The organism is Promicromonospora sp. NPDC050262 (assembly GCF_040655935.1).
In the GTDB taxonomy this organism is placed as follows: domain Bacteria; phylum Actinomycetota; class Actinomycetes; order Actinomycetales; family Cellulomonadaceae; genus Promicromonospora.
This window is the reverse complement of record NZ_JBFAKX010000004.1, coordinates 55146-170488: the sequence shown is the minus strand read 5'-3', so window position 1 is coordinate 170488 and position 115343 is coordinate 55146. Positions and strand designations below refer to the sequence as shown.

97 protein-coding genes, 1 other RNA gene and 1 pseudogene (2 of these 99 cut by a window edge) are annotated in these 115343 nt (G+C 72.2%); 60 read left to right on the top strand and 39 right to left on the bottom strand.

Annotated features, from left to right (window positions below):
* The 3 genes in view from trpS to AB0I29_RS08140 are tightly spaced (at most 10 nt apart) and all read left to right on the top strand, a layout consistent with a single transcriptional unit that may run on beyond the window.
* Positions 1–539, top strand: the 3' portion of a protein-coding gene (gene trpS / locus AB0I29_RS08150) for a tryptophan--tRNA ligase (RefSeq protein ID WP_285102734.1). The gene continues 535 nt to the left of window position 1, outside the view; 539 of the gene's 1074 nt are visible here — the last part of the coding sequence; its start codon lies beyond the left edge, outside the window; its stop codon occupies positions 537–539.
* A complete protein-coding gene (locus tag AB0I29_RS08145) occupies positions 536–1075 on the top strand; it encodes a 2'-5' RNA ligase family protein (RefSeq protein ID WP_285102735.1) in 540 nt (179 codons plus the stop codon). Before trpS ends, AB0I29_RS08145 begins: the two co-directional genes overlap by 4 nt.
* 10 nt (positions 1076–1085) lie before the next feature.
* The gene (locus tag AB0I29_RS08140; RefSeq protein WP_357480172.1) at positions 1086–1985 is read left to right on the top strand and encodes a YhjD/YihY/BrkB family envelope integrity protein; all 900 of its coding nucleotides are present in this window, start codon (positions 1086–1088) and stop codon (positions 1983–1985) included.
* A 36-nt stretch (positions 1986–2021) separates the two neighbouring features.
* Here the strand turns inward: AB0I29_RS08140 and AB0I29_RS08135 are convergent, their stop codons facing one another.
* From AB0I29_RS08135 to sdhC, 4 genes are all read right to left on the bottom strand, one after another.
* On the bottom strand, positions 2022–2783 hold the full coding sequence (locus tag AB0I29_RS08135) for a succinate dehydrogenase iron-sulfur subunit (protein ID WP_357480169.1): 762 nt from the start codon (positions 2781–2783) through the stop codon (positions 2022–2024).
* Positions 2783–4615 carry a succinate dehydrogenase flavoprotein subunit gene (gene sdhA / locus AB0I29_RS08130; RefSeq protein WP_285102740.1) on the bottom strand — a complete coding sequence of 611 codons (1833 nt, stop codon included), beginning with the start codon at positions 4613–4615 and terminating at the stop codon, positions 2783–2785. Before sdhA ends, AB0I29_RS08135 begins: the two co-directional genes overlap by 1 nt.
* A 68-nt stretch (positions 4616–4683) precedes the next feature.
* On the bottom strand, positions 4684–5148 hold the full coding sequence (locus AB0I29_RS08125; protein ID WP_285102741.1) for a succinate dehydrogenase hydrophobic membrane anchor subunit: 465 nt from the start codon (positions 5146–5148) through the stop codon (positions 4684–4686).
* A complete protein-coding gene (gene sdhC, locus AB0I29_RS08120; RefSeq protein ID WP_285102742.1) occupies positions 5148–5531 on the bottom strand; it encodes a succinate dehydrogenase, cytochrome b556 subunit in 384 nt (127 codons plus the stop codon). Before sdhC ends, AB0I29_RS08125 begins: the two co-directional genes overlap by 1 nt.
* A 270-nt stretch (positions 5532–5801) precedes the next feature.
* On the opposite strand from sdhC, the gene AB0I29_RS08115 reads away from it, so the two are divergent.
* The 12 genes from AB0I29_RS08115 (at position 5802) to deoC (ending at position 18903) form a co-directional block, all read left to right on the top strand.
* Complete coding sequence (locus AB0I29_RS08115) at positions 5802–6935, top strand: mannose-1-phosphate guanylyltransferase (RefSeq protein WP_285102744.1); 1134 nt, start codon at positions 5802–5804, stop codon at positions 6933–6935.
* Positions 6936–7095: 160 nt separating this feature from the next.
* Complete coding sequence (locus AB0I29_RS08110; protein WP_285103155.1) at positions 7096–8325, top strand: amidohydrolase; 1230 nt, start codon at positions 7096–7098, stop codon at positions 8323–8325.
* Between the two features lie 154 nt (positions 8326–8479).
* The gene (locus tag AB0I29_RS08105) at positions 8480–9562 is read left to right on the top strand and encodes a BMP family ABC transporter substrate-binding protein (protein ID WP_285102746.1); all 1083 of its coding nucleotides are present in this window, start codon (positions 8480–8482) and stop codon (positions 9560–9562) included.
* Between the two features lie 133 nt (positions 9563–9695).
* The gene (locus tag AB0I29_RS08100) at positions 9696–11225 is read left to right on the top strand and encodes an ABC transporter ATP-binding protein (RefSeq protein ID WP_285102748.1); all 1530 of its coding nucleotides are present in this window, start codon (positions 9696–9698) and stop codon (positions 11223–11225) included.
* Positions 11222–12574 (top strand): ABC transporter permease, encoded by a 1353-nt coding sequence (locus AB0I29_RS08095; RefSeq protein WP_285102750.1) that lies wholly within the window; start codon positions 11222–11224, stop codon positions 12572–12574. Before AB0I29_RS08100 ends, AB0I29_RS08095 begins: the two co-directional genes overlap by 4 nt.
* A complete protein-coding gene (locus AB0I29_RS08090; protein ID WP_285102751.1) occupies positions 12571–13869 on the top strand; it encodes an ABC transporter permease in 1299 nt (432 codons plus the stop codon). Before AB0I29_RS08095 ends, AB0I29_RS08090 begins: the two co-directional genes overlap by 4 nt.
* Positions 13870–13871: 2 nt before the next feature.
* The gene (locus AB0I29_RS08085; protein ID WP_285102752.1) at positions 13872–14318 is read left to right on the top strand and encodes a cytidine deaminase; all 447 of its coding nucleotides are present in this window, start codon (positions 13872–13874) and stop codon (positions 14316–14318) included.
* Entirely contained in the window at positions 14315–15697 is a 1383-nt protein-coding gene (locus AB0I29_RS08080) for a thymidine phosphorylase (protein WP_285102753.1), read from the top strand. The genes AB0I29_RS08085 and AB0I29_RS08080 overlap by 4 nt, the downstream gene beginning before the upstream one ends.
* A 134-nt stretch (positions 15698–15831) precedes the next feature.
* Positions 15832–16710: a hypothetical protein gene (locus AB0I29_RS08075; protein ID WP_285102754.1), complete on the top strand. Its 879-nt coding sequence runs from the start codon at positions 15832–15834 to the stop codon at positions 16708–16710.
* Between the two features lie 42 nt (positions 16711–16752).
* A complete protein-coding gene (locus AB0I29_RS08070; protein ID WP_357480159.1) occupies positions 16753–16962 on the top strand; it encodes a hypothetical protein in 210 nt (69 codons plus the stop codon).
* Positions 16963–16996: 34 nt separating this feature from the next.
* Entirely contained in the window at positions 16997–18154 is a 1158-nt protein-coding gene (locus AB0I29_RS08065) for an adenosine deaminase (protein WP_357480156.1), read from the top strand.
* The gene (gene deoC, locus AB0I29_RS08060) at positions 18151–18903 is read left to right on the top strand and encodes a deoxyribose-phosphate aldolase (RefSeq protein WP_285102760.1); all 753 of its coding nucleotides are present in this window, start codon (positions 18151–18153) and stop codon (positions 18901–18903) included. The genes AB0I29_RS08065 and deoC overlap by 4 nt, the downstream gene beginning before the upstream one ends.
* A 75-nt stretch (positions 18904–18978) precedes the next feature.
* On the opposite strand, the gene AB0I29_RS08055 is transcribed toward deoC, so the two are convergent.
* Positions 18979–21705: a glycosyltransferase gene (locus tag AB0I29_RS08055; protein ID WP_357480152.1), complete on the bottom strand. Its 2727-nt coding sequence runs from the start codon at positions 21703–21705 to the stop codon at positions 18979–18981.
* Positions 21706–21833: 128 nt separating this feature from the next.
* On the opposite strand from AB0I29_RS08055, the gene AB0I29_RS08050 reads away from it, so the two are divergent.
* On the top strand, positions 21834–22508 hold the full coding sequence (locus AB0I29_RS08050) for a hypothetical protein (protein ID WP_357480149.1): 675 nt from the start codon (positions 21834–21836) through the stop codon (positions 22506–22508).
* Here the strand turns inward: AB0I29_RS08050 and AB0I29_RS08045 are convergent.
* Positions 22495–23295, bottom strand: a complete 801-nt coding sequence (locus AB0I29_RS08045) for a siderophore-interacting protein (RefSeq protein WP_357480146.1) — start codon at positions 23293–23295, stop codon at positions 22495–22497. The genes AB0I29_RS08050 and AB0I29_RS08045 overlap by 14 nt on opposite strands.
* Before the next feature lie 155 nt (positions 23296–23450).
* Between AB0I29_RS08045 and AB0I29_RS08040 the strand changes: the two genes are divergently transcribed.
* Both AB0I29_RS08040 and rfbB read left to right on the top strand, forming a co-directional pair.
* Positions 23451–24617: a nucleotide sugar dehydrogenase gene (locus AB0I29_RS08040; protein WP_285102768.1), complete on the top strand. Its 1167-nt coding sequence runs from the start codon at positions 23451–23453 to the stop codon at positions 24615–24617.
* Positions 24618–24620: 3 nt separating this feature from the next.
* On the top strand, positions 24621–25616 hold the full coding sequence (gene rfbB / locus AB0I29_RS08035) for a dTDP-glucose 4,6-dehydratase (RefSeq protein WP_285102769.1): 996 nt from the start codon (positions 24621–24623) through the stop codon (positions 25614–25616).
* 206 nt (positions 25617–25822) lie between these two features.
* Here the strand turns inward: rfbB and rfbC are convergent, their stop codons facing one another.
* Positions 25823–26434: a dTDP-4-dehydrorhamnose 3,5-epimerase gene (rfbC, locus tag AB0I29_RS08030; protein WP_285102771.1), complete on the bottom strand. Its 612-nt coding sequence runs from the start codon at positions 26432–26434 to the stop codon at positions 25823–25825.
* A gap of 54 nt (positions 26435–26488) precedes the next feature.
* Here rfbC and rfbD point away from each other — a divergent pair, with 54 nt between their 5' ends.
* Entirely contained in the window at positions 26489–27361 is an 873-nt protein-coding gene (gene rfbD, locus AB0I29_RS08025) for a dTDP-4-dehydrorhamnose reductase (protein ID WP_285102773.1), read from the top strand.
* Between the two features lie 45 nt (positions 27362–27406).
* Here rfbD and rfbA read toward each other — a convergent pair whose 3' ends face one another.
* Complete coding sequence (gene rfbA, locus AB0I29_RS08020) at positions 27407–28270, bottom strand: glucose-1-phosphate thymidylyltransferase RfbA (RefSeq protein WP_285102774.1); 864 nt, start codon at positions 28268–28270, stop codon at positions 27407–27409.
* 244 nt (positions 28271–28514) lie between these two features.
* On the opposite strand from rfbA, the gene AB0I29_RS08015 reads away from it, so the two are divergent.
* The 5 genes from AB0I29_RS08015 (at position 28515) to AB0I29_RS07995 (ending at position 37287) form a co-directional block, all read left to right on the top strand.
* Positions 28515–29588: an LCP family protein gene (locus AB0I29_RS08015; protein ID WP_357480139.1), complete on the top strand. Its 1074-nt coding sequence runs from the start codon at positions 28515–28517 to the stop codon at positions 29586–29588.
* 323 nt (positions 29589–29911) lie between these two features.
* Positions 29912–31735 carry a glycosyltransferase gene (locus AB0I29_RS08010; protein WP_357480697.1) on the top strand — a complete coding sequence of 608 codons (1824 nt, stop codon included), beginning with the start codon at positions 29912–29914 and terminating at the stop codon, positions 31733–31735.
* 21 nt (positions 31736–31756) lie between these two features.
* On the top strand, positions 31757–33007 hold the full coding sequence (wecC, locus tag AB0I29_RS08005) for a UDP-N-acetyl-D-mannosamine dehydrogenase (protein WP_285102776.1): 1251 nt from the start codon (positions 31757–31759) through the stop codon (positions 33005–33007).
* A gap of 461 nt (positions 33008–33468) precedes the next feature.
* A complete protein-coding gene (locus AB0I29_RS08000) occupies positions 33469–35289 on the top strand; it encodes a glycosyltransferase (protein ID WP_357480136.1) in 1821 nt (606 codons plus the stop codon).
* Between the two features lie 6 nt (positions 35290–35295).
* Complete coding sequence (locus tag AB0I29_RS07995; RefSeq protein WP_357480133.1) at positions 35296–37287, top strand: glycosyltransferase; 1992 nt, start codon at positions 35296–35298, stop codon at positions 37285–37287.
* A gap of 30 nt (positions 37288–37317) precedes the next feature.
* Here the strand turns inward: AB0I29_RS07995 and AB0I29_RS07990 are convergent, their stop codons facing one another.
* The 8 genes from AB0I29_RS07990 to AB0I29_RS07955 are packed head-to-tail and all read right to left on the bottom strand — an operon-like array spanning position 37318 to position 47542.
* Entirely contained in the window at positions 37318–38538 is a 1221-nt protein-coding gene (locus AB0I29_RS07990; protein WP_285102780.1) for a hypothetical protein, read from the bottom strand.
* 35 nt (positions 38539–38573) lie between these two features.
* A complete protein-coding gene (locus AB0I29_RS07985) occupies positions 38574–39893 on the bottom strand; it encodes a glycosyltransferase family 4 protein (protein WP_357480128.1) in 1320 nt (439 codons plus the stop codon).
* Between the two features lie 2 nt (positions 39894–39895).
* Complete coding sequence (locus tag AB0I29_RS07980) at positions 39896–41281, bottom strand: DUF6270 domain-containing protein (RefSeq protein ID WP_285102784.1); 1386 nt, start codon at positions 41279–41281, stop codon at positions 39896–39898.
* The gene (wecB, locus tag AB0I29_RS07975) at positions 41278–42453 is read right to left on the bottom strand and encodes a UDP-N-acetylglucosamine 2-epimerase (non-hydrolyzing) (protein WP_285103159.1); all 1176 of its coding nucleotides are present in this window, start codon (positions 42451–42453) and stop codon (positions 41278–41280) included. Before wecB ends, AB0I29_RS07980 begins: the two co-directional genes overlap by 4 nt.
* Positions 42454–42470: 17 nt before the next feature.
* Complete coding sequence (locus tag AB0I29_RS07970) at positions 42471–43598, bottom strand: ABC transporter ATP-binding protein (RefSeq protein ID WP_285102786.1); 1128 nt, start codon at positions 43596–43598, stop codon at positions 42471–42473.
* A complete protein-coding gene (locus AB0I29_RS07965; RefSeq protein WP_285102788.1) occupies positions 43588–44487 on the bottom strand; it encodes an ABC transporter permease in 900 nt (299 codons plus the stop codon). The genes AB0I29_RS07970 and AB0I29_RS07965 overlap by 11 nt, the downstream gene beginning before the upstream one ends.
* Positions 44484–46232, bottom strand: coding sequence for a glycosyltransferase (locus AB0I29_RS07960; protein ID WP_357480122.1), 1749 nt, complete (start codon positions 46230–46232; stop codon positions 44484–44486). The genes AB0I29_RS07965 and AB0I29_RS07960 overlap by 4 nt, the downstream gene beginning before the upstream one ends.
* On the bottom strand, positions 46232–47542 hold the full coding sequence (locus tag AB0I29_RS07955; protein ID WP_357480119.1) for a glycosyltransferase family 4 protein: 1311 nt from the start codon (positions 47540–47542) through the stop codon (positions 46232–46234). The genes AB0I29_RS07960 and AB0I29_RS07955 overlap by 1 nt, the downstream gene beginning before the upstream one ends.
* A gap of 122 nt (positions 47543–47664) precedes the next feature.
* On the opposite strand from AB0I29_RS07955, the gene AB0I29_RS07950 reads away from it, so the two are divergent.
* Complete coding sequence (locus tag AB0I29_RS07950) at positions 47665–48735, top strand: LCP family protein (protein ID WP_357480116.1); 1071 nt, start codon at positions 47665–47667, stop codon at positions 48733–48735.
* Between the two features lie 14 nt (positions 48736–48749).
* Here the strand turns inward: AB0I29_RS07950 and AB0I29_RS07945 are convergent, their stop codons facing one another.
* Both AB0I29_RS07945 and AB0I29_RS07940 read right to left on the bottom strand, forming a co-directional pair.
* A complete protein-coding gene (locus tag AB0I29_RS07945; RefSeq protein WP_357480693.1) occupies positions 48750–50459 on the bottom strand; it encodes a phospho-sugar mutase in 1710 nt (569 codons plus the stop codon).
* Between the two features lie 77 nt (positions 50460–50536).
* Positions 50537–51376 (bottom strand): purine-nucleoside phosphorylase, encoded by an 840-nt coding sequence (locus tag AB0I29_RS07940; protein WP_285102795.1) that lies wholly within the window; start codon positions 51374–51376, stop codon positions 50537–50539.
* A gap of 89 nt (positions 51377–51465) precedes the next feature.
* On the opposite strand from AB0I29_RS07940, the gene AB0I29_RS07935 reads away from it, so the two are divergent.
* Entirely contained in the window at positions 51466–53013 is a 1548-nt protein-coding gene (locus AB0I29_RS07935; RefSeq protein WP_285102797.1) for an NAD(P)H-quinone dehydrogenase, read from the top strand.
* Between the two features lie 22 nt (positions 53014–53035).
* Here the strand turns inward: AB0I29_RS07935 and AB0I29_RS07930 are convergent, their stop codons facing one another.
* From AB0I29_RS07930 to AB0I29_RS07915, 4 genes are all read right to left on the bottom strand, one after another.
* On the bottom strand, positions 53036–53500 hold the full coding sequence (locus AB0I29_RS07930; protein WP_357480113.1) for a hypothetical protein: 465 nt from the start codon (positions 53498–53500) through the stop codon (positions 53036–53038).
* A gap of 9 nt (positions 53501–53509) precedes the next feature.
* Entirely contained in the window at positions 53510–54010 is a 501-nt protein-coding gene (locus AB0I29_RS07925; RefSeq protein WP_357480110.1) for an NUDIX domain-containing protein, read from the bottom strand.
* Between the two features lie 48 nt (positions 54011–54058).
* Complete coding sequence (locus tag AB0I29_RS07920; RefSeq protein WP_357480108.1) at positions 54059–54529, bottom strand: hypothetical protein; 471 nt, start codon at positions 54527–54529, stop codon at positions 54059–54061.
* 125 nt (positions 54530–54654) lie between these two features.
* The gene (locus AB0I29_RS07915) at positions 54655–56445 is read right to left on the bottom strand and encodes a biotin carboxylase N-terminal domain-containing protein (protein ID WP_357480690.1); all 1791 of its coding nucleotides are present in this window, start codon (positions 56443–56445) and stop codon (positions 54655–54657) included.
* 474 nt (positions 56446–56919) lie between these two features.
* On the opposite strand from AB0I29_RS07915, the gene AB0I29_RS07910 reads away from it, so the two are divergent.
* Positions 56920–57918, top strand: coding sequence for a hypothetical protein (locus tag AB0I29_RS07910; RefSeq protein ID WP_357480105.1), 999 nt, complete (start codon positions 56920–56922; stop codon positions 57916–57918).
* Positions 57919–57986: 68 nt separating this feature from the next.
* Here the strand turns inward: AB0I29_RS07910 and AB0I29_RS07905 are convergent, their stop codons facing one another.
* Positions 57987–58697 (bottom strand): nucleoside triphosphate pyrophosphatase, encoded by a 711-nt coding sequence (locus AB0I29_RS07905; RefSeq protein WP_357480102.1) that lies wholly within the window; start codon positions 58695–58697, stop codon positions 57987–57989.
* A gap of 134 nt (positions 58698–58831) precedes the next feature.
* Complete coding sequence (locus AB0I29_RS07900) at positions 58832–60529, bottom strand: DUF885 domain-containing protein (RefSeq protein WP_357480099.1); 1698 nt, start codon at positions 60527–60529, stop codon at positions 58832–58834.
* A gap of 342 nt (positions 60530–60871) precedes the next feature.
* Between AB0I29_RS07900 and AB0I29_RS07895 the strand changes: the two genes are divergently transcribed.
* Complete coding sequence (locus tag AB0I29_RS07895) at positions 60872–63418, top strand: glycosyltransferase (protein ID WP_357480096.1); 2547 nt, start codon at positions 60872–60874, stop codon at positions 63416–63418.
* Between the two features lie 1919 nt (positions 63419–65337).
* On the opposite strand, the gene AB0I29_RS07890 is transcribed toward AB0I29_RS07895, so the two are convergent.
* From AB0I29_RS07890 to AB0I29_RS07875, 4 genes are read right to left on the bottom strand one after another with little or no spacing between them, the layout of a single operon-like run.
* The gene (locus AB0I29_RS07890) at positions 65338–66897 is read right to left on the bottom strand and encodes a glycosyltransferase (protein WP_357480093.1); all 1560 of its coding nucleotides are present in this window, start codon (positions 66895–66897) and stop codon (positions 65338–65340) included.
* Positions 66894–67133 carry an acyl-CoA carboxylase epsilon subunit gene (locus tag AB0I29_RS07885; RefSeq protein WP_285102811.1) on the bottom strand — a complete coding sequence of 80 codons (240 nt, stop codon included), beginning with the start codon at positions 67131–67133 and terminating at the stop codon, positions 66894–66896. The genes AB0I29_RS07890 and AB0I29_RS07885 overlap by 4 nt, the downstream gene beginning before the upstream one ends.
* Entirely contained in the window at positions 67130–67654 is a 525-nt protein-coding gene (locus tag AB0I29_RS07880; protein ID WP_285102813.1) for a hypothetical protein, read from the bottom strand. The genes AB0I29_RS07885 and AB0I29_RS07880 overlap by 4 nt, the downstream gene beginning before the upstream one ends.
* Positions 67655–67692: 38 nt before the next feature.
* On the bottom strand, positions 67693–69291 hold the full coding sequence (locus tag AB0I29_RS07875; RefSeq protein ID WP_285102814.1) for an acyl-CoA carboxylase subunit beta: 1599 nt from the start codon (positions 69289–69291) through the stop codon (positions 67693–67695).
* 120 nt (positions 69292–69411) lie between these two features.
* Here AB0I29_RS07875 and AB0I29_RS07870 point away from each other — a divergent pair, with 120 nt between their 5' ends.
* The 3 genes from AB0I29_RS07870 to AB0I29_RS07860 all read left to right on the top strand — a co-directional run bounded on the left by AB0I29_RS07870 (position 69412) and on the right by AB0I29_RS07860 (position 71877).
* Positions 69412–70257 carry a biotin--[acetyl-CoA-carboxylase] ligase gene (locus tag AB0I29_RS07870; protein WP_357480087.1) on the top strand — a complete coding sequence of 282 codons (846 nt, stop codon included), beginning with the start codon at positions 69412–69414 and terminating at the stop codon, positions 70255–70257.
* 163 nt (positions 70258–70420) lie between these two features.
* Positions 70421–70717: a hypothetical protein gene (locus AB0I29_RS07865; protein WP_285102817.1), complete on the top strand. Its 297-nt coding sequence runs from the start codon at positions 70421–70423 to the stop codon at positions 70715–70717.
* 77 nt (positions 70718–70794) lie between these two features.
* On the top strand, positions 70795–71877 hold the full coding sequence (locus tag AB0I29_RS07860; RefSeq protein WP_285102818.1) for an adenylate/guanylate cyclase domain-containing protein: 1083 nt from the start codon (positions 70795–70797) through the stop codon (positions 71875–71877).
* 43 nt (positions 71878–71920) lie between these two features.
* On the opposite strand, the gene AB0I29_RS07855 is transcribed toward AB0I29_RS07860, so the two are convergent.
* Together AB0I29_RS07855 and AB0I29_RS07850 are read right to left on the bottom strand one after the other, a co-directional pair.
* Positions 71921–72718, bottom strand: coding sequence for a crotonase/enoyl-CoA hydratase family protein (locus tag AB0I29_RS07855; protein ID WP_285102819.1), 798 nt, complete (start codon positions 72716–72718; stop codon positions 71921–71923).
* A gap of 17 nt (positions 72719–72735) precedes the next feature.
* The gene (locus AB0I29_RS07850) at positions 72736–74424 is read right to left on the bottom strand and encodes a lysyl oxidase family protein (protein ID WP_357480082.1); all 1689 of its coding nucleotides are present in this window, start codon (positions 74422–74424) and stop codon (positions 72736–72738) included.
* A 181-nt stretch (positions 74425–74605) separates the two neighbouring features.
* Between AB0I29_RS07850 and AB0I29_RS07845 the strand changes: the two are divergent.
* Positions 74606–75151: pseudogene (locus tag AB0I29_RS07845) on the top strand (HAD family hydrolase); the annotation flags it as partial.
* Here AB0I29_RS07845 and AB0I29_RS07840 read toward each other — a convergent pair.
* Both AB0I29_RS07840 and AB0I29_RS07835 read right to left on the bottom strand, forming a co-directional pair.
* Complete coding sequence (locus AB0I29_RS07840; RefSeq protein WP_357480079.1) at positions 75135–76145, bottom strand: PDDEXK nuclease domain-containing protein; 1011 nt, start codon at positions 76143–76145, stop codon at positions 75135–75137. The pseudogene AB0I29_RS07845 and the gene AB0I29_RS07840 overlap by 17 nt on opposite strands.
* Before the next feature lie 104 nt (positions 76146–76249).
* Complete coding sequence (locus AB0I29_RS07835) at positions 76250–77005, bottom strand: SOS response-associated peptidase (protein WP_357480076.1); 756 nt, start codon at positions 77003–77005, stop codon at positions 76250–76252.
* A gap of 140 nt (positions 77006–77145) precedes the next feature.
* Here AB0I29_RS07835 and AB0I29_RS07830 point away from each other — a divergent pair, with 140 nt between their 5' ends.
* The 4 genes from AB0I29_RS07830 to AB0I29_RS07815 all read left to right on the top strand — a co-directional run bounded on the left by AB0I29_RS07830 (position 77146) and on the right by AB0I29_RS07815 (position 83481).
* Positions 77146–78402 (top strand): multidrug effflux MFS transporter, encoded by a 1257-nt coding sequence (locus AB0I29_RS07830; protein ID WP_285102825.1) that lies wholly within the window; start codon positions 77146–77148, stop codon positions 78400–78402.
* Between the two features lie 75 nt (positions 78403–78477).
* On the top strand, positions 78478–80724 hold the full coding sequence (locus AB0I29_RS07825) for an esterase-like activity of phytase family protein (RefSeq protein WP_357480073.1): 2247 nt from the start codon (positions 78478–78480) through the stop codon (positions 80722–80724).
* A 53-nt stretch (positions 80725–80777) separates the two neighbouring features.
* Positions 80778–81998 carry an LCP family protein gene (locus AB0I29_RS07820; protein WP_357480070.1) on the top strand — a complete coding sequence of 407 codons (1221 nt, stop codon included), beginning with the start codon at positions 80778–80780 and terminating at the stop codon, positions 81996–81998.
* Between the two features lie 190 nt (positions 81999–82188).
* Entirely contained in the window at positions 82189–83481 is a 1293-nt protein-coding gene (locus AB0I29_RS07815; protein ID WP_357480067.1) for an LCP family protein, read from the top strand.
* 27 nt (positions 83482–83508) lie between these two features.
* On the opposite strand, the gene AB0I29_RS07810 is transcribed toward AB0I29_RS07815, so the two are convergent.
* Together AB0I29_RS07810 and AB0I29_RS07805 are read right to left on the bottom strand one after the other, a co-directional pair.
* On the bottom strand, positions 83509–84114 hold the full coding sequence (locus AB0I29_RS07810; RefSeq protein WP_285102850.1) for a LysE/ArgO family amino acid transporter: 606 nt from the start codon (positions 84112–84114) through the stop codon (positions 83509–83511).
* Between the two features lie 97 nt (positions 84115–84211).
* Positions 84212–85138, bottom strand: a complete 927-nt coding sequence (locus tag AB0I29_RS07805) for a LysR family transcriptional regulator ArgP (protein ID WP_285102852.1) — start codon at positions 85136–85138, stop codon at positions 84212–84214.
* Positions 85139–85228: 90 nt separating this feature from the next.
* Between AB0I29_RS07805 and AB0I29_RS07800 the strand changes: the two genes are divergently transcribed.
* On the top strand, positions 85229–85846 hold the full coding sequence (locus AB0I29_RS07800; RefSeq protein WP_357480063.1) for a LysE/ArgO family amino acid transporter: 618 nt from the start codon (positions 85229–85231) through the stop codon (positions 85844–85846).
* Here the strand turns inward: AB0I29_RS07800 and AB0I29_RS07795 are convergent.
* Positions 85843–87129, bottom strand: coding sequence for a pyridoxal phosphate-dependent aminotransferase (locus tag AB0I29_RS07795; protein WP_357480060.1), 1287 nt, complete (start codon positions 87127–87129; stop codon positions 85843–85845). The two genes, AB0I29_RS07800 and AB0I29_RS07795, sit on opposite strands and share 4 nt — an antisense overlap.
* A gap of 180 nt (positions 87130–87309) precedes the next feature.
* Here AB0I29_RS07795 and AB0I29_RS07790 point away from each other — a divergent pair, with 180 nt between their 5' ends.
* From AB0I29_RS07790 to AB0I29_RS07765, 6 genes are all read left to right on the top strand, one after another.
* Positions 87310–88707 (top strand): ATPase, T2SS/T4P/T4SS family, encoded by a 1398-nt coding sequence (locus AB0I29_RS07790; RefSeq protein ID WP_357480058.1) that lies wholly within the window; start codon positions 87310–87312, stop codon positions 88705–88707.
* On the top strand, positions 88707–89564 hold the full coding sequence (locus AB0I29_RS07785; RefSeq protein WP_357480055.1) for a type II secretion system F family protein: 858 nt from the start codon (positions 88707–88709) through the stop codon (positions 89562–89564). The genes AB0I29_RS07790 and AB0I29_RS07785 overlap by 1 nt, the downstream gene beginning before the upstream one ends.
* Positions 89561–90478: a type II secretion system F family protein gene (locus tag AB0I29_RS07780; RefSeq protein WP_357480051.1), complete on the top strand. Its 918-nt coding sequence runs from the start codon at positions 89561–89563 to the stop codon at positions 90476–90478. Before AB0I29_RS07785 ends, AB0I29_RS07780 begins: the two co-directional genes overlap by 4 nt.
* A 67-nt stretch (positions 90479–90545) precedes the next feature.
* A complete protein-coding gene (locus AB0I29_RS07775) occupies positions 90546–90713 on the top strand; it encodes a hypothetical protein (RefSeq protein WP_357480048.1) in 168 nt (55 codons plus the stop codon).
* Entirely contained in the window at positions 90710–91090 is a 381-nt protein-coding gene (locus tag AB0I29_RS07770; RefSeq protein WP_357480045.1) for a TadE/TadG family type IV pilus assembly protein, read from the top strand. Before AB0I29_RS07775 ends, AB0I29_RS07770 begins: the two co-directional genes overlap by 4 nt.
* Positions 91091–91191: 101 nt before the next feature.
* Positions 91192–91695 (top strand): pilus assembly protein, encoded by a 504-nt coding sequence (locus tag AB0I29_RS07765; RefSeq protein ID WP_285102865.1) that lies wholly within the window; start codon positions 91192–91194, stop codon positions 91693–91695.
* A gap of 114 nt (positions 91696–91809) precedes the next feature.
* On the opposite strand, the gene AB0I29_RS07760 is transcribed toward AB0I29_RS07765, so the two are convergent.
* Positions 91810–93129 (bottom strand): endo-1,4-beta-xylanase, encoded by a 1320-nt coding sequence (locus tag AB0I29_RS07760; RefSeq protein ID WP_357480041.1) that lies wholly within the window; start codon positions 93127–93129, stop codon positions 91810–91812.
* A 230-nt stretch (positions 93130–93359) separates the two neighbouring features.
* On the opposite strand from AB0I29_RS07760, the gene AB0I29_RS07755 reads away from it, so the two are divergent.
* From AB0I29_RS07755 to prfB, 3 genes are all read left to right on the top strand, one after another.
* Positions 93360–93836 (top strand): hypothetical protein, encoded by a 477-nt coding sequence (locus tag AB0I29_RS07755; RefSeq protein WP_357480038.1) that lies wholly within the window; start codon positions 93360–93362, stop codon positions 93834–93836.
* A gap of 37 nt (positions 93837–93873) precedes the next feature.
* Entirely contained in the window at positions 93874–94284 is a 411-nt protein-coding gene (locus tag AB0I29_RS07750; RefSeq protein ID WP_357480035.1) for an ankyrin repeat domain-containing protein, read from the top strand.
* Positions 94285–94352: 68 nt separating this feature from the next.
* Positions 94353–95462: a peptide chain release factor 2 gene (gene prfB / locus AB0I29_RS07745; RefSeq protein ID WP_285102872.1), complete on the top strand. Its 1110-nt coding sequence runs from the start codon at positions 94353–94355 to the stop codon at positions 95460–95462.
* 40 nt (positions 95463–95502) lie between these two features.
* On the opposite strand, the gene AB0I29_RS07740 is transcribed toward prfB, so the two are convergent.
* Positions 95503–96546: an NAD(P)-dependent alcohol dehydrogenase gene (locus AB0I29_RS07740; RefSeq protein ID WP_357480031.1), complete on the bottom strand. Its 1044-nt coding sequence runs from the start codon at positions 96544–96546 to the stop codon at positions 95503–95505.
* 197 nt (positions 96547–96743) lie between these two features.
* Between AB0I29_RS07740 and ftsE the strand changes: the two genes are divergently transcribed.
* The 5 genes from ftsE to ssrA all read left to right on the top strand — a co-directional run bounded on the left by ftsE (position 96744) and on the right by ssrA (position 100834).
* Positions 96744–97520, top strand: a complete 777-nt coding sequence (gene ftsE, locus AB0I29_RS07735; RefSeq protein WP_357480028.1) for a cell division ATP-binding protein FtsE — start codon at positions 96744–96746, stop codon at positions 97518–97520.
* 1 nt (position 97521) lies between these two features.
* Complete coding sequence (gene ftsX / locus AB0I29_RS07730) at positions 97522–98433, top strand: permease-like cell division protein FtsX (protein WP_357480025.1); 912 nt, start codon at positions 97522–97524, stop codon at positions 98431–98433.
* Complete coding sequence (locus tag AB0I29_RS07725; RefSeq protein WP_357480022.1) at positions 98433–99803, top strand: peptidoglycan DD-metalloendopeptidase family protein; 1371 nt, start codon at positions 98433–98435, stop codon at positions 99801–99803. Before ftsX ends, AB0I29_RS07725 begins: the two co-directional genes overlap by 1 nt.
* A 90-nt stretch (positions 99804–99893) precedes the next feature.
* Positions 99894–100376, top strand: coding sequence for an SsrA-binding protein SmpB (smpB, locus tag AB0I29_RS07720; RefSeq protein WP_285102881.1), 483 nt, complete (start codon positions 99894–99896; stop codon positions 100374–100376).
* Between the two features lie 89 nt (positions 100377–100465).
* Positions 100466–100834: a transfer-messenger RNA gene (ssrA, locus tag AB0I29_RS07715) on the top strand.
* A 90-nt stretch (positions 100835–100924) separates the two neighbouring features.
* Here the strand turns inward: ssrA and AB0I29_RS07710 are convergent.
* On the bottom strand, positions 100925–101602 hold the full coding sequence (locus tag AB0I29_RS07710; RefSeq protein WP_357480019.1) for a hypothetical protein: 678 nt from the start codon (positions 101600–101602) through the stop codon (positions 100925–100927).
* 717 nt (positions 101603–102319) lie between these two features.
* Between AB0I29_RS07710 and AB0I29_RS07705 the strand changes: the two genes are divergently transcribed.
* The 6 genes from AB0I29_RS07705 (at position 102320) to AB0I29_RS07680 (ending at position 111112) form a co-directional block, all read left to right on the top strand.
* A complete protein-coding gene (locus AB0I29_RS07705) occupies positions 102320–104044 on the top strand; it encodes a DUF222 domain-containing protein (protein WP_357480016.1) in 1725 nt (574 codons plus the stop codon).
* Between the two features lie 86 nt (positions 104045–104130).
* Positions 104131–106011 carry a propionyl-CoA synthetase gene (locus AB0I29_RS07700; RefSeq protein ID WP_357480013.1) on the top strand — a complete coding sequence of 627 codons (1881 nt, stop codon included), beginning with the start codon at positions 104131–104133 and terminating at the stop codon, positions 106009–106011.
* Between the two features lie 29 nt (positions 106012–106040).
* Positions 106041–107843 (top strand): beta-N-acetylhexosaminidase, encoded by a 1803-nt coding sequence (locus AB0I29_RS07695; RefSeq protein WP_357480010.1) that lies wholly within the window; start codon positions 106041–106043, stop codon positions 107841–107843.
* Entirely contained in the window at positions 107840–109414 is a 1575-nt protein-coding gene (locus AB0I29_RS07690; protein ID WP_357480007.1) for an amidohydrolase family protein, read from the top strand. Before AB0I29_RS07695 ends, AB0I29_RS07690 begins: the two co-directional genes overlap by 4 nt.
* A gap of 59 nt (positions 109415–109473) precedes the next feature.
* Positions 109474–110679 carry an alanine racemase gene (locus AB0I29_RS07685; protein ID WP_357480004.1) on the top strand — a complete coding sequence of 402 codons (1206 nt, stop codon included), beginning with the start codon at positions 109474–109476 and terminating at the stop codon, positions 110677–110679.
* Between the two features lie 28 nt (positions 110680–110707).
* Complete coding sequence (locus AB0I29_RS07680; protein ID WP_357480001.1) at positions 110708–111112, top strand: RidA family protein; 405 nt, start codon at positions 110708–110710, stop codon at positions 111110–111112.
* A 6-nt stretch (positions 111113–111118) separates the two neighbouring features.
* On the opposite strand, the gene AB0I29_RS07675 is transcribed toward AB0I29_RS07680, so the two are convergent.
* Entirely contained in the window at positions 111119–112093 is a 975-nt protein-coding gene (locus AB0I29_RS07675; RefSeq protein ID WP_285102895.1) for a DUF4349 domain-containing protein, read from the bottom strand.
* Between the two features lie 308 nt (positions 112094–112401).
* Here AB0I29_RS07675 and AB0I29_RS07670 point away from each other — a divergent pair, with 308 nt between their 5' ends.
* From AB0I29_RS07670 to AB0I29_RS07660, 3 genes are all read left to right on the top strand, one after another.
* Positions 112402–113556, top strand: a complete 1155-nt coding sequence (locus tag AB0I29_RS07670; RefSeq protein ID WP_357479997.1) for an ROK family transcriptional regulator — start codon at positions 112402–112404, stop codon at positions 113554–113556.
* A gap of 90 nt (positions 113557–113646) precedes the next feature.
* Positions 113647–114939 (top strand): extracellular solute-binding protein, encoded by a 1293-nt coding sequence (locus AB0I29_RS07665; protein ID WP_285102898.1) that lies wholly within the window; start codon positions 113647–113649, stop codon positions 114937–114939.
* A 137-nt stretch (positions 114940–115076) separates the two neighbouring features.
* Positions 115077–115343 carry the 5' portion of a sugar ABC transporter permease gene (locus tag AB0I29_RS07660; RefSeq protein WP_285102900.1) on the top strand. It continues 684 nt past the right edge of the window, so 267 of the gene's 951 nt are visible here — the first part of the coding sequence; its start codon is at positions 115077–115079; its stop codon lies off the right edge, out of view.

Here is a 115343-nt window from a genome sequence, read left to right as displayed (position 1 = left end):
TCGCGGAGCGCCTGAACAGCCGCTTCGGTGAGGGCACCGCCGTCGTGCCGGACGCGCACATCGTCAAGGCCGTGGCGAAGATCCAGGACCTGCAGGACCCGAGCGCCAAGATGAGCAAGTCCAGCACCGGCGGCAAGGGCGTCGTCTGGCTGCTGGAGGACCCCAAGAAGGCGGTCAAGGCCATCAAGTCGGCCGTGACCGACGCCGACGAGTCCTACGGCGTGCGCTTCGACCCGGCCGAGAAGCCGGGCATCTCGAACCTGCTGACGATCTTCTCGGCCGTGACCGGCCGCGACATCGACTCGATCGCCAAGGAGTACGACGGCCGCGGCTACGGCTACCTCAAGGTGGACCTGGCCGACGCCGTCGTCGCCTTCCTCGAGCCGTTCCAGGCCCGGGCCAACACGTACCTCGCGGACCCCGCGCAGCTCGACAAGGTGCTGGCCGACGGCGCCGACCGGGCCCGCGCGATCGCCCGCCCGGTGCTGGACCGGATGTACGAACGGTTCGGGCTGCTGCCCGCGCGAGGCGAACGGTGAACCTCCCCGAGCGCGGACCGGGCCAGGTCCGCATCGGGATCGCGATCGAGATCCCGGAGCCCTACGCCGCGCAGCTCAGCGCGGCGCGGGTGGCTGCCGACGACCCGCTCGCGAACTTCATCCCTCCCCACATCACGCTGCTGGGACCCACGCTGCTCGACGCCGGGCGGCTCGCCGAGGCGCGGGAGCACCTGGCCGCCGTGGCCGCGGCCGCGCCGCCGTTCACCGTGCGGCTGCGCGGCACGGCCACCTTCCGGCCCATCTCGCCGGTGGTGTTCGTGGCCCTGGCGCAGGGCATCTCCGAGTGCGAGCGGCTGGAGGCGAGCGTGCGCACGGGGATCCTGGACGGCGAGCTGCGGTTCAACTACCACCCGCACGTGACCATCGCGCACGAGGTGCCCGATGCCGACCTCGACAAGGCGTTCGAGGCGATGGCGGACTACTCCGCGGACTTCGACGTCGACCGGTTCTACCAGTACGAGCACGGTGACGACGGGATCTGGCGACCACAGGCGGCGTTCCCCCTCGGCGTCTAGTCTCGTCGCGATGAGGCGGCTGATCGAGCTCGGGCGGGCGGCCTGGGCGGCCTGGGAGGCGACGCGCGCCGGGCGTGCCCTCAACCGGTACAACACGGCCAACGGCAGCGTGCTGTCCGGCGGTATGGCCTTCGCGGCGCTGTTCTCGCTGTTCGCGGCCCTCGCGATCGGCTACACGGTGTTCGTCCGGGTGCTCGGCGGTGACAACGACCTGCGGGTCGCGGTGCTGGCGCAGGTCGACGACTGGGTCCCGGGCCTGGTGGACACGGGCAGCGGGGGCGTGCTGACGCCGTCGGACCTGGTGCTGTCGACGGGACTGAGCTGGACGTCCGTCGTCGCTGCTGTCGTGCTGCTCTGGTCCGCGACGGGCTTCATGGGCGCGTTGCGCTCGTCGGTGCGCGCGATGTTCGGCCTGACGGAGAGCACCGGCAACCCGGTCACCGAGCGGCTGCGCCAGCTCCTGGGGTTCGTGCTGCTGGGGGCCGGCGTGCTGCTGGCCGCGGCGGCGAGCGTCGCGGCGTCGGCCGCAGTGCCCTGGGTGCTGGAGAGCCTGGGTCTGGACGGCGGGGTGGTGTCGTTCGCCGTGCGGGCCGGCGGGATGGCCGTGACGCTGGCGCTCGACGTCGCAGTGGTGGCCGCCGTGGTGCGCTACGTGGGCGGCGTGCGCGTGCCGCGGCGCGACCTGCTGCTCGGCGCCCTGGCCGTCGGCGTCGTCTCCGGGGCCCTGCGCTACCTCGGCACCGAGGTGATCACGAGCGCGGCCTCCCGCAACGCCCTGCTGGCGTCCTTCGCGGTGGTGGCCACCGTGCTGATCCTGGTCAACATCCTGGCCCGGGTCCTCCTCCTGGCCTCGGCCTGGATGTCGGAGGCCGATCCCTCAGCCGCGGACACGCAGAACGGGGCGGCATAGGACCTCGTCCCGTGCCGCCCCGTTCTCCCCGAAGGATCAGAACGCGCGGGTGATCATCGCGCGCTTGACCTCCTGGATCGCCTTCGTCACCTCGATGCCGCGGGGGCACGCCTCGGTGCAGTTGAAGGTCGTGCGGCAGCGCCACACGCCCTCCTTGTCGTTGAGGATCTCCAGGCGCTGCGTGCCACCCTCGTCACGGCTGTCGAAGATGAAGCGGTGCGCGTTCACGATCGCGGCCGGGCCGAAGTACTGGCCGTCCGTCCAGAACACCGGGCAGGACGACGTGCACGCGGCGCACAGGATGCACTTGGTGGTGTCGTCGAACTTCGCGCGGTCCTCGGGGGACTGGTAGCGCTCCTTGGAGGGCTCGTTCCCGGACGTGATGAGGAACGGCATGATCTCGCGGTAGGAGGCGAAGAACGGCTCCATGTCGACCACGAGGTCCTTCACGACCGGCAGGCCCTTGATGGGCTCGACCGTGATGGGCTTGTCCGGGTTGACGTCCTTGAGCAGCGTCTTGCAGGCGAGGCGGTTGCGGCCGTTGATCCGCATCGCGTCCGACCCGCAGACTCCGTGAGCACAGGAGCGGCGGAACGTGAGCGAGCCGTCCTCGTCCCACTTGATCTTGTGCAGGGCGTCGAGGATGCGGTCGGTGCCGTGCGCCTCGACGGTGAAGTCCTGCCAGGTGGCCTCTTCGGACACCTCGGGGTTGAACCGCCGGATGCGCAGCGTGACCGTGAACGAGGGGATCTCGCCCGCGGCGGGAGTCGGGGTGGCGGCTTCGAGTGTGGCAGTCATCAGTACTTACGCTCCATCGGCTCGTACCGGGTCTGGACGACGGGCTTGGAGCCCAGGACGACCTTGTAGCCGTCGAACTCCTCGACGTGGTCGAAGTAGCCCTCGACGTGACCCTCGGCCTGGTCGGACGCCGCGGTGGGGCGCCGGTAGGCCATCGTGTGCAGCATGTAGTTGGCGTCGTCGCGGTGGGGGAAGTCCTCGCGGTAGTGACCGCCGCGCGACTCCTTGCGGTTGATCGCCGCGACCACGGTGACCTCGGCGATGTCGAGCAGGAAGCCCAGCTCGATCGCCTCCAGCAGGTCGGTGTTGAAGAGCTTGCCCTTGTCCTGGACGGACGCGTTGCGGTAGCGCTTCTGCAGCTCGCGGATGTCGGCCAGGGCCTGGTTCAGCGAGTCGCCCGTGCGGAACACCTGGGCGTTGAGGTCCATGGTGTCCTGCAGCGCCTTGCGGATGTCCGCCACGCGCTCGCCGTCGGGCCGGTTGCGCATCTCGTCGAGCTGCTCGACCACGCGCACCGTCGGGTCCGCGGGGAGGTCGTGGAACTCCGCCGTCTTCGCGTACGCGGCGGCCGCCCGGCCGGAGCGCTTGCCGAACACGTTGATGTCGAGCAGCGAGTTGGTGCCGAGGCGGTTGGAGCCGTGCACGGACACGCAGGCGACCTCACCGGCGGCGTAGAGGCCCTTGACCACGTTGACGCCGTCGCGGAGCACCTCGCCCTGGATGTTGGTCGGCACGCCGCCCATGGCGTAGTGCGCCGTGGGGTACACCGGGACGGGCTCGGTGTAGGGCTCGATGCCCAGGTAGGTGCGCGCGAACTCGGTGATGTCCGGGAGCTTGGCGTCGATGTGCGCCGGCTCCAGGTGCGTCAGGTCGAGCAGCACGTAGTCCTTGTTCGGCCCGGCGCCCCGGCCCTCGCGGACCTCGTTGGCCATGGACCGGGCCACGATGTCGCGCGGCGCGAGGTCCTTGATGGTGGGGGCGTAGCGCTCCATGAAGCGCTCGCCCTCGGAGTTGCGCAGGATGCCGCCCTCGCCGCGGGCCGCCTCCGACAGCAGGATGCCCAGGCCCGCGAGACCTGTCGGGTGGAACTGGAAGAACTCCATGTCCTCCAGCGGCAGGCCGCGGCGGTACGCCAGCGCCATGCCGTCACCGGTCAGGGTGTGCGCGTTCGAGGTGGTCTTGAAGATCTTCCCGGCGCCGCCCGTGGCGAAGATGATCGCCTTGGCCTGGAACACGTGGATCTCGCCGGTGGCCAGGTCGTAGGCGACCACGCCGGTGGCGTTGACCTCCTCGCCGTCCGCGATCTCCTCGGTGGTGAGGTCGTGGTCGGTGATGAGGTCCAGCACGTAGAACTCGTTGAAGAACTCGACGTCCTGCTTGACGCAGTTCTGGTAGAGCGTCTGGAGGATCATGTGGCCGGTGCGGTCGGCGGCGTAGCACGCGCGGCGCACGGCGGACTGGCCGTGGTCACGGGTGTGCCCGCCGAACCGGCGCTGGTCGATCTTGCCCTCGGGGGTGCGGTTGAACGGGAGGCCCATCCGCTCCAGGTCGAGGACGGACTCGATGGCTTCCTTCGCGAGGATCTCGGCCGCGTCCTGGTCGACGAGGTAGTCGCCGCCCTTGACGGTGTCGAACGTGTGCCATTCCCAGTTGTCGTCCTCGACGTTGGCGAGGGCCGCGGCCATGCCGCCCTGGGCGGCACCCGTGTGGGAGCGGGTGGGGTACAGCTTGGAGATCACCGCGGTGCGGGCCTCCTTCGACGACTCGAGGGCGGCGCGCATTCCTGCGCCGCCGGCGCCGACGATCACGACGTCGTACTGATGGGTCTGCATCGGGCTCGATGCCTCCTGCTATGAGGTTCGGAGTGTGGGGCTGGGGGTGTGCCGGGAGTGCGGGAGCGCTAGGCCGTGCAGAAGGAGGCGAGCAGCTCTGCGGGGGCGTCCGGCGGGCACGGGTCGAACGTGAAGATCACGAGGGTGCCGAGCACGACCACCACGGTGAACGCCAGGAGCAGCAGGCCCTTGAGGATGCCGCGCGTCAGGTCCCGCGTCGCGTAGTCGTTGATGATGGTGCGCACGCCGTTGGTGCCGTGGATCATCGCGAGCCACAGCATGAGGAGGTCCCAGACCTGCCACAGCGGGCTCGCCCACTTGCCGGCCACGAAGCCGAAGTCGATGGCGTGCACGCCGTCGCCGACCATCAGGTTCACGAACAGGTGGCCGAAGATCAGGACGATCAGCACCACGCCGGACGCGCGCATGAAGACCCAGGAGTACAGCTCGTAGTTGCCGCGCGTCGTCTTGCGGCGCGCGTACGGGGAGCGGGGGGAGTCGATCTTGGCCACCGCAGCGGTTCCGTGTGCCATCAGTGACCCCCGGTGAAGACGTTGATGAGGTGGCGCGGCAGGAAGCCCGCCATCGTCACGACGAAGAGGCCGACGACGACCCACAGCATGACCTTCTGGTACTTGGGGCCCTTGGCCCAGAAGTCCACCAGGATGATGCGGATGCCGTTGAAGGCGTGGAAGACGATCGCGGCCACGAGCCCGGCCTCGCCGAGCCCCATGATCGGGGTCTGGTACGTGCCGATCGCGGCGTTGTACGCCTCGGGGGACACGCGCACCAGGGCTGTGTCGAGCACGTGCACGAGCAAGAAGAAGAAGATCAGCACGCCGGTCACGCGGTGCGCGACCCACGACCACATGCCTTCACGGCCGCGGTACAACGTGCCTGCTGGTGCGGTGGGCACTTCGGGAGCCTCCTATGGCTGTCCGGCTGGGGGGTGGCTGGTCCCCACTGTAATGACAAAGGTTCGCCTCGATCGCCGCCCGGCAGCCCTCGCGGGCATCAAGACACGGCATTTGTGACTGATCCCACAGGGGAGATGTCGTGGCTTCGGGCACCCGTCAGGTTGCTCGTGCGTTGCTGCCCGGACCCGCCCCTGGGATCAGCCAGGGTTCGCCCGGAATTCGGCGAGTTTTGGCTGCGGGAACCTGGTCCTGCTGACATCCTGCGGGGCATGACTTCGGCCGCCGCCCTATCGTCCCCGATCGACGACTTCTTCGCAGTGGTACCTGCCGGTGGGTCCGGCACCCGGCTCTGGCCGCTGTCGCGCGGCGGGGAGCCCAAGTTCCTGCACGACCTCGTCGGATCGGGCCAGTCCCTGCTCCAGGCCACCGAGCGCCGGCTGCGCCCGCTGGCGGGGCCCGACGGCGTCGTCCTGGTCACCGGTGAGCAGCACGTCGCGGCCTGCCGCGCGCAGCTCCCGGGCCTGTCGGACGACGCGGTGCTCGCCGAGCCGTCGCCGCGCGAGTCCATGGCGGCGATCGGACTGGCCGCGGCCGTCCTGGAGAACCGGCACGGCGACGTGGTGATCGGGTCGTTCGCCGCCGACCACGTGATCCACGGGACGCGCGCGTTCGAGCTGGCGGTCCGCGAGGCCGTGGCCGCCGCGCGCGCGGGCTACGTCACCACCGTCGGGATCGCGGCGTCGCGGCCGTCGACAGCCTTCGGGTACGTGCGCTCGGGCGAGCCTCTCGGCGTCGAGGGCGCGCCGCACACGCTGCACGTGCGCGGGTTCACCGAGAAGCCGGACGCCGCCACCGCGCGCACCTACCTCGCCTCGGGCGAGTACCGCTGGAACGCGGGCATGTTCGTCTCGCGCACCTCCGTGCTGCTGGGGCACCTCGCCGAGCAGCGGCCCGCGCTGCACGACGGCCTGCGGACCGTCGCCGACGCGTGGGACACGCCGCGCCGCGCCGCGGTGCTCGCTCAGGTGTGGCCGGGCCTGGAGAAGATCGCCATCGACCACGCGGTGGCCGAGCCGGTCGCGGAGGCCGGCGGCGTCGCCGTCGTGCCGGGGACGTTCGGGTGGGACGACGTCGGGGACTACAACTCGCTGGCGGTGCTCCTGCCGTCCGACGACGACCGCGGCGCCAAGGTGCTCGGCGACCCGCGCGACGTGCTGCGCATCGAGAGCGCCGGCTCCGTGGTGGTCCCGGCGTCCGGCCGCCTGGTGACGGTGCTCGGGCTGGACGACGTCGTCGTCGTGGACACGCCCGACGCGCTCCTGGTGACCACGCGCGCACGTGCGCAGCAGGTCAAGGACGTGGTCGCCGCGGTCCGCGAACGGGGCAGGGAAGATCTGCTCTGAATCAAGGATCTTTCCCTGATGTCTCACAGTTGTCCGCATGGTGGGACGCATCGCCCGCTGCCGTGTCTCGCGGGGCGGACGGCGCTACCGTGAGTGCGTGAACCCGACCCAGCAGCCCGTCAGTCTCGCCGACTTCGATCAGATCGTTTCGGACGATCAGATGCCGGTCGGGGACGTGCCCGGGGGGAACACGACGGACGTCGTCGCAGGTCTGGCGGCCCGGGTGGGCGAGCTGGCCGACGGGTTCGACGCGGAGCTGGTCGCGTTCCGCCGCGACGTGCACCGGCACCCCGAGCTGTCGCGCCAGGAGATCCGCACCTCCGCGCTGCTGGTCGAGCGTCTGCGGGCCGCGGGGCTGGACCCGCGCCCGCTGCCGACGGGTTCCGGCCTGGTCTGCGACATCGGCCCCGACCACGGGCCGGACGGCGAGGGCCGGGTGGGCCTGCGCGCCGACCTCGACGCGCTGCCGCTGCACGAGACGAGCGGCGTGGAGTTCGCCTCGACCCGGCCGGGCGTGGCGCACGCCTGCGGGCACGACGTGCACACCACCGTGGTGCTCGGCGCGGGCCTCGTGCTCGCCCGCCTCCAGGAGGAGGGTCGGCTGCGACGCGGCGTCCGGCTCTTCTTCCAGCCCGCCGAGGAGGTCTTCCCGGGCGGCGCGGAGGACATCATCAACAAGACCTCGGAGCTGGACGGCGTGGACCGGATGGCCGCGCTGCACTGCGACCCGAAGTTCGACGTCGGCTACGTGGGCACCCGCATCGGCCCCATCACGTCCGCGAGCGACTCCGTCATGGTGACCATCTCGTCGGCAGGCGGCCACACCTCGCGCCCGCACCTCACCGGCGACGTCGTGTTCGCGCTCGGCCAGGTCATCACGCAGACGCCCGCCGTGCTCGGCCGGCGGCTGGACCCGCGCTCGGGCGTCAACCTCACGTGGGGCGCCGTCCAGGCGGGCTCGACGCCCAACGCGATCCCGTCCACCGGCATCCTGAAGGGCACGCTGCGCTGCCTCGACGTGCGGGCCTGGGAGAAGGCCGGCGAGCTGGTGCGCGAGGCCGTGGAGCAGGTCGTGGCCCCGTACCAGGTGGACATCTCGGTGACCGTGACCCACGGCGTGCCGCCCGTCGAGAACGAGGCGGAGGCCACCGGCGACCTCGAGGCGGCGATCCGGGACGCCGTCGGCCCCGACGCCGTGCAGCTCACCGAGCAGTCCATGGGCGGCGAGGACTTCGCCTGGTACCTGCGCAAGGTTCCGGGCACCATGGCGCGGCTCGGCGTGCGGACGCCCGGCGGCCGCACCTATGACCTGCACCAGGGAGATCTGGTCGTGGACGAGCGGGCGATCGGCGTGGGCGTAAGGACACTCGCCCAGTTCGCTGCCTCCTGAGCGAGAACTGTTGCTGTCGATGACGCTTCGGTAACGACTTACTCCGGTTACCGTCTCGAAACGCGAAATGCCAGATGCGCTGGCTACCCTCGGTGCGGTATAGGGCTCCAGATCCGTCTGGAACATCGCCCTCAGGATCATCGAAGGAGCACCAGTGAAGAAGGCTGTCTGGCTCACCGCCCTTGCGGGAGCAACGGCGCTCGCGCTCTCGGCGTGCGGCGCCGCCCCGGAGGAGTCCACCGGTGGCGAGAGCGCCGCCGCCAGTGACTTCAAGCCCTGCATCGTCTCGGACGCCGGCGGGTTCGACGACAAGAGCTTCAACCAGCTCAGCTTCGAGGGTGCGACGGCTGCGGCCGAAGAGCTCGGCACGGAGCTCGTCGACGTCCAGTCGACGTCCGAGAGCGACTACAAGGGCAACGTCGAGTCCCTCGTGGCCGAGGGCTGCAACGCCATCGTGACGGTCGGCTTCGCGCTGTCCGCCACCACCGTCGAGTCGGCCACGGCCAACCCGGACATCGACTACATCCTGGTCGACGACGCCGCGGACGCGGACTTCGACGGCAACGCCGACGCCGAGAACATCAAGCCGCTGCTGTACGACACGGCGCAGGCCGCGTTCCTCGCCGGCTACCTCGCCGCGGGCTACTCGGAGGCCGGCAAGGTCGGCACCTTCGGCGGCATGGACTTCCCGACCGTCACCATCTTCATGGACGGCTTCAAGCAGGGCGTCGACTACTACAACGAGACCAAGGGCGAGAACGTCGAGCTGGTCGGCTGGGACGGCAAGAAGGGCTCGTTCACGGGCGGCTTCGCGGCCGACCCGGCGGCCAAGCAGACCGCGCAGAACGTCCTGGACCAGGGCGTCGACGTGATCCTCCCCGTCGGTGGCCCGATCTACCAGTCCGCCATGGACGCCATCGCCGACTCCGGCGAGGACGTCGCCCTGATCGGTGTGGACGCCGACTTCTTCGAGTCCGACCCGACCACCCAGGACCTGGTCCTCACCTCGATCCTCAAGGGGATGGACGTCTCCACCCAGGAGGCCGTGGTCGCGTCGGGCAACGACGAGTTCGACCCGACCCCGTACGTCGGCACCCTCGAGAACGGCGGCGTGGACATCGCACCGCTGCACAACTTCGAGGACAAGGTGGACCCGGCCCTGTGGGAAGAGGTCCAGGCCCTCAGGGAGTCGATCATCGCCGGTGACGTCGCGGTGGAGTCCTACCTCGCCGAGTGACCCGCGGGCCACGGCCGTGGACGGCTGATCGGTCGACGGTCGAGACTTGACGCAAGATGGTCCCGGGGGGCACGGCGCACGCCGTGTGCCCCGGGACCTGTCATGAGCAGGACCCCTGTCGGGAAGGATTCCTATGCGGCTCGAGCTGCGCGGCATCACCAAGCGCTTCGGCGCGCTCGTCGCGAACGACCACATCGACCTGGTGGTGCAGCCAGGCGAGATCCACTCGCTCCTGGGCGAGAACGGGGCGGGCAAGTCCACCCTGATGAACGTGCTGTACGGCCTGTACGAGGCCGACGAGGGCGAGATCCTCCTGGACGACGTCGTCCAGGACTTCGCCGGCCCGGGCGACGCCATGGCCGCGGGCATCGGCATGGTGCACCAGCACTTCATGCTCGTGCCCGTCTTCACCGTGGCGGAGAACGTGATGCTCGGTCACGAGCAGACGCGCGGCGGCGGTCGCCTCGACCTGGAGGCGGCCCGCGCCCAGGTACGGGAGATCTCCGCGCGGTTCGGTTTCCACGTGGACCCCGACGCCGTGGTCGAGGACCTGCCCGTGGGCGTGCAGCAGCGCGTCGAGATCATCAAGGCGCTCTCCCGGAACGCCGACGTGCTGGTCTTCGACGAGCCGACCGCGGTGCTCACGCCGCAGGAGACCGACGAGCTGATGGCGATCATGCGCCAGCTGCGCGACGAGGGCTCCGCGATCGTGTTCATCACCCACAAGCTGCGCGAGGTCCGCGCCGTGGCCGACCGCATCACGGTGATCCGGCACGGCAAGGTCGTGGGCGAGGCCAGCCCGACGGCGTCGGACGCGGAGCTCGCCTCCCTGATGGTGGGCCGCGCCGTCGAGCTGACCGTGCAGAAGGACGCGCCCACCCTGCGCGAGAACGCGTTGCAGGTCAGCAACCTCGTGGTCACCAGCGAGACCGGCGTCGTCGTGGTCGACGACGTCACCTTCGAGGTGCGTGGCGGCGAGGTGCTCGTCGTGGCGGGCGTGCAGGGCAACGGGCAGACGGAGCTCACCGAGGCCCTCATCGGCCTGGAGGGCGACGTGTCCGGCAGCATCAGGCTCGACGGCAAGGAGCTGGTGGGCCGGTCGGTGCGCCGCATCCTCGACGAGGGCGTGGGCTTCGTGCCCGAGGACCGGACGCTCGACGGCCTGATCGGCGAGTTCACCATCGCCGAGAACCTCATGCTCGACCGCTCCGACGGTCCGCCGTTCGTGAAGGGCGGAGCGCTGCAGCTCGCCTTCCGCGACCAGTTCGCCGACGAGAAGGTCGCCGAGTTCGACGTCCGCACGCAGGGCATCACGACGCCGGTGGGCCGGCTGTCGGGCGGCAACCAGCAGAAGGTGGTGCTCGCCCGCGAGCTGTCCCGCGACCTGCGGCTGTTCGTCGCGGCGCAGCCGACGCGCGGCGTGGACGTGGGCTCCATCGAGTTCATCCACAAGCGGATCGTCGCCACGCGCGACGCCGGGGTGCCGGTGGTCGTGGTCTCGACCGAGCTGGACGAGGCGGTGGCCCTGGCCGACCGCATCATGGTGATGTACCGCGGCAAGGTGGTGGGCATCGTGCCCGCCGACACCCCGCGCGACGTGCTGGGCCTGATGATGGCGGGGATCTCGCCGGAAGACGTGAAGGACGGAGGCGAGGCGGCATGAGCGCGCCCGAACCGAGCCCGGGGTCGAACCCCGAGCAGGAGCCGGGCCTCGACCCCGGCACCGCCGAGGAGCTGGAGCAGGAGCGCGCCCGCGAGCTCGGCGCACCGGCCGGCGAGGAGGTGCAGGACACGGCCAGCCGCATGGCCAGGGCTCTGCAGCAGACGATGACCAGCTCCTGGACGGTCGCCGTCGGCGCGGTGCTGCTCGCGGTCCTGGCGGGCTCGATCATGATCGCCTTCACCGACGAGGAGGTGAAGGCGGCCGCGGTGTACTTCTTCGCACGGCCCGTCGACACCTTCGTCGCGGTCGGGCAGGCGGTCGGCGGCGCGTACGCCGCCCTGTTCCGCGGTTCCGTGGTGAACCTGCAGGCGCCGGACTTCGTCACCGCGATCCGGCCGTTCACGGAGACGCTCAGCTACGCGACCCCGCTCATCGCGGCGGGGCTCGGCGTGGCGCTCGCGTTCCGGGCCGGCCTGTTCAACATCGGTGGTCAAGGGCAGATGCTCGTGGCGGCCGCGGCGGCCGGCTGGGTGGGCTTCGGCGTCAGCGGGGTGCCGTTCCCGCTGCACCTGCTGCTGGCCCTCGTGGCCGGCATCGCGGCCGGCGCGGTGTGGGCCGGGATCGCGGGCCTGCTCAAGGCCCGCACCGGGGCGCACGAGGTGATCGTCACGATCATGCTCAACTACGTCGCGTACTACCTCATCTCCTACTTCCTGGCGACGCCGGGCCTGCTGCAGGCGCCGGGCTCGTCCAACCCGAAGACGCCGCCGACGGCGGAGTCCGCCCAGCTGCCGAACCTGCTCGGCGCCCGGTTCAACCTGACCTGGGGCTTCGTCCTGGCGGTGCTGGCCGTGGTCGGTGTGTGGTGGCTCCTGAACCGCTCGTCGACCGGTTTCGCGTTCCGCGCCGTGGGGGAGAACCCCCGCGCCGCGCGGGTGGCGGGCATCGACACCGGGCGCGCCACCATCAACTCCATGCTCGTGGCCGGCGGCCTCGTCGGGCTGGCCGGCGCCTCGCAGGTGCTGGGCGCCGTCACCACGGGCTTCAGCTCCGACATCGACGCCGGCATCGGGTTCGACGCCATCACCGTCGCCCTCCTCGGCGGGTCCAACCCGTGGGGCGTGCTCGCGGCGGGCATCCTGTTCGGCGCGTTCAAGGCGGGCGGCACCACCATGCAGGCCGCCGAGGGCGTCCCGAGCGACATCGTGCTCGTGGTCCAGTCGCTCATCGTGCTGTTCATCGCCGCGCCGCCGCTGGTGCGGGCCATCTTCCGGCTGCCCGACCCGAACCGGCGTCGGACACCGAAGAAGGCCAAGGCGGCCCGGAACCGGAAGGAGGCGGCCGCGTGAGCGCCGACCACAAGACCACCCAGCTCGACGCGCCGCTGTCGGAGACGACGCGCACCGTCACGGTCGTGTCGTGGAAGACGGCGGGCGTGCTGCTCACCGTGACCGTGCTGTACGCGCTGCTGCTGCTCGCCGTGCCGCACTCGGGTGACACCCGGTTCCTGCTGTCCCAGCGCGGCGACTTCTTCCAGATCCCGGTGATCGTGGTGCCCGCGACGGTGTTCGCGTGGGGGTGCGGCGCGGTGATGCTGGCGGTGACCGCCGTCGCCTTCGCGCTCACGGCGCGCGGGCGCCGGACGTCGCTCTGGCTCGTCGTGCTCTACTCCCTGGCCGGCCTGCTCGGCTTCCTGGCCTGGGCCGGCGCGGGCAGCCCCCGCGACCTGTCGATCGTGGGCCTGCTCGGCGGCGCCGTGCTGTGGTCCGTGCCGTTCGTCTACGGCGCGCTGGGCGGCGTGATCGGCGAGCGCGCGGGCGTGGTCAACATCGCGATCGAGGCGCAGCTGCTCGGCGCGGCGTTCACGGCGGCGATCGTCTCCTCGATCACGAACAGCGCGGTGGCCGGGCTGGTCGCGGCCCTGTTCGCGGGCGCGCTCGTGGCGCTGGTCCTCGGCGTGTTCGCCATCACGTACCACGTGAACCAGGTGATCGTCGGTGTCGTCCTGAACGTGCTGGTGGTCGGGCTGACCAGCTTCCTGTACTCGCAGGTGCTGGTGCCCAGCGCGGAGACGCTGAACTCGACCACGCGGTTCCAGTCCATCCCGATCCCGGTGCTGTCCGACATCCCCGTGATCGGCCCGGTGCTGTTCGACCAGCCGCTGCTCATCTACCTGATGTTCATCGCCGTGCCGACCGTCTGGTACACGCTGAACCGCACCCGCTGGGGCCTGCGGCTGCGTTCCGTGGGCGAGCACCCGAAGGCCGCCGACACCGTGGGCATCGACGTGGTGCGCACCCGGTACAACGCCGTGCTCGTCGCCGGTGCCGTGGCGGGCCTGGGTGGCGCGTTCTACACCACCGTCCAGCTCAGCCAGTTCGGCGAGAACATGACCGGGGGCGCGGGCTACATCGCCCTGGCCGCCGTCATCTTCGGCAAGTGGGACCCGGTGCGCGCCGCCTTCGCGGGCCTGCTGTTCGGCTTCGCGTCGAACCTGCAGAACGTGCTGTCCGTGGTCGGCTCGCCTGTGCCGAGCCAGTTCATGCTCATGATCCCGTACATCGTCACCCTGCTCGCCGTCGCGGGTCTCGTCGGGCGCTCGCGCCCGCCGGCCGCGTCGGGCGAGCCGTACGTCAAGGGGTGAGGATGGTGGACGTGAGCTCTGTGGAACAGGTGCGCCCGGACGGCGCCGTGGACTGGGACGGCCTGCGGGCCGCGGCCCGCGACGCGGTCGGCAAGGCCTATGCGCCCTACTCGGAATTCAAGGTCGGCGCGGCGGCCTACGCCGCCGACGGCCGCCTCCTGACGGGCGCGAACATCGAGAACGCGGCGTACGGGGTCACCCTGTGCGCCGAGTGCTCGCTGGTCAGCGCCCTGATCATGTCGGGCGGCGGGCGGCTGGCCGCGTTCACCTGCGTGAACGCGCTCGGCGAGACGATCATGCCGTGCGGCCGGTGCCGGCAGCTCCTGTGGGAGCACGGCGGCGCCGAGCTGCTGGTGGACACCCCGCTGGGCATCGTGCCGATGACGGAAGTACTGCCCCAGGCCTTCGGGCCGGGCGACCTGGACCACGTGCGGGAGGCAACCCGATGACCGAGCCGTTCGACGCCGTCGACCTGATCCGGGTCAAGCGCGACAACACGGAGTCGCTGACCGACGCCCAGATCGACTGGCTGGTGGACGCCTACACGCGCGGCGCCGTGGCCGACGAGCAGATGTCCGCGATGACCATGGCGATCCTGCTCAACGGGATGACCCGGCAGGAGATCTCCCGGTGGACCGCCGCGATGATCCGGTCCGGCGAGCGCATGTCGTTCTCCGCGCTCTCCCGGCCCACGGCGGACAAGCACTCCACCGGCGGCGTGGGCGACAAGATCACGCTGCCCCTGGCACCCCTGGTCGCGGTGTTCGACGTCGCAGTGCCGCAGCTCTCGGGCCGGGGCCTCGGCCACACGGGCGGCACCCTGGACAAGCTGGAGGCCATCCCGGGCTGGCGGGCCTCGCTGACCAACGACGAGATGATGGCCCAGCTCGACTCCGTGGGCGCCGTCATCTGCGCCGCGGGCGCCGGCCTCGCCCCGGCGGACAAGAAGCTGTACGCGCTGCGGGACGTCACCGCGACCGTCGAGGCGATCCCGCTCATCGCGAGCTCGATCATGTCCAAGAAGATCGCCGAGGGCACCGGCGCGCTGGTGCTCGACGTCAAGGTCGGCTCCGGCGCCTTCATGAAGACCCTGGACAGCGCGCGCGAGCTCGCGCGCACCATGGTGGACCTCGGGACCGACGCCGGGGTGCGCACCGTCGCCCTGGTCACGGACATGTCCGTGCCGCTCGGCCTGACCGCCGGCAACGCCCTGGAGGTGCGCGAGTCGCTGGAGGTGCTGTCGGGCGGCGGCCCGTCCGACGTCGTCGACCTGACCGTGGCCCTCGCCGTGGAGATGCTCGCCGCGGCGGACCGGCCCCGGTCGGAGGACGACGTGCGGGCCGCGCTGGCCGACGGCCGTGCCATGGACAAGTGGCGGGCCATGATCGCCGCGCAGGGTGGTGACGTGGACGCGCCGCTGCCGGTCGCGAAGGAGACCGAGACGGTGGTGGCGCCCGAGTCCGGCGTGCTCACCTCGCTGGACGCGTACGCGGTGGGCGTGGCGGTCCGGCGCCTGGGCGCGGGCCGGGCCCGCAAGGAGGACGAGGTCCAGGCGGCGGCCGGTATCGAGATCCACGTGAAGCCGGGTGAGGAGGTGACGGCCGGGCAGCCCCTGCTGACCCTCCACACCGACACGCCCGAGCGGTTCGCCCGGGCCCGCGAGGCCCTGGACGGCGGATGGTCCGTGGACCCGGCCGGCAACGGCGTGCTGGGCGGGGCCCTCGGGGGTGCCGCCGGCGCGCTGGCGAGCCTGGACATGGGGGCCGGCGCCCTGGTCGGCGCGGCCCTGGCGTCCGGGGGATCGGTGGTGCTCGACCGCATCGTCTGAGGTGGGAGGCGGTTTTCACCCACCGGAAGAGGTCGCCCTGCTTCCCCAGCGTGGCGAACCGGCGAGTCGCCCGAGCGCGGCTTAGCCTGACGAGCGTGCAGTCGACATTGCGCCTTTCGTCCCTGCTCGGTGCGATGCGTGCATTCGCCGGGCCCGTACCCGCGCCGCCGCCGCGGGGTCGCTTCGAGCGCCCGGCGATCCCGGACGACGTCGAGCGCCGCCTCGAGTCGGTGACCTCCCGCGCCCGGCGGTCCGTCCTGGACCCGCTGGGGCGCGAGCGCGGCACCGGGACCGTCGGCTTCCCCCGGCGGCTGAACCTCCCGTCGCTCGACGGCGACACCGCCGCCGCCGTGCAGGTCGACGAGACCACGTGCGGGTCGGCCGTGCTCGCGATGCTCGGTCTGGCCGGCGACCCGCGGGCGGCCCTGCGGATCGCCGGCGACGACCCCGCGGCTCGGTTCGTGCGGCTGCAGCACGCCGTCCAGGCGGCCACGAACCGGCACGGGCTGGTCGTGGCGGGCTGGCCGCGCACCTACGGCACGCCCCCGTGGGGCGCCGCGCGGTTCGCCAGCTACGGCGGCGTGCGCTACACCCACCGGGTCGCGGGCTCCCGCGGGCTGCTGGAGGCGGCGGTCGCCGCCGCCCGCGCGGGCATCCCGGTGCCCCTGTACACGGGCGGCGACGTGACGAGCGGGTGGGACGCCGCCGTCCCGCGCCACGTGGTGCTGCTCACCCTGGCCGACGGCGAGGGGACCGAGGGCAACGCGGTGATCTACGAGCCGTCCGGGGCAGGCCTGCACACCGTCCCGGTCGCCGTGCTGCTCGACCCGCCGCCCGCCCCGTCGCGGGAGGCCGAGACGCAGCAGACCACGGGGGAACGCACCGCGGCGCGCGTGCGCAAGGCGCTCACCGCGGCGCTCGGCGGCTGGCCGCACGTGACCTGGGTGGTGCTGCCGGAGCGCGCGGGCCGGTGGCAGGGCGGCGGCACCGGGGCGACGATGGAAGCCCACTGACGGGCGGTCCCTGACGGGCGGCCCGCCGACGAGGAGGCCCCGATGAGCACGCTGCCTGGTCCCGACTCGTGGCGTGACGCCGGCCTGGACCCGCCCCGGGACGCCGACGTCGACACCACGCACGAGCCCGACGAGTACGTCCCGGACGCGCCCCGCCCGGACAGCGACGGCGACGCCGACGAGGCCGACGTCGTCCAGCAGGCCCTCGACGCCCTCGCCGACGAGGACGACGAGAGCTCCGGCGCCGGCTGACGCCGGTGTCGGTGCCGGACGGTAGGTTGTCAGCATGACCACGCAAGACCACGGGGCGCGCCCCGGCGAGGCGCTGATCCGCGCCCTGCCCAAGGTAGTGCTCCACGACCACCTCGACGGGGGCCTGCGGCCACAGACCGTCCTCGAGCTCGCGGACGCCGCCGGGCACGAGCTGCCCGCGGCCGACGCCGACTCCCTCGCCGCCTGGTTCCGCGACGCGGCCGACTCGGGCACGCTGGTGCGCTACCTCGAGACCTTCGAGCACACCATCGCCGTCATGCAGACGGCCGACAACCTGGCCCGGGTCGCCCGCGAGGCGGTGCTCGACCTCGCCGCCGACGGTGTCGTGTACGCCGAGCAGCGCTGGGCGCCCGAGCAGCACCTGAGAGGCGGGCTGTCGCTCGGCGAGGCCGTCGAGGCGGTGCAGGCCGGCATCGACGACGGCATCGCGGCCGCCGCGGCCGGTGGCCACATCATCCGCGTCGGCCAGCTCGTCGGCGCGATGCGGCAGGCCGACCGCTGGCAGGAGGTCGCCGACCTCGCCGTCACCTACCGGGACCGCGGCGTGGTCGGGTTCGACATCGCGGGACCCGAGGACGGGTTCCTGCCGTCGCGGCACCTCGGGATCTGGCGCTTCCTCGCCGAGCACGACGTCCCCGTGACCATCCACGCCGGAGAGGCCGCCGGCCTGGACTCCATCGGGCAGGCCGTGCACCTCGGGCAGGCGGACCGCCTGGGCCACGGGGCCCGGATCATCGAAGACATCGCCTTCGTGTCCGACGGCGACCACGACTCGTCCGACGGCGCGCTCTCGGCCGACGGCCGCGGCGGCTCGGCCGACCTCGGCCGGCTCGCGCACTGGGTGCGCGACCACCAGATCCCGCTCGAGCTGTGCCCCGTGTCGAACCTGCAGACGGGCGTGGCCGAGTCGATCGCGACGCACCCGATCACGCGCCTCAAGGAGCTGGACTTCGCCGTCACGCTCAACACGGACAACCGCCTCATGTCGCGCACGTCGATGACGCACGAGATGAAGCTGCTCGTCGACGAGGCCGGCTGGACGATCGACGACCTCGTCGACGTGACCGTCACCGCCGCCTGGGGTGCCTTCATGCACCACGACGAGCGCCGCGACCTGGTCGACCAGGTCATCATGCCCGGATTCCAGAAAGTCGAAGGTGCCCTCGTATGACCGCACAGACCCACGCGCCGCAGCCCGCCGGGGTACCGCGCGACAAGGCGGCCCTCGCCGCGTTCGTCGACCACACCCTGCTCAAGCCGGAGACCATGGCGGCCGACGTCGCGGCGCTCGTCGAGGAGGGCGCCGGGCTCGGCGTCTACTCGGTGTGCGTCTCGCCGTCGTTCGTGTCGCTCGCGGTCGAGGTCGCCGCCGGGCGCCTCGCCGTCGCGACGGTGTGCGGGTTCCCGTCCGGCAAGCACATGACCGACGTGAAGGCGTTCGAGGCGGCCCGCGCCGTGGCCGACGACGCCGACGAGGTCGACATGGTGATCGACGTCGGCACCGCGCGCGCCGGCCGGTTCGACGTGGTGGAGGCCGACATCGCCGCGGTCCGCGGGGCCGTGCAGCCCGGCCGCATCCTCAAGGTCATCATCGAGTCGGCCGCCCTCACCGACGAGCAGATCGTGGGCGCGTGCAAGGCGGCCGAGGCCGCCGGCGCCGACTTCGTCAAGACCTCCACGGGCTTCCACCCGGCCGGCGGAGCCTCGGTCCACGCCGTCTCGCTCATGGCGCGGACCGTGGGCGCTGCGGGCGGCGGACGGCTCGGGGTCAAGGCCTCGGGCGGCATCCGGGACCTCGACACCGCGCTCGCGATGATCGAGGCGGGCGCCACCCGCCTGGGCCTGTCGGGCACGGCCTCGGTCCTGGCGGGCTTCGACAAGGACGCCCCGGTCACCGCTCCCACCCCGACCGACTACTGATCGTTGAGTGCTGGATATTCGCCCTTTTTCGTGTGCCAGAAGGGCGAATATCCAGCACTCAACGTTGCCGGCGGGCTAGCGGCGGGCGGCCAGCCAGGTCTCCGCGGCCGCCCAGTGCTCCTTGAGCAGGATGTACCGGTCCTCGTGCCAGGGCTTGACCGGCCCGGCCCAGTGGATCAGCCCGGGCTCGGTGACGAGCTCCTGCGTGGGCCACGCGTTCCACCGGGCGTCCAGGACGCGGTAGCGCGACCCGGCGTAGGCGTTCAGCACGTCCTGGTCGTTGAGCCCGTACCGCTCCGCGTACGGCACGAACTCCGTGGTGAAGCCGTCGGCGCGCATGACCGCCAGGTCGAGCACCAGGATGCCCGCGTTGAAGCCCTGGTAGCCGTGCCGGTGCCGCTGCATCATGGCCCGCACCAGGTCGCGCGCGGCGCCCGGGTCGTGCTGGAGCAGCCGTGTGGACCGGATGACGTTCCCGACGCCGTGCCGGTAGTTGTACGAGATCGACGGGCGGGCCGCCAGCGGCGCGCCGCCGAGGTCGGTGTCGTACAGCTCGGCCACGTCCACCACGCACAGCGCGTCCAGGTCGTGGTAGAGCACGCGATCGAGGTGCGGCAGCAGGTCGGGCAGCAGCAGCCGGTCCATCGTGGCGACCGTGATGTGCTTGAGCATGCCGAGCACAGGCCCGTAGTCGATCCCGTCGCACGAGTACCACTCGAACGTGACCTCGGGGAACAGCGCGGCGAGCCGGGCGTGGTCGGCCGGCGTGTGGTCGCGCGTCAGCGCCACGACGCGCACCGGGCGGTCGGTGTGCCGCACCACCCCGGCCACCACCACCTCCATCTGGGAGCGCAGGTTACCGTCGAGCGCCACCGCGATGTTCAGCGCCGCGCCCGTCCCGCCGCGGGGCGAGACGGCCTCCACGAGGGTCCGCGTGGCGCGCACCCCGGCGACGATGCCGGCCACGTCGCAGGTGCCGGGCGGCACCGCCACGGGTGTGGCGTGCACCGCCCGCGCCAGCTCGACCTCGGGGGCCACGGTGGCGGCCCAGGTCGCGTAGACCTCGTCGCGCGTGGCCCCGGCGAGGATCCTGGACATCGCGGGCGCGACGACGTCCCGGATACGCCGCTGCATGGCGCGCCGGCCGGCCTCGTCGGCGTCGAGCAGGCCGGCGAAGCGGATGTCGGCGTCGTTCCGGGGCCGGAAGTCGACGTCGGCCCCGATGGACCACGCGGGCAGGAAGGCGTGCAGGCGCGAGGTGACCACGCGTGAGTACCGGCTGCGGTAGGCGTCGAGCAGGTCGACGGCGTCGTGCACGTTGCGGGCGAAGGAGTTGCGGCGCACCTCGGGGTAGAGGTGCGTGACGGACTCGGCCGCGGCGTCGTGCTCCGGGACGGCCGTGTCCACGTACACCGCCGGGGCCCCGGCGGGCGCCGGCGTGAAGCCGGCCGGGAACACGGTGTCGACGGTGGTGGTGAGGCAGCCGCTGAAGAACGCCGGGACGCCGGCGTTGAGCAGCAGGTGCACGGTGGTCCAGTCCCGGCAGCCGATCGGCCCGTGGGCCATGAGGTAGTCGACGGCGGTGGGCGTGAGCACGGCGTGCTTGTTGATGTGGAACGACACGAACAGCGGCTGCAGGTTCTCGTGGAACGGGAAGTCGAACCGCAGGTCGAACTGGCTGTGCATGTACCAGCCGTAGGCCAGCATCCACGTGTTCTCCGGCACGGCGTCCAGCCGCGACATGTCCCGCTGGACCAGCGTCAGGTCGACGTCGGCGCCGGGACCGGGCACGACGTGCTCGGGCCGCACGCGGCCGGCGAGGAGCCGCACGGGCTCGGTGACGGCAGCGTCCCCGTGCAGGCGCAGGCCCTCGTGCCGCAGCAGGTGACCGAGGCTCGCGACGGTCTGGACCGTGTCGCCGATGTTGGTGGACGCCACGTTCTCGTCAGGCGCCTTGTAGTCGAGCACGGCGAACGACACGTGCCCGGCCGGGACCCGGGCCGGTGCGGCCGGCCGGTGCGCCTTCTCGATCCAGGGCGCCAGGTGGTCGATCGAGGCCTGGACCTGGTCGGTCAGGCCGGTCGCACGGCGGGCGGCGTCGAGGGCCTCGGCGGCCAGCGCGGCCTCGTCGGCGATGAACAGCAGCCGCGCGAGGTCGAGCAGCACCGGGGCGTCGGACACGATCCCGTGCCGCACCCACGTCGCCGCGGTGCGGGCCACGTCGGGGCTGGCCATGGCGATGCCCGCCCGGACGTATTCCGCCGGGGCGAGGCGGGCGGCGTCGTCCGGCCCGAGCTGCCGCAGCAGGTCCCAGGCGAGCTCGCGCAGGCCCACGCGCTGCGCGATCAGCGCGGCTCCGGCGACCCCGGCACGGCGCGTCTCGGGGTGCGCCATGAGCGAGTGGCAGAGCGACCGCCACTGGCCGGTGTCCAAGGTGCCGGCGGTGCGGATGGAGGTGGTGACGGCCTCGTCGACGGGTAGGCCGCGGCGCAGGGCGGCGGTGACCACGGCGTCGCCGGAGAGGGGTTCGGGACGTTCCTGGAACGGGCGGTCGGCGGCGCGGTCCGGGGCGGACCACACCTCCCGCGGCTGGCGGCTGGGCTCCTTGGCCTGGGTCCAGGACTCCTGGTCGGGAGTCGGCACGGGCCGGGCCTCGGGTAACGGGCCCGGCTTGTCGGGATGCGGGTTGTACAGGGTCTCGGCGGTGGCGGTGAGCAGCGCCTCGGCGATCATCTCGTCGGCGGCCGGGACCTGGTGCGCAGTCTCACCGGACGCGGCGAGACGGCGGCTTGCAGGGGACATGAAGACTCCTCGTGGGGTCGACGGTTGAGCAGGAGAACCGTCGTACCGGCCTGTGCACGGAGCCGACGGTGGCCAGAGCGTAGTGCCCTCCGGTTACGCCCCGACGACGACTGGGTAGGCTCCCGGACATGTCTGCGCAACAACCTGCTGACCAGGCCTTTTCGACGTCGCAGCCGCCGTCCGGGCTGCTCCCGGAGCCACCCTCGGAGCCGTCGTCGCGGCCGACGGAGCCGGGCACCCTCGTGGGCTGCCGCATGCGCAAGTGGGACGGCACGCCGCACTGGCGGTTCGACGCCGTGCACCTCGGCCGGGACGAGCACGGCGTGTGGCTCGGCTACCGCACCGGGACGCGGTTCAGCAGGCCCGGCCGGGAGTACCGGACGCGCTGCCCCGGCGTCGTGCTGTTCGGCGACGTCGGGTGGGTCGCGGACATCTACCGCGGCCACCCGCGGGGCGTGCGCCTCTACATCGACCTCACGACGGTCCCGCAGTGGCGCGCCGTGCCCGACGGCGGGGACGGCCGCGGCCCGGCGTTCGAGGTCTCGGGCATCGACATGGACCTCGACGTGCTCGCCCTGCGGCCGGGCAGCGAGCGAGCCAGGGAGCAGGGCGAGTTCTTCATCGACGACGAGGACGAGTTCGCGGAGCACTCCGTCCGGTACGGCTACCCGCCGTCGGTCGTGGCCCGGGTACGGGCGGACGCCGACGCGCTGCTCGAGACGGTGCGGGCCGGGGAAGCGCCGTACGACGGCCCGACGGCGGACCGCTGGTTCGCGGTCCTCGACGGGCTCAGCGGGCGCTGAGCACCAGGTCGTCCTGCTCGACGGCGGCTCGCCACTCCGGCTTCTCCGCGCGCCAGCGCTCGTCGTCGCGGCCGAGCCGCCAGTAGCCCGACGCCGAGAGCAGCTCGCGCGGCACGCCCAGCGTCCCGCGCGCCCAGCGGCGCAGGTCGCGCACGCAGCCGGCCTCGCCGTGCAGGAACGTGTGCGGGGTACCGTCCGGCAGCCCGGCGGCCTGCACGACGTCGGCCAGGCTCGCTCCCGTGGACCGGTGGACCCAGGTGAGGTGCAGGTTCGCGGCGGTGGTGATCTCCTGCTCCTCGGACGCGTCGGCGACCTCGACGAAGACGTGCGCCACGGCGTCCTCGGGCAGGGCCTCGCACGTGGCCGCGATGGCCGGGAGGGCGGACTCGTCACCGGCCAGGAGGTGCCACGGCGCGTCGGGGGACGGCGCGTAGTCGCCGCCCGGGCCCACGAAGGAGACCTCGTCGCCCGGCTGGACCCGCTGGGCCCACGGGCCGCCGTGGCCCACGTCGCCGTGCGTGACGATGTCGATGTCCCAGCCGGACGCGGTCACGTCGCGGATCGTGTAGGTGCGCAGGACGGGGCGGCCCTCGGGCTCGGGGGGCTCGGCCATGACCAGCTTGACGTAGCGGTCGGTGAACGGCGTGGTGTCGGCGTCGGCCAGGGCCGTGCCGCCGAGCGTCACCCGGATCATGTGCGGAGTGAGCTGCCGGACCGCTGTCACGGTAGCCGTGGTGCGGACGCCTCTGCGGGGCTTCTCGGTCGGTGCGCTGGTGGTCTGTGACATGGTGAGGCAAGCCTAACCTCGGGCGCGCTCGGGCGCCGGTGTGGCGTGCGTCACTGGATGAAGCACTTGTCGGGCGCTCCGGCGCTTGTCCTACGGACCGGGCGGCGCGCCTACCATGGGCCCGTTGTCGAACTCTTCCTGTCAGGAGCCTGGTCGTGAAGATCGCTGTTGTCGGTACGGGGTATGTCGGGCTGTCGAACGCGGTGCTGCTCGCGCAGAAGCACGAGGTGTGGGCGCTGGACGTCGACCCGGTCAAGGTGGCCCAGGTCAACGACCGGATCTCGCCGATCGTGGACCCCGAGCTGGAGGAGTACCTGGCCGGTCGCGAGCTGGCACTGACCGCGACCCTGGACAAGGAACAGGCGTACGCGGAGGCCGGTGTCGTGGTGATCGCGACGCCGACCAACTACGACGAGGTCACCAACTTCTTCGACACGTCCTCGGTCGAGACCGTGATCGACGACGTCCTGGAGCGCGTGCCCGACGCGACGATCGTGATCAAGTCGACGATCCCGGTCGGGTTCACCGAGCGCATGCGAGCCGAGCACCCGGGGGCCGCGATCGTCTTCTCCCCGGAGTTCCTGCGCGAGGGCCGGGCCCTGTACGACAACCTGCACCCCTCGCGCATCGTGGTCGGGGACCGCGGCGACCGCGGCAGGCAGTTCGCCGACCTCCTGCTGGAGGGCGCGCTGGACGAGACCACCCCGGTCCTCCTGACCCACCCGACCGAGGCCGAGGCGATCAAGCTGTTCGCCAACACCTACCTGGCGCTGCGGGTGGCGTACTTCAACGAGCTGGACACCTACGCGGCCACCCACGGCCTGGACACCGCGCAGATCATCGAGGGCGTGGGCCTGGACCCGCGGATCGGGACGCACTACAACAACCCGTCCTTCGGCTACGGCGGGTACTGCCTGCCCAAGGACACCAAGCAGCTGCTGGCCAACTACGCCACCGTGCCGCAGAACCTGATCAACGCGGTCGTCGACGCCAACACCACCCGCAAGGACTTCGTGGCCGCGGACATCCTGCGCCGGGAGCCGAAGACCGTGGGCGTGTACCGGCTGGTGATGAAGGCCGGGTCGGACAACTTCCGCGACTCCAGCGTCCAGGGCATCATGAAGCGGATCAAGGCCAAGGGCATCGAGGTCATCGTCTACGAACCCACCCTCGAGCAGGACGACTTCTTCTCCTCGGAGGTCGTGCGCGACCTGGACCAGTTCAAGACGCGCGCGGACGTCATCATCGCCAACCGGCGCACCGAGGTGCTCGACGACGTCGCGGACAAGGTCTACACCCGCGACATCTACGGACGGGACTGACCGATGCGCGTCCTGGTCACCGGCGGCGCGGGCTTCATCGGCGCGAACTTCGTGCACCAGACGGTGCGCGAGCGCCCCGACGCGCGGGTCACGGTGCTCGACGCCCTGACCTACGCGGGCGACCGTACCTCGCTCGACCCGGTCGCGGACCGGGTGGAGCTGGTGGTCGGGTCGATCGCCGACGCGCCGCTCGTGGACCGGCTCGTGGCGGAGTCGGACCTGGTCGTGCACTTCGCGGCCGAGTCGCACAACGACAACTCGCTGAACGACCCGTCGCCGTTCGTACAGACGAACCTGGTGGGCACGTTCACGCTGCTGGAGGCGGTGCGCAGGCACGACGTGCGGTTCCACCACATCTCGACGGACGAGGTGTACGGGGACCTGCCGCTCGACACCCCGGACCGGTTCACGCCGGAGACGCCGTACAACCCGTCGTCGCCGTACTCGTCGACCAAGGCGGGCTCCGACCTCCTGGTCCGGGCCTGGGTCCGGTCGTTCGGCGTCCAGGCCACCATCTCCAACTGCTCGAACAACTACGGCCCGTACCAGCACATCGAGAAGTTCATCCCGCGTCAGGTCACCAACCTGATCGACGGCGTGCGTCCGCGCCTGTACGGCGCGGGGCTCAACGTGCGCGACTGGATCCACGTCGAGGACCACAACGCGGCAGTGTGGACGATCATCGACAAGGGCAGCATCGGCGAGACGTACCTGATCGGCGCCGACGGCGAGACCAGCAACCTCGACGTGGTGCGGACCCTCCTGGAGATCTTCGGGCGGGACGCCGACGACTTCGACCACGTGACCGACCGGCCCGGGCACGACCTGCGGTACGCGATCGACGCCAGCCGGCTCCGGACGGAGCTGGGGTGGGTGCCGCGGTACACGGACTTCCGGGCGGGGCTGGAGGCGACCGTGGAGTGGTACCGGGAGAACGAGCCCTGGTGGAGGGGTGCGAAGGCGCTGACGGAGGCCAAGTACGCCGCCTCGGGACAGTAGCTCGCTCGTGCTGGGTCGGGGGCTGGGTCCGGTCCGGGCGAACGTGAGGGGTGCGCCGCCTCGCTCACGGGCCCCAGGGGGCCCTCCGCTACGGTTTTACGGCGGCGCACCCCTCACGCTCGCCCGGACCTCTGCCGTTCGGGTCGCCATTGATGGTGGGGTTGGTTGCGTAGTTGGCCTCTGTCAGGGCCTGGTCGTTGGGGTGGCTAGGGACCGGCGAGGTAGCTGGTGACCGACTCCATGGTGGGGAGCAGGCCCTTTTCCCTGGCCTCGGCGAGGCTGGGGGCTGCCTCGTCCTTGTCCGAGAGCAGGGGCTTGAGGGGGGTGCCGTCGCGGGCCGTGGTGGGCCAGGTGATGGCGAGGTCCTCGTCGAGGGGGTGGACGCCGTGCTCGCGGCCCGGGGCGTAGCCGCTCGAGCAGAGGTAGAGCACCGTGGAGCCGTCTTCGAGGGACATGAAGGCGTGGCCCAGGCCCTCGGACAGGTAGACGGCGCGGCGGTCGACGTCGTCCAGGAGCACGGCGTCCCAGGTGCCGAAGGCGGGCGAACCCACGCGGAGGTCCACGACGACGTCGAGCACCGCGCCGCTGACGCACATGACGTACTTGGCCTGGCTGGGCGGCACGTCGGCGAAGTGGACGCCGCGGACCACTCCGGCGGCCGACACCGAGCAGTTGGCCTGCTGCAGGTCGAAGGCGTGCCCGACGGCGTCGGCGAACGGGCCCGCCTTGAACGCCTCCAGGAAGAGTCCGCGCGGATCCCCGAACTGTTTCGGGGTGATCTCGAAGGCGCCGGGCACGGTCAGCTCGCGGTACTCCATGGAACTCCTCGCGTGGTTCGTCGGCGGTCCTGCGGCCCTGGTTAGGATCCTAGGGTGACCAGCGGACGCAGCACGGCACAGCAGTGGGTGGTCTTCGGCGCGGCGGGCATGCTCGGCCAGGACATGGTGGCCGCCGCCCGTGGCGCGGGCCACGAGGTGGCCGGGATCCGCCGGTCCGACGTCGACATCACCGACGCGTCGGACGTGCTCGCCGCGGTGGCGGGTCACGACGTCGTCGTCAACTGCGCGGGCTGGACCGCCGTCGACGACGCCGAGACGCACGAGGCGGAAGCCTTCGCCGCCAACGCGACCGGGCCCGCGCACCTCGCGCGCGCCGCCGCGGCGTCCGGGGCGCGCCTGGTCCACGTGTCCACGGACTACGTGTTCGACGGCGGCGCGACAGAGCCCTACGCCGAGGACGCGCCGGTGGACCCCCGGTCGGCCTACGGACGGACCAAGGCCGCCGGCGAGTGGGCCGTGCGGGCGTACGCGCCGGACGCCCTCGTGGTCCGGACCGCGTGGCTCTACGGTGCGGGCGGCAAGTGCTTCCCTCAGACCATCGCGCGGGTGGCGGGGGAGCGGGACCGGCTGAGCGTCGTGGACGACCAGACCGGTCAGCCCACCTGGACCGCGGACCTGGCGGACCTGATCGTGCGGCTCGTGGCGGCACGGGCGCCCGGCGGGCTGTACCACGGGACGGCGTCGGGCCAGGTGACGTGGCACGGGTTCGCCCGCGAGGTGGTGGCGGCCGCCGGGCAGACGACGCCGGTGGACCCGACCACGAGCGCCGCCTACCGGCTCCCGGCGCCCCGGCCGGCGTTCTCGGTGCTGGGGCACGACCGGCTCCGGGAGGTCGGCGTGGAGCCGATCGGCGACTGGGCCGACCGCTGGAAGGCCGCGGCGCCGACGGTGCTGGGGACCCGCTGAGCGCGTGGCGCTCCGCCCCGGCGGTCGGGCGCCGCACCCCGGCGGTCAGGACTCCAGGAGGCTCAGCAGGTAGGTGCCGTAGCCGGACTTGGTGAGCTTCTCCGCCCGGGCGCGCAGGTCGTCGTCGGACAGGAAACCGCGGCGCCAGGCGACCTCCTCCGGGGCGCCGATCTTGAGGCCCTGGCGTCGCTCGATGGTGCGGACGTAGTCCGAGGCCTCCAGCAGCGAGTCGAAGGTCCCCGTGTCGAGCCAGGCGGTGCCGCGCGGCAGCACCTCGACCTGGAGCCGGTCCTGGCGCAGGTACTCGGCGTTGATGTCGGTGATCTCGTACTCGCCGCGTGCCGAGGGCTCGAGCCCCTTGGCGATGGCCACGACGTCGTTGTCGTAGAAGTACAGGCCGGGCACGGCGTAGCTCGACTTGGGGCGGGCGGGCTTCTCCTCCAGCGAGAGCGCCTTGCCGTGCTCGTCGAACTCGACCACGCCGTAGGCGGTGGGATCGGCGACGCGGTAGGCGAAGACCGCACCCCCGTCGAGGTCTGCGAACCGGGTGAGCTGATGGCCCAAGCCGGGGCCGTAGAAGATGTTGTCGCCCAGCACGAGCGCGGCCGAGTCTGCGCCGAGGAACTCCTCGCCGAGCACGAAGGCCTGGGCGAGGCCGTCGGGCGACGCCTGCGTCGTGTAGGTGATCGAGATGCCGAACTGCGAGCCGTCGCCGAGCAGCCGCTCGAACTGGCCGGCGTCGTGCGGGGTGGTGATGACCAGGATGTCGCGGATCCCGGCCAGGATCAGGGTGGAGAGCGGGTAGTAGATCATCGGCTTGTCGTAGACGGGCACGAGCTGCTTGCTGATCCCCTGGGTGATCGGGTGCAGCCGTGTCCCTGAACCGCCGGCGAGAATGATTCCGCGCATGAGCCGGATCTTCCCACGCGGCGGCCGGTCACCGGAGGGTGGAACCGGCCGGTCGGAACGTGTTCTCCCGCTCTTCCCCCGTCGTCTTTCTCTCATCAGGAAATACCCGCGCAGAATTCACCCGGATGAAATCCTCTTCTCGCACACGGGCCGTTGTCGTGCAGGTCAGGGGCAGGGTGAACCACGGGTGATCTCTTTCGCAGGGTGATGCGGCGCCGGTCCTCCGAGCGGTACTCAGATGGGTATGCATGGACCTGATGGAGTCAGCGACCTCCTTACCGCGCCGCGCCCCGCCGAACCCGAGCCGGCTCCCGCGCGTCGCCGTCGCCGGGGCAAGGGGTTCGTCGCGCTGGTGATCATCGGCGCCCTGGTGCTCGTCTGCGCCAGCGGGGCCATGGCCTACTACGGCTACAAGATCTCGCTCGACGAGAAGATCGAGCGCATTGACGACCCGTTCGCCGACATCGACGAGGCCGCCCGCCCCGAGCCGGCCCCCGTGGAGGGCACCGCCGCGCCCGTGAACATCCTGGCGCTCGGCTCCGACAGCCGGATCTCCGCCGGCGACCCCTCCGCCTGGGAGCTCGGCGCGCAGCGCACCGACGCGATCCTGCTCCTGCACCTGTCGGGGGACCGGAAGTCGGCCGCGGTGATCTCGATCCCGCGGGACTCCTGGGTGGACATCCCCGGCTTCGGCGAGGGCAAGATCAACTCGGCGTTCTCGTTCGGCGGCCCGGGCCTGATGGTCCAGACGGTCGAGGCCCTGACCGGGGTGCGCATCGACCACTTCGCGGTGAGCGACTTCGAGTCCTTCACGACGCTCACCGACACCCTCGGCGGCGTGGAGATCACGGTGCCCGACGGCGGGGGCGGCTCGGTGGAGCAGACGATGACGGGCCAGGAGGCGCTGGAGTTCACGCGCGAGCGGTACGCGCTGGCGAACGGCGACTTCGGTCGCGTGCAGCGGCAGCAGGCCTGGATGCGGGCCATCGCCTCGAAGGCCACCGAGAACAAGAGCGACCTGCTGAAGATGTCCAAGTTCCTGGAGGCGGCGGTCCGGGCCGTGGCCGTCGACCCGGACCTCACGATCGACCGGATGCTGGAGCTGGCCGTCAGCGCCAAGGACCTCTCCACCAGCGACATCACGTTCCTGACCGCGCCCTACTCGGGGACCGGCCGCAGCGACGACGGGCAGTCCATCGTGCTGCTCGACCGGGACGCGCTCGACCCGCTCATGGCGGCCGTGGCGCGCGATGAGCTGCCCGTCTACCTGGCGGAGTCGCCGGGCGGGATCGACACGCTGCCCGCCGTCGTGGAGTAGCCGGGGCCGCCGCGCTGCCGAAAGTTGACCGGCCGAAATATTGCCCGGGTGAATCTCTGCTCCTTTCACCCGCTTTCGGCAATTGAGGGACATGGGCCGCTTGTAGCATCAGTTCACCAATGGCGCATCCTGGACCTCCGGCACCTTCCTTTCGCGCCTGGCGGGGTGCCCTTATCGCTGAATGCCTTCGGGCAGACAAGGACATTCTTGCCGTGAAGGATCGTGCGCCGGGCGTGGTGCGAGGGCTCCGTCGTGCGGTGTGGCACCTGCGCCACGGCGGCCTCGACCAGCTGCGGACGCATCTGCGCAGGCAGCGGGTGCCGATGGCCGGGCAGGTCGGCGGTTCGCGCCTGACGAAGGACGGGCTGACGTTCGACCCGTGGCCGGCCCGCCCGACGTCGGGCCTGGCGGCCCGCGGCACTGCGGCCGGGCGCGACCCCGTCGGCGGGCCGCGCGCCCTGCGGGTCGGCGTCATCCTGGACGACTTCTCGCGGCTCGCGTTCGCGCCCGAGTGGGACCAGGTGCCGCTGACCCCCACGACCTGGCGGGACGAGCTGGCGAGCGGCCTGGACCTGCTCTTCGTGGAGTCCGCGTGGAACGGCAACGCCGGCGCGTGGCAGTACCACCTGACCGGCACGTCGGCCCCGCGGCCGGCCCTCGTCGAGCTCGTCGCGGCCTGCCGCGCGGCGGGCGTGCCCACGGTGTTCTGGAACAAGGAGGACCCAGTCCACTTCGCGGACTTCCTCGACGCCGCCCGGCTGTTCGACCGGGTCTACACCACGGACGTCGACCGGGTGCCCGCCTACGTCGAGGCCCTGAGCCACGACCGGGTGGGTGTGCTGGAGTTCGCCGCGCAGCCCGCGATCCACAACCCCGTGCGGCTCCACGGCCGCGGTCCGGAGCGCGACGTCGCGTTCGCCGGGATGTACTTCGCGCACAAGTACCCGGAGCGGCGCGAGCAGATGGACCTGCTGCTCGGGGCGGCGCTCGACGTCTCGCCCAAGATGGGGCACGGCCTGGAGATCTTCAGCCGGTTCCGCGGCAAGGACGAGAAGTACCAGTTCCCGGCGCCGCTGGACGGGCGCGTCGTCGGCTCGCTCGACTACGACCGGATGCTGACCGCCTACCGCGAGTACAAGGTCTTCCTCAACGTGAACTCGGTGGTCGGCTCGCCGTCGATGTGCGCGCGCCGGATCTTCGAGATCACCGCCTCCGGCACGCCCGTCGTCTCGACGCCGAGCGCGGCCGTGGGGGAGTACTTCCCCGGCGACGAGGTCTTCGTCGCCGGGACCCGCGAGGCCGGCGCGCACGCGATCCGGGCGCTCGTGCGCTCGCCCGAGCTGCGCGACCGGGCGGTCCACAAGGGCCAGCGCCGCATCTGGCGCGAGCACACCTACGCCGTCCGCTCGCAGAAGGTGCTGGCCGACGTCGGCCTGGCCGGCTCGCCCGTCGTCGCCCGGCCGACCGTGACCGCCCTGGTCTCCACGAACCGCCCGCACCAGCTCGACCACGTGCTCGGCGTGCTCGGCGCCCAGGAGGGCGTGGACCTGCAGGTCGCGCTGCTCACGCACGGTTTCGAGGCGGACGACGCCGACCTGCGCGCCCGCGCCAAGGAGGCCGGTATCGGCTCGCTGGAGCTGCTCTCGGCGACGGCGGACGTGCCGCTGGGCACGTGCCTGAACCTGCTGCTGGACGCGGCGGACGGCGACGTCGTGGCCAAGATCGACGACGACGACCTGTACGGCCCGCAGTACCTGTCCGACCAGCTGTACGCGCTGGCGTACTCCGGCGCGGACGTGGTGGGCAAGCAGGCGCACTACATGTACCTCGAGGGCGCCGACGCGACGATCCTGCGGTTCGCGGACCGCGAGCACCGGTACACCGACCGCGTGATGGGGCCGACGATCGTCGCTGCGCGTGAGACCGCTTCCACCGTGCGCTTCCGCCCGCTGGGGCGTGGCGAGGACACGGCCTTCCTGGCCGACGTCGTCGAGGCGTCCGGGACCGTCTACTCGGCCGACCGGTTCAACTTCATCCAGGTGCGCTCGGCCCCGGGCGGGCACTCGTGGTCCGTGACGGAGGCCGAGCTGCTCGCGAGCGGCGAGCTCCGGCACTACGGACGTGCGGCGACGCACGTCATGTTCTGAACGTACGAAAGAGAGAACTCAATGGGTATCAGCACCGTTGCCGTGATCGGCCTCGGTTATATCGGTCTGCCGACGGCCGCGATCCTGGCGGCCAACGGTGTCGACGTCATCGGCGTGGACGTCAACCAGACGACGGTCGACGCCGTGAACCGCGGCCAGGTGCCGTTCGTCGAACCTGACCTGGCCGGGTACGTCTCGGCTGCGGTGACCGGTGAGCGGCTCCGTGCCGTGTCCGCACCGGAGGAGGCCGACGCGTTCGTCGTGGCCGTGCCCACGCCGTTCACCGGCGACCACGAGCCGGACCTCAGCTACATCAGGTCCGCGGCGGAGGCGCTCGCGCCCAGGCTGCGCGGCGGCGAGCTCGTGGTCCTGGAGTCGACCTCGCCGCCCGGTGCCACCGCGCAGATGGCGCAGTGGATCCTCGACGAGCGCCCGGACCTCAGCCTCGACGGCTCCGGCTCGCGGCCGGTGATCCACGTGGCGCACTGCCCGGAGCGCGTGCTGCCGGGCCGCGTCATGGTCGAGCTCGTCACGAACGACCGGATCGTCGGCGGCCTGACGCCGGAGGCCGCGCAGCGAGCCCGCGACCTGTACCGGGTCTTTTGCCAGGGCGAGATCCTGCTGACCGACGCGGTCACCGCCGAGCTCGCGAAGCTCGTCGAGAACTCGTTCCGCGACGTGAACATCGCCTTCGCCAACGAGCTCTCGGTGATCGCGGACCGGCTCGACGTCGACGTCTGGGAGCTCATCCGCCTCGCGAACCATCACCCGCGGGTCAACATCCTCCAGCCCGGCCCCGGGGTGGGCGGGCACTGCATCGCCGTGGACCCCTGGTTCATCGTGGACGCCGCTCCGGAGGAGGCGCGCCTGATCCGGGCGGCGCGCGAGGTCAACGACGCCAAGCCCGAGTGGGTGCTCGACAAGGTGCGGGCGGCCGCGCAGGGCATGACCGAGCCGACCATCGCCGTGCTGGGGCTCGCGTTCAAGCCGGACATCGACGACCTGCGCGAGTCGCCGGCCCGCCGGATCGCGGGGCGGCTGGCCGACGAGTTCGCCGAATCCGACGTGCTGGTCGTCGAGCCGCACATCGAGGAGCTGCCCAAGGAGCTGGCCAACCGGCGGAACGTGCTGCTCACCACGCTGGAGGACGCGGTGCCGAAGGCCGACGTGGTGGTGCTGCTCGTGGACCACTCGGCGTTCAAGCACGCGGACACGGAGGCCCTGGGGCTGGGCACGACGCCGCTGGTCGACACGCGCGGCGTGTGGGGGTGACCGTGCGATCACGGATCAGGCGTGTCCTGGGCAGAGCGCGGCGCGCGCTGGTGGCGAGGATCCAGCCGGTCGCAGTCGCCGCTGCGCTCTGTGGAGCCGTGGCCACCGCGGTGGTCGGGACGCTGACGCGGTCCTGGGCACTGACGGCCTTCGTAGCGGTCGTCTCGCTCGCGCTCGCAGCTGCGGTCCACGTGCAGCATCGCAGTGTCCGTGTGCACCTGGCCGCCATCCATGCCTCCACCCGTGCACTGACCCGGAAGGCCGGCCACCCCGACCAGAGCGGCAGTCGCGGCGTCACCGCTCGGCAGGCGGCCTCTCCGACGCCACGGGCCGCGGGTACGGTTCCTGCCGTACCGCCGAAGCAGCCGGGAGGTGCGGCTGCCGCTCCAACGGCCCCCGTCCGACAGCTCCGCACGGGCCGAGGTGGTTCACCGCTGGCCGTCGAGAGCTGGCACGTGCGGGTGGACGACGACTCGGCGACCACCGCGCTGGTGACCATCTCGCCGGACGAACCGACCACGTTCACCGTCCCCGTGCGCGGTGGCGGACGGCTCGAGGCGGAGTTCTCGCTGCGTTCGCCGTCGGCGGCCCCCAACCCCCGGGCACTGCAGGTGGACACACAGTACGTCCGCGCCGACGGCGAGCCGGTCGGCCATCCGGTGCCCACGACCACCTTGCCCTACGTACCTGGCGCACTCCGCCGGAAGACCAGCCTCGTGGTACCCGACTCGGCCGCAGCGGTGCGCTTCACGGTGCGCAAGGCGGGCGGGAACATCCCGTACCGGCTCGTCAACAGCGTCGAGGTGCGGCAGGAGTCGCTGGCGGCGGGCCGACGCGAGGCCCAGGACGTGCGGGTGGCGTTCATCGCCGACACCTTCACCTTCAACTCCTTCCGTGACGAGTGCGACGCGGTGGCGCTCGACCCCGCTCGATGGCGGGAACAGTTCGAGGAGCACGCTCCCGAGCTGTTGTTCTGCGAGTCAGCCTGGGCGGGCGTGACGCCGGAGCGGGAGTGGCGCGGCAAGGTCTACGCAACCAACGCGTGGGCGCACGAGAACCGTACGGCTCTGCTCGAGATCGTCGCCCACTGCCGGGCGAACGGGATACCGACGGTCTTCTGGAACAAGGAGGACCCGAGCCACTACTACGACCGCAGGCACGACTTCGTCCGGACAGCGACGCAGTTCGACCACGTGCTGACGACCGACGAGGCGTGCGTGGACCGCTATCGGGTCGAGTGGGGCGCTCGCAGCGTCGGCTGCCTTCCCTTCGCCGCTCAGCCACGGCTCTACAACCCGTCCGATGCGGTCGAGCGCGAGCCGGGCAGCATCGTCTTCGCCGGTAGCTGGTACACGTATCACGTCGCGCGGAGCGCAGCGATGGCATTGGTCTTCGACCGGATCCTCGAACAAGGACTCCGCCTCGACATCTACGACCGGTACCACGGTGGCGACGACCCGCATCACTTCTACCCTGAGCGCTACCGGGGTCTGACCCGGGCGGCCGTCCCGCACAGCGACCTTGCCCAGGTGTACAAGAAGTACGAGTTCGGGCTGAACTTCAACACCGAGACCCGCTCGCGGACCATGTTCGCGCGTCGGGTGTTCGAGCTCGCCATGTCTGGAACCTTGGTCGTCTCCAACTATTCCGCGGGCGTGGAGCGGTACTTCGGCGAGGGTGTGATCTTCGCGGACAGGGAGCCCGACCGGGTCCGCGACATGGACGCGGCCGACCGCCTGCGTCTGCGCGAGAAGAACCTCGACCTGGTCCTCAAGGACCACACCTACGCCCGGCGCTTCCGACAGGTTCTCGACCTGGTGGGGATCTCGTACGAGCCCGACGACGGCTCGGTCGACCTCCTGGCCACGGCGAGCGATCGCAAGACCGTCGAGAGTGTCCTCGACACCCGCAGGTCCTTCGGTGACCACGTTGCCCGCACGGTCGTCGTGGTGCCGCGCACCGTCGACCCGTCAACGGTCCAGGAGCTTTACGGCTACGCCGGAGATCACGTCCAGGTGGTCGCAGAGCCGTTCGTCGAGGCGGCGCTCGCGCGCGGGAGGAGCCGGCAGGCGCTCGTGCTGGGCAGTCGGCCGGTCTCGCTGACCGACCTGGACCGTGGCCTGCTGCACCTGGCATATGCCGACGGCGGAGTGGCGCTGGCCGGCACGCGTGACTACGACTACGGCGGTGTCGGCGACGAGGTCTCGGTGCTGCTGCCGCAGGGCGCCGCCGTGCGACTGGTGCTCGATGGCACCGTCCGTGAGCGGCTCTACCGCATCTGAGGAGACATGGAAGCAAGAACTGCCGCAGGCCCGAGGGACGTCCAGCTCTCGATCATCATTCCGGCGTACAACGCGGAGGCGACCCTCCGGTCCGCCCTGTCCTCTGTGTCGGAGCTGGACGAACATGGCGTGGACTACGAGGTCGTCGTGATCGACGACTGCTCGACGGACGCCACGGTCGAGGTCGCCGAACGCCTCAGCTCGGGACGCCCGAGCTGGCGGGTGGTGCGGCTGCCCAACAACACTGGCTCGCCGTCGGCACCACGCAATGCGGGAGTCGACGCGGCGCGCGGGGAGTTCGTCTACTTCCATGACTCGGACGACGAGCTGCTGGCGGCCGGTGTCGCAGTAGCGCTCGACGTCGCCGTCCGCAACGGGTCCGATCTCGTGCGAGGTCCTTTGCTGGTGCGCGACGACATGGGCGAGACCTACGTCGGCAACCGCCTTGCGGATGCTGCGGAGGACGGTGACCGGGACCAGCTGATCGAGCGCATCTTCGCCGAGCAGAGCACCACGCCTCCGGCCATCATCCGTCGGCGGCTCCTGGCGGATCACCAGATCCGGTGGGATCCGGACGTCCGCATGGGCGAGGACACGCTCTTTCTCGCCGAGGTCGTGCTGCGGGCGGACTCGGTCCACTACTCGGACGCGCCGCTCTACGTGTACGACCGCCGGCTACGGGACGCGCGCTCCTCGACGCAGGCTTATGACGACGCCGCCCTCCGTAACCACTTGCACGTCTGGACGTCGGTGCAGCGACTGCTCGCCGAGCGCGGGATCGACTATCTGGCGGGACGCGGGCGGATCGGGGTCCGCGAGGCACTCGTCGCGCTCTATACACGGCGGTCCGGGAGCATCGCGCGAGACACGTTCGTGCGGCTGCAGGACTTTCTGCGAAGGTACGACGGCGTGCTTGGCGCCGACACGTTCAAGCCCCGCATCCAGGAGATCTACCGGATGGCGAGGGACGGCGCGTACGAGGCGTTCTGCGACGTCATCACGCCGAGACTGCTTGTCGCCGGCTACGACCTGAAGTTCATCATGGGAGCTCTGCCCCGCCTCGGGGACGACTTCGTCACCATGGTGGACGAGTGGGAGGGCCACGACCGGCACGACGCCAAGCGGTCCGAGCGCCTGCTGGCTTGGGCAGACATCGTGTTCTGCGACTGGCTGCTCGGGAACGCCACCTGGTACGCGCGGCATGTGCGACCCGAACAGGTGCTCGTCGTTCGGGGCCACCGCTTCGAGCTCGAGCGGAACTTCGGCTTCGATCCGGTGCTCGACCGGGTGGACCGGTTCTACTCGGTGTCGGTGAAGACGCTGGAGGACTTCCTGCAGGTCTTCCCCATCCCACGATCCAGGGCGCGGCTGCTGGCCAACTGGGTCGACGTGGACTCGTACGCCGTGGCCGACGACCCGGAACGGGTCTACCGTCTGGCCATCGTGGGTGCGGTCCCGGAGCGCAAGGGAATGCTCCGCGCTCTCCAGGTCCTCGCCGACCTCCGGGCGTCGGACGAGCGCTTCCACCTGCACGTGTACGGCAAGGCCGCGCACGAGGTCGACTGGATCTGGAAGGACGACGCCGAGCGGGACTACTTCGAGCGGTGCGATCGCTTCGTCGAGCAGCACGAGCTCGCTCCGGCCATCACCTACCACGGTTGGGCGGACATGCGCTCGGAGCTCGCCACTACGGGCTGGGTCCTGTCGACCAGTGAGGACGAGAGCTTCCACCTCGCACCGGCCGAGGGCTTCGCGGCGGGTGGACAGGGCCTGGTCCTGGACTGGCCGGGCGCCGAGTACGTGTATCCGCCCCGGTTCGTCTTCCGCTCGGTCGACGAGATGGTGTCGTACGTCGAGAAGAACCTCGACGCGGACACCTACGTGGAGGGCGTGGCGGAGGGGCGAGAATTCGTGGTGGAGAACTACGACCTCGAACGGTTCGCCGATCGGCTGACCGTCGACCTCAACGCCCTGTTGACACGGCGCAGCACGCGGTGACCTCCGGCCCGGTGACCTGGTGGCGGCAGGTCACCGGGTCACCGGCACCTCGAAGCGCGCCTGCTCGACGATCACGTTCCGGACGAAGCAGGAGACCGAGGTGGCTCGCCGTGCCGTCGTCCCGGTGAGCTCGATGCCAGGTTCCGGCGTGTACCAGATCTTCTCGAGCACCCCGTCCGGGCTGTTGACGTAGAACGCGAAGGTCAGGCCGGCCGGGGGCCGGACGAAGTCGATGCGGTATCCGTCGGGGGTCGACGAGAGAGCGAAGTCCTCGCCCGTGATCTCGCCCAACGACGCGATTCTCGCGCCGAAGAACTGCGGGAAGGTCGTGGACACCGACTCGTAGGCGGCCTGCGGCGTCGCACCCGCGAGCAGCGCACGGGTGGCGAGCAGCGTCACCTCGCGTGGCGGCGCGGAGTGCCCGCCGCCCCAGTCACCGATGGCCACGACGCCGGCCCCGTCGGTCAGGACGCCCTGTTCGACCGTCATCTCCCGCCGGGTGGCGTACGGCCTCGCATGCTGCTCCAGGTGCCAGTCGCCCGTGTTCTGCAGCACCAGCGTGGCCGATCGGTCGTCCGCGTCACCGAGCAGCGTCCTGATGCCCCGCCCTTCGAAGTACGCGCGGAGCGTCTCACGTTCCTGGGGGTCGCCCGGGTCGAGCCGACTCGTCCGTGCCTCCGGAAAGGCGCTACGGACGTAGTCCGCGACCGCCGTGACCTCGTACGCCAGCAGGTCGGTCTGAGGGTTCCACGCGAGTGCCCGTGCGCGCTTCCCGACGGCGTGGGCGGCGCTGAGCGCGGCGAAGCCACCGCCGCTGCCGCCGATGAGTAGCAGGTCGACGTCGTAACGTTCGACGATGCCGGCGAGCAGGCCATGGAGGGCCCGCTCGGCGTGAAACCTCGAACAGCCCGCGTACCACGCGAGCTTGAGGTCACCATGGTCGCTGATGGTCGGGTCGGCGACGCTGATGGAAGCGGTGCCCAGCTCGGTGCTGATGCCTTGGCCGGAAAAGTACGGACCGAGTGCGCCGTTGCGCTCCTTCGTCGCGCCGGAGAAGATCACCGGCACCGTGGCCGGACCGTCCTCGCCCAGCGGCCGTCCGTAGAACGATACGTCCAGCGTCCCGTCCGGGAACGAGATGGAGTGCAGCCCGGTGTCATGGCCCGGCGTGGCCAGGAACGCAACCAGGCTCTCCCAGCGGCGCACCGGCCGCTTCCACTGGGCGAGGTCGACGGGGGAGTGAGCGTGCACGACGTCTCCGGGCGGTGTGGTGGGTTGAGGCGGGGTCACGAGCCCGGGGTGAGGTCGACCATGACCTGCTGGATCGACCCCTGACGGTCCTTGACGAAACAGCGCACCCCCGTGGCGGCGGCCGCTTCCTCCTGGCGCAGGTCAAGCCAGTAGTTGGCCCCGTACCAGTCGGCACGCAGCCGCTCGGAGCCCTGCATCACGTAGAAGGCGAACTCGCTGCCGCGGGGGTCACCGGCGAAGATCACGCGGACAGCGCCCTGGGCCCGTTCGACGCGGAACTGCGGCGTGCTCCGGGGGCCCTCCGCGACCGCCAGCTCGTGGATCGCGGCCAGCGCGAGGTCCAGTGCCTGAGGGTTGAACCGCGACCGGGTCAGCCGCATCCCGCTCACGGCGTGCCGCTGGCGTGCCTCGGCGTCCGTGGCGATCTCGACGCAGTGGTCGTGGAAGGCCGCCCCGGAGACACGTGCGCCGTCCGTGCCGTAGAGCAGGGTCGACGTGTCGCCCGTGGGCGACAGCGCGTAGGTGCCCGTGCCCTGTGCCACGACGGCGGGCAGGCCGACGGCGATGGCGTCGATCGCGTCCCGACCCGCGGCGACCACGGCATACGCCCGGCCGTAGAGCTCACGGGTGGCCGTGGCGTCCAGATGCCCGTGGACGACGACGTCCGGGGCACCTGGCGCCAGGCAGGCCTTGGCGAGCTGCGCCGTGATGTCGGGGCGGGTGGCGCCCGAACCAGCCAGCTCGATGCGCCACCCGAACCGCTGCTCACCGGATGCGCGCTCGATGAACTCGTTGAGGAGCTCGAGGGCGGGGTCGAAGTCCTTGGTCAGGTTCGCGTGCACGGCCAGGACCAGCGCCCGAGGATCGTGCTTCGCCTGCTGCTGCGGCATCGCGTCAGCGCGCAGGCGGTTCTCGACCACGTGCACCCGGTCGGCCGGGATGCCGCTCACGCCCCGCAGACGGTCGGCGACCGAACCGGTGACCGCGACGAGAGCGTTGGCCTGGTTGTGCCAGGTGTCGATGTCGTCCAGGTAGGGGCCATGGAACGTCGCGACGAGGGGGAGCTCGTGCTGGGCGGCGAACCGGGTGGCGAACTTGCGCGCGGCAAAGGGATGGGTGTGCACCAGGTCCCAGGGGCCACGCCGTGCCGCGGCTTCGCTCGCGGCCTCAAGGTCGGCGAAGTCGACGAGGAACCCGTCCACCCCGCGTGCGGCGAGGCGATCCAGGTACGGCTGCGACGAGGTGGCGACGACCACCTCGGCATCGCGTTTCCTGCCTGAGACGGCGATCTCTTCGCAGTGATCGTGGATGTCCCCGTCGGCGCCGTTCAGGCTCACCGGCATCAGAATGCGCATCATCAGATCCTTGCGTGCCGTCGGGCGTCGGTCAGGGTCGTGTGCATCCGCTCCATGGCTCGGCGGAGCACCGCGTCACCGTCGTGCATCAGCAGGAAGCTGCCGGTCCGGGTGACCGTGCCGAGCAGCTTGAGGGTCAGGTCCACCTGCTCCGCGGTGTGCCGGGCCGTGAGATGTTCCGCCTCGGCGAAAGCATGCACGTCGACCTTCTTAAGGCCCGGCACCGTGACCGACTCGGGGAACTCCGGGTAGACCACGACCAGCTCTGAGGCCCTGTCGGCCGCTGCCACGAGCAGGGCGCACACAAGACCGTCGCCGGCCGTCAGATAGGTACGGTCCTTCCCGGTCCGGGCCGTGACCTGGGCGAGCTGTGCTGCGGCCGACTCCGCCCCGGCTGCATCGAGCGCGGGTCCCTGAGCTGTCACGGTGACGACGTTCAGGTTCCCACCACCGACGTTGGCGACCATGTCGTCGAGGAGCGCGGCGAGGCTGGCGTGCTGGCTCGTCGTCTTCACGAGCACCACCGTCGGGGCCTCGGCAGAGGCACTCCGGATCAGCTCGACGGTTGGAGGTGCCGTGAGCGCTGCAGCGCTGGAAGGCGCCTGGTGCGCCGTGACCTGCTGTGGCGCTCCGCTGGAGGCCGGGCCCGCATGCGGTGGAACGAACTGGGCTATCGCCTGAGCGAAGTACGTGTAGACCGGCCCCGCGAAGTGGAAGGGCGCGAGCCCCCACTGATGACCGGTGTCCGACCTGGTGTCTGCCAGTCGCACGGTCCGCAGGCCGAGATAGTTCTCGAGCAGGTCGACATAGCGCTGCTGGAAGTAGTTCGCGTCGGACGGGGTGTAGCCGTAGCTGTCGCCGCTGTACTGTCCGTCGACCGTGTACTCGGCCCAGTTCGGCGCCAGGACGAGCGTCCGTTCGGTCAGCTGCAGGCGGTCGAGCTCCGCGCGCAAGGTCTGGGCGGCCCAGCCGAACACCTCGAAGTGCTCGTCGGTACCGAATCGCAGGTAGCGGGTCGACGCGTCGGAGATCTGCGGCGTCAGGCCGGCACCGTCCAGCTCGATCGACCGTGTGACGTATGAGCCGTCCGGCATCTCGAAGACGCCGGCGCGCTCGTCCGTCAGGTCGACGAGGACCAGGTCCGTGTCCGCGGCATGGCGGCCGAGGCTCTCGTAGAGGCTGCCGCTCAGGGCGCCCTGCACCATGCGCTGCTGGAACCGCGAGGAGATGACGGACAGGTCCAGCGGGTACGCGAGCGGCGGTCGGGCGGCCGAGATCATCGACTGGCGCGCGACGTAGTCGACCAGCCCGTACCCGTCCTGTGGCAGGGCGTTGAACGTGTCCCGCGACACGCACGAGCCGTAGACGAAGACCCTGGTGGCGCTCATGCCCCGCCCTCTGCGCTCGCTGTGGTCAGCTCCCCGCTCAGGTCGAAGTCGGGCAGCAGGTCGGGCAGCACGGGCGTGAGCATCCGTGCCGTCGCCTCGATGGTGCGGGCGGCGCTCTGGCCGTCGCCGTACGGGTTCACCGACTGGGCCATGGCGGCGTAGGCGGTCTCGCTGGTCAGGAGCCGGGCCACCTCGGCCACGATGCGGTCCTCGTCGGTGCCGATGAGCCGGGCGGTGCCGGCCTCGACCGCCTCCGGACGCTCCGTGTTGTCGCGCATGACGAGCACCGGCTTGCCGAGGCTGGGCGCCTCCTCCTGGAGCCCGCCCGAGTCGGTGAGCACCAGTGTGGACAGTGACAGCAGGTGCGTGAACTCGCCGTACGCGAGCGGTTCAGTCACCGTGACGTTCGCGAGCCCGTCCAGGTGGGGCAGCACCGCCTCGCGGACCACTGGGTTGCGGTGCACCGGCAGCACGATCTCGGTGTCGGGGAAGCGGCGGGCGATGCGTGCCAGGGCGCGGCCGACGCCCTCCATCGCGTCGCCCCAGTTCTCCCGCCGGTGGGTGGTCACCAGGACGAGCCGGCGCTCCGACGCCGCCACGCGCTCGACCGCGGGGTCCGTGAAGGCTGTGCGGCGCTCCACCGCCATGTACAGCGCGTCGATGACGGTGTTGCCGGTCACGGCGATGTCCTCGAGCTGGACGCCCTCCGCCACCAGGTTGGCCAGGCTGCGCAGGGTCGGGGCGAGGTGCAGCGAGGCGATCTGCGACGTGATCTTCCGGTTCGCCTCCTCCGGGAACGGCGACATGATGTCGCCGCTGCGCAGCCCCGCCTCCAGGTGCACCACGGGGATCTGCCGGTAGAACGCCGCGAGGGCCGCGGCCGTCGACGTCGACGTGTCGCCCTGCACGACCACGGCGTCCGGCTTCAGCTCCGCGAGGATCGGGTCGAGCCGCTCCATGACGCGCGCGAAGATCTGGGCGAGTGTCTGGCCGTGGCTCATGATGTCGAGGTCGTGGTCCGGCACGATGCCGAAGATCTCGTTCACCTGGTCCAGCATCTCGCGGTGCTGCCCGGTCACGACCGTGACCGAATCGAACTCCTCGCTTGCCTCGAGCGCCTTGATCACAGGGGCGACCTTGATCGCCTCCGGCCGCGTGCCGTAGACCGTCATGATGAGCGGGCGGGTGGTCACATGTCCTCCTGAGCAGTGCTTCTCGTGCGTGCGGCTCGTTCCAGAGCCTTCAGTTCCTTGCCGGTCGGCCGCGCGTGCCGTTCCCGCACCCGCCCCTTGGGCGGTTCCGGCGCGTCGATCCGAACCTGCGTCTCGCGGCGCTCAGCGAACGCCTCCTCGAGGATCCGCCTGGCCTCCTCGGGCTGGTCCTTCGCGAAGGCCCACGCCCACTTGCGGTAGCGGACGGCGACGTCCTGCGCCTCACCGTCGAGCACCAGGCGGCCGTGGTGCAGCCAGATGGCGCGGGTGCAGGACTCCTCGATGGTCTGCGCCGCGTGGCTCACCAGGAACACCGTGCCCGCCTGCTCGCGGAGCCTGGTCATCCGGGCCTCGCTGCGCTCCTTGAACGCGGCGTCGCCGGTGGCCAGGGCCTCGTCGATGAGCAGGATGTGCGGGCGCGCCGCCGTCGCGATGGCGAAGCGCAGGCGCGCCGCCATGCCCGAGGAGTAGGTGCGCATGGGCAGGTAGATGGACTTGCCCAGGCCGGCCAGCTCGATGACGTCCGGGATCGCGGCCTCGGCCTCGGCCGGGGACAGTCCCATGGCCAGGCAGCCGAGGCGCACGTTCTCCTCGCCGGGCAGGTCGGGCACCAGGGCGGCGTTCACGCCGATGAGCACGGGCGTGCTCTCGGCGAGCACCTGTCCCTTGGTGGGCTTCTCCAGGCCCGCGATGATCCGCAGCAGGGTGCTCTTGCCGGAGCCGTTCTGCCCCACGAGACCGATCTGCTCGCCGGAGTTCGCGACGAACGAGATGTCCGTGAGGGCGCGCACCGTCACCTTGGGCTCCTGGCCCAGCACGTTGAGCACGGCGCGCTTCACCTTGGCGCGGCGGCCGTGCGTCGTGTCCGTGGACGGCGTCCGGTAGAACATCCGCAGGCCCTGCACGGCCACCGTGGGCCACAGCACGGGAGTGCTCCCGGACCGCGGCGCGACGGCGGCGAGCTGGCCCGTGTGCGGCGGCGCCTGGACTGACATCGGGATGGCGCCGGTGAGTGGCTGCTGGGCCGCCTGGGCGGGCACGGGCATCGACGCCGGGCCGTTCCGGCCGAGCGGCGGGGGCATCGGGTAGTCGAGGTCAGCGGCCATAGCTCTCCTCCGCCCGCCAGAAGACGACGAACCCGACCACGAGCAGCCCCACGCTCCAGCCGCCGAGCCATACCCAGCGCATCAGGTCGGGCGTCGTGGCGTACAGGACGCAGTCCCGCACGATGTCCAGCACGATGAACATGGGGTTCGCTTCGAGCCACTTCCGTTGGACAGGGTCGTCGATGAGGTTGTCGAACGAGAAGAACACCGCCGAGGCGTACAGCCAGACGCGCATCACCATGCCGATGAGGTTGGTGATGTCCGGCAGGGCGGCAGCCCACCGCGCCACCAGGAGGGCGAGCCCCGTGGTGAACATGACCTGCAGCGCCAGGGCGGCGGGTACCAGCGCGAGGCGCCAGGTGTACTGCTCGGCCGGCGCCGTGAGATAGATCAGTGCGGCCAGGGTGACCAGCGTGGGCCCGAGGTTGAGCAGGTTGCGCAGCACCACCGAGATCGGCAGCGCCGCGCGTGGGAACGTGAACGCCCGGATCAGGTTCTTTCCGGTCTGCACCGACCGCGCGCCACCGTTGATCGACTGCGTGGTGAACTGGAAGAGGAACACGCCGATCAGCAGATAGCCGATGAAGTTGTCGATACCATGCGAGCTCTTCATCAGCACGCCGAACACCAGGTAGTAGACCGTCCCGTCGATCAGCGGGTTCAGCACCAGCCAGGCCTTGCCCAGCAGGCTCTGCCGGGTCCCGCTGGCGACCTTCGCCCGCGCGTCCGCCCACAGGAAGTGCCGGCGCTCCCACAGGAGCCGCACGTACTGCCCCAGCGGCGGTCGCGCTCCCACACGCGACAGGTTGCCGAGCGTGACCAGCTTCGTCGTCGTCGGTGAGGCGTCGAACAGGGCCGCGTACGACCCGGTCTCGGGGCCCGCGCTCATGCCGTCACCCCCAGGCACTGCCGGTAGACGCCCAGGTAGGTCTCCGCGTTACGCACCCATGTCCTCTCCGTAGCCACCCTGTGGCCCAGCTCCACCAGCTCGGCCCGCCGGCCGGTGTCGGCCAGGAGCGAGCCGACGGCGTCGGCCCAGCCCTCCAGGTCGCCGGCGTCGACGTGCAGTCCCGCGCCCCCCACCGCCTCGACGAGCGCGGGCAGCGCGCTCGCCACCACCGGCCGTCCCACCGCCATGGCCTCGACCGGCTTGAGCGGCGTCACCAGGCGTGTCACCTCGTGGTCGCGCCGGGGCACCAGCACGACGTCGAGCGCGGCCAGCCACGTCAGGGCGACGGCGGGCGGCACCCGGCCCGGGAGCACCACGTGGTCGGCCACGCCGAGCTCGCGCGCCAGCCGCGCCAGCCCGGGCCGCGAGACGCCGTCGCCGACCAGCAGGCCCGTCACGTCGTGGCCCCGCGCGCGGAGCGTCGCGACCGTGCGGACCACGGTCTCCAGGCCCTCGTAGTCGACCAGGCTGCTCACGGTCCCGATGGCGGGACCGGCGGGCAGGCCGAGGGCCGCGCGCGCCGCCTCCGGCGTGGGGTGGTGCGCGGTGAGCAGCGCGTCCGGCACGGCGTTCGGCACCACCGTGATGCGCCCGGCGGGCACGCCCCGCGCCACGAGCGCGTCGCGCATCGTGCCGCTGAGCGTCACCACCGCGTCCGCGGCCAGCGCCAGCTCGGTCTCCTTCGCCTGCATCAGTGCCCGACGGCGGGACGCCGCTGCCCGTGCCCGGGCCTCGGGTGTGCCGTGCGCCGCCACCCAGGTCTCCTCCGGCAGCCCGCGGACCTCGTAGACCCACGGGATCCCGGCGCGCCGTGCCGCCGCCCGGGCCAGCGACCCGACGGCCGACGGCGTGGTGGTGTGCAGCACGTCCGCCCCGACCTCGCGTGCGGCCGCGACCAGCAGGTCCGTCTCCTGCGCGGCGCGGCGTGCGGCGTCGGACTCGGCGCGCGCCGGGACGAGCCGGCGGTAGGCGACGCCGTCGACGACGTCCGTCCCGCGCGCCGCGAGCGAGCCGATGGTCAGCGGGTAGCCGGGCCGCGTCGTCGCCGACGCCGCGAGCCCGTGCGCGCGCTGCGCCACGAGGATCGCGTGCGAGCGCAGCGTGTAGCCGCTCTGGGTGTGCGGCAGGGAGTTGGTCAGGTGGTGCAGCACGGTGACGGGACGGGACCCGCCGGGTGCGGCGGCGTCCGGCGTGGCGGTGCCGCGCGCCGGCTCGGCGGCCCGGGGGTCCTCCGGCGGACCGGGGCGCAGCTCGGCCACCTGCGCGCGCAGCCCGGCGGGCGCGTCCGGCCCGATCGATTCGACGTCGCCCAGCAGCCAGGCCGCGCGGTAGCGCGCGGGGCCCGCCGCGGCGACGCCGTCGACCAGCTCGGGGCGGCCCACCGCCACCGCGACCTCCGCCGCGACCCGGCGGCTCCGGCCCGTGGGGCGTGCCAGCAGCGCCTCCGCCTCGCCGGCGGCGCCCGTGGCGTCGCCCGCGAGCATGCTTCCGAGGGCGTGCCGCGCGGACGGCGCCGGCGCGAGGCGCAGGGCGCCCACCAGCGGGCTGCGCACCCGCTCGGGAGCGCGCCGGGCGGCCTGGACGGCGAGCCACAGCGGGTCCTCGACCACGGTGCGGGCCACGAAGGACGTGGTGAAGCGCAGGTTGCGCGCGAGCTCGCCCGCGCGCCGGAACGGTCGTGCCATCAGAACCGGGCCCCTCGTTCGGCAGGCTCGGGCCGCAGCGGGTGGGGGAGCAGCTCGTCGAGCAGCTCCGCGTACCGGTGGCCCAGCACCTCGTCGCTCGCGTGCTCGGCGACCCACGCGGCGGCGTCGGGGGAGGCGGCGGGCACCACGCCGTCGGCCAGCCAGCCGCACCACAGGTCGGCGAGGCCCTCGACGTCGCCGGGGCGCACGACGGCGCCCGCGCCGTTCGCCGAGACGAGGCTCGCCGCCTCGCCGGCGAGGCACGCCGACGCGACGACGCCGGACGCCATGACCTCGTACAGCTTGGACGGGACGGTCCACTCGAACGGGGCCCAGTCCCGCAGGGAGACGACCGTGGTGTCGGCCCAGGCGTAGAGCTCGCGCACCTGGGTGGACGGCACGGACGGCTCCACGCGCACGGGAGCGCCGAGCTCGGCGGCCAGCCGGCGCAGCGGCTCCAGCTCGTTGCCGTGCCCCACGATCCGCAGGTCCAGCGCGTACCCGCGCTCCTGGACCAGGGCGGCGGCGCGGACCGCGACGTCCAGACCCTGCGACCGGCCCACGGTGCCCGCGTACACGACCCGCAGGGGGCGGTCCCCGAGCGTGACGGGGGCGTGCTCCCGGACCGGCTCGAACGCCGTGCCGTTGCGCACCACCGCGACGTTCCGGACCCCGCGTGAGCGCAGCACCTCCGCGAACGCGGCGGTCGTGGTGACCACGAGATCCGCCCGGGCCTGCAGCCGGGTGACGGTGCGGTGCACCACGCGCGCCGCGAGGTCGCGGAACACCCGGCGCAGGTCGCCCGAGCGGCCCCGGCGCAGCAGGATGCCGCTGGGCTCGATCAGGTCGGGCCAGGCGTCGCGCATCTCCACGACGAGGCGGGCCCGGTGCAACCGCGCGAGGGCCCAGCCGGCCACGACGCTCGGGATGCCCGGGACGGTGGCGATCACCACGGCCGGCCGTCCCGCGGACGGGCGCACCCCGCGCAGCACCGAGCTGACGGCGGCCACGACCTGGTCCGCGACGCGCGAACCGAGCCCGTGGGAATGCTCGCGGAAATTCACCCGGATGATCTTCTCGCCATGGGTGCCGGTGGTTACCGAACCCGGCAGGAAAGCGGGTGAATAATGGGTGATCTTTCCCGAGGGGTAGTGCGGCGGGGGCGTCAGAACCGTCACCGGATAACCCGCCGGGACCAGGTGCCCTGCCAGGGCTCCCCAGCGCCTCTGCGGGGCTCCCGACTCGGGTGCGTAGTGGTGTGTGACGAGGAGAATCGCGCGGTTCTGCGGGCGTCTGGCGCGTGCGACCACGCGGACTCTCCTCTCTGTTCGGCGGCTGGCCGAGGCGTATCGGAATTCACCCGCAAGCGCTTTCTCCGGTTGCGGTGCACGCATAAGAGTAGTAGTCGAAATCGCGACTAAGATCACCGGCCATGGCCGCACCCGATCGAATGAACGACTTTCTCTCCGCACCCAACCCCGTGGACGGGGGCCTGCGTCATGCGCGGCGCAGCCGGCGGGGCACGGGATTCGTGGCCGGAATCGTCGTCGGCGCACTGCTGCTGGTGGGTGGCGGCGCGACCGCCGCCTGGTTCGGCTACCGGGCCTCGCTCGACGACAACGTGGAGCGGCTCGACGCGTTCGAGGGCATCGACCCCTCGACCCGGCCCAGCGCGGCCCCCGTGGAGGGCCCGACCGCCCCCGTGAACATCCTGGTGCTCGGTTCCGACAGCCGGATCTCCGCCGGCGACCCGTCGGCCTGGGAGGCCGGCGCCCAGCGCACGGACGCGATCATGCTCGTGCACCTGTCGGCCGACCGGCAGAGCGCCGCGGCCATCTCCATCCCGCGCGACTCCTGGGTGCCCATCCCCGGCCACGGCGAGGCCAAGATCAACGCCGCGTTCTCCTACGGCGGCCCGAGCCTCATGATCCAGACCGTCGAGGACCTCACCGGTGTGCGCATCGACCACTTCGCCGTGACCGACTTCGAGTCCTTCACCACGTTGACCGACTCCCTGGACGGCGTGGAGATCACCGTGCCCGACGGCGCGGGCGGCTCGGTGCGCCAGGCCATGACCGGCGAGGAGGCGCTCGCCTTCGCCCGTGAGCGGCACGCGCTGGCGAACGGCGACTTCGGCCGCGTGCAGCGGCAGCAGGCCTGGATGCGGGCCATCGTGGCCAAGGCCAACAACAACCGGAGCGACCCGCTGAAGATGGCCTCGTTCCTCGGGGCCGTCACCAGCTCCGTGGCCGTGGACGAGGGGTTCACCTTCGACCGGATGCAGGAGCTGTTCCAGAGCGCCCAGGACATCTCGACGAAGGACATCACGTTCATGACCGCCCCCTACTCGGGCACGGGGCGCAGCGCGGACGGGCAGTCGATCGTGGTGCTCGACCGCGCGACGTTCGACCCGCTCATGCAGGCTGTGGCGGCGGACGAGCTGCCGGACTTCGTGGCCGCCAACGAGGCCGACATGGACGTGCTGCCCGCCGTGGTGAAGTAGCCCCTACGGGCCCCTCAGAGGCCCAGGATCGAGCGGAGGTCCGCCTGCACCAGGGCGAGGCGCCGGCGCGCGGCCACGCGCGCCGTGGACAGCTCCTCGGCGGACGCCGCGGGGTCGATCGGCGCGACCACCTCGATGTAGCACTTGATCTTGGGCTCGGTACCGCTGGGGCGCACGATCACCCGGGTGTCGTCGACGGTGAGCAGCACCACGCCGTCCGTGGGCGGCAGGCCGTTCAGGCCCTCGGCGAGGTCCCGCACGGAGTTCACGGGCGAGCCCGCCAGCTCCGACGGCGGCGCGTTGCGCAGCCACGTCATGGTCGTCTCGATCCGCGCGAGGTCCTCGAACCGCGCCGACACCTGACCCGTGACGTGCAGCCCGCAGGCCCGCGCGACGTCGTCGAGCCGGTCCAGGAGCGTGCGGCCCTCGTGCGCGAGCCGGTTGGCCAGCTGGGCGACGGCGACCGCCGCGGACAGCCCGTCCTTGTCCCGCACGTGCACGGGGTCCACGCAGTAGCCCAGGGCCTCCTCGTACCCGAACACGAGGCCCGGGCTGCGCGAGATCCACTTGAACCCGGTGAGCGTCGTGGCGTGCTGCAGGCCGTGGTGGTTCGCGATGGCGGCCAGCGCCCGCGACGACACGATCGAGCAGGCCAGGGTGCCGCCGGTACCGGCGCGCACGGCCCGTTCGGCCGCGTCCCAGCCCAGCAGCATGCCCACCTCGTCGCCGTGCAGCATGCGCCAGCCCTGCGACCCGGCCGTCTCCGCGCCCTGGTACGTGCCGTACTGGGGGTCGAACACGGCGACGGCGCAGCGGTCGGCGTCGGGGTCGTTGGCGATGACGAGGTTCGCGTGGGCGTCCTGCGCCAGGGCCAGCGCCATGTCGATCGCGCCGGGCTCCTCCGGGTTGGGGAAGGCGACCGTGGGGAAGTCCGGGTCGGGCGCGACCTGCTCCTCCACCGGCACGACGTCGTCGAAGCCCGCCTCCGCGAGCACACGGGCGATCGCGACGCCGCCCACGCCGTGCAGCGAGGTGGTGACGATGCGGAGCCTGGTGCGCGGCTCGCCGTCGTGCAGCGTGGCCACCGCCCGGTGGTACTCGTCGGTGATCTCCGGGCCGAGCACGGTCCAGCCGGACCCGGCGCGGGGCACGTCCTTGGCGGCGCCCACGTGGGCGATCTCGCCGGCGATCCGGGCGTCGTACGGCGGGACGATCTGGGCGCCCTGCCCGGGCCCGGCGACGACCCGTCCGCCCAGGTACACCTTGTAGCCGTTGTCGGCGGCGGGGTTGTGGCTCGCGGTGACCATGACGCCGGCGTCGGCGGCCAGGTGGCGCACCGCGAACGCGAGCACCGGGGTAGGCCCGGGCGCGGGCATGAGCAGCACCTCGGCCCCGGCCGCGACCAGCACGGCCGCGGTGTCCCGGGCGAAGTCGGCGGAGCGGTGGCGCGCGTCGTAGCCCACCACGACGCGCGGCGGCACGCCGGCGGCCTCCGCCCGGAGGAACGCGCCGAGCCCCGCCGCGGCGGCGATCACCACGGCGCGGTTCATGCGGTTGGGCCCGGCCGCCATCGCGCCGCGCAGGCCCGCCGTCCCGAACTGGAGCGGGCCGGAGAACCGGTCGGCGAGCTCGGCGACGGCCAGGTGGCCCATGTTCTCGTCGCCGGTCCGGGCGACGAGGCTACGCAGCTCCTCGATGTCGGACGCGTCGACGTCGGCGGCCATCCAGGCCTCGGCGCGCGCGACGAGCTCGGGCGCCGAAGGGGTTCCGGTGGCGGTCGGCAGGTCGGTGGACACGGGCGTCAGATCTGCTTGATCACTCGCGCGAGCAGGTCGCTGATGCGCGGCCCTGCCTCCTTGCCCGCCTCCAGCACCTCCTCGTGGGAGAGCGGGTGGGGGCTGATCCCCGCGGCCAGGTTGGTGGCCAGGGAGATGCCGAGCACGTCCATCCGGCAGTGCCGGGCGGCGATGGCCTCCAGCGCCGTGGACATGCCGACCAGGTCGGCGCCCATCAGGGAGGCCATCTTCACCTCGGCCGGCGTCTCGTACTGCGGGCCGTGGAACTGCGCGTACACGCCCTCGGGCAGGTCCGGGTCGACCGTCCGCGCGACGTCGCGCAGGCGCGGCGTGTACACGTCCGTCATGTCGGCGAACTTGGCGCCCTCCAGCGGCGTCTGCCCCGTGAGGTTCAGGTGGTCCTTGATGAGGACCGGCTGGCCGGGACGCCAGCCGATGTGCACGCTGCCGCAGCCGTTGGTGAGGATGACCGTCTCGCAGCCGGCAGCAGCGGCGGTCCGGACGCCGTGCACCACGCGGCGGGGCCCGAGGCCCTCGTAGAGGTGCGTGCGCGAGCCGAGGACGAGCGCGTGCCGGACGGCGCCGTCGGGCCGCTCGACGCGGATCGAACGGGTGGTGGACCGGTGGCCCTGGACCGCGGGGTGCACGAAGCCGGGGATCTCCGCGGTGGGGATCTCCGCGACGACGTCGCCGATCAGCTCGGCCGCACCGCCCCACCCGGACCCGAGCACGACGGCGATGTCGTGTCCCGGCACACCGGTCTTGGCGGCGATGTACTCAGCGGCGGCGGCAGCGACGTCGAACGGGTCGGTCGTCGGGTCGTCCAGATCTGGCTCCGTACTCATGGTCCGAGGTTATCGCCACTTTCCCCCGGGCACGCGCCCACGAGCGCGGCGGATCCGGGGTACTTCCCGGCGATGCGAGAATGGACCCCGTGACCCCCCTCGATCCCGCAGCAGTCCCGCACCGTGTCGTCGTCGTGGGAGGTGGCCCCGGTGGTTACGAGGCGGCGCTCGTGGCGCGCAGCCTGGGCGCACAGGTCACGGTCGTGGAGCAGCAGGGGCTGGGCGGTGCGGCGGTCCTGACCGACGTGGTCCCCTCCAAGACGCTCATCGCGACCGCCGAGTGGATGACCATCGCCGACCGGGCCCCCGAGCTCGGCATCCGCATGCCCGACGACGTCGTGGACCCGCTGTCCGACGTCGACGTCTCGCTGGCCACCGGCGGCATCCCCGTGGTGTCCGCCTACGCCGCCCCCGCGCTGAGCGGTGCGGGCGTGCAGGCGGCGGCGTCCGCGGCCGGGACTGCGGAGAAGCGCAAGCACTTCGTGGATCTGCAGGCCGTCAACAAGCGCGTGCTGGCGCTGGCGCGGGCGCAGAGCGCCGACATCCGCGGTCGCCTGGAGCGCGAGGGCATCCGGATCGTCGCGGGCAAGGGGCGGCTGGACGGCCCGTCGCGCGTGGTCGCCGAGCTCGCGGACGGCGCGACCGAGGTGCTGGAGGCGGACTCCGTGCTCCTCGCGCTCGGCGCCACCCCGCGCACGCTGCCCACCGCGGTGCCGGACGGCGAGCGCATCCTCACGTGGACGCAGGTGTACAACCTGCGGGAGCTCCCCGAGCGGCTGATCGTGGTCGGCTCGGGCGTCACGGGCGCCGAGTTCGCGGGCGCGTACAACGCGCTGGGCTCGGACGTCGTGCTCGTCTCCAGCCGCGACCGCGTGCTGCCGGGCGAGGACGAGGACGCGGCCGAGCTGCTGGAGGGCGTGTTCCGCTCCCGCGGCATGACGGTGCTGTCCCGCTCGCGCGCGGCGTCCGCGGTGCGTACCGACGCCGGTGTCGAGGTGACGCTGTCCGACGGGCGCGTGGTGCACGGCTCGCACGTGCTCGTGGCGGTCGGCGGCGTGCCGGCGACGTCGGGCATCGGGCTGGAGGAGGCGGGCGTGCGCCTGTCGGACTCGGGGCACGTGGTCGTCGACCGGGTCTCGCGCACCTCGGTGCGCGGCGTGTACGCCTCCGGCGACTGCACCGGCGTGCTCCCGCTCGCCTCGGTGGCCGCCATGCAGGGCCGCATCGCGATGGCGCACGCCCTGGGCGACGCCGTCCAGCCGCTGGCGCTGCGCACCGTGGCGTCCAACATCTTCACGGCGCCCGAGATCGCGACCGTCGGCTACAGCGAGGAGAAGCTGCGCGCGCAGAACTCCCGCTACATCACCACCACGCTGCCGCTCGCGCGCAACCCGCGCGCCAAGATGCTCGGCGTCAAGGACGGGTTCGTGAAGCTCTTCGCGCACCCCGAGGCCGGCGTGGTGCTCGGCGGCGTGGTCGTGGCCCCGCGGGCGTCCGAGCTGATCTTCCCGATCACGCTGGCGGTGCAGCACCGGCTCACCGTGGACAACGTGGCCTCCGCGTTCACGATCTACCCGTCGCTGTCGGGCTCGATCGCGGAGGGCGCGCGGGTGCTGGACGCCCGGGTCGGCAAGTAGGTCCCAGAGAGGTCCAGACCCCCTATGAGACGGAGGCGTCCAGGACGATCTGGCCGCCCTCGACCTTCGCCCCCGTGACGGTGACGCCCGGGAACTTGGCCTCCAGCAGGCGCTCGACGTCGACGGCGATCCGCGCGTCCGGCTGCACGTCCACGACGCCCGGCGGCAGGCCCTGCTTGGCGACCTCCTGCTCGATCGGCGCCGCGGCCAGGCTGAGCAGCCGGTGCGCCGGGAGGCCCGCCGCGTTCACCTCGACCGTGAGCGTGGCGACCCCGCGCTCGAACGAGGCGAGCTTGACGTCGCCGCGCACGATCGGCGCGATCTTCACGGCCAGCTTGAGCGGGCCGGGCAGCGTCTCGAGCCGGCGCAGGTCCGCGACCACACGAATCACGTCCCCGTCGCCGACGACGGAGCTGATGACGGGCGGGGCCTGCTTGGCGATCCTCGCCAGGCCGAGCACCTCTTCGGGAGCGATCCGGATATGCACGATTCGACCCTAACCCAGCATCGCGAGCAGGCGAGGCAGGGCATGGGCGAACGCGGGCAGCAGGTTCAGCCCGTCCAGCTCGTCGAGCCCGACCCAGCGCACCTCCAGGCTCTCGGGATCGGCGGCGCGCGGCTCGACGGTGTGGCCGGGCGCGACGTCGGCCACGACGGTCGTGTACGTCCAGGCCGGGTGCTCCAGCACGTGCGTACCCACCACGTGCACCGCGGCGGGCTCGATCGCGGCCTCCTCGGCGGCCTCGCGCAGGGCGCCGTCCTCGGGCTTCTCGTCCGGGGCGAGGGCGCCGCCGGGGATGCCCCAGGTGCCGCCCATGTGGGACCACAGGGCGCGGTGCTGGAGCACCATGGCCGACGGCGCCCCCGCGACGTCCCGGCGGACGAGGAGCAGCCCCGCCGCGCCGAACAGACCCCAGTGCCGATGGTCCCCGCAGGTCACCCAGCCGTCGCCGTCGTGCCGGTGGAGGTCTGCGGGAGGCACTGTCGGGTTCGGCACGGCGTCAGTCTCTCAGGTCCGGACGCGGGCTGTCAGCGACCGGCGCGGTCAGTCCTCCGCGAGGACACCCTCGACGACGACCTTGCCGCCCTCGAACCGGAAGCCGGTGACCTCGGTGAACTGGCCGCGCATCAGGGCGCGCAGGTCGACCGAGACCGTGCCGTCCTTGCGGAGCTGCACGGCGTTCTCCGGCAGGCCGCTCTTGCGGGCCATCTTCTCGATGGTGCCGGAGGCGAGGGGGAGCAGCTTGGTGGCGGGCAGGCCGGCGGCGTCCGCCTCGACCTGGAGCACCGCGATGTTCTGCCACACCGACGTGATCCGCGCCGACGCGTGCATGACCGGGACGGCCTTGGCCGCGATCTTGACGGGCAGCGGGGCATACGTCAGGCGGCGCAGGTCCGCGGTGACGGCGATGACGCCGTCCTCGCAGGTCAGCTCGCTGACGAACGACGGAAGGGACTTGCGGGGACGGACGAGGGCGATGGCCTCTTCGGGGCTGAGAACTACGACGCGTGTCACGTCGCAGAACCTAGCCGATCACACGAGGCCTGATGGGCGCGGGTGGCGCCTATCAGGCCTCATGGGGCACTTTTCACCCGAGTTGATGCCGGAAATCACCCGATGAGTTCCGGTGACCGCCCAGCTCAGTCGACGATCTCGCAGAGCGGGGCGCCCGCCGTCACGCCCGCACCCGGCGTCGCCGAGAGGGAACGGACCGTCCCGGCGCGGTGGGCCAGGATCGGCTGCTCCATCTTCATGGCCTCCAGCACGACGACGAGGTCGCCCTCGGCCACCTGCGCGCCGTCCTCGACCGCGACCTTGACGATGGTGCCCTGCATGGGCGAGGCGAGCGTGTTGCCCGTCGAGCCGCTCGACGCCTTGGCCCCGCCGGCGCGCCGTGCGGGACGCCGGGCGGCGTTGGCGGTCCGGGCGCGGCCGGCGGCCACACCGAGGCCCGCGGGCAGCACGACCTCGAGGCGGCGTCCGCCCACCTCGACGACGACGCGCTCGGCCGTGACCTCCTCGACCTCGTCCTCGGGGGCCGGCGCGGGCGCCGAGGCGAGGGCCTTGAGCTCGTCGGCGAACTCCGTCTCGATCCAGCGGGTGTGCACGCGGAACGGCGAGCCGTCCGTCGGGACGAACGCCTCGGCGTCGAGCACTGCCTTGTGGAACGGGACCACCGTGGGGATGCCCTCGACCACGAGCTCGCGCAGGGCGCGGCGGGCGCGCTCGACCGCCTGGGTGCGCGTGGCGCCCGTGACGATGAGCTTGGCGATCATGGAGTCGAAGGCACCGGAGACCGTGTCGCCCGCGACGACACCCGTGTCGACGCGCACGCCCGGGCCCGACGGCCACGTGATCGTGTTCAGCCGGCCCGGCGCAGGCAGGAAGCCCGCAGCCGGGTCCTCGCCGTTGATGCGGAACTCGAGGGAGTGCCCGCGGATCGCGGGGGAGTCGTAGCCGAGCGGCTCGCCCGCCGCGATGCGCAGCTGCTCGCGGACCAGGTCGATCCCCGTGACCTCCTCGGTCACCGGGTGCTCGACCTGGAGGCGGGTGTTCACCTCGAGGAAGGAGATGGTGCCGTCGAGGCCCACCAGGAACTCGCAGGTGCCGGCACCCACGTACCCGGCCTCGCGCAGGATGGCCTCGGAGGCCATGTAGAGGGACTTCTCCTGCTCCGGCGTGAGGAACGGCGCGGGCGCCTCCTCGACCAGCTTCTGGTGGCGGCGCTGCAGGGAGCAGTCCCGCGTGGACACCACGACGACGTTGCCGTGGGTGTCCGCGAGGCACTGGGTCTCCACGTGACGCGGCTTGTCCAGGTAGCGCTCCACGAAGCACTCGCCCCGGCCGAACGCCGCCGTCGCCTCGCGGACCGCCGAGTCGAAGAGCTCGTCGATCTCGTCGAAGGTGCGCGCGACCTTGAGGCCGCGGCCGCCGCCGCCGAACGCCGCCTTGATGGCGATGGGCAAGCCGTGCTCCTCGGCGAACGCGCGCACCTCGGCGCTGTCCTTGACCGGGTCGGGCGTGCCGGGCACCAGCGGGGCGCCCGCGCGCTGCGCGATGTGCCGCGCGCTCACCTTGTCGCCCAGCGCGTCGATGGCCGACGGCGGCGGGCCGATCCAGACGAGCCCGGCGTCGATGACGGCCTGGGCGAACGCCGCGTTCTCCGACAGGAAGCCGTAGCCCGGGTGCACGGCGTCGGCGCCAGACCGGCGGGCGACGTCGAGCAGCTTGGCGGGGTCGAGGTAGGTGTCCGCGGCGCGGGCGCCGCCGAGGGCGAACGCCTCGTCGGCGATGCGCACGTGCATGGCCTCGCGGTCCTGGTCGGCGTAGACGGCGACGGACGCCAGCCCCGCATCGGCGCATCCGCGGGCCACGCGGACGGCGATCTCACCACGGTTGGCGATGAGCACCTTCGAGATGGTTCGGGGCAGGCTGGAACTAGGCACGGCTCACCGTAACCCGGGTATCCAGGACCTATGTACCGGCTCCGGGCACCCGGGAGAAAGTCTGGAGACCAGACCAACCCCGGAGCGGCGCGTTTGGAGGATCCACACATGGCGTCGGCACTGTGCAGTCCACTGAGCCGCCCGGCCTTGTGGGTATCAGGTAAACGGGGGCTCACTGCTGGTGCCGGGCGGCGGCCGGTTGGTGGCCGCCTGCCGCGATGGCGTCGGCGTCGGCGGTGAACGTAGGTTCCGTCGACGCATGAGGGCTCACGCGCCGACGGAGCCTACGTTCGGTGCCCGGTGGTGCGTGGCGCGGGAAATTGTTAGCGGGTGCGGCAGGCACCCGGGACGGTGAGTACTGGCAACGAGCGCGACTCCAGGCGGCGCCTGGGGCGGTTCGTCCACAGCGGTGCCGTCGCGAGCGAGGTCACGGGACCACGCCGGGGTGGGATCGACGGCATGAGACCACGGAGGAGCCTCCCGCAGCCGCTGCTGTCGGTCGCCGCCGCGCAAGAGGGGCTGGTGAGCAAGGCGCAGTGCGCCGCGGCGGGGCTCGACAAGGACGCCGTGGCCCTGCTCGTCGCGCACGGCCGCTGGCGCCGGGTCGTGCGCTGCGTCTACGACACCTGCCCGACGCCGGTCGGGCGGCGTCGGGCAGACGGCCGTCACGACCACCTCCGGCGTCGTGCCGCCTGGACCGCGATGCTGGCCGTGGGGAACGGGATCGCAACCGGAGCCTGCGCGCTGGCGTTGCTCGGCGTCGACGGCCTCGTCCAGGAGGTGCTGCCCGAGGCCGCGCGATCAGGCGGCATGTACTCGGCGGTCGAGGGCGTGACGTTGCGGCGCTACCGGGACTTCGCCGACGAGGAGTACCGGGGGCGGCGGATCGCGTCGGTCGTACCGGCGCTGGCGCAGGCACTTCCGTACCTGTCGCGCGGCGAGGTGGTGGCGGTGCTCAGCGGCGCTCTGCGGGAGGGACGCATCGTCCAGAGCGGCCTCGACGACGTGCGCGCGATGCTGCGCGGACGCCGAGGGGCTGGGCGGGTGCAGGGCCTGGTCGATCTGGCCGAGGCGCTCGACGGCTCGGCCGCTGAGTCGTTCGCCCGCCTGTCCTTCGTCGACTCGGGAGTTCCCCCGGACGGCCAGCAGGTCATGTTCACGCGGGACGGCGTCTTCCTGGCGCGCGTCGACTTCGTGTGGCGCCTGCTGGACGGCCGGTACGTCGTCGCCGAGATCGACGGGCGCGCGTTCCACGCCGGGGAGCTGATGCTCGCCGCCGACTCGCACCGGCAGAACCGGCTGGTCGCAACAGGCAGGGTGATCGTCATCAGGTTTCCGGCGGTCAGGGCGCTGACCGGCGAAACGCCCACGGTCGGCACGGAGATGGCCGCCCGCCTGAGCACGCTGGGCTGGCGCCCCACGCCAGGGCCGTTGAACGTAGGAATCGTCGCTCTCTGAGCGCTCATCAGCCGACGATCCCTACGTTCGGCCAGCCGCCGGGCGCGCAGCGGCCGGTCAGCGGGCCGTCACGCCTTGCGGAGGGTGCGCCACGGGATGTTCAGGTCGCCCAGGAGCTCGCGGAGGAGGGGGAGGCTGATGCCGACCACGCCGTGGTGGTCGCCCTCGATGCGCTCGACGTAGGGGCCGCCGAGGCCGTCGATGGTGAACGCGCCGGCCACGTGCAGCGGCTCGTCGGTCGCCACGTAGGCGTCGATCTCGTCGTCGTCGATGTCGGCGAACCAGACCGTGGTCGAGCTGGTCGAGCCGAGGGTGCCGCCGGTGCCGCCCGCGGCGTCGTCGCGCAGGTCCACCACCCAATGTCCGGTGTGGAGCACACCCTTGCTGCCGCGCATGGTGCGCCAGCGCTCGCGTGCGGCGGCGGCGTCCGCCGGCTTGCCCACGATGGTGCCGTCGATCTCCAGCATGGAGTCGCAGCCGACGACGATCACGTCGGCGGGCGCCTCGGCCTCGGGAGAGCCGTCCCCGGCGGGGGAGCCGTCGGCAGGAGCCTCGGCGTCGGCCCAGGACTCCTCCAGCCGCGCCGCCACCTCCTCGGCCTTGGCCTGGGCCAGGACGAGCACGGCGTCGGCGGGGTCGAGCTCGCCGAACCGTTCCGTGGCGTCGGCGAGGACCTTGTCCTCGTCCACGCCGGACACGACGACTTCCGGCGTGACTCCGGCGGACTTCAGCGTCGCGAGTCGGGCGGGGGACTGGGAGGCGAGGACCAGGCGTGGCACGCGCGCCACAGTAACGAGAATGCGGGCGGACGAAACAGCAAATACGAGATCTGCCGAAAGTGACCCCGGTCACGTGTCAGACGTACAGGTCACCCGAGGGACCCGTACGTCTGACACGGCGGGGGCGCGACGGCTCAGGCCAGCGCCTCGCGGAGGGTGTCCAGGCCCACGGAACCGAGGTTGAGCGCCCGGGCGTGGAACGCCTTGGCGTCGAACTCCTGACCTGCCGGCACGGCAGCCCGGGCGGCGTCGCGCGTCTGCTCCCAGAGGCGCTGGCCCACCTTGTACGACGGCGCCTGCCCCGGCCAGCCGAGGTACCGGTTGAACTCGAAGCGGACGAACTGTTCGGGCATGTTCACGTTGGCCAGCAGGAACGGCCAGCCCTTCTCGGCGGTCCAGGTGCCGCCGCCCCACTGCTCCGGGGCGGGCAGGCCGAGGTGCACGCCGATGTCGAACACCACGCGGGCCGCGCGCAGGCGCTGCGCGTCGAGCATGCCGAGGCGGTCGCCCGGGTCGTCCATGTAGCCGAGGTCGGCCATGAGGCGCTCCGCGTACAGGGCCCAGCCCTCGCCGTGGCCGGAGACCCAGCAGGCGAGCCGGCGCCAGCTGTTCAGCGTCTCGCGCGCGAACACGGCCTGGCCGCACTGCAGGTGGTGGCCCGGGACGCCCTCGTGGTAGACGGTCGTCTTCTCCCGCCAGGTGTTGAACTCCGTGACGCCGGCCGGCACGGCCCACCACATCCGGCCGGGCCGGGACCAGTCGTCGCTCGGCGGGGTGTAGTAGATGCCGCCCGACTGGGTCGGGGCGATCAGGCACTCCAGGTCGAGCACCGGCTCGGGGACGTCGAAGTGGGTGCCGTTCAGCGCGGTGATCGCGGCGTCGGACGTCTCCTGCATCCAGGCCTTGAGGGCGTCGGTGCCGAGGAGCTTGCGCGCGGGGTCGGTGTCGAGCGCCGCCACCGCCTGCTCGACCGTGGCGCCGGGGCCGGCGATCTGTGCGGCGACCTGCTCCTGCTCGGCGACGATCGAGGCGAGCTCCTCCAGGCCCCACCGGTAGGTCTCGTCGAGGTCCACCTCGGCGCCCAGGAAGTACCGCGAGAACAAGGTGTAGCGGTCGCGGCCCACGGCGTCGGCCTCGGGGGCCCGCGGCGCGAGGTCGCGCTCCAGGAACTCCGCGAGCTTCCCGTAGGCCTCGCGCGCGGCCGTCGCGCCGTGCTCCAGCTCCTTGCGGACCAGGCTGCACGCGGCCGACTCGTCCAGCACCGCGTCGACGGCGGGGCCGCGCGTGAACGACGTGAAGAAGGAGTCGCTCCCGGCCAGCTCGCGCGCCTGGTCGACGCACTCGCGCACCTGGCGGATCGCGGCGACGTTCCCCTGCGCGGCCGCCGCGGTCAGCGACTCGATGTATCCCTCGACGGCGTCCGGCAGGCCGTTGAGGCGGGACGCGATGTTCTCCCAGGCCTCGACCGAGTCGGTGGCCATGATGTCGAAGACGTCGCGCAGGCCCTGCACGGGGGACTCGATGTTGTTCAGGTTGCGCAGGCCCTCGCCGGCCTCGTGGAGCTCCAGGTCGAGCCCGATCCGCTCACGCATCGCGGAGAGCGTGACGCGGTCGACGTCGTCGGCGGGCTGCGCGCCGTCGAGCCGCGCCAGGACGTCCCGCCCGGCCCGGGCCAGCTCGTCGTGCCCGGCGGGTGAAAGATCGCCGATCTCGTGGTCGTGTCCGGGCAGGCCCATGGCTGTGGCGGACAAAGGGGCGAGTTCAGTGAGACGCTTGACGTAGTCATCGGCGATGACGTCGATCTGCGTGGACGTGCGCACAGGGCTGGTCATGTCGGCCGAGCCTACGTGCCTCGCCGGTGACAAACGAGAAGTTAACGTGCTATGTGGCGCTCGTGGGGCCTCTGGATCGGCCTGGACGGTACGATCGTCCCCGGCTTGAGCGCCCAGCTCGCCGACCCCGAGAAAGGTATATGGATGAACGTTCGAGGCCGGAGCCTGCGCCGTCGCGCACTTCGCAAAATCGCCAGGACGGCTGATCGCTGGGCCGGCACCAGCGCGCCGCAACAGAAGAAGCCCGCCGAGGCAGCTGCGAAGGCACCGTCCTCGGGGCCGACGGCCAAGCCGACGGTCAACGAGAAGGCCGCCGCGCGCCTGCGTGGTTCGTACCGCCAGATGACCGAGGTCGTCCTCGGGCTCGAGCCCGGCAGCCTGCCCGAGGAGGAGGTGCGGGCGAAGCGCCAGTACGTCCACGCCGCCAAGCGCCTGGCCGCCGACGCCGAGCTCACGCGGAGCCTGCGGTCCGGCGTCCCCCTGACGGACGCCGTGGTCAAGCTCATCCGCGGCCGGTTCACGCGCAAGCTGAACGCCGAGGTGCTCGTGGGCGCCCGCGCGCTGTGCCACTCGCTGCACAGCCAGCCCGAGACCCGCGTCGCCGGCGCGCTCGGCGGCGCGCTGGTCGCCCGGCACGCCGGGACCTACGACCTCGCCTGGGACCTGTTCTCCGAGGTGCCGCGGGACGCCGTGGCCCGGAACGCGCCGGTCGAGTTCCTCCGCACGGCCGCCCAGGTGGGCCAGCTCGGCGTGGTGGACGAGGTCGTCAAGTGGATCGACCAGGGCGTGGTGCAGGGCGCCAAGCCCCTCTACAACATGGCGTCCATCTTCTTCGCCGTGAAGGAGTACACGGCCGCGTCCCGCGCGATCGACGCGGCCCGCGAGGCCGCCGACGCCGACGAGGCGCTGACCCGCCGCATCGAGCTGCTGGCCGACTTCACGGCGCGCGCGATCACGCCGCAGACCGCCACCGTCCCGCAGGGGCGCGTGTCGTTCGGCGTCATCGACTACAAGCAGCCGGACGAGGGCACGACGTCGTCCAACGTGGGCGACTACGTGCAGACCATCGCGAGCCTGGGCCACCTGGTCCGCCACGCGAACCTGCGCCTGCACGGCGACGACGAGCTCGTCGAGGTGGTCTCCGAGCTCCAGGGCCGGGTGCGCCCCGAGCTGCAGATCGACGGCCCCGGCGCCGACGTCCAGCTGATGACCCTCAACCGCGACTCGTCGAGCTACGACGCCGTCCCGGAGAACACGTGGGCCATCGCCTTCGGCTGGTACATGCAGGACATCTTCGGGCTGGCCTACGACTTCCCGTTCAACCCGAACGTGAACCCGCTGTTCATCTCGTTCCACGTGAACCGCCCGAACATGCTCACGCCCGAGGCGATCGAGTACCTCAAGGCGCACGGCCCGATCGGCTGCCGCGACTGGAACACGGTCTACCTGCTGCTCGCCCGCGGCGTGCCGGCCTTCTTCTCGGGCTGCCTCACCACGACGATCAGCACGGTGTTCCCGGACGCCGCCACGCCGGTCCCGGTCGGCGGCCCCACCGCCTACGTGGACACCCCGGCGCCGACGGACGACGCCATCCAGATCACGCAGATGCACGAGGACGTCCGCTGGACGTCGATGGGCCCGAACGTCCGCGAGGCGCTGGGGCTCCTGGAGAGCTACCGCTCCGAGTTCGGCCAGGTCGTCACCTCGCGTCTGCACTGCTACCTGCCGTCGTGGTCGATCGGTGCGAACGTGCAGTTCACCCCGAAGAACCGCGCCGACGTGCGGTTCGCGGGCCTGCTCGACGCCGACGAGAACGACCTGAACGCGATGCGCGAGCGCATCCGTCGCCTGCTCGCGCCGGCGATGGCCCTCGTGCTCCAGGGCGCGTCGCGCGAGGACGTCTACGCCGAGTGGCGCAAGACCGTCGCGCCGGAGGTCGCCCTGGCCGAGGAGCGCTTCGCCGCCCCGACCACGAAGCTGACGGCGTCCTTCGACGTCGACGAGGCGTGCCGGACGGCGCGTGCGTCGCGCGTGCTGACGCCGGCCACCGCGCCGCGCACCGGTGAGGTCGTCAACGTGGCGGTCGCGCTGGACGGCAACCTCAAGCAGGAGATGGAGATCGTCATCGGCGGTCTGGTCCAGCACTCGGACCGCCCGCTGCACGTCGTCGCCCTCACGCGCGACCACACCACGGAGGACCACGACCGGCTCGCCGGCCTGTTCCCCGAGGTCAGCTTCGAGTGGATCGCGTGCGACGACATCGACTACGGGCCCGTGCTCGGCATGCTCAAGCACATCACGGTCTCCACGATGGACCGCCTGCTGCTGCCGGAGCTGCTCCCGGACCTCGACCGCGTGGTCTACCACGACATCGACGCGCTGACCGTCAAGGACATCGCGACGCTGCACGACGTCGACCTCGGCGGCTCCCCGCTCGCCGCCCGTCCGTCCGTCGGGCACGGCGTGCGCAGCGGTCTCGGCAACATCCTGAAGCAGGGCCGCCGCCTGTCGGAGGAGCCCGTGGTCGCCAACGAGTTCTTCCGCGCGATGTACCAGCGGCACCCGAACGACTTCGACGGCTTCAACGCGGGCATCCTGCTCATGGACCTCGCGCAGATGCGGTCGGAGGGCTTCACCGCCGACTACGTGGCGTACGTGGAGACCTACGGTCTCAACGACCAGGAGATCCTGAACTGCTACGCCGGCTCCCGGTACCGCAAGATCGAGCCGGCCTGGAACAACTGGCCCACGCAGGAGACGGTGACCGACCCGAGCATCGTCCACTGGGCGGGCTGGCTCAAGCCCTGGAACCAGGAGCTGTACGTCAAGTACCGCGAGCTCTGGGACAAGGGCAGCGCGTTCGTCGAGTCACGGCGCGCGGTCGTCTGACCGATGACCCAGGGCCCGGACGAGGCAACGCACCGCGAGGTGCGGGGCCCCGTCCGGGCCGATCGCGTTTCCGGAGGCGGCGTCGACCTGCCGACGGCGAAGCGCCGGGCGCGCGATCTCGTGGCGGCGGGCGCGCCCGCGCACGAGGTGGACGACGCGTACGGCCAGGTGCTGCTGGCCGACCCGACGAGCGCCCAGGCCTGGGCCGAGTGGCGTGACGCACCCCGCGGCGACGGCGACGTGCCGCTCCCCGAACGGCTCTCCGCGCTCCAGGCGGGCTCGGCACGACCGCTCCCTGTCGTGCTGCTCGCCCTGCTCGGCGGGCCGGCGGCGGACGTGGCGCGGCAGGAGCACGCCGCGCACCTCGCGGCGTTCCTCGAGGCCGACGACGCCGCCGCGTGCGCCCGCGTGTGGGCGGCCTACTCCGCCCTCCGTCCGCTGCCCGAGGCCGACGCCGCGCGCGTCGGCGCGCTGCAGCCCGCCGTGATCAAGCTGTACTTCGCCGCCACGGGGCCCCGGGTGCTGACGTTCGAGGAGGCAGCCGAGGTCGGCGAGCCGCTGTCCGCCGACGCGGTCGCGTGGTGGCAGGACGAGTTCCTCAGCCCCGATGTGCCGCGGGCGGACGACCGGGAGTTCGTCACGCCGGCGCAGCGGCGGATCCACGAGGCCGCGGACCCGTACCTGGGCCATCAGTCGCGGGCGGTCCGCGACCGGCGGCTGGTGCTGCGCGACCCGGTGACCGGCGCCGAGTGCGCGCCGTTCGACGCGGTGGTGACGGTCGGCAAGGCCGTCTACTCGTTCGGGGACGCCGAGCACACCATGCTCGTGAGCGTCCTGGCGGGCTTCAAGGCCGCCTACCTGTTCCTCCCCGCCCGGGGGCTCGTGCTGAACCTCGGCGCGTTCACGGGCGCGGTGCTCGCGCCGCGCAAGATCACCAACCTGTCGGCCGACCTGCTTCGCCGGGTCGTGTCCCGGCGCGACCAGTACGCCCGCGCGGTCGCCACCCGGCCGGACCCTCACGCGCGGCGCCGGGTGGTGCTCCAGATGACGGTCGCGGAGAACTTCGCGCACCACGTCTGGAACTTCTACCCCGGCGTCGAGCGGCTGATCGACCACGGGCTGGCCGGCAACGTGGCCGAGGTGCGCACGGCGGGGTCCGGGTTCTTCGGGGCGTTCGAGGAGCTGTTCCCGGAGTTCTCGACGGCGCGCGTCGTGGACGAGCCGCGCCGCCTGCTGCGCGACCCCTACCCCTTCTCCCACGAGCACCTGGTGCTCTCGGTCGGCGGGTACTTCATCCGGCGCTCGCTCGTGGACCGGATCCGGCGGCGGATGGTCCAGGCCGAGCCGGCGCCCGGGTACCCCCAGCCGCCGCCGGTCAGGGACGGGCCGGTGGTCTGGATCGGGCTGCGCGTGCGCAGCCGCGCGTGGGCGGACCAGGAGCGCGAGGCCGCCCGGTTCGTCGACGCGCTGCACCGGCGATACCCGCGGGCGCTGGTGCTCCTGGACGGCTACTCGTACCCGGTGGGTACCGACCTTGTTTCGGACCGGTGGCGGGCCAGCATCGAGGAGCTGCACGCGGTGGCCCGCGCGATCCGGGGCGACGTGCGGCGCCCGGAACAGGTGGTCGACCTGGTGGGCAGCACGCTGCGGGAGGCCGTGCTGTGGGCCGAGGCCACCGACGTGTACGTCGCGCCGAACGGCACCAGCCAGCACAAGGTGGGCTGGTTCAGCGACGCCCCGGGAGTGGTCTACGCGCCGCCCAGCCTCGGCGACGTGTCACCCGACCTGCGGCCGGGCGCCCGCGAGGCGGAGGGGCGGCCGGTGCCGGTGACCCTGCTGGGCGAGCCGGTGGGTGAGGGCGAACGCCGTCGGCACGACGACCTCCGCCCCCACCTGGACAACCTCCGGATCGACCGCCGTCAGCTGCTGGCGACGGTGTGCGAGCTGCTCGACTCGCGGCTCGCGACCTGGCCGAGCAGGTCGCGCCAGGCGTCCCTGTACCGGCGCGGCGAGAAGCTCGTGGTGACGCGCTTCGCCTCCCGGCCGAGCCGGCGGGCGAGCCGGTCGTCCTGGAGCACCTGAACCAGGCGGTCGGCCAGCGCCGGCACGTCGTCCCGGGCCACCAGGAACCCGTTCTCGCCGTCCCGGATCACCTCGGCCGGGCCGTAGTTGCAGTCGTACGCCACGAAGGGCGTGCCCACCGACATGGCCTCGGTGAGCGTGAGCGGCAGCCCCTCGTGGAACGACGTCATGGCCGCGACCCGGGAGCCGGCGAAGGCGTGCAGCGCCTGCGACGTCGCGCCGTGGAAGCGCACGGTGGTGCCGAGGTCCAGGCCGAGCTCGGTGGTGAGCTTCTTGAGCGACTCCTCCTCCACGCCGTGCCCGTACACGTCGAGGTGCGCGCCCGGGACCCGCTCGTGCACCAGCACGAACGCCCGGAGCAGGTGGTCGAGCTGCTTCTGCGGCGCGAGCCGGCCGACGAACACCACGGAGTCGCCGTCGCGCCGCACGCCGCGGACCCTGGGCTTGGGCGCGGCGTGCCGCAGCACGTGCAGCGGCAGCCCCGGGTACCGCTCCAGGAGGTCGGTGCGCTGCCGTTCGGTGAGGCAGACCATGGCGTCCACGTTGGTCGTGTCCGAGAAGAAGCCGTCCCAGTGCGGCTTGGTGGGCGCCGCGGCGTCGTAGGGCGCCGCGAGGTGCGAGTTGTGCAGCACCGACACGCCCCGCAGGTGCGGGTGGCGCATGAGGCGCAGGCTGCGCTGCCACACGTTCTCGCCGTCGGCGAAGACCACGAGGTGCCGTGCGGAGGCGAAGGTGGTGTCGAGCCAGCGGGCGATCGCGCCCGCGTAGTCCCCGACCTGCTCCTCGCGCAGGAGCAGCCGGGCCTCGCCGGTGCCGACGTGCCCGTCGACCTCGGCCTCCAGCCAGACGGCGCGTCCGTCGACCACGAGCTCGCGCCGGCGGCCGCCGCCCTTCGGGAGGTGGTCGATCGCGATGAGCTCGCCGTGCGCGAAGGCCCACAGCGACTCCCGCGAGCCGTCCTCGCGCAGCACGATGAGCTGGCGCGTGGTCTCGGTGTCCTGGTCGAGCAGCTCGATGGTGCGCAGCTTGTCGTCCACCAGCGTGCGCACCTGGAGCACGTCGCCCACGGTCCGGCGCCGGCGCTTCACGCCGGGCCCGTCGGCGATGCGCGGCACCGTGACCGGCTCGACCTCCTGGGCGCGCGCCCGGTCCACGGCGTCGGGCCCGTCGCGCCACAGGACGAGCAGACGCACGTCCGGGCGGAGGAGGCCGTGCTCACGGACCCAGTCGCCGTCGTCGTCGAGCAGGCCCGTCACCACGAGCGTGGTGCGGTACCCGAGGCCGGCGTAGAGGTTGGCGCGGGCCAGGACGGCGCGGGTACCACCCGCGATGCGCTGGCCGAGCGAACGGACGAACAGGACGACGTCGGTGTCCCCGGGGCGGGGAGCCCTGGTCATGAGCGCAGGCTCCAGCGCCAGGCGTCGGCGTTGTGCCGCCCGGAGCGTCCGCCGAAGTTCTTGGCGGTCGCGGCACCGTTCCCGCGCAGCACCCGCGAGTGGTTGGTCCACTCGTCGAGCGGCGCGGCGTCGTCGGGTTCCGTGCCGGCCGCCGCGACCGCGGCGAGGCCGGCGACCAGGGCCGCGACCTCGACGTCGTCGGGCTGACCGCGGACGACCCGGACCTCGGGGCTCACTCGTCGTCCTCCTCGTAGAAGCCGAAGCCGGGGGCCTCGCCGCGCGAGGCGGCCCACTCGGCGATGTCGTAGCCGCCCTCGGTGAGCTGCGTCGCCACGGACTCGCCGGCGGCGTCGAGCAGGTCGATCACGCCGTCCAGCGAGGCGTCACCGCCCCGCGCGCCCACGACGAAGCCGAGGTAGAACGACTCGCCCTCCTCCGGCGCGTCGGACTCGAGGATCTCGTCCTCCTCGCCCTCGTGCTCCGGCTCCCACACGGACGAGGTCAGGTCGGGGTGCATGCCCAGCGCGCCGTGCAGCACGTCGAACAGGGCGGCGTTCAGGTGCCCCACCTTCGACTCGAGGGCCAGCACGCGCGGGTCCTCGTCGGCCTCGGCGGCGCCGAACTCGGCGCGTACGCCCACGGCGGTCCCCACGTAGTCGTGCAGCGCGGCCGCCAGGGCGTCGACGGCGCGGTGCATCGGCTCCGTGTCGACGCGGCCCATCGGCGCCGGGCCGTGGGTGGCGTCTTCGTGGCTCATGCGGTCTCCTCCAGGTTCTGGACCGGCTCGATACCCGCTCAGAGCGGGATGTTGCCGTGCTTCTTCGGGGGAAGCGTAGATCGCTTGGTGCGCAGCGCGCGCAGGGCGCGCACGACCTGCACCCGGGTCTCGGACGGGCGGATGACCGCGTCGACGTAACCGCGCTCGGCGGCGTCCCACGGGTTGACGATGGCGTCCTCGTACTCGGCGGTCAGCCGGGCGCGTTCCGCCTCGACGTCCCCGCCGGCCTCCTGGACGGTGCGCAGCGCGCCGCGCTGCAGGATGTTCACCGCGCCGCTCGCGCCCATGACGGCGATCTGGGCGGTCGGCCACGCCAGGTTGACGTCGGCGCCGAGCTGCTTGGAGCCCATGACGATGTACGCGCCGCCGTAGGCCTTGCGCGTGATGATCGTGACCAGCGGCACCGTGGCCTCGGCGTACGCGTAGATCAGCTTGGCGCCGCGGCGGATGATGCCCTGGTGCTCCTGCCCCACGCCGGGGAGGAAGCCCGGCACGTCCACGAACGTCAGCACCGGGATGTTGAACGCGTCGCACGTGCGCACGAACCGCGCGGCCTTCTCGGCGGCGTCGATGTCGAGCGTGCCCGCCATGGACTGCGGCTGGTTGGCGATGATGCCGACCGACTGGCCCTCCACGTGCCCGAACCCGACCAGCACGTTCGTGGCGAACATCGGCTGGACCTCCAGGAACGACTCCGGGTCCAGCACCGCCTCGATGGCGTCGCGCATGTCGTACGGCTGGTTGTCGCTGTCCGGGATCAGCGTGTCGAGCGCCTCGTCCTCGGCCGTGACCTCCAGCACCGTCTCGTCCTCGGGCGGGAACGCCGGGGCGTCCGAGAGGTTGTTCTGCGGCAGGTAGCTCACCAGGTGGCGCACGTAGTCGAGCGCGTCGTCCTCGTCCTGCCCCATGTAGTGCGCCACGCCCGACTTCGAGTTGTGCGTGCGGGCGCCGCCCAGGGTCTCGAAGTCGACGTCCTCGCCCGTCACGGTGCGGATCACGTCCGGGCCGGTGATGAACATGTTGGACGTCTGGTCGGCCATGACGATGAAGTCGGTCAGGGCGGGGGAGTACACCGCGCCGCCCGCGCTCGGGCCGAGGATCAGGGAGATCTGCGGGATCACGCCCGACGCCGCGACGTTGCGCCGGAACATCTCGGCGAACTGCGTCAGGGCCGCGACACCCTCCTGGATGCGCGCGCCGCCGCCGTCGCTGATGCCGATGAGCGGCACGCCCGTGCGCAGCGCGAGGTCCTGCACCTTGGTGATCTTCTGGCCGTGCACCTCACCGAGGCTCCCGCCGAACACCGTGAAGTCCTGGGAGAAGATGCACACCTGGCGGCCGTCGATCGTGCCGTACCCGGTCACGACGCCGTCGCCCGCGATGCGCTTCTTGTCCAGGCCGAAGTTGCGGCTGCGGTGCTTGGCCAGCGCGTCCAGCTCGGTGAAGCTGCCCTCGTCGAGGAGCGCCTCGATGCGCTCGCGGGCGGTCTTCTTGCCCCGCTTGTGCTGCTTCTCCTGGGCCGTCACCTCCGGCTCGTCGATGGCGGCGGCCCGGCGTGCGTCGAGGTCGTCGAGCTTGGCGCGCGTGCCGGCGAGGGTCGTCGTGGAGTCGTTCACACCTCCGAGCGTAGTTGTCGGATGCCTCCCGCTCGATGCGGGAGCGTCCAGCGGGTCGCGCCGCCGACTTGTGGGTTTCCTCCAAGGGCACTCGCGCGGCGCAGGAGAGAGGATGAGGAGGTGCACCCCTCCCTGTACCTCGACCGGCTCTCCGTCCCCGGGTTCGCCCGGGTCGAGGTGGTCGAGACCTCGCCCTCCACCAACGCCGAGCTCGTCGCCGCCGTCCGCGACGACCCGGCCGCCTGGCCCGCGCCGTCGGCCCTGATCGCCGAGCACCAGACTGCCGGCCGGGGGCGCGCCGGACGGTCCTGGGAGACGCCGCCGCGCGCCGGACTGACCGTCTCCGTGCTGCTCCGGCCCCGCGTCCCCGCGGGGAGCCTGGGCTGGCTCCCGCTGCTCGCGGGGCTCGCGGTGGTCCGCACGGTGTCCGACGGCGGGGTCACCGCCGCCGTGAAGTGGCCCAACGACGTTCTGCTGCCCGCCGTCGACACCGTGGCCGGGCTGGGCCTGTACCGCAAGGTCGCCGGGATCCTCGCCGAGGTGGTGCCCGAGGGGCCGGACGCCGGAGGCGCCGTGGGCGCCGCCCCCGCCGTCGTGCTCGGGATCGGCCTCAACGTGTCGCAGTCCGCCGAGGAGCTCCCCGTGCCGACGGCGACGTCGCTGGCGCTCGCGGGCTATCCCCGGCCCGACCGCACCGACGTGCTGGTGCGGATGCTCGGCGAGGTGCACGCCGTCGTCCGGCGCTGGGAGGAGGCGGGCGGCGACGTCGTCGCGTCCGGCCTCCTGGCGGAGTACACGGCCGTGTCCGCGACGCTGGGCACCCGCGTACGCGCCGAGCTCGCCGGGGACTCCGGCGTGCTGGAGGGCGAGGCCGTGGGCCTCGACGGCACCGGCGCGCTGACGATCCGCACCGACACGGGCGAGGAGCGCACGGTGACCGCGGGCGACGTCTGGCACCTGCGGTAACGCGGTCTCCCGCTCCGCGCGGCGGCCCCGGCCGGCCCGGGTGAACTCGTGCGCGGCGTCGGGTGAACTCGACGGCAGCCCCTGCCGCGGGGCATCTGACCTGCGGTAATCTCCGCCACAAGCGACGACGGGCAGCACGGGCGGGTGACGGTCAGGAGACGCCATGGAGGCAGGTCGAGCCACGGTCGGGGTGGCCAAGGGAATCGTGTGCGCCGCGGCGGTGGTCGCGGTCTATCTGATCAGCACGGTCCGGCTGGACCGGGGCATCGTCCAGACGGAGGGGACCCCGACGGCGGGCCTCATCGCGGCCGGGATCTCGTGGCTGCTGGTGGTCTGGGTGCTGCTCTACCGGGACGACGGCGTCCCGGGCGTGCGGCTGGGCCTGTGGAACGTCGTGACCGTGGTCGGGATGCTCCTGGTGCTCATGGGGATCCCCCTCGTGCTGACGCTCTGGAACTGAGGTCTCCGGAGCCCTGACCGGGGTGTGCCCCGCCGATGTATGCGGTTGCATGTGGTGTGCCCGCCTACAGTGGTGACGTGCTCCACAACTCCGAGACGTCCCCCACGAACCACGAGACCCCCGGCACCGACACCCCCGGCGCCGACACCGCGGCCCGGCTCGACGAGACGCTGCTGGGCGGCGCGCGCCGGTACACCCTGTCGCAGGTCGTGGAGCTCACCGGGCTCGACAAGCAGTTCGTGACCCGCTACTGGCGCTGGATCGGCCTGCCCGTCACGCATCCCACCGAGACCTGGTTCACCGACGCCGACGTCGAGGCGCTCAAGGACGCGGCCGGACTGTTCGAGGCGGAGCAGATGGACGAGCGCGCCCAGATGACCTTCATCCGGTCCGTGGGCCACACGACCGAGCGGCTGGCGCTGTGGCAGGTCGAGGCGCTCGTCGAGCACCTCGCCCGGCGCTACGAGCTGGACGAGACGTCGGCCCGCCTACTCGCGCTGGACCGGCTCCCGGAGATGTCGGAGGTGCTCAGCCGGCAGCTCGAGCACGCGTGGCGACGTCAGCTCGCCGCGCTCACGGGGCGCACGGCCATCGAGTTCGCGGGCGCGCGGGGCGACGAGCGCAACGACACCCACCAGCTCCCGCTGCTGCGCGCGGTCGGGTTCGCCGACATCGTCTCGTTCACCAAGCGGACGGCGGGTCTCGGCTCGGAGGAGCTGGCGGAGTTCGTGCAGCGGTTCGAGGCCGGCGCGCGGGACGTCATCGTCAACGCGGGCGGCCGCGTGGTGAAGACCATCGGCGACGCCGTCCTGTTCGTGACCGACGACGTGGTCACCGGGGCGGAGGTGGCCCTCGGCCTGGCCGAGACCTCCGGGGCGCAACTCGGCACCGCCGCGCCGGGCGACCCCGAGATCCCGGTGCGCGTCGGGTTCGTCTGGGGGCGGGTGCTGTCCCGGTTCGGCGACATCTTCGGCCCCACGGTCAACCTCGCGTCGCGGCTCACGGAGCAGTCCGACCCCTCGACCGTGCTGGTCGACAAGGAGACCGCCGCGCTGCTCGCCACGAGCTCGCGCTACGCGCTCACCGCGCAGCCCGAGCGCGACGTCCCGGGCATCGGTCCGCTGGCGCCGGTGCGGCTGCAGCGCGCGTACCGGGGCTGACACCGGGTCGGTTGCGCCGGGCGGCGCCCGGGCGTGGCCGTCGTCAGCCGGCCCGACCGCCCTTCATTCGCTGGAGCGCCCGCATCGCGCCGGGCAGCAGCCGGAGCTGCTCGCGGCGCTCGGCCGCGAACGTGCGCCGGTCGCCCGACGACCAGCGCCGGTCGAAGAGCCGCTTGGCCGCCGCCACGGCCTCGGGCCGCCGCTCCGCGATGCGGCCGGCGAGCGCGAACGCCTCGTCCAGGGGCGTGTCGGTGACGGTGCCCGCCAGGCCGAGCCGTCCGGCGTCGGCCCCCGAGAACTCCTCGGCCGTGAAGGTGAGGCGCTTCGCCGTCTCGATGCCCACGAGCTGCGTCAGCGCGCGGATCCCGGACATGTCGGGGATCAGGCCGCGCTCGACCTCCTTGACGGACCAGCGGGCGTCGGGGGTGGTCAGGCGCAGGTCGGCGGCGAGGGCGATCTGCACGCCCGCGCCGATGACGTGCCCGTGCACGGCTGCGATCACCGGGACCGGCAGGCGGCGCCAGGCCCAGCAGGCCTCCTGGAACAGGTTGGTGCCCCGCGGCGTCGGCACGAAGGCACGGGCGACCGCCGCCGGGTTCCGCGCTGCCGAGCCGAGGTCGAGCCCCGCGCAGAACGAGCGGCCGTTGCCGGAGACGACGACCGCACGCAGCCCGGGTTCGCGCCCCAGGCGGCGTGCGGTGGCCCGGAGCTCGCCGAGCATGCCGAGCGACAGGGCGTTGAGCTTGTCGGGCCGGTCGAGCCGGACGTCGGCGATCCCGTCCGAGAGGGTGCACGAGACACCGCTCCCGGACGGGATGCCGGTCGTGCTGCTGGCGTTCATGGGCCGCAGCCTACGTTTTAGTTCACGATCTCCGTGTCGACGCCCTCGTACGGCGGCACCGTCACCGTGCGCTTGCCGGGCTTGCCGCCCAGGACGACGGTCCGGTAGCTGACGTTGTTGTCCGTCGTCAGCTCGTGCAGGGCGCCGTTCGGGTTCACGGTGATCTTGATCTGGTAGGTCCCGTTCTTGACGCCCGTCAGCTTGAACGCCTGCGTCTGGGTCTGGTTGTAGGTGTCGCCCCAGCCCACGGGCAGGACCTCACGCAGCCAGAGCGCGGACCGGTCGCCGCAGGTGCTGTCGAGGCCGGTCGCCTCCGGCCGCCAGGTCGCGCCGGGCACCGACAGGTCGACGGCGTTGGTGGGCGCGAGGCACCACGACTGCTTGCCGCTGGTGGTCACCAGGGTGCCGTCGGGCTTCACCAGCTCGTAGCTCGCGAAGTCCAGGAAGTGCCAGTGGTCGTGCTCGGGGGCGGCGTGGTACTTCATCTTGCCGGTCCTGGTGCTGCCCACCTCCTTGCCGTCCCGGTAGAAGAACTGGTAGGCGTCCATGACCTCAGCGGAACCCTTGCGGTAGCCCTCGACCACCAGGGGCGCCGGGCCGGCGTTCCACTCGTTCGCGTTGAAGGTCAGCCGGTCGGCGCCGGAGGACCGCTCGATCCCGATCTGCCACGCGGGCAGCGACAGGAGGTCCGGGAGCGTGTCCTCGGCGGGGGCCTTGTTCGACGGCTTCGACCCCGGCTGGCCGAGCGCGGGGTGGTCGCCGCCGTGCTCCTGGCTCCCGCCCTGCAGGGTGAAGAGGTTCGCGCGGTGCGAGGTCCCGGCCCCGTCGCCGTGGGACCCGTGGGCGCCGCTCGCCAGCGCCCGCACCTCGTCGGCGTGGGCGGACGCCGCGTCGCCCTCCGCCAGCGTGCTGAAGCCCTCGACGGGCGCCCCGAGGAGCGCGTCCCCGACCTCGCCGCAGTCCACGACGGTGCACTCGTCGATCACCTTGACGCGCTGCGACACGGAGCGACTCCCGGCGGGCAGGCCCAGGAAGTCCGCGACGGGGTCGCTGATGGTCACGGTCATCCGGAGGTTCTTGCGCGTGGTCTTCAGCTCGAAGTACGTGTCCAGCTTGGTCGCCCAGCCCTGCTCGATCCCGGACACGGCGGACTTGGTGAACCAGTCCCCGCCGCAGAACATGGGGTAGATCGGCTCGGTGTTGCCGGTCGGCTCGACGCGCTGGCGCTCCGTGCCGCTGAGGCACAGGCTGCGGGACTTCTTGACCAGCACCTTGCCCGTCGAGTCCGTGACCTGGACCGTGAGCCCCTTCTTGAAGCCGTCCAGCCCGTCGACGATCGCGGCGGGGGCCTTGGTGGTGGTCCGCTCGTCGCCGCGGATCACCGTCTTGGTGAGCGTCGCCCGGGCGGAGGGCTTGGCCTTCTTGGCCCAGAACTCGTAGCCCTCGCCGTAGGCGGCCAGCCAGACGCCCGAGTCGAAGTACACCCAGCCGTCGTAGTTGTAGGCCTCGACGGTGCTCGCCGCCGGGGCGAAGCGCAGGCCGCGCTGCGCGGTGGGCGCGGCGTCCGCCGATGCCGTCGCGATCGGCGCGGCGGAGGCGGTGGCGTTGGTCGCGCCGCCCTCGCCGAGCAGGCCGAGGGCCAGCACGACGGCGACGCCCATGGTGAGCAGGCGCGGCGACGGGCGGGACAAACGTGGTGCGGTCATGGATCCCCCAGATCGGTGAGGACAGGAACCTGTCACCGCTAGGGACGCACGAGACGGCCGGTTCGTTGGCGGGCGCGCCGAATTCACCCGGTGAATGTTGTCCGGGCAGGCCAGAGGGGTGAACGGCCAGGTCATCGGGGTGACGGGTGGGGCATAGACCGGCGTGTGACACGATGCGAGCGTGCTGAAAGTCGTTCTCTTCGATCTCGACGACACACTCGTGGACCAGGAGGGCGCCTCTCGGACGGCGCTCCTGGGCTGGCTCCCCGAGCTGGGTCTGGACCACGACGACCCCGAAGAGCTGGTCAGGGCGTGGGGTGGCATAGCCGAGGAGGCCTACGGCCGGTACCAGCGGCGCGAGATCACGTTCCAGGAGCAGCGGCGCGTCCGCGTGCGCGAGTTCCTGGGGGCGGACGCCACCGACGACGAGGCCGACGAGCTGTTCTCCGGCTACCTGTCGCGCTACGAGCAGGCCTGGACGGCGTTCGACGACGCCGTCCCGGCGCTGCGCCGCGTGCGGGACGCCGGCCTCGTCGTCGCACTGCTCACCAACGGCGACAGCGCCCACCAGCGACTCAAGCTCGACCGCACGGGGCTGGCCGCGCACCTCGACGTCGTCGTCGCCTCGGACGACCTGCCCGCGGGCAAGCCGGACCCGCGCGCCTACGCGGCGACGTGCGAGGTGCTCGGGGTGGCGCCGGCCGACGTGCTCATGGTGGGCAACGACGTCGAGAAGGACTACCAGGGGCCGCTCGACGCCGGGCTCGGCGCGGTGCTGCTGGACCGCGAGGACCGGTACCCGGAGATCGCGGACCGCATCCGGACCCTGGCCGAGGTGCTGCCGGCGGCGTAGGCGCCCGTTGCTCAAACCGTTGACCGGGCCGACGCCGGCCGTCGACCATCGCGACGTAGGTGCCGATCTGGCCCATGTGAGCGGGCTGGAACTTGCCGACCTTGAGCTCGACGACGACGTAGCGCAGCTGGGTGACGTGGAAGAAGAGCAGGTCGACGAAGAACTCATCGCCGCCAACCTCGATTCGGTGCTGACGGCCGACGAACGCCATGTCCCGACCGAGCTCCAGCAGCGTTTCCTGGATGCGGTCCATGAGCGCCCGCTCGCGGTCGCGTTCGGCGCGGTGCTCGTCGGGGTCGAGGTGCTCGAAGACGTACGTGTCCTTGACGGCTTGCTGGGCGAGGTCGGAGTCGGCGGCGTCGAGGGTCGCCGTGAAGTTCGACGGGGCGGATCCGAGACGCTTCCTGAGGTCCGTCTTGATCTCGAACTCGAGGCTGGCCCGGGACCAGCCGTGAGCTGCTGCCTTGGCGGCGTACCACTCCCGGTCGTCGCGCGTGTCGAGCTTGTCGAGGAGGAGCATCAGATGGCCCCACGGCATTTGTGCAGCAGCTTGCTGCACGAACTCGGCTTCGTCGGGCCAGGCGTCCGCAAGCTTGCGCATGTACTTCAGGCTTCGGGTCGACCAACCCCGCTGACCAGGAAACTCGCGCCGCATGTCCGCCGAGATCTGGTCCACGACCTTCGCGCCCCAGCCCGCGCCCTGCTGGCGGTCGAGGATGCCGCGGCCCACGGACCAGTACAGGCGCAGAACCTCGGTGTTGGCGGCGCGGACGGCGCGGAACTGGGTGGTGCGGACCCGTCGTTTCAGGTCCGCGATGAACTCTCCGTAGCCGTCGGGCGCAGAGAAGTTGCCGGTGTCGATAGTCACGTGCACCAGCCTGTAGAGGAATTTCGACATCTGCCAGTCCGGTTGCGTATATGCAAGGAAACCACATCAAGGACTAGGCGGTTTGCGGGTATTCGGCCTGTTTGTCAGACCCGGACCGGCTCCGGGTCCCTCGGTTCCGGCTCCTCCTCGATCAGCGACGGCCCGTCGTTCTGCACCGAGCCGACGGCGTCGCCGACCGGCAGCGTGGTCAGCGGCGCGTTGTCGAGCTTCAGCAGGCTGGACGCGTCCCCGACCGCGGGGTCGAGCCACTGGTCCCAGGCGCTCGACGGCAGCACGAACGGCATGCGGTCGTGGATCGGGGCCATGCTCTCGGACGCCGGCCGGGTGATCACCGTGGTCGACACCAGCCAGCGGTCGGGGTCGGTCTCGCTCGCCGCCGGGTTGCGCCAGAACTCGTACAGACCCGCGAAGGCCGCGACGTCCGCCTCGGCCGGGTGGATCCAGTAGGGCTGCTTCGGGACCTTCTTCGAGCCCGACGCGGGCAGCGCCAGCTTGCGCCACTCGTAGTAGCCGTCGGCCAGCACGATGCAGCGCCGCACCTTGAACGGCTTGGCGAACGCCGGCTTGTCCAGCAGCGACTCGGAGCGTGCGTTGATCATGCGCGCGCCGCCGCTCGGGTCCTTGGACCAGGACGGCACGAGCCCCCAGCGGGCGAGCCGCACGGAGCGCGTCACCTCCGTGGAGTCACGGGCCGCCCGCTCGACGACGATCCGCACCGGGTCCGTCGGCGCAACGTTCCAGGACGGCGGCAGCAGCCGGGCGTCCTCGGCGATCTCGGCGATCGCGAGCTCGTCGGCGAGATCCTGGGTCTGGGTGAAGGAGGCGAAGCGTCCGCACATGGGACCAGCATGCCCCGAGCCACTGACACTCGCGGGGCGCGGCCGGCGCGGCGTCGTCCATGGTGGACTCCGGGCGAACACATGACCGGAGAGCGAGATCACGCTTCTCATCGTCGTATCGATTCGATAGCATCGTGCCCATGCCAACCTCCGCGCCGTCGGGCGTCTCCCCAGTCGTGCCCGCGCGCCGAGCGTCCTCCCGGTCCACCGTCAAGTGGGTCCTCATGCTCGGGGCCCTGTCGGCCCTGCCCGCCTTCACCGTCGACATGTACCTGCCCGCGCTGCCGCAGGTCGCCCTGGACCTGGGGTCCACGGAGGCGCTGGCCCAGCTCACGGTGTCCTGCATGCTGATCGGCGGTGGCGTGGGCCAGCTCGTCATCGGCCCGCTCTCCGACCGGTTCGGCCGGCGCACGCCGCTGCTCATCGGCCTCGCGCTGCACGTCGTCATCTCGCTGCTGTGCGTCGTGGTCACGAGCATGCCGCTGCTGATCGTCCTCCGGCTCGCGCAGGGCTTCTTCAACGCGGCCGCCGGCGTCGCCTCGGTCGCCGTGGTGCGCGACCGGTTCGTGGGCGCCGAGGCGGCCCGCATCCTCTCCCGCCTCATGCTGGTCATCGGCGTGGCGCCGATGTTCGCGCCCACGCTCGGCACGTTCGTGCTGGCGCACGGCACCTGGCGCTGGGTGTTCGCGGTGCTCGCCGTGATGGGCGCCGTCCTCGCGCTCGTGGTGCTCCGCCTGATGCCGGAGACCCACCCGCCGGTCAAGCGGCTCACCGGTGGATTCCGCACGGTCGCGGGTGGCTACGGCCGCCTGCTGAAGGACAAGCACTTCCTGGCCCTCGCCGTGATCCCGGGCCTGGGCTTCGGTGTGCTCATGAGCTACGTGGTGGGCTCGCCCATCATCTTCCAGCAGGAGTTCGGGCTCAGCGAGGGGCAGTTCGCCCTGCTGTTCGCAATCAACGGTGTGGGGCTCGTCCTGTCCGCGCAGGTCAACGCGGCTCTGGTGCGCAAGGTCGCGCCGGTCCGGCTGCTCCGGTTCGGCGTGGTGGCGCAGGCGGTGCTGGTCGTCGTGCTCCTCGTGGTGGTCCTGACCGGCGCGGGCGGGCTGATCGGTCTGCTCGTGGCCCTGTGGTGCGTCCTCGCGTTCCAGGGCCTCGTCCCGGCGAACGCGTCCGCGATGGCGCTGTCGCGGCACGGCGAGATCGCCGGGACCGCGGCGGCGATGATCGGCGCGATCCAGTCCCTGGTCGCGGGCACGGTGAGCTCGCTCGGCGGGTTCCTCGGCGGGGACGCCACGGCCATGGCCCTGGTGATGCTCGCGGCGGTGACGCTCGCGATCCTCGTCCTGGCGACCGCCACCCCGGCGTTCCGGCGCGGCGGCTGGCACATGCCGGTCTGAGACCCGCCCGAGAGTTCACCGGGAGGTAGCGCCGGATTCACCGGGATTTCCGGTGCGCCCACTTGGCTCGCCCCCATGAGCACACCCCTGCGTACCCGCGCCGCGCGCGTGGTGGCCGCCGCGGCGGCGACGTCGTTGCTGCTGCCGGCGGCCGCCGCCGTCGCCGGGCCCCGGCCCGGCCCCGCGACCGAGCACCACGGCGGCACCCACCTCGCCGCGACCCTGGCGGGTCGCGCCACCCTGTCCGCCGACCACCTGGCCGAGGGGCCGCCGTCGGGCGCCGCGGCCAACCCCGGCAACGGACGGCAGGGACCCTGGGACGGCCAGGTGATCCCCGGCTTCTCCGCGATGGTCGACAACCACGACGGCACGTTCTGGGCCCAGCCCGACAACGGCTTCGGCGCCAAGGGCAACTCCGCCGACTTCCTGCTGCGCAACTACCTGGTGCGCCCGCAGTGGGACACGAACCGCCGCGGCTCGGGCGACGGCGAGATCGAGGTGCTCGACTTCATCGAGTACAACGACCGCAACGACGTGCTCGACTTCGACATCGTCAACGAGGACACCACCGACCGGCTGCTCACGGGCGCCGACTTCGACATCGAGTCCCTGGTTCGCGCCGCCGACGGCACGCTGTGGGTGGGCGAGGAGTTCGGCCCGTTCCTGCTCCACTTCGACGCCGACGGCACCCTGCTGGAGGCCCCGTACGAGTTCCCGGACGGCAAGTCGCCCGGCAACCCGTACCTGGAGCCCGGCGAGACGCCCAACGTGGGCAGCAGCCGCGGCTTCGAGGCCATGGCGGGCATCGGCCGCTACCTCTACCCGGTGGTCGAGGGCGCGCTGGCCAACGACGCCGACCCGCGTCGCCGCTGGATCTACCAGTTCGACACCCGCCGCGGCGAGTACACGGGCAAGCGCTGGGCCTACCAGACCGACCAGCCCGCCGACGTGATCGGCGACGCGTACTCGACCGGACGCGACACGATGCTGCTCATCGAGCGCGACGACTTCGAGGGCGACCAGGCGGTCACCAAGCGCGTCTACGAGATCGACCTGGGCACGAAGGACCGCGACGGGTTCGTGCGCAAGGAGCTCGTGGTCGACGCCTTGCGGATCGACAACCCGCGCGGCATCGACGCGGGGGAGGGCTACGGCCTGGGCGAGACGTTCGCCCTGCCTGTGCAGTCCTTCGAGACCGTCCTGTTCGTGGACCGTGACACGCTGCTGATCGGCAACGACAACAACTACCCGGGCAACGACGCGCGGGTCACCGGCACTCCGGACGACACCGAGATGGCCCTGGTGGACCTGCGCAAGGAGCGCGTCACGGACGACGGCGTCACCGTCGTCGGGCACCGCGGCGCCTCCGGCTACCGGCCGGAGCACACCCTCGCCGCCTACGAGACCGCCATCAACCAGTGCGCCGACTACATCGAGCCCGACGTGGTCTCCACGAAGGACGGCGTGCTGGTCGCCCGGCACGAGAACGAGATCAGCGGCACCACCGACGTCGCCGCCCACACCGAGTTCGCCGGCCGCCGCACCACCAAGACGATCGACGGCACCCGGATCACCGGCTGGTTCACCGAGGACTTCACGCTCGCCGAGCTGCGCACCCTGCGCGTCAAGGAGCGCCTGCCGCAGGTCCGGCCGCAGAACACCGCGTTCGACGGGCTGTACCTGGTCCCGACGCTCGACGAGGTGCTCGACCTGGCCCGCAACAGCCGCACGTGCGACGGCGCGCCCGTCGGCGTCTACCCGGAGACCAAGCACCCCACCTACTTCGACTCGGTGGGCCTGTCCCTGGAGGAGCCGCTGGTGGCCGAGCTGCGCCGCAACGGGTTCGACGACGAGGACGCGCCGGTGATCGTGCAGTCCTTCGAGGTCGGCAACCTGCAGGAGCTCGACGAGCTCACCGACGTGCCGCTCGGCCAGCTCGTCAGCAGCAGCGGCGCGCCCTACGACCTGGTGGCCGACGGCGACCCGCGCACCTACGCGGACCTCGTCACCCGGCAGGGGCTCCGCGAGATCGCGACGTACGCCGACGGGATCGGCGCCGAGAAGAACGTGCTGATCCCGCGCACGGCTGACGGCACACTCGGCGCGCCGAGCAGCGTGATCCGCGACGCGCACCGCGCGAGTCTCGAGGTGCACACCTGGACCTTCCGCCGGGAGAACCAGTTCCTGCCGGCGGAGTTCCGCTCGTCGGCCGACCCGAACGGGATCGGCGACCTCGTCGGCGAGATCCGCGTCTTCCTGGACGCGGGACTGGACGGGTTCTTCTCGGACAACCCGGACCTCGGCGCCGCCGCGGTCAGGTGATCTCCGGGTGACTTAACAGGCCTCGTGCCGGGGTACGTGCTTATGCTCCGTATGTGCCCCGGCACCTCCGTCACCAGCGCAGTCATCGCGTCGCGCGCGCCGCGGCGCTCGTCGTCGTCGGCGCGCTCGCCCTCGTGGTCGCGGGTGGCGCGGCCGCCTATCTCGACTTCAAGCAGCAGATCGGCGTCAGCGACGTCTCGGGTCTCGTCAAGGGGCCCACACCGTCCGTGGACCCCGACGACCCGTTCACCGGCCGCAGCCTGAACATCCTCGTGCTGGGGACCGACCTGCGCGGCGGCGAGAACACCGAGATCGCCGGCGCGGGCGACGGCGGCATGCGGTCGGACACCACCATGCTGGTGCACATCTCCGGCGACCGGTCCCGCATCGAGGTGGTCTCGATCCCGCGCGACTCGCTGGTCGACATCCCGTCGTGCAAGCTCCCCGACGGCACGGAGTCCGGCGCCACGTACGGCATGTTCAACAGCGCGTTCACCATCGGCGGCGGTGCGGCCGAGGACCTCACCCATGCCGCCGCCTGCACCATCTCGACCGTGCAGACCCTCACGGGCGTGCCCGTCACCAACCACATGGTGGTGAAGATGGACGGCGTGGTCGACGTCGTCGAGGCCCTCGGCGGCGTGCGCATGTGCCTGCCCGAGCCGCTCGTCCAGAATCCCGCGTACGGCCGGTTCGAGCTGCCCGCCGGCGAGCAGACCCTCGACGGCCGCCAGGCGATCGGGTTCCTCCGGGCACGGCACGGCACCGGCCTGGGCCTGGAGCAGGGCAGCGACCTGACCCGCATCGACCGCCAGCAGGCGTTCGTCGACGCGCTGGTGCGCCAGATCCTGGCCCAGAACATCGTGACCAACTCGCCGAAGCTGTACCGCACCATCGAGGCGGTGCTGCGCGCCATCTCGGCCGACCCCGGCCTGGCCGACCCGGCGGCGCTCGCGGGCCTGGCGTTCAGCATCCGCGACATCGACCCGGCCGAGATCGTGTTCACCGAGCTGCCGGTGGTGGCCGCGCCGACGGATCCCAACCGGGTGGTCTGGACCGAGGACGCCACGGCGATCTGGGAGCGCCTCGCGGCCGACGACCCGCCGCCCGGCCACGAGAGCGCGGCGCCCGTGGCCGGCGGGGCGTCGGACAAGCCGTCGGACGGCGCCTCGGACGAGGCCACCGACGAGGCGACGGGCGGCGCGACCACGCCGTCGGACACCCTCAGCCCGTCGCCCTCGCCCTCGCTGCTGCCGGGCGTCTGCGCGGACTGACCGCGGGCCGGATCCCTGGCGCGGCCTGGATGCTGCCTGGGAACGGCGCGACTTATTTACACGATTGTTGCACTGAGGCCCTAGTCTCCGATGCGTGGCGAGTGACTTCTGGACGGCAGTGCGACCTGTCGGCGAGATAATTCCCGGGGTTCCCCGACATGCGCGCACGGGTGAACGTCAGCCGCGCCACGTGCGCAGCTGGCGCAAGGCGCTCGTGTTCCGCAGCGTCACGATGGGCCTGGTCGGGGTGATGGCCTTCGGTTCCGCGGCGGCCGCGACGGCGTACCACAACGCGATCTCGCAGATCGAGGTCCAGGACCTCGACGGCCTGGTGACCGAGGTGGTCGAGCCGAAGGACCCGTCCGACCCGTTCAAGGACCAGGCCGTCAACCTGCTCCTCATGGGCACGGACATCCGGGACGGGACGAACGCCGACATCGGCGGCACGGTCTCCGGCATGCGCTCGGACACCACGATGCTGGTGCACATCTCGGCGGACCGGCAGTGGATGGAGGTCGTGTCGCTGCCCCGCGACACGTTCGTCGACATCCCGTCCTGCAAGCTCCCCGACGGCAGCCAGTCGCAGCCGTACCGGGACAAGTTCAACGCCTCGTTCACCGTCGGCAGCGGCGGCACGGACATGAAGTACGCCGCCGCGTGCACCATCAACACCGTCAACGCGATCACGGGCGTGACGGTGACCAACCACGCGGTGGTCAAGATGAACGGCGTGATCGATGTGGTCGACGCGATCGGCGGCGTCAAGATGTGCCTGCCCGAGGCGCTGCACGGCAACCCGAAGTCCGCCCGCATCGACCTGCCCGCGGGCGAGAACCTGCTCGACGGCAAGACGGCGATCCAGTTCCTGCGCGTGCGCAAGGGCACGGGCATGGGGCTCGAGATGGGCAGCGACCTGACGCGCATCGAGCGTCAGCAGGCGTTCATCAACGCGACGATGCGGCAGATCCTGTCCGCCGAGACGCTCGCGGACCCGACCAAGACGTTCCGCCTGATCAATGCCGCCCTCGGCTCGCTGAGCGCCGACCCGGCGATCGCCAACCCGGGCAGCGTGGCCGGTCTCGCGTGGTCGCTGCGCGAGATCGAGAAGCGCAACATCGTGATGACCAAGATCCCGGTCTACGACACCACCGAGGGCGGCGTCGGCGGGCTCGGCTGGGGGCCGGAGGCCGCGGAGATCTTCGCTCGCATCGCCGCCGACCAGCCGCCGGAGGAGGTCGTGCTGGACACGCCGGAGCCGGCCGCCTCGGGCAGCCCCAGCGGCGAGGCCCAGGAGGGCGACACGGCCGGTGACGCCGGTGGCGAGGCCGAGGAGGGCGCGGACGCCGGTGGAGACGCTGAGGGTACGGAGGGTGGCGACGCCGAGACCGGTGACACCGGCGAGGCTGACGGCACCGCGTCCGAGCCGGCCACGCCGAAGCCGAGCCCGAGCCCCGAGGTACTGCTCGACGGCGTCTGCGCCTGACGGGTCGGCCGGACGCTCGTCCTGGGCTCAGGCGCCCAGGACGAGCGTGGCCGCGACGACCACCATGGTCAGCGCGACCACGCTGTCCAGCACGCGCCAGGCGCCGGGCTTCTCCAGCAGCGGCGCGAGGTAGCGGGCCCCGTAGCCCAGCGCGACGAACCACGCGGTGCTCGCCAGGCAGGCGCCGAACCCGAACCACCACCGGTCGTCGCCGTGCGTCGCCGCCAGGCCGCCCACGAGCACCACGGTGTCGAGGTAGACGTGGGGGTTGAGCCAGGTCAGCGCGAGGGTGGTGGCGACGGCGGCGCCCACGGTCCGCGACGTCATGCTGTGCCGCCCCATGACGACCTGCTGGCCCTTCCAGGCGCGGCGGGCGGCCATGCCCCCGTAGACCAGCACGACGACGGCGCCCGCCCACCGCGCGATCTCGACCACCATGGGCGCGCTCTGGATCAGGGTCCCGAGCCCGCCGACCCCGGCCGAGATGAGCACGAAGTCGCTGACGGCGCAGATGCCCGCGACGAGACCCACGTGCTCGCGCCGCAGGCCCTGGCGGAGGACGAAGATGTTCTGCGCACCGACGGCGACGATGAGGGAGAGGCCGAAGGCCATCCCGGCGAGCGCTGAGAGCATGCCTGAACCGTAGGAAGTCGGACAGAGCATGTCCGGTTCATGATTCGGAAGTGCGGAAGGACTGGAAGGGGGCTAATGATGGGGGTACGTCCAGATTTCACGCCGGCAGGAGCTTGCGTGTCGCTTCTTTTCGCAGGGCTGCCGTGACCCGGTCCAGCACGGCCGAACGCAGCTTCCACTGCTGCAGGTGGAGCGGGATGTCCAGGACGTAGCCGGGCTCCAGCAGCGTGATGCCGCCGCCGGTACCGGTGTGCAGGCCGCCGATCGCCGGCTGCTCCAGGAGCATGCCCCAGCCCAGCCCGAGGCGGATGGTCTCCTCGTACTCGACGGTGCTCGGCACGTGGAATCGCGGCGGCCGCGCGTGCGGCGCGCGGGCGCGCAGGTAGACGTCCTGCAGGTCGTCGGTCCGGTCGAAGACGACGACGGGCGCGGCGGCGAGGGCCTCCGGCGTCGGGCCCTGGGGGAACCAGCGCTCCGCGAAGGTGCGCGTGCAGGCCGGGCGGTAGCGCATGATCCCGAGCGGGGTGCTGCGGCAGCCCTGCACCTGCGCGGTCTGCGAGGTGACCGCCGCCATGACCACGCCCTCGCGCAGCAGGTCGGCGGTGCGGCTGTCGTCGGCCCGGTGCAGGTCGAAGGTGATGCCCTCGACCTGGGCGAGGGCGGGCAGCACCCACGTGGCCAGGGAGTCGGCGCTGACCGCCAGCGGCACGGTGACCAGGCGGTCCGGCGCGCCGCTGTCGGCGTCGTCGGGCGGGTCGTCGGTACCGTGCGCGCCCAGCTCCGCGGCGACCTCCGCGCCGAGCAGCTCGGTCTGCCGGGCGAGGCGCAGCAGCGCCTGGCCCGACGGCGTGGCGACGACCGGCCGGGCGCGCCGCACGAGCACGCTGCCCGCCGCGTTCTCCAACGCGCGGATGCGCTGGCTCACCGCCGAGGGCGTCACGTGCAGGGCGCGCGCCGCGGCGTCGAACGAGCCCTCGGCGACCACGGCGGCCAGCGCCTCGAGCTGGCGGGAGTCCCATCGCATGGAGCCAGTCTGGCGCATCTTCAGTTCTGCTTATGCGGGCTGAGAAACATGAACTGGCCTTCAGGTGGTTCCGCTGCCTAGCGTGGAGACATGCTCGCCCTGCTCGCCGGACTCGGATTCGGCCTCTCGCTCATCGTCGCCATCGGAGCCCAGAACGCCTTCGTGCTGCGTCAGGGGCTGCGCCGTGAGCACGTGGGCGTCGTGGCGGCGATCTGCGCGGCCTCCGACGTCGCGCTCTACGCGGCCGGCGCCGCCGGGTTCGGGCCGCTGGTCGAGCGCTGGCCCGACGCCGTGGTGGTGGTGCGCTGGCTGGGTGCCGCCGTCGTGCTCGGGTACGGGGCCATGGCGGCCTGGCGCGCGGTCAAGGGCGACACGACGCTCGCCGCCGCGGACGACGGCGCCCTCGGCGACAGTCCCGGCCGGCGCCTCAAGCCGGTCGTCCTCACGGCGCTGGCGCTCACCTGGCTCAACCCGCACGTGTACCTCGACACCGTGGTGCTGCAGGGTTCGGTCGCCGCCACCTACGGCGACACCCGCTGGTGGTTCACCGCGGGGGCGATGGTCTCCAGCGTCGCCTGGTTCGCCGCCCTCGGCTACGGCGCTCGGCTGCTCGCGCCCGTGCTGCGGCGCCCGAACGCATGGCGCGTGCTCGACGGCGTGATCGCGCTGATCATGTTGGCCGTGGCGATCTCGCTGGTCACGGGCTAGCTGAGGGGGATCCCCAGGCCCGCGAGGCGCGTCGCCGCCTCGCGCAGCACCTCCTCGCGCTTCACGAAGGTGAACCGCACATGGTTGGCCAGGGCCCGCGCCGTCGGGGAGCCCGCGCGGCAGAACGCCGACGCCGGGATCGCCACGACCCCCGCCAGCTCGGGCAGGCGGCGGCACAGCTCGACGCCGTCGCGCAGGCCGAGCCGCGCGAGCACGGCGGACGCGTCGGCCATCACGAAGTACGTGCCGGCCGGGCGCGTCACCACGAAGCCGGCGGCCTCCAGACCCGCGCACAGGAGGTCCCGGCGGCCGGCCAGCGAGGCGGCCAGCGCGCGCGGCGCGTCGTCGTCGGCCAGGGCCTGCGCGATGGCGGGCTGGAAGGGCGCACCCGAGGTGTACGTCAGGTACTGCTTGACCGTCCGCACCGCCGTGACCAGGTCGGCCGGCCCGTGTACCCAGCCCACCTTCCAGCCGGTGAACGAGAACGTCTTGCCCGACGACGAGATGGTCAGCGTCCGCTCGGTCATCCCCGGCAGCGTCGCGATCGGCACGTGCTCCGCGCCGAACGTCAGGTGCTCGTAGACCTCGTCGGTCACCACGATCGCGCCGCGCTCCCGGGCGACCGCGGCGACGGCGGCCAGCTCGTCCCGCGTGAGCACCGTCCCGGTCGGGTTGTGCGGGGAGTTGAGCAGGATCATCCGCAGGCGGTCGGTGGCCGCCGCCCGCAGGGCGTCGACGTCGAGCCGGAAACCCGCCGGCCCCGGGACCAGCGGGACGGTCACGTGCGTGGCGCCCGACATGCCGATCGCCGCCGCGTGCGAGTCGTAGAACGGCTCGAGCGTCAGCACCTCGTCGCCCGGCCGGGTCAGGGCCAGGACGGAGGCCGTCAGTGCCTCGGTGGCACCCGTGGTGACCAGCACCTCGGTGTCGGGATCGACGTCCAGCCCGTAGTGCCGCTTCTGGTGCTCGGCGACGGCCTGACGCAGCTCCGGCACGCCGTCGCCGGGGGCGTACTGGTTGCGACCCGCCTCGATCGCCTTGATCGCCGCCTGCTTGACGTACTCGGGGCCGTCGACGTCGGGGAACCCCTGGCCGAGGTTGATCGCACCCGTGCGGACGGCCAGGGCCGACATCTCGGCGAAGATCGTGACGGCGACGCTGCCGTCGTCGGCCAGCAGCCCGGCGGCGCTCGCGGTGGCCTGCCAGCGGTCCGTGCCGCGGCCGGGGTAGTTGCTGCCGGAGTCGTGCTCGGAGTCGCTGCCGGATGAAGGATGGGCGTTCATGGGCTAGACGATATCCACCGCCCGTCCACCGCGGGTTCATCTCCGGGCATCCCAGACAACCCGCTCTACCTGCACCTTTGTGGACAACTCTGTGGATTAGGTGGATAACTCCGGCTTCTGGGGAAAGTTATCCACAGGGTGGCCTGCGGAGATGAACGTTTGGATCTAGCGTTGCCGGTCATGGGCGATGAGGGGGCGCGGATCCTCGAGCACGAGGTACGCGAGCTGGTGCGGCGCAGGGGTTTGGACCCGATCGGTGATCGGGAGGGGCTGTCGAGCCTCGTCACGGACGCGGTGGGCGACTACGCGACACGGGCGAGCGTCGGCGTGGTGCCGCCGCTCGACGATCCCGACGCGGCGGCCCGCACGGTGACCGACGCCGTGGGTGGGTTCGGGCCGTTGCAGCCCTACCTCGACGACCCCGAGATCGAGGAGGTCTGGCTCAACGCCCCGACCCATGTCTACGTCGCGCGGCGCGGAGTGTCCGAGCTGACCAGCACGGTGCTGACCGACGAGCAGGTGCGCGACCTCGTGGAGCGGATGCTCAAGACGTCCGGGCGGCGTCTCGACCTGTCCAGCCCGTTCGTGGATGCCCGGCTGCCGGGCGGGGAGCGCCTGCACGTCGTCATCCCCGACATCACGCGCGCGGCCTGGGCCGTGAACATCCGCAAGCACGTGGTGCGGGCCCGTTCGCTGGCGGACATGGTGCGGCTCGGCTCGCTCACGGCCCCGGCCGCGACCTTCCTCGACGCCGCCGTGCGGGCCGGGCTGAACGTGCTCGTGTCGGGCCAGACCCAGGCGGGCAAGACCACGATGCTCAATGCGCTGGCGGGCTCGATCCCGGGCTCCGAGCGGGTCATCTCGGCCGAGGAGGTCTGGGAGCTGCGGCTCCCCGTCCGCGACCACGTGGCGCTGCAGACCCGCCCGGCCAACCTCGAGGGCACCGGCGAGGTGCCCCTGCGGCGCCTGGTCAAGGAGGCCCTGCGGATGCGCCCGGACCGGCTGGTGATCGGCGAGGTCCGGGAGGCGGAGGCGTTCGACCTGCTGATCGCCCTCAACAGCGGGGTGCCCGGCATGTGCACGCTGCACGCCAACACGGCGCGGGAGGCCGTCGCGAAGATGACCACGCTCCCGCTGCTCGCGGGCGAGAACGTGTCCGACCGGTTCGTGGTGCCCACCGTCGCCTCCGCCGTGGACCTCGTGGTGCACCTCGGCCTGACCCGGGCGGCCGACGGCGTGGTGCGCCGCCAGGTCCGCGAGATCGTGGCGGTGACCGGACGCGTCGAGGAGGGGCGCATCGAGACCGCCGGGATCTTCGACCGGGACGCCGACGGCGACCTGCGCCGCGGCGACGGCATGCCGCCCGGCGAGGACCGGTTCGAGCGCGCCGGGTTCGACGTCCGGGCGCTGCTCGCCGACCCGCGGGCGCTGGCGCCGGACGCGCCCCTGCCGGGGACACGCTCCGCGCGCGGTGCCGTCGCCGGTCCGTGGGTCGGCGTGGGAGGAGTGGGTGCGCGTGCGGCGGTGGGCGGTCGTGCGGGTGCCCGGGCCGGCGCGAGCCCCTGGGCGACCCGCTGATGGGCGTGGTGGTGGGCCTGCTCCTGGGTGCCGGGCTGTTTTGCGTCTGGTGGTCGCTCTGGGCCCCGACGCCACGCCCCGCGGGCCGCGTGACCTGGCAGATGCGCACCCGGGACCTGCTGACCCAGGCCGGGGCGCCCTCCGTGACCCCCGCGATGCTCGTGGGCTCGTGCGTGGCGCTCGGCGTCGTGACCCTGCTCGTGGCGCTCGCCCTGACCCGCTCGCCGGCGATCGCGGCCTGCTTCGCGCTGCTCGCCGCGCCCGGCCCGGTGGTGCTGGTCCGTGCGCGGGCGCGCCACCGCCGTCGGGCGCTGCGGGAGGTGTGGCCCGAGGTCGTGGACCACCTCGCCTCCGGCGTGCGCGCCGGGCTGTCGCTGCCCGAGGCCGTGGCCCAGCTCGCGCACCGTGGTCCGGTCGAGCTGCGCGAACCCTTCGGCCGCTTCGCCCAGGACTACCGGGCTGGCGGCCGGTTCGGCGACGCCCTGGACGCGCTCAAGGAGCGCCTCGCCGACCCGGTGGCCGACCGCATCGTGGAGGCCCTGCGCCTCACCCGGGAGGTCGGCGGCCAGGACCTGGGCCGGCTGCTGCGGACCCTGAGCGGCTTTCTCCGCGAGGACGCCGCCACCCGGGGCGAGCTCGAGGCGCGGCAGAGCTGGACCGTCAACGGAGCGCGGGTGGCGGTCGCCGGGCCGTGGGTCGTCCTCGCCCTGCTCTCCACCCGGCCGGAGACGGCGCGTGCCTACGACTCGCCGGCGGGCGTCACGGTGCTCGTCACCGGTGGCCTCTGCGCCCTGGTCGCCTACCGGCTGATGCTGCGGATCGGGCGCCTGCCCGCCGAGCGCCGGGTGCTCCGGTGACCGCCTGGGCGGCCGGGGCGCTCGTGGGGCTCGGCGTCGCGACGGGGGTGCTGGTCGTGCTGTCCCGCCTGCGGGCGCGGGCCGTCAGCCTCGACGAGCGGCTCGCCCCCTACCTGCGCCCGCGCGACGCGACCTCGACGCTCCTGCGCGAGGCCAGCCGCACCTCGGCGGTGGTCCGCCTCCTCGGTCTGCACGACATCGGCGCGCGCCTCGAGCGGTTCGGCGCACCCCGCGAGGAGATCCGCCGCCGGCTCGACCGCGCCGGGTCCGCGGAGACGGTCGACCACTTCCGGGCCCGCCAGGTGGTCTGGACGGTGGGCGGGCTCGCGGCGGGCCTCGGCCTCGCGCTGGTGCTCGCGGCGACGCGCGGCGCGGCGGCCGTCCCGCTGGTGGTGCTCGTCGCCGTCGCGGGCGGGTGCGGCTACGTGGCGTGCGACCAGGCCCTCACGCTGCGGGTGCGGCGACGCGAGGAGCGGCTGCTCGCCGAGCTGCCGACCATCGCGGAGCTGCTCGCGCTCGCCGTGGCGGCGGGGGAGAGCCCGCCCGCCGCGCTCGAACGGGTGGCGTCGACGGCGCGGGGTGAGCTGGCGGGCGAGATCCGGCGCATGGTCGCCGCGGTCCGCGCGGGCGCACCTGTGACGGCCGCCCTCACCGCGCTCGCGGACCGCTCCGGGCTGCCACCCCTGTCCCGGTTCGCCGAGGGGGTGGTCGTCGCGCTGGAACGCGGCACCCCGCTCGCGGACGTGCTGCGCGCCCAGGCGCGCGACGTCCGAGAGGCGGGCCGCCGCTCCCTCCTGGAGGCGGGCGGCCGCAAGGAGATCCTGATGATGGTGCCGGTCGTGTTCCTCGTGCTGCCGGTCACCGTCGTCTTCGCTGTTTTCCCCAGCCTGGCCACCCTCCGGATCGGGCTCTGACATGACTCCGCCAGGGAGTCTGCCGACGAAAGGAACCGCTGTGCGCGACGACCGAGGGACCAGGAACATGACCGAGACCGCCGAGACCGCCGAGGCCGAGCGGGGCGACGTGCCGGGCTGGGTGCTCGTCACCCTGATGACCGCAGGACTGGTCGTGGCGCTCTGGGCCGTGGCGGGCCCGCTGCTCGAGGACGCGTTCCGCCAGGCGATCAGCAGCGTCACGGGCCAGGGGTGAGCACGGGCCGGCGGGAGCACGGCTCCGCGGCGGTCGAGTTCCTGCTGGTGTCGGTGCTGGTCCTGGCCCTCCTGCTCGGGGTGGTCCAGGTGGCGCTCGCCGTCCACGTGCGTTCGCTCGCGATCGACGCGGCCGCCGAGGGCGCCCGCGTGGCGGCCCGCGCGGACCGGAACCCGGCCGACGGCGTCGCGCGCACGCGCGTACTCCTGGCGGGAGCCCTGACCGGCGACTACGCCCGCGACGTCACCGCTGGCAGCACGTCGCGCGACGGGATCGAGGTGACCGAGGTGACGGTGCGGACGCCGCTGCCCGTGGTCGGCCTGCTCGGTCCCGGCGGGACGCTCACGGTGCGCGGTCACGCGTTGGCGGAGCGATGAGCGGGTCGCAGCGGGGGGTGCGGGGGACTGGTTGCGCAGCGGGGGAGGTAACGCTGGGCGAGCAGTGCTCCCTCTCCGTTACGTCTCCCGGTGCGGTGGTGGTGCTCCGGGGCAGGAAGGCCGGGAGCCGGAGCACCGAGGGCCCGAGCCGTGCGGACCCGAGCCGGGAGGACCGCGGCCGCGAGGTGGGCTCCGCGATGGTCGAGTTCCTCGGCGTCGCGCTGATCCTCCTGGTCCCGCTGGTCTACCTCGTGGTCACGCTCGGCCGCGTGCAGGCCGGCGCGTTCGCGGCCGAGGGCGCGGCGACGAGCGCGGTCCGCGCGATGGTCACGGCCGAGTCGGCCGCCGTCGGGACCACCCGGGCCGACGCCGCGGTGCGGCTCGCCCTGACGGATCAGGGCTTCGCCGGCGACGAGGGCGCGCTGACGCTGGAGTGCTCGCAGTCCCCGTGCCTGACGCCGGGTGGTGCCGTGGCCGCCGTCGTCCGCGTCGAGGTGCCCTTGCCCCTGCTGCCCGACGCCGTGCGCGGCTGGGTGCCGCTGTCCGTCCCGGTGGAGGCGGCGCGCACGGGGACGGTCGACGAGTACGCGGCGGTCCGGCCCTGAGGAGTGCCCGACAGGGGCTCGGGCACGACGGTCCGCACCCTCCGTGGGGTGCGGACCGCCGTCGTCCTGCCCGGCCGAGCGGCCTCGCGGCCGGCGGCCGGCCAGGTCAGCCCGTCAGCTGGTCGAGCAGGTCGCCGTGGGCAGGGTGGTGTTCCCGTTCTTGTAGAGCGTGATGCCGAAGTTGTTGCCGGCCCCGTTCGGCGTGGCCGTCAGCGTGCCGGTGCTCCCGGAGACCGTGGCGTTCCAGGAGTTCTGCAGGCTCTGGCTGCCCTGGAGCTGGATCGAGACGCGCCAGGTCGAGCTGCCCGAGACCGCGAGCGACACGTTGAATCGGTCGGACCACTCCTGCCCTCGGGTGACCGACACCGTGCAGCCGCCGGTGGGCGGCGGGGTGGTGGTGCCGCCGTTCAACGCGTTGAGCGTGGAGGTGTAGGCGGCCTTCTTGTTGCCGTTCCCGTCGAAGAGCAGCGGGGTGCCGCCGGCGCGCCACGAGTCCGTGTCCCGGACACCCCACACCGAGATGCCGGTACAGCGGGACACGGCGAGGCACGCCTGGACGACCCTGCCGTAGTTGTCGGCCTGCGCCGAGCCGGAGCCCTCGATGTCGAGCTCGGTGATCTGCACGTCGACGCCCAGCGCCGCGAAGCTCGACAGCGTGGTCTGGTAGTTGCTCGGCACGGGGCTCTGCGCGTTGAAGTGCGACTGGAAGCCCACGCAGTCGATGGGCACCCCGCGGGACTTGAAGTCGCGCACGAGGTTGTAGACGGCCTGCGTCTTTGCGTGCGACCAGTCGTCGGTGTTGTAGTCGTTGTAGCAGAGCTTGGCGCCCGGGTCGGCGGCCCGGGCGGCGCGGAACGCCGCCTCGATCCAGTCGTTGCCGGTGCGCTGCAGGTTCGAGTCGCGGCGGGCGCCGGACGAGCCGTCCTGGAACGCCTCGTTCACCACGTCCCAGGAGTGGATCTGGCCGCGGTAGTGGGTGGCCACCTGGGTGACGTGGTTGAGCATCGCGGACCGCAGGGCGGAGCCGCTCATGTTCTGCATCCAGCCCGGCTGCTGCGAGTGCCAGGCCAGCGTGTGCCCCCGGACCTGCTTCCCGTTGCTCCGCGCCCAGCTCACGATGCGGTCGCCGTTGGTGAAGGTGAACTGGTTCTGGTTCGGCTCGGTCGCGTCCAGCTTCATCTCGTTCTCGGCGGTGACCATGTTGAACTCGCGGTTCGCGATGGTGGTGTACGCGGTCTCGGAGAGCTTGTTCGCCGCGATCGCCGTGCCGAAGTACCGGCCGGACTCCGCGGCGGCGGCCTGCAGGGTGCTGCCGGCGGCCTGGGCCGAGGTGACGGCCACTCCGGTGCTGAGCACCACCGCCGCCAGCGTGGCGAGCGAGACCGCGCGCAGCGTGCGCCGGTGTCGCGGTGGGGTGAGCGTTCGGGTCATCATCGTTGATCCCCTTCGTTCAGGACGTGCCGTCGTTGGCCCGTCGGGACATGGAAAAGGATTTCTATGCCTCCCACCAGGTGTCAAGGGTTTCGCTAAACGTTTTCGAAGATCGGGCGAATCTAAACGATTAGGTTCCGTCCTGGGAGATGACCAGGGCGGCGAACCACCGCTCCGAGACTTTTCCACAGCCATGCCGAGCCGGGTCCGCACCACCGGCGAACAATGGGCGGATGACGCCCGCCGCTCGCACCGACGCACGCCGACGCGACCCCGAGGACCGCGAGGGCGGCCGCATCATGCTGCTCACCTCGGCCTTCGTCGCGTTCGCGCTGATGCTGGTCGCGGTGGTCGCCTCGGCGAGCGCGGTGCACCTGGACCGCAAGGCCCTCTACGACGTCGCGGACCTCGCCGCGGCCGACGCGGCGGACGCCATGTCGCCGGACGCCTTCTACGCGGGCATGGGCGCGCCCGCCGACGGCGCCCCGCTCGCTCTGTCCGACGCCGGCGTGCGCGCCGCCGTCGAGCGCTACCTCGCCGCGCACCCGCCCGGCCTGCCCGTGGTGGTGACCGGGGCGTCGTCGCCGGACGGGCGGTCCGCGCGGGTGACGCTCGCGGCCGTGTCCCGCCCGCCGCTGCTGCACTGGTTCACCGACGCGTTCGGCGGCGGGATCGGTCTGTCGGCGTCGTCGACGGCCCGGGCCTGGTGAACCGATCGGCCGGCCTGGGCCGGGTTAGGTTGTGCCCATGAGCGAGCAGCACGGCACGAGCGACCAGAGCGGTGACCAGCCAGGCGGCACCCGCCTCGAGCCCGAGCAGGTCCTCGACCTCGCCCGCCAGGGTGCGGACGTGCTGCTCGACCTGGTGGACGCCGGCCTGCCGGTCGAGCTGGCCGACGACGCCGGCAACACGCTCCTGATGCTCGCCGCCTACCACGGGCACGCGAGCCTCACGGCGGGCCTCGCCGAGCGCGGCGCGGACGTGAACCGGCTCAACGGCAACAACCAGGCTCCGCTCGCGGGCGCCGTCTTCAAGAACGAGGCCGACGTGATCCGGGTGCTGGTCGAGCACGGTGCGGACCCCGACGCGGGGACGCCCAGCGCCCGTGCGACCGCGCAGATGTTCGGCCGTGAGCTGCCCGAACCGGGAGCTCGCTGAGCCGGACGGGGGGCGGTGCGAGATTTTCCGGCGTCGGGCACCGGGATGCGCGGGTAACCTTGAACATCGTGGCCACCAACGACTTTCCCGCTGAGATCAAGGCGCTCCGCACGACCCTCGAGTCCATCGAGGCCGTGAGCGACCCCACCGCGCTCGAGGCGAAGATCGCCGAGCTGTCGGAGCAGGCGTCGGCGCCCAACCTGTGGGACGACCCGGAGGAGGGCCAGAAGGTCACCTCCGCGCTGTCGGCGGCCCAGGCCGAGCTGAGCCGCGTCGAGAAGCTCGGCGCGCGCATCGACGACGTCGAGACGCTCGTGGAGCTCGGCCAGGAGATGGACGACGCCGACTCGCTCACCGAGGCCGAGGAGGAGGTCGCCAAGATCCGCAAGGACCTCGCGGCGCTCGAGGTTCGGACCCTGCTGAACGGTGAGTACGACTCCCGCGAGGCCGTCGTGACGATCCGCGCGGGGGCCGGCGGCGTGGACGCCGCCGACTTCGCCGAGATGCTGATGCGCATGTACCTGCGCTGGGCCGAGCGGCACGGCTACCCCACCAAGGTGGGCGACACGTCCTACGCCGAGGAGGCGGGCCTCAAGTCCGCGACCTTCGAGGTCAACGTGCCCTACGCGTTCGGCAACCTGTCCGTCGAGGCCGGCACGCACCGGCTGGTGCGCATCTCGCCGTTCGACAACCAGGGCCGCCGGCAGACGTCGTTCGCCGCCGTCGAGGTGATCCCGCTCATCGAGCAGACCGACCACATCGACATCCCGGACTCCGAGCTCAAGATCGACGTGTACCGCTCGTCGGGCCCGGGCGGTCAGTCCGTCAACACCACGGACTCCGCGGTCCGCATGACGCACATCCCCACCGGCGTCGTCGTCGCGATGCAGAACGAGAAGTCCCAGATCCAGAACCGCGCCGCCGCCTACCGCGTGCTCCAGTCGCGCCTGCTGCTGCTCCGCAAGGCGGAGGAGGCCGCGAAGAAGAAGGAGATGGCCGGCGACATCAAGGCCAGCTGGGGCGACCAGATGCGGTCCTACGTGCTGCAGCCGTACCAGATGGTCAAGGACCTGCGCACCGAGCACGAGTCGGGCAACCCGCAGGCCGTGTTCGACGGCGCCATCGACGACTTCATCGAGGCCGGCATCCGCTGGCGCCGCGGCGGCTCGGGAAGCTGACGCCGGACGGCGGGCGGCCCGGACGGCCGCCCGCGCCCGCTCAGGCGTGCGGCACGATGACGGCGCGGCCGGAGAGCTGACCCGACTCCAGCTTGCGGTACGCCTCGTCGAACCGGTCGAGGGTGTACCGCTCGACGTCGGGCACGATCTGCCCCGCCCGGTACATCGCGACCACCTCGTAGAGCTCCTCGACGGTGCCCCAGTAGGTGTTGGTGAGCTCGGCCTCGTACGGGTTGGTGAAGAAGCTCCACTCGGTCACGCCGCCCGCGATGCCGACCACGGTGAGCCGTCCCTGCTGGGCCAGGCATGCCTGCGCCGTCCTGATCGTGGGCGCCGCCCCCACCAGGTCGAAGGCCGCGTCGACGCCGCGTCCGCCCGTGAGCTCGCGGATCGCCGCCACCTGGTCCGGCCCGCCCGGCACGGTGACGGCGCCGTTGGCGGCGGCGCGGTCCATGGCGTCCTGCTTCATGTCGGTGGCGATCACGGTGGCGCCGGTCAGTGCCGTCAGGATCTGCACGGCCACCTGACCCAGCCCGCCCAGGCCCACGACCAGCGCGAACTTTCCGCCGCCCGCCAGCTTGGGCAGCGACAGCTTGATCGCGTGGTACGGGGTGAGGCCGGCGTCGGCCAGGGGAGCGGCCGCGACCGGGTCGGCGTCGCCCAGCGGCACGAGGTTCCGCGCGGGCGTCACCATGTACTCCGCCATGCCGCCGTCGCGGCCGATCCCCGTCGCCGCCCAGGGCATGGACGCCGCGTTCTCGCAGTAGGTGTCCTGCCCGCGTGAGCAGGCCCTGCAGTGCCCGCACCCGTTCGGGCCGTAGACGAGGTAGGCGTCACCCTTCGAGAACCCGGTGACGCCCGGACCCAGCTCCTCGATCCAGCCGGACGCCTCGTGGCCCAGCACGAACGGCGGCGCGAACGACCCCGGCTGCCCCTCCGCGAACTCCTTGTAGAGCGCCACGTCGGAGTGGCATGCCCCCGAGCCGGCGATCTTCAGCAGCACCTCACCCGGGCCGGGACTGGGTCGCTCCACCTCCTTGAGGGTGGGGAAGGTCTGGAACTTCTCGAACACGACAGCACGCATCAGCTCACGCTCCTGTTGCCGGGGGCCGGTTCTTCCATGAGACCCCATCCGGCATGCTCCGGCACGAGGTACGGCAACGGCAAAATGCCGCTTGCGCACGTTTTGGGCAGGTATGGCGGACGACGCCGGCCAACGGGGTGAGCGCCGTCGGCGTGTCTGCCCGACACGCCACCCGATCTCCCACCTAGGGTCGGCTCGTGATCAGGTTCGAGAACGTGTCGAAGGTCTATGCGCGCGGCGCACGACCTGCCCTCGACCAGGTCTCCGTGGACGTCGAGCGTGGCGAGTTCGTCTTCCTCGTGGGGGCCTCCGGCTCGGGCAAGTCGACCTTCCTGTCGCTCGTGCTGCGCGAGCAGCGGCCCACGCGCGGCCGCGTCTACGTCGCGGGGCGCGACGTCGCGAACCTCTCCGGCTGGCGCGTGCCCACGCTGCGCCGCCAGCTCGGCGTGGTGTTCCAGGACTTCCGGCTGCTGCAGAACAAGACCGTCCACGAGAACGTGGCGTTCGCCCTGCAGGTGATCGGCAAGCCGCGGCACGTCATCCGGGACACCGTGCCCGAGGTGCTCGACATGGTCGGCCTGGCGGGCAAGGGCAAGCGCATGCCCACCGAGCTCTCCGGCGGTGAGCAGCAGCGCGCCGCGATCGCTCGCGCCATCGTCAACCGGCCGCAGATCCTGCTGGCCGACGAGCCCACGGGCAACCTCGACCCCACCACCTCGCTTGGCATCATGCGCCTGCTGGACCGCATCAACCGCACCGGGACCACGGTGGTCATGGCCACGCACGACGACGAGATCGTCAACGAGATGCGCCGCCGCGTCGTCGAGCTGTCCGACGGCGTCGTCGTCCGCGACGAGGCCCGCGGCGGCTACGGCGAGCGCGAGGCGATCCTGCCCGACGTCGGCGCGTCGCCCGTGCTCGACGCCCCCGGCAGCGGTACCCGCGCGCCCGTCCAGACGGTGCGGGGGTCCTGAGGTGCGCTTCCAGTTCGTGCTGGGCGAGGTCGTCAGCGGCCTGCGCCGGAACACCACCATGGTCGTGGCCGTGGTGCTCGTGACGTTCGTGTCCCTGACGTTCGTCGGCGCCGCGGCCCTGCTGCAGGCGCAGATCGGCAAGCTCAAGGACGACTGGTACGACCTCGTCGAGGTCTCCGTCTTCCTCTGCCCGGAGGGCTCCGTGTCGCCCACGTGCGCCACGGGCGAGGCCACCGACGACCAGATCGACGCCGTGCGCCAGGTCATCGACACCGAGCTGTCCTCCCAGGTCAGCAAGGTCTACTTCGAGTCCAAGCAGCAGGCGTTCGAGGCCTTCAGCGAGCGCTACCCCGACGGCTACCAGGGCACGCAGCTCACCGCCGACGACATGCAGGCGTCCCTGCGCCTCAAGCTGACCGACGCCGAGCAGTTCGCCGTCGTGAGCGACGTCCTGTCCGGGCGGGACGGCGTGGAGATCGTCGAGGACCAGCGCGCCGTCTTCGAGCCGCTGTTCCGCACGCTCAACGTCGCCACCCTGCTCGCGGCCGGGCTGGCCGGCGTCATGCTCCTGGCCGCGGTGCTGCTGATCACCACCACCATCCGGCTGAGTGCCGTCTCCCGGCGCAAGGAGACGGAGATCATGCGCCTGGTGGGCGCGTCCAACCTGTTCATCCAGCTGCCCTTCCTGCTGGAGGGGGCGCTGGCGGCCGTCCTCGGCTCCCTGCTCGCCGGCGGGGGGCTCTGGCTCGCCGTGCGGTTCATGGTCAGCGACTGGCTCGAACGGTCGGTCGACTGGGTCGCCTACGTGTCGGAGGTCGACGTGTTCCGCGTCGCGCCGCTGCTCGTGGTCATGGCGGTCGCACTGGCCGCCCTCTCGTCCTTCTTCACGCTGAACCGGTACACGAGGATCTGATGTCGACTCCCCGAAACCCTCGCTCCAGGGTCCCCGGCCGCAGCACCCTGGCCGCGGCGCTCGCCGTCCTGCTCCTGCTGGGCGGCTCGTCCGTCGTCCAGGCCGACGACCTGGACGACCGCCGCGCCGCCGCGGAGCGCCAGCAGGCGGCCAAGGAGAAGGAGCGCGAGAGCCTGGAGGCCGAGCTGGAGCACACGGACTCGCAGCTCGCGGACGCCGTGCTCGAGCTGGACCAGGTCGAGGGCCGGCTGCCGGTGGCGGAGGCAGAGCTCGCCGTGGCCGAGGCCGAGCTGCAGCGGGCGGAGCGGGAGGCCGCGATCCTGGCCCAGCGGCTGGCCGATGCCCAGCTCGAGGAGGCACAGGTCACCCAGCTGCTCCAGGACGGTTCCGGGAAGGTCGACGCCGCCCGCGACGACATCGCGCAGATGGCCCGCGAGGAGTTCCGTGGTTCCGGCAGCGCCTCGACGCTCGGGCTGGTGACCGGCGCCCAGAGCACCGAGGAGTTCATCGACGGGTACTCCGTGTCGTCGTCCGCGGCCCGGATCCGGGCGCGCACGCTCGCCGAGCTGCAGGATGCCGAGGCGACCGCCCGCAACCTGCAGGCGCGGCTGACAGCCATCCGGGAGGTCGTCACCGAGCTCAAGCGCCTCGCGGACGAGAACGTGGAGTCCAAGGAGGCGGCCAAGCAGGCCGCGGTGGAGCGCAAGGCGGAGATCGAGCGCCTGATCGCCGAGCAGCAGCGGCTCAAGGCCCGCATCGAGCGGCGCAAGGACGCCGCGCTGGAGAGCATGCAGGCGAACGAGCAGGAGCTGAGCTCCATCGAGTCCGACCTGAAGTCGATCATCCGCAAGCAGCAGGCCCGGGACGAGCGCCTGGCCCAGCAGCGTCAGGAGGAGCAGGGCTCCTCGGGCGGTTCCTCCGGCGGTGGTGGTTCCTCGTCCGGCGGTGGTGGTGGTGGCGCCGGCACCATGACGTTCCTCAGCTACCCGACGGCGAACCCGTTCGTCACCTCGTCGTACGGCATGCGGTTCCACCCGGTGCTGAACTACTCCCGTCTGCACGCCGGCACCGACTTCCGGGCCTACTGCGGCACGCCGATCCTGGCCGCCGCCGACGGCACGGTCCTCTACGCCCGCACTCTGGCGGGTCTGGGCAACCAGGTGCTGATCGACCACGGCTACACGTCGAGCGGTACCAGCGTGATGACGAGCTCGAACCACCTCACGTCCTTCGCCGTCTCGTCGGGGCAGCGCGTCTCGCGCGGGCAGCTGATCGGCTACTCGGGCACCACGGGTACGTCCACGGCCTGCCACCTGCACTTCGAGCTCTACATCAACGGTTCCACCGTGGACCCGATGACCTGGCTCTAAAAGCCTGGTCCCCGCGGTACGGGCGCGTAAACTGGGACGTCGCGCGCCCCGCAGCGGGTACCGCGCAGCCGCAGACCCCGGAGGGAGACCATGGCCAAGAAGAACGTCGATGATCCGCGCAAGATCGTGGCGAACAACAAGAAGGCCCGTCATGACTACGTGATCGAGGACGTCTTCGAGGCCGGACTGGTGCTCTCGGGCACCGAGGTCAAGGCGCTCCGGATGGGTCGCGCGTCCCTGACGGACGGCTACGCCGCCATCGACCGCGGCGAGGCGTGGCTCGAGAACGTCCACATCCCCGCGTACTTCCAGGGCACGTGGAACAACCACGCGCCGCGGCGCCGGCGCAAGCTGCTGCTGCACCGCGAGGAGATCGCGCGCCTGGAGTCGAAGTCCCGGGAGAAGGGGCACACCCTCATCCCGCTGTCGCTGTACTTCCTGGACGGCCGTGCCAAGGTCGAGATCGCGCTCGCGCGAGGCAAGAAGGAGTACGACAAGCGCCAGACCCTGCGCGAGCAGCAGGACATGCGGGAGGCCCAGCGGGCGATCCGGCACAAGGAGATGCTCGGCTGAGGAAATAACGTTCCCGGCCAGGGTGTTGATCACCTAGACTGGGAGCACTTCACGGGCGAGAGCCCGGGGAGCTGGTTGACAACACCATAGGGGCTGATCGGTTTCGACGGTGGTCGTGCTTCGAGGAGAAGCGGGCCGAGGATGCAGGCTTATCTCGTAAACGATGCCTGTAAACCAATAGTTGCCGATAACTCGCGCAACGACTTCGCCCTCGCCGCCTGAGCGAGCCCGAAGTCCGTGGGCCCGGAGTCTGCTTTCGCTCCGGTAGTCCGCGTCATCTAGAAAGCCACTGCTCGTAGCTCTCGTCATCGGGGCTACGGGAACACTTAGATGACTGGGCCTGTCCGCGAACGTGTCTGCGCGAGCGCGGGGGCCGAGAAAATCCATAGCAGACTGCGCCCGGAGAAGTCCTCGTTAACCGATACCGGACCCGGGTTCGATTCCCGGCAGCTCCACGTGACAGCCCTGTGGCAGAAGGCCTCGCCGGTGTTCCGGCGAGGCCTTCGTCGTGCCCGGGGTCTGGTGCCCGCCTCGCGGGCCGGGCCGGCCTACTCGACGTCGCGCAGTGCCGACAGCACCGCGACCGTCTCGGCGCCGTACGTGTCGTCGGCGTAGCGCTGGATGCTGCCGTCGTCGTAGACGACCGTCACCCAGACGTAGCCGTTCTCCACCCAGCCGCTGAGGCCGCCGAGGTCGTCGAACACCTCGCTCTGCAGCTCGTCGGCGCCGGATCCTGCTCCGGCCGCCCCGGCGTTGTCCGGCGCGAGCCGGGGGTCGTCGTCGGACGCGGGCGGCTCGGCCGGGGCGGCGCCCGCCTCGGTGAGGTGGAAGGTCGCGCCGTCCCAGGTGCCCTCGACCGTGTACTGGCCCCAGGTGGTGCTCTGTGCGGACTCCTCCGCCTCGACGGCGTCCCAGTCCCATCCGGCGATCTCGGGTCCGCCGCACTGGGGCGGGTACGACTCGGCCACCCCGCCCAGGCAGAGCTCGGGCGGTCCGTCGCCCTCCTGGAGCACGGTCGCGACGGCGGTCACCGCGCCCGGCGCCGAGGGCGTAGGCGGCGCGGACACCGCCGTGTCGCCGGTCTGGTCACCGTCGGATGCGGGGCCGGCGGGGCTGGCAGGGTCGGCGGGGCCGGCGGGGCTGGCGGGGCCGGCGCACGCGCCGAGCAGCAGGACGCCGGCCAGGCCGGTGCCGAGGGCGCGGAGTGGTGCTCGCAGCGGGCTCATACCCGCTATGTGTCGTCAGGACGACGGCGCTTGCGCGCCAGCCGCTGGTCGGAAGTGCGCCTCTACCCAGTCATCTGGCCCAGATCTACTGTGGTTTCCGGGCCCATTGACTGGGTAGAGGCGCACTTTGGCGGGGCCGACGCCGACCGGGCACCAAGCACCAAGCATCGGGCGCCAAGCGCCGGGCGCCGGACAGGGTGGTGTTGAACATGCCGAGATCGAAGCCGAGCAGGAGGCTGGCATCGAGCACGCTCGCGTCGGTTGACAGGCTCTCGCCGGAACGGGCCGCAGCGGAGTTCGTTCCAGACTCGCGCCGGCGGTCGGGCTTGCGCGAGCAGATGACGCGCCAGGATCGCCGCTCGCTGACGGCCCGACTGCGTGCGAACTCGACCGACCTCGGCCCAGCTCGGGCGCCCGGGACGCTATCCGATCCGCGCTCGACGAGTGGTGTATCCACAGGGTCGCGAGCGAGGCAGCCGTCGGTTTCTGCTGATGGCAGACAGGGTCGGTTCGACGAGCGGTGCGAACGTGTGTGTCATAGGTTGATGGCATGACGCGTACTGGTGAGGTGTTGACACGGACGGGCGACGAGCTGCATGTCGGGTCGGTGCTGCCCGCGGTGGAGTGCCGTCTGATGGTGCCGTGCGGGCCGGGATCGTAGATGCCGCGGTGGTTGATGCTGCGGGTGTGCGGGCGGTGCGTCAGATGGTGGCGGGCATGGTCTTGCCGGGTGCCGACGAGATGGTCAGGGTCGCGGGTGCGAACGATGGCCCGGGTGGCGGGCCGCGGGTGCAGGCGGAGTGGGTGGACCTGCTTGGTGAGCTGGAGGCGTTGAAGAATGCGGTCACGGCGACGCAGGCCCGGTTGGCCGTGGTGTTGGACGAGGCCACACGGGCCGAAGAGGCAGCGCAGAGCATCAGGGCCGAACGCAGGGGTCGTGGGGTGCCCAACCAGGTCGGTGCCGCGCTGCGGGTGAGCCCCCACGCCGGTGCCGGGTTCCTGGGCACGGCCCGGGTGTGGGTCACGCAGATGCCCCACACCTTCTCGGCGCTGCAGGCTGGGGTGTTGTCGTCGTGGCGGGCCACGCTCCTGGTCCGGGAGACGTCCCACCTGTCCGTGGAGCACCGCGCCCTGATCGATGAGGGGATCTGCGGACCAGCCGGTCTGGCGGAGCTGGCCCGGATGGGCACGCGCCGTCTGGTCGCTCGGATCAAGGAGCTGGCCGCCCGGTTGGATGTGCACGCGTGCGTGAAGCGGAACGCGAGGGCGGTGTCGGAGCGGCGGGTGTCTGTGCGGCCCGCACCCGACCTGATGGTCTACCTGACCGCCCTGGTGCCCATGGCCGAGGGCGTGCAGGCCTACGCCCAGCTCAAGGCCCACGCCGAGACGACCAAGACGGCCGGGGACGTGCGTGGGGTCGGGCAGATCATGGCCGACACCCTGATCGAACGCGTCACCGCCCGTCAGCCTGGCCACACGAACGACGTACCGGTCACGATCAACCTCCTGGTCTCGGACGAGACCCTGTTGGCAGGTGGTAACGAGCCCGGTGTGGTGTTGGAGGGCGCCCCGGCGGGTGTGGGCACGGTCCCGGCGCCGGTCGCCCGGCGTCTGGCGGCGCATGCGATCGAGACCGACACCGCGTGGCTGCGCAGCATCTACGTCAACCCGCACGGCAGGTTGCTGGCCAGCACGTCGACGTCAAGGTTCCACCCCCACGGCCTGGCTACGCTCCTGCGCGCCCGCGAGCAGGGGATCTGTGCGAGCCCCTGGTGTGACGCCCCGATCCGGCACCTGGACCACGTCACCCCGCACGTCCAGGGCGGTGCGACCAGCCTCGATAACGGCCAAGGGCTGTGTGCCCGGTGCAACCACGCCAAGCAATCACCCGGCTGGCGGCAGAAGACCACCCAGGTCCACGGCCGCGACGCGGTCGAGACGGTGACACCGACGGGGCACACCTATGTCTCGGTCGCGCCCACACCACCGACACCGGTCACGACCGGCAATGCAACGCCGGCTCGTGATGCGCTGGTTCGCACCACAGTCCGCGACGCGATCCCGGTCCCTGACACGACACCTGCTCAGGGCGCGGCACCGGTCCGCGGCACGACCGTGGTTCGCGCCGCCGCAATCCTGCCCGCTGAAGCAGCGGCGACCGGCCCCACGGGACCCGCCCACGGCCAGGCACCAGCTCCCGAGCGATCCACCACCCCGGCCTGGACCCCCGCCGTCGGCATGACGGGACCGAGCAACGGGCACACACCCCGCAGCCGCTACCAGATCGGCTGCCACACCAACCCCCGCAACGCCCCGATCCCTTATCGGCCAGGCCCACCCGGCCGGCGCCGCCCGCCACCGCCTTCGCGCCAAACGGCACCTCGGCGACCAGCGTCCTACGGAGGCCGCCAGGCCGACCTCGCCTGGACGCACCCCGGCTGAGGCCGCCCGCTCGACGATCCCGCACCTCCGGGGCACACTGGCAGCGGCGCGGACACCGGGGTTCGCGGCGGAGAGCTGGAGGGCCCATGGCCGACTACGCGGACGTCTACCGGCGCAGCCTCACCGACCCCGAGGGGTTCTGGGGTGAGCAGGCGGCACTCGTCTCGTGGTTCCGCAAACCGACCCGGGTGCTCGACGGCGACAACGCGCCGTTCTACCGCTGGTTCCCCGACGGGCGGCTCAACACCTGCTACAACGCGCTCGACCGGCATGTCATCGCGGGACGGGGCGAACAGACCGCGCTGATCTACGACAGCCCGGTCACCGGCGACGCGGAGACGATCAGCTACGCCACCCTCCTGCAGGACGTCGCGGCGTTCGCCGGCGCCCTGCGCGACCTCGGCGTCGAACAGGGCGACCGTGTGGTGATCTACATGCCCATGGTGCCCGAGGCGGTCGTCGCGATGCTCGCCTGCGCCCGCCTGGGCGCGGTGCACTCGGTGGTGTTCGGCGGGTTCGCCGCGAACGAGCTGGCCGTGCGGATCGACGACGCGCAGCCCAAGGTCGTCGTGTCGGCGTCCTGCGGTATCGAGCCGAGCCGGGTCGTGGAGTACAAGCCGCTGCTGGACCGGGCGCTCGAGCTGGCCGACCACGCGCCGGCGTCGTGCGTGGTGCTGCAGCGGCCGCAGGCCGTGGCGACGCTCGTCGAAGGGCGGGACCTGGACTGGGCCACCGCGATGCGTGCCGGGCGCACCAACCCCGCGCCCTGCGCCGAGGTCGCGGCGACGGACCCGCTCTACATCCTGTACACGTCGGGCACCACGGGCCGGCCCAAGGGGATCGTGCGCGACAACGGCGGGCACGCCGTCGCGCTGGCCTGGTCCATGCGCAACATCTACGACATCGAGGCCGGTCAGGTCTGGTGGACGGCGTCCGACGTCGGCTGGGTGGTCGGGCACTCGTACATCGTCTACGGGCCGCTGATCGCGGGCGCGACCACCGTGCTCTACGAGGGCAAACCGGTCGGCACGCCGGACGCCGGCGCGTTCTGGCGCGTGGTCGCCGAGTACGGCGTCGAGGCGCTGTTCACCGCCCCGACCGCGATCCGCGCCATCAAGAAGGAGGATCCGGAGGGGATCCTCGTGGCCGCCCACGACACGACCTCGCTGCGGCACCTGTTCCTCGCGGGGGAGCGGCTCGACCCCGGCACGTACGAGTGGGTGGGCCGGATCCTCGGGGTGCCCGTCGTGGACCACTGGTGGCAGACCGAGACCGGGTGGGCCGTCGTCGCCAACCTGCGCGGGCTCGACCCCATGCCCACCCGGCCCGGGTCGCCGTCGGTGCCCGTGCCGGGCTTCGACGTGCAGGTGCTGCTGCCGGACGGGTCGGTCGCGGGACCCAACCAGGAGGGGAGCCTCGCGCTCCGGCTGCCGCTGCCGCCCGGGACCCTGCCCACGCTGTGGCGCGACGACGCGCGGTACGTGTCGTCGTATCTCGCCGCCTTCGACGGCTACTACCTCTCCGGCGACGGCGGCTACGTGGACGACGACGGCTATGTCTACGTCATGGGCCGCACCGACGACGTCATCAACGTCGCGGGCCACCGGCTGTCGACCGGCGCGATCGAGGGGGTGCTGGCGAGCCATCCCGCCGTGGCCGAGTGCGCGGTGATCGGCGTCGCCGACGAGCTCAAGGGGCAGGTGCCGCGCGGCCTCGTGGTGCTCAAGGCGGGGGTCGACCCCGAGGGCGTCCCGGCCGAGCTCGTCGCCGCGGTGCGCGACCAGATCGGCCCGGTCGCCGCGTTCAAGGACGTCGAGATCGTCGCCGGGCTGCCCAAGACCCGCTCGGGCAAGATCCTGCGGCGCACCATGCGCCAGCTGGCCGACGGCGAGCACCCCACGGTGCCCTCGACGATCGAGGACCCGGCGGTCCTGAGCGCGCTGGAACCGATCCTCCGCCGGGAGTGACCGTCCCCTGAACGGGACGCCGCGCTAGGGTGTCCGGCGTGCACCAGCCCGGAGATCCTGGCCTTGTTCCCCTGCCTGCGTCGACGCAGGTGCCGGGAGGTTCGGTGCTGCTCCGTGACGGCGCGCGGGTCCTGACCGACCCCGCCCTGCGGCCCGCCGCGCGCTGGTGGCGCCGGGTCACCGAGGAGGCCTTCGGGATCGACCTCGTGCCGGTGACCGACGGGCCCGCCGACGTCGTCCTCGCCCTCGCGTCCGACCTGCCTGCCGGGGGCTACCGGATCGAGGTGCGCGCGGACTCCGCGGCACCCGGGACGGTGCACGTCGAGGCCGCGGACCTCGCCGGCGCCCACGCCGCAACGCAGACCCTGCGCCAGCTCGCCGGCCCGGCCGCCTTCCGCCGGGCGCCCGCGGACTACCAGGGACCGTCCGGGGGTACCCCGGCACCCGTGCTCCCGGTCGTGCGGATCGAGGACCACCCGCGGTTCGCCTGGCGCGGCGTGCTGCTCGACGTGGCCCGCCACTTCCTGCCCAAGCACGACGTGCTGCGGTTCGTCGACCTCGCCGCCGCCCACCGGCTCAACGTGCTGCAGCTCCACCTCACGGACGACCAGGGCTGGCGCGTGCAGATCGACCGGTACCCGGAGCTGACGCGCACCGGGGCCTGGCGGCGCGAGTCCACCGTCGGCACCTGGCGCACCGGCTCCCGCGACGGACGTCCGCACGGCGGCTTCTACACGCAGGACGACCTGCGCGAGATCGTGGCGTACGCCCGCGACCGCGGGATCACCGTGGTGCCCGAGATCGACGTGCCCGGCCACGTCGAGGCCGCCGTCGCCGCCTATCCCGAGCTCGGCACGCGCAAGGACCGCAGCGGCGTGCGCACCACGTGGGGCATCAGCCAGGACGTGCTCGACCCGTCCGAGGGTTCGCTCGCGTTCTTCCGGCACGTGCTGGACGAGGTGCTGGACGTGTTCGACGCGCCCTGGATCGGCCTCGGCGGGGACGAGGTGCCGCCGACGCTCTGGCGCGAGTCGCCGCAGATCGTCGAGCGCGCCCGGGCGCTGGGCCTGTTCGGGCCGGACGGCGCCGTGGACGTCAGCCGGCTGCACGGCTCGTTCGTCGCCCGGCTGGCCGAGCACGTGTCCGCCGCGGGCCGCCGTGCCGTCGTCTGGGACGAGGCCGTCTCGCCGATGCTCCCGCGCGACGTGATCGTCACCTCCTGGCGCGGGTATGCCCAGGGCGCCGCCGCGCTCGCCGCGGGGCACGACGTCGTCATGGCGCCCGAGCAGGCCGTCTACCTGGACCACCGGGCCGGCGACCACCCGGCGGAACCCATCCCGGTCGGCTTCCTGCGCACGATCGAGGACGTCTACGCCTTCGACCCGCTCCCGGCGGAGCTGGTCGAGGCGCAGCCGGTCGGCGGCCGGACCGGGCGGCTGCTCGGCGCGCAGGCCCAGGTGTGGACCGAGCACCTCGACAGCGCGCGCCGCGTCGACTACGCGACCTACCCGCGGCTGGCCGCGTTCGCCGAGGTCGCCTGGTCGCCGCGCGGCGACCGGGAGCCGGGCTCGGCGGCGTCGAAGGAGTTCCTGGACCGGCTGGAGCGGCACCACCTGCCGCGCCTCGACGCGTACGGCGTCGAGTACCGGCCGCTCGCCGGGCCGCACCCCTGGCAGACCCGGCCCGGCGTCCAGGGCTACCCGCGGGACCTCGCGGCCGAGACCGCCGTCGGCGGCTGGGCCGGCCTCGGCGGCTGGCGGGAGGACGGCGGCGTCGAGAACCTGCCGGAGCGGAGCCCGGTGGACGACCCGGCCCCGGAGCGCGACACGTGACCGGCACCGTCCAGGTCCGCGGCGCCCGCCTGCCCCAGCCCGACGGGACCCTGTCCGAACCCCTGGACCTGCACGTCGTGCGGGGCCGGATCGCGGCGATCGCCCGCGCGGGCGCGCGGGACCTCGCCGTGCCGGACGTCGCGGGGCCGGAGGCACCGACCCTCGACGCGCACGGCCGCGTCGCCCTGCCCGGGTTCGTGGACGCGCACACGCACGCCGAGGCGGCCGTCTTCGAGCCGGACGTGCAGCTCGCGATGCTCCGCCAGGGCATCACGACGATCGTGACCGGCCAGGACGGCGTGTCCTTCGCGCCGTCCGACCCCGCCACCTACGCGTGGGCGAGCACGTACTTCGCCGCGATCGACGGCGACCACCCCGTGTTCGCGGGCGGGTCCGTGGGCGACCTTCTGACGACCTACCACCGCACGGTCCCGGTGAACGTCGCCTACCTCGCGCCCCACGGCACCATCCGGTACCGGGTGCTGGGGGCGGCGCAGCGACCGGCGTCGGACGACGAGATCGCGGCCATGACGGACCTGCTGGAGCAGGCCCTCGACGACGGCGCCTGCGGCCTGTCGACGGGCCTCGAGTACGTGCCCGCCGCCTACGCCGACGAGCGCGAGCTGGTCGCTCTTGCGAAGGTGGTCGCCGCACGCGGGCTGCCGCACGTCAGCCACATGCGCGGCTACGAGGACAAGGGCGTCGCCGGGCTCGACGAGCTGCTGCGGATTGCCCGCGCGTCCGGCGTCGCCACCCACGTGTCGCACCTGCACGGTCCCGCCGGCGACCTGCTGGACCGCATCGGGGCGGCGCGCGCGGCGGGCCACGACCTGACCTACGACTCCTACCCCTACCTGCGCGGCTGCTCCATCCTGTCGATGGTCTCACTGCCCACGTGGCTCCCCGTGGCCGACGCCGCCGCGACCGTCGCCGCCCTCCGCGACCCCGCCATCGCCGGACGCCTGAGCGAGCACTTCGCCGGCCTGAGCGACCTCTGGCCGCGGATCACCTTCGCGTCCGTGCCCGGCATGGAGTGGGCCGAGGGCATGACCCTGCCCGACGTCGCGGCCCGGCTCGGGCGCTCGGCCTCCGACACGGTGGTCGAGATCCTCACGACCACCGCGCTGCGCGCGAGCTGCGTGTTCGCGCAGCCGCCCACCAACTCGCCCGAGTCGGTCCGCACGCTCGCCGGGTACGAGGGCCACCTCGCCGGGTCCGACGCGATCTACCGGGGCGGCCGGCCGCACCCCCGCGGCTGGGGCGCCTTCGCGCGGTTCCTCGACGAGCACGTGCGCCGCGGCGCGTGGAGCTGGTGGGACGCGGCCGAGCACCTGTCGGCCCGGGCGGCCCGGCGGTTCGGCCTCGCGGGCCGCGGCCGGCTCGTGCCCGGTGCCGTGGCGGACCTCGTGCTCGTGGACCCGGGCCGGGTCCAGGACGAGGCGACGTACGAGCTGCCGCGCACGCCGGCCACGGGCATCGAGGACGTGCTGGTGGCCGGGATCCCCGTCCTGGCGAACGGAGCCCTCACGGGAGAGACCCCGGGGCACGGCCTGCGGCCCGCATCGGGGTAGTAACGCCCGACAAACGGACCGTTTCGTCGGCACACCGACCCGCACGGCAAGATGGGGGCGTGCTGCGCATCGACGACCCCCGGTTCTCCTGGCCCCTGCTGACGCTCGACGAGCCGGCGCTGGACCACAACATCGCCACCGTCGCGGGCGCCTTCGCCGCCGCGGGCGTGGAGCACGCACCGCACGTCAAGACCCACATGTCCCGCCAGATCTGGGAACGGCAGGTCGCCGCCGGGGCGTGGGGCGCCACCGTGGCCACGCCCGCGCAGCTCCGCACGGCGCTCGGCTGGGGCATCCCCGGCGCCGGGCGCCGGGCGTTCCTGGCGAACGAGCTCGTGGACCCCCGCGAGATCGCCTGGCTGCGCACCGCCCTGGGTGACGGCACCGCGGACGAGGTCTGGGTCTACGTCGACTCCGCGCGCGGCGTCGACCTGCTCGCCGCCGGGTTCGCGGGCGCCGCCCCGCAGGTCGCGGCGCGGCTCGGTGTGCTCGTGGAGCTCGGCGTCCCGGGCGGCCGCACCGGCGCGCGCACCGTGGCCGACGTCGCGGCGCTCGCGGGCCGGGTGCACGACGCCGGGCTGCGCCTGGTCGGCGTCGCCGGCTACGAGGGACCCGTCGCGGGCGGCACCAGCGACGAGGAGCTCGCCGCCGTCGGCCGGTGGTGCGACGGGCTGCGGGAGGCCGGGGCGCGGGTCGCGGACCTCGTCGACGGGCCCGTGGTGCTGAGCGCGGGCGGCAGCGCCTTCGCCGACGTCGTGACGCGGCGCCTCGGGGAGCCGCTCACCGCCGCGGACGGCGGGCAGGTGCCCACCCGCATCGTGCTCCGGTCCGGCGCCTACGTGACCCACGACCACGGCCACTACCTACGCACCGACCCGTGGACCCGCCTGGGCGCCGAGCCGCTGCGCCCCGCGATCACGGTCTGGGCCTCGGTGCTGTCCGCCCCCGAGCCCGGGCTGGTCATCTGCGGGATGGGGCGCCGCGACGTCTCGTTCGACATCGACCTGCCGACGCCGCTCGTGGTGCGCCCGGCCGGCGCCGACGGCCGGATCGGCGACGCCCGCGAGCTGTCCGGCGTGGCCGTGACCGCGCTCAACGACCAGCACGCCTACCTGTCCCTCGACGCGGCCGCGGACGGCGCGCTCCGGCCCGGCGACGTGGTCGGGTTCGGCATCTCGCACCCGTGCACCACGCTCGACAAGTACCGCACCGCCCTGGTGACCCGCGGCGACGAGGTCGCCGAGCAGGTCACGCTGAGCTTCTGACCGAACACCGAACCACAAGGAGATACCGATGACCGCGAAGACCGCCATCTCGACCCCGGACGCCCCGGCGCCCGCGCACACCTTCCACCAGGGCGTGCGCAAGGGACCGTTCGTGCAGGTCTCGGGCCAGGGCCCCATGGACCCGGCGACGAACGAGTACGTGCACCTGGGCGACGTGGCCGCCCAGACCACCCGCACGCTCGAGAACGTCCGGGCGATCGTCGAGGCCGGCGGCGCGACGTTCGACGACGTCGTGATGCTGCGGGTCTACCTCACCAAGCGTGAGGACTTCGCGATCATGAACGAGGCCTACGGCGAGTTCGTGACCAAGCACTGCCCCGGCGGCGTGCTGCCGAGCCGCACCACCGTGTTCACGGGGCTCCCGCGCGAGGAGATGCTCGTCGAGATCGACGCGCTCGCGGTCACCGACTGACCCGGACTACTCCGCGGGGGCGGGCTCCGGATCCGGTGTGGGGGAGGCCGGGCCGCCGTCGCGGCTCCTGGCCACCTGCCGGCGCACGCCGACCACCACCAGCAGCACCAGGCCGGCCAGCACGAGCCACGGCGTGATCGCGCCGAGCACGAGGACCACCACGTTGAACGTGCTCACCAGGGCGCTCCACCCCGCGGACAGGCCGCCGAGGAACCCGCCGGGCCGGGCCTGCGCCGCCGGCGTGCCCTCCGCGACGATCTCGACGTGCAGGGTGGACATCGCCACCTCGTCCGAGAGCCGGTTCCGCTCGGACACCCGCGAGTCCAGCTCGGCCTGACGGGTCGCGAGCTCGGCCTCGATCTCGATGAGGTCGGCGGTGCGGTCGGCGCCGGCCATGAGCTCGCGCAGCCGGTCGGTCGAGGTGCGGAGCGCCTCGATGCGGGCGTCGAGGTCCTGCGCGGTGCCGGTCACGTCCACCGTCTCGACGTGCCGGTCGCGCACGTCGCCGAGCTCGTCGAGGGCGTCGAGGGTGGCCGAGACGCGGTCGGCGGGGATACGGAGCGTCATCGACGCGCTGCCCAGCTCGTCGTCGGTCTCGGCACGCTCGTCCCGGGCCTCGACGCGGCCGCCGGCCTCCTCGACCAGGTCGGCGATCTGCTCGGCCGCGTCGAACGGGTCGTCCACCACGAGGGTCGCGTTGCCGGTGGTGATGAGCTCGCGGTCGACGGCCTCCTCGCGGGCCTCGGCGACGCCGATGGCACCGGCGGCCCCGTCGGCCGCGGTGTCGGGCGCCGCCATCTCGCTGCGTGCGGCGCCGCCGTCGGTCGCCGCCTCGGATCCGCTGGAGTCCCCTGCTCCGCCGCCCGAACATGCTGCCAGGGACACGGCGAGCGCGCCCCCGACGACTGTTGCCAGAAGTGCGTGGACGAGTCGGCGCGCGGGCGGGCCCGCGTCCCCCAGGGCAGACCGGTTGCGCATCATGGGACGAGCGTAGGAGCCCGACGGTGTCGGAACCCGCCTCACCTGAGAACTGTGATCCCTTTGTGAACTTGTGGCCCTGGTGACCCGATTTTTCATTGGTTTTGCACGGTTCTTGATCACGTTCCGGTCACGTCGTGCTCCTCTCGCCCGCTTACGGCAGGCTCGCTTTCGTCAGGCACGTGAAGTAATCCGTCCACGTCGAACAGGGCATGTCCCCTGCCAGGAGCAGCGTGACCCAAGTAACAGTCTTGTTACGGGTCATACCGGGCAATGGACAGGGACTCTGTTAAGGAGGTCTACTAACAAACATGGCGACGGCGACAGAACGCAGCGGCACCGGGCGAGGGCTCGGGGCACGGCTGCGCGCGACGTCCAAGGTGCTCCCCGAGCACGCCAGGGCGCACAACAGGTCCCTGGTGCTGCAGCACCTCTTCCACGAGGGGCCCACCTCCCGGGCCGACCTCGCACGATCCACCTCGCTCACCCGCGTCACGATCTCCGACCTGGTCTCGGTGCTCATCACCGAGGGCCTGGTCGAGGAGCTCGGCACGCGGCCCGGCCAGCGCGTGGGCAAGCCCGCGATCCTGGTGGGCCTGCGCACGGACGCCTACCAGATCGTGGCGGTCGACCTCACGGAGCACGGCCACATGCGCGGCGCCGTGCTCAGCCTCACCGGCGAGATCATGGTGCGCCGTCAGCTCGACATCGACGGGCGCACGGGCGACGAGCTGGTCGACCTGCTCACCCGGTTCGTCCGCCGGCTCGTCGCGGCGGCCAGCCACCCGGTGATCGGCGTCGGCGTCGGCTCGCCCGGCATCATCGACCTGGACGGGCGCGTCGTCGAGGCTCCCAACCGCGGCTGGTACGACGTGCCGCTGGCGGCGATCCTGGGCGAGCGCCTGGGCCTGCCCGTGCACGTCGCGAACGACGCCAACACCGCGGCGCTCGGCGAGTTCACCTACGGCGGGGCGACCGGCAGCATGCTGGTGGTCACCCTGGGCGCGGGCGTCGGCGCGGGCGTGGTGGTCGACGGCGTGCGGGTGCACGGCCAGCACGACGCCGCCGGCGAGATCGGCCACGTCACCGTGGTCGACGACGGCGAGCCGTGCGCGTGTGGCCGCGTGGGCTGCCTCGAGACGGTGCTCTCCGTCCCGGCGCTGCGGCGCGCGGTCGCGGACAAGAGCCCAGAAGATTCCGACGCCGCCCTGGCGTCGGCCGGCCGGGTGCTGGGCGTGACCCTCGCCCCGGTCGTCAGCGCGCTCAACCTCACGGAGGTGCTGCTGAGCGGTCCGCGCGACCTGCTCGACGGCCCCCTGCGCGAGGCTGCGCTGGACACCATCCGACAGCGGACCATGCCGGCCATCAACACGGGCCTGCAGCTGCGGATGGCCGCACTCGACGAGGACGTGGTGCTGGCGGGTGCCGCCGTCCTCGTGCTTTCCGCCCAGCTGGGGGTCTCGTGAGCATCAGTGCGCACGCGTGGGCGGTGGGCATCCCATCGAGCTTTCCCTTTGTTCCGCGACACACGGTCGTATCCCGGGAGGAACCCACACGTGAACAAGAACCGTCTCGTCGGCGCTGCGGCGTCGGCGATCACCCTGACGCTCGCGCTCAGCGCCTGCGGTAACGCCGGCGGTGCTGCCGCCCCCGAGGAGACCGGCCCCGGCGAGGTCCGGGTCTGGCTCGTCGGTACCGACACGCCCCCGGAGGCGCGCGACTACCTCAAGAAGACCTTCGAGGAGGCGAACCCCGGCAGCACCCTCACGATCGAGGAGCAGGCCTGGGACGGCCTGGTCGACAAGTACACGACGGCGCTGGCCGGCTCGGACGCCCCCGACGTGGTCGAGATCGGCAACACGCAGGCCGCCGCGTTCACCTCGGCGGGCTACTTCCGCGAGATCACCGCGGACGAGTTCGAGAACCTGGGCGGCGCCGACCTGCTCCCGGGCTTCGTCGAGGCCGGCGACTGGGAGGGCAAGCACTACGCCCTGCCGTACTACTCGGGCTCGCGCGTGGTCTTCTACTCCGAGCAGGTCCTGGGCGACACCCCCGTGCCGACCACGCTGGACGAGTACGTCGAGACGGCCGTCGACCTGAAGACCGACGACCTGTCGGGCGTGTACTGGCCCGGTCAGGACTGGTACAACGCGCTGCCCTTCATCTGGGAGAACGGCGGCTACGTCGCCGAGCAGGCCGAGGACGGCACGTGGGACGCCGGCTTCTCCTCCGAGGGTGGTCTCGCCGGCCTGGAGCAGATCCAGACGATCATGACCAAGGGCAACAACGCCCCGTCCGACGCGCAGGAGACCGACCTGCAGGTGCCGTTCTGCGAGGGCAAGGTCGCCTTCCTGTCGGCACCGAGCTGGATCCAGTGGTCCATCAACGCGCCCGAGAAGCCCGAGGACCCGGACGGCGTGCCCGGCTGCGCCTCCACCTACGGCTCCGACCTCCAGGGCCTCGCCCTGCCGGGCAAGGACGGCGGCGCCGCGCAGGTGTTCGCCGGCGGCTCCAACATCGCCATCGCGCAGAAGTCGGCCCGCCCCGACCTCGCGATGAGCGCCTACGAGATCCTGCTCAGCGACGAGTACCAGTCGATCCTCGCGGGGATCGGCCTGTTCCCGGCCAAGACCTCGCTCTTCGAGAAGGTCGACCAGTCGACCTCGATCGGCAAGGCCGCCGCCGAGGCCGCCGCGAACGCCAAGCTCACGCCGGCCTCCCCGAAGTGGGCCGACGTCGAGTCCCAGAGCCTGCTGCAGACCGCCTTCTCGCGGATCGCCGCCGGCGATGACGTGAAGACGGTGGCCGAGAAGCTGGACGCGGACATCGAGGCGATCCTCAACAGCTGATCCCTGGTCAGCACGACTTCCCGTCCCGCCCGGTGACCTCAGGATCCCGGGCGGGACGGGACACCACTGCCCGTCTGACGCCTTCGGCCGCTCCTTCGCGGAGCGCGGCTGTCGTGCGCCTCGCAGGAAGACAGGACATGAGCTCCACACTTCTCGACCCACCGGTGGCGCCGTCCCACCAAGAGATCCGGCAGAAGAACCGGACCCCCTACCTGCCCTGGCTGATGCTCTCGGCCACGATGATCCTGCTCGGCGTGCTGACGGGCTACCCCGTCGTCCGCCTCGTCGTGATGTCGTTCCAGGAGTACGAGCGCGCCCAGCTCATGGGCCTGCCCGCCGAGTGGGTCGGGTTCGACAACTACGCGACGATCCTCACCGACGTCGACGGCTTCTGGACCGTCCTG

Excerpts from the sequence above, each read along its gene's own strand:
- deoC (WP_285102760.1), top strand. The coding sequence starts at position 18,151 with ATGACCGCACAGACCCACGCGCCGCAGCCCGCCGGGGTACCGCGCGAC.
- AB0I29_RS07965 (WP_285102788.1), bottom strand. The coding sequence starts at position 44,487 with ATGAGCGCGGGCCCCGAGACCGGGTCGTACGCGGCCCTGTTCGACGCC.
- AB0I29_RS08095 (WP_285102750.1), top strand. The coding sequence starts at position 11,222 with ATGAGCGCGCCCGAACCGAGCCCGGGGTCGAACCCCGAGCAGGAGCCG.
- AB0I29_RS08010 (WP_357480697.1), top strand. The coding sequence starts at position 29,912 with ATGGCCGGGCAGGTCGGCGGTTCGCGCCTGACGAAGGACGGGCTGACG.
- AB0I29_RS07855 (WP_285102819.1), bottom strand. The coding sequence starts at position 72,718 with ATGAACGCCAGCAGCACGACCGGCATCCCGTCCGGGAGCGGTGTCTCG.
- AB0I29_RS07675 (WP_285102895.1), bottom strand. The coding sequence starts at position 112,093 with ATGATGCGCAACCGGTCTGCCCTGGGGGACGCGGGCCCGCCCGCGCGC.
- AB0I29_RS07960 (WP_357480122.1), bottom strand. The coding sequence starts at position 46,232 with ATGGCACGACCGTTCCGGCGCGCGGGCGAGCTCGCGCGCAACCTGCGC.
- AB0I29_RS07825 (WP_357480073.1), top strand. The coding sequence starts at position 78,478 with ATGAGCACACCCCTGCGTACCCGCGCCGCGCGCGTGGTGGCCGCCGCG.
- AB0I29_RS07865 (WP_285102817.1), top strand. The coding sequence starts at position 70,421 with ATGGAGGCAGGTCGAGCCACGGTCGGGGTGGCCAAGGGAATCGTGTGC.
- AB0I29_RS07750 (WP_357480035.1), top strand. The coding sequence starts at position 93,874 with ATGAGCGAGCAGCACGGCACGAGCGACCAGAGCGGTGACCAGCCAGGC.
- AB0I29_RS07940 (WP_285102795.1), bottom strand. The coding sequence starts at position 51,376 with ATGAGTACGGAGCCAGATCTGGACGACCCGACGACCGACCCGTTCGAC.
- AB0I29_RS08140 (WP_357480172.1), top strand. The coding sequence starts at position 1,086 with ATGAGGCGGCTGATCGAGCTCGGGCGGGCGGCCTGGGCGGCCTGGGAG.
- AB0I29_RS07760 (WP_357480041.1), bottom strand. The coding sequence starts at position 93,129 with ATGATGACCCGAACGCTCACCCCACCGCGACACCGGCGCACGCTGCGC.
- AB0I29_RS07800 (WP_357480063.1), top strand. The coding sequence starts at position 85,229 with ATGCTCGCCCTGCTCGCCGGACTCGGATTCGGCCTCTCGCTCATCGTC.
- AB0I29_RS07890 (WP_357480093.1), bottom strand. The coding sequence starts at position 66,897 with ATGACCAGGGCTCCCCGCCCCGGGGACACCGACGTCGTCCTGTTCGTC.
- AB0I29_RS07910 (WP_357480105.1), top strand. The coding sequence starts at position 56,920 with ATGAGACCACGGAGGAGCCTCCCGCAGCCGCTGCTGTCGGTCGCCGCC.
- sdhA (WP_285102740.1), bottom strand. The coding sequence starts at position 4,615 with ATGCAGACCCATCAGTACGACGTCGTGATCGTCGGCGCCGGCGGCGCA.
- rfbB (WP_285102769.1), top strand. The coding sequence starts at position 24,621 with ATGCGCGTCCTGGTCACCGGCGGCGCGGGCTTCATCGGCGCGAACTTC.
- AB0I29_RS07995 (WP_357480133.1), top strand. The coding sequence starts at position 35,296 with ATGGAAGCAAGAACTGCCGCAGGCCCGAGGGACGTCCAGCTCTCGATC.
- AB0I29_RS08125 (WP_285102741.1), bottom strand. The coding sequence starts at position 5,148 with ATGGCACACGGAACCGCTGCGGTGGCCAAGATCGACTCCCCCCGCTCC.
- smpB (WP_285102881.1), top strand. The coding sequence starts at position 99,894 with ATGGCCAAGAAGAACGTCGATGATCCGCGCAAGATCGTGGCGAACAAC.
- AB0I29_RS08135 (WP_357480169.1), bottom strand. The coding sequence starts at position 2,783 with ATGACTGCCACACTCGAAGCCGCCACCCCGACTCCCGCCGCGGGCGAG.
- rfbA (WP_285102774.1), bottom strand. The coding sequence starts at position 28,270 with ATGCGCGGAATCATTCTCGCCGGCGGTTCAGGGACACGGCTGCACCCG.
- AB0I29_RS07725 (WP_357480022.1), top strand. The coding sequence starts at position 98,433 with ATGTCGACTCCCCGAAACCCTCGCTCCAGGGTCCCCGGCCGCAGCACC.
- AB0I29_RS08050 (WP_357480149.1), top strand. The coding sequence starts at position 21,834 with ATGTCTGCGCAACAACCTGCTGACCAGGCCTTTTCGACGTCGCAGCCG.
- AB0I29_RS08055 (WP_357480152.1), bottom strand. The coding sequence starts at position 21,705 with ATGTCCCCTGCAAGCCGCCGTCTCGCCGCGTCCGGTGAGACTGCGCAC.
- AB0I29_RS07880 (WP_285102813.1), bottom strand. The coding sequence starts at position 67,654 with ATGAGCCACGAAGACGCCACCCACGGCCCGGCGCCGATGGGCCGCGTC.
- AB0I29_RS08070 (WP_357480159.1), top strand. The coding sequence starts at position 16,753 with ATGAGCACGCTGCCTGGTCCCGACTCGTGGCGTGACGCCGGCCTGGAC.
- AB0I29_RS07810 (WP_285102850.1), bottom strand. The coding sequence starts at position 84,114 with ATGCTCTCAGCGCTCGCCGGGATGGCCTTCGGCCTCTCCCTCATCGTC.
- AB0I29_RS07670 (WP_357479997.1), top strand. The coding sequence starts at position 112,402 with ATGGCGACGGCGACAGAACGCAGCGGCACCGGGCGAGGGCTCGGGGCA.
- rfbC (WP_285102771.1), bottom strand. The coding sequence starts at position 26,434 with ATGGAGTACCGCGAGCTGACCGTGCCCGGCGCCTTCGAGATCACCCCG.
- AB0I29_RS07705 (WP_357480016.1), top strand. The coding sequence starts at position 102,320 with ATGGTCTTGCCGGGTGCCGACGAGATGGTCAGGGTCGCGGGTGCGAAC.
- AB0I29_RS08080 (WP_285102753.1), top strand. The coding sequence starts at position 14,315 with ATGACCGAGCCGTTCGACGCCGTCGACCTGATCCGGGTCAAGCGCGAC.
- AB0I29_RS07900 (WP_357480099.1), bottom strand. The coding sequence starts at position 60,529 with ATGACCAGCCCTGTGCGCACGTCCACGCAGATCGACGTCATCGCCGAT.
- AB0I29_RS07775 (WP_357480048.1), top strand. The coding sequence starts at position 90,546 with ATGACCGAGACCGCCGAGACCGCCGAGGCCGAGCGGGGCGACGTGCCG.
- AB0I29_RS08045 (WP_357480146.1), bottom strand. The coding sequence starts at position 23,295 with ATGTCACAGACCACCAGCGCACCGACCGAGAAGCCCCGCAGAGGCGTC.
- AB0I29_RS07785 (WP_357480055.1), top strand. The coding sequence starts at position 88,707 with ATGGGCGTGGTGGTGGGCCTGCTCCTGGGTGCCGGGCTGTTTTGCGTC.
- AB0I29_RS07795 (WP_357480060.1), bottom strand. The coding sequence starts at position 87,129 with ATGAACGCCCATCCTTCATCCGGCAGCGACTCCGAGCACGACTCCGGC.
- AB0I29_RS07980 (WP_285102784.1), bottom strand. The coding sequence starts at position 41,281 with ATGAGCGCCACCAGGGTCTTCGTCTACGGCTCGTGCGTGTCGCGGGAC.
- AB0I29_RS08100 (WP_285102748.1), top strand. The coding sequence starts at position 9,696 with ATGCGGCTCGAGCTGCGCGGCATCACCAAGCGCTTCGGCGCGCTCGTC.
- AB0I29_RS07830 (WP_285102825.1), top strand. The coding sequence starts at position 77,146 with ATGCCAACCTCCGCGCCGTCGGGCGTCTCCCCAGTCGTGCCCGCGCGC.
- AB0I29_RS07700 (WP_357480013.1), top strand. The coding sequence starts at position 104,131 with ATGGCCGACTACGCGGACGTCTACCGGCGCAGCCTCACCGACCCCGAG.
- AB0I29_RS08085 (WP_285102752.1), top strand. The coding sequence starts at position 13,872 with ATGGTGGACGTGAGCTCTGTGGAACAGGTGCGCCCGGACGGCGCCGTG.
- AB0I29_RS07755 (WP_357480038.1), top strand. The coding sequence starts at position 93,360 with ATGACGCCCGCCGCTCGCACCGACGCACGCCGACGCGACCCCGAGGAC.
- AB0I29_RS07710 (WP_357480019.1), bottom strand. The coding sequence starts at position 101,602 with ATGAGCCCGCTGCGAGCACCACTCCGCGCCCTCGGCACCGGCCTGGCC.
- AB0I29_RS07740 (WP_357480031.1), bottom strand. The coding sequence starts at position 96,546 with ATGCGTGCTGTCGTGTTCGAGAAGTTCCAGACCTTCCCCACCCTCAAG.
- AB0I29_RS08110 (WP_285103155.1), top strand. The coding sequence starts at position 7,096 with ATGCCGGTCGGGGACGTGCCCGGGGGGAACACGACGGACGTCGTCGCA.
- AB0I29_RS08015 (WP_357480139.1), top strand. The coding sequence starts at position 28,515 with ATGCATGGACCTGATGGAGTCAGCGACCTCCTTACCGCGCCGCGCCCC.
- wecB (WP_285103159.1), bottom strand. The coding sequence starts at position 42,453 with ATGACGGTCTACGGCACGCGGCCGGAGGCGATCAAGGTCGCCCCTGTG.
- AB0I29_RS08065 (WP_357480156.1), top strand. The coding sequence starts at position 16,997 with ATGACCACGCAAGACCACGGGGCGCGCCCCGGCGAGGCGCTGATCCGC.
- AB0I29_RS08115 (WP_285102744.1), top strand. The coding sequence starts at position 5,802 with ATGACTTCGGCCGCCGCCCTATCGTCCCCGATCGACGACTTCTTCGCA.
- AB0I29_RS07850 (WP_357480082.1), bottom strand. The coding sequence starts at position 74,424 with ATGACCGCACCACGTTTGTCCCGCCCGTCGCCGCGCCTGCTCACCATG.
- AB0I29_RS07945 (WP_357480693.1), bottom strand. The coding sequence starts at position 50,459 with ATGGCCGCCGACGTCGACGCGTCCGACATCGAGGAGCTGCGTAGCCTC.
- AB0I29_RS07680 (WP_357480001.1), top strand. The coding sequence starts at position 110,708 with ATGACCGCGAAGACCGCCATCTCGACCCCGGACGCCCCGGCGCCCGCG.
- AB0I29_RS07895 (WP_357480096.1), top strand. The coding sequence starts at position 60,872 with ATGACCGAGGTCGTCCTCGGGCTCGAGCCCGGCAGCCTGCCCGAGGAG.
- AB0I29_RS07970 (WP_285102786.1), bottom strand. The coding sequence starts at position 43,598 with ATGGCCGCTGACCTCGACTACCCGATGCCCCCGCCGCTCGGCCGGAAC.
- AB0I29_RS08075 (WP_285102754.1), top strand. The coding sequence starts at position 15,832 with ATGCGTGCATTCGCCGGGCCCGTACCCGCGCCGCCGCCGCGGGGTCGC.
- AB0I29_RS07835 (WP_357480076.1), bottom strand. The coding sequence starts at position 77,005 with ATGTGCGGACGCTTCGCCTCCTTCACCCAGACCCAGGATCTCGCCGAC.
- AB0I29_RS07805 (WP_285102852.1), bottom strand. The coding sequence starts at position 85,138 with ATGCGATGGGACTCCCGCCAGCTCGAGGCGCTGGCCGCCGTGGTCGCC.
- AB0I29_RS07790 (WP_357480058.1), top strand. The coding sequence starts at position 87,310 with ATGGGCGATGAGGGGGCGCGGATCCTCGAGCACGAGGTACGCGAGCTG.
- wecC (WP_285102776.1), top strand. The coding sequence starts at position 31,757 with ATGGGTATCAGCACCGTTGCCGTGATCGGCCTCGGTTATATCGGTCTG.
- AB0I29_RS07985 (WP_357480128.1), bottom strand. The coding sequence starts at position 39,893 with ATGCGCATTCTGATGCCGGTGAGCCTGAACGGCGCCGACGGGGACATC.
- AB0I29_RS07950 (WP_357480116.1), top strand. The coding sequence starts at position 47,665 with ATGGCCGCACCCGATCGAATGAACGACTTTCTCTCCGCACCCAACCCC.